The following is a 113,731-nucleotide window of genomic DNA, read 5'->3' on the forward strand; positions in this document are numbered from 1 at the left end:
GCGTAGATCGACGGGCCTCGATATAGGTTTGGCACGGGATGACGTGCCTCATCCTATGTCATGATTGAATCGTCGCCGTGACCGGACTGCGGGGAGATATGTTACACCAGTCGTGTAACATATCTATTCCGCCGGCTTCTCAGTAATGCGATTATAATCTTTGTATATCAGACGTTTAATTGGATGTAGGCCGGTTCGATGCCACCGAACGATCCAGCTCCTGGCCAACAACAGATGCCCGCCTCGGTCTAGCTGACCGCTGCCGCAACGCCGCGCAGCCATTCGATCACCGCCTGGATCCGCGGCGTGGCATGCGTGTCTTCATGCGTCACCAGCCAGAAGCTTCGCCCGAGCATTACCGCGGGCAAGACCGGGGCCAGCGATCGATCGCGGGTGGCGATGAAATTGGGCAGGATGCCGATCCCGGCGCCTGACCGGATCATGGCATGCTGCACATTGATGCTGGTGCTGCGCACTTGCGCGACCAGCCCGTCATGGATCTCCGACAGATAATCCAGCTCCACCGCATGGATATGTTCGGGAACATAGCTGATCAGCGTATGGCCTTCGAGCGCCGCGGCGTTTTCCGGCATGCCGTGCGCGTCGAGATAAGCCTGGGTCGCGAAAAGCCCGAGCTGATAATCGGCCAGCCTGGTCGCCCGCAGATGCCGGTTGCGTGGTCGTGCCAGCATCACGGCGATATCGGCTTCGCGCTTCGAGGGGTTGAGAAAACCCGAGGCGGTGATCAGGTCGAGCCGGATATTGGGATGGCCGGCGCTGAATGCCGCCATGCCCGGTGCGACGACATGCGTCGCCAGCCCTTCGGCAAGACTGAGGCGGACATGCCCGGCCAGCGCACTGTTCGGGTCGCCGGCAGTCACCGCGATCACCGCTGCCTCGATCGTCTCGGCATGAGCCAGCAGCGCCTGGCCCGCCTCGCTCAGCCGCCGCTCGCCGCCGAGCATCTCGAACAGAGGCGCCCCCACTTCGCCCTCGAGCCGGGCAAGGCGGCGCGACACGGTGGTCACATCGACCCCGAGCGTCCGCGCCGCCGGCGCGAGGCGTTGCGCCCGCGCCACGGCGACGAATATCCTCAGATCATCCCAGTTTCGCATCGACCCCTGCAAAAATGCACATGGAAGCGGCGAATATAGGCTCTTGCCGGCAGAAATGCCTAGTGGGATAGGCGCTGCAACGAATTGCGGCAGCCGCTGTCGGTCGCCGCCACCGGAGAAATCGACATGCGGCAGATCGACCATTTCATCGTCGGCCATTCAAGTGGCGGGGCGGCGGCGCGCAGCGGCGACGTTTTCGATCCCAATACCGGCCAGGTCCAGGCGCAGGTGACGCTCGGCACCCAGGCCGATCTCGATCGTGCCGTCGCCGCCGCGCTGGCGGCGCAGCCGGGCTGGGCCGCGACCAACCCGCAGCGTCGCGCCCGCGTCATGTTCAACTTCAAGGCGCTGGTCGAACGGAATATGGAGGAGCTGGCGCATCTGCTCAGCTCCGAACATGGCAAGGTCATTGCCGACGCCAAGGGCGACATTCAGCGCGGGCTGGAAGTGATCGAATTCTGCTGCGGCATCCCGCACGTGCTGAAGGGCGAATATACCCAGGGGGCAGGCCCGGGCATCGACGTCTATTCGATGCGCCAGCCGCTCGGCATCGGCGCCGGCATCACCCCGTTCAACTTCCCCGGCATGATCCCGCTCTGGATGAGCGGCGTCGCCATCGCGACCGGCAATGCCTTCATCCTCAAGCCGTCCGAGCGCGACCCGTCGGTGCCGGTGCGGCTTGCCGAATTGTTCCTCGAAGCCGGCCTGCCTGAAGGCATCCTGCAGGTGGTCCATGGCGACAAGGAAATGGTCGATGCGATCCTCGACCATCCAGCGATCAGCGCGGTCAGTTTTGTCGGGTCGTCCGACATCGCGCATTATGTCTACAAGCGCGGCGTCGCGGCGGGCAAGCGCGTGCAGGCGATGGGCGGCGCCAAGAACCATGGCATCGTGATGCCCGATGCCGATCTCGACCAGGTCGTCGCCGACCTGTCGGGTGCCGCCTTTGGCAGCGCCGGTGAGCGTTGCATGGCGCTACCGGTGGTGGTGCCGGTCGGCGAGAAGACCGCGATCGCGCTCCGCGAAAAGCTGATCCCGGCGATCGCCGCGCTGCGCATCGGCGTCTCGACCGATAATGACGCGCATTACGGTCCGGTGGTCAATGCCGCGCACAAGCAGCGCGTGGAGAACTGGATCCAGACCGGTATCGACGAGGGCGCCGAACTGGTTGTCGACGGGCGCGGCTTCGAGCTGCAAGGGCATGAAAAGGGCTTCTTCATCGGCCCGAGCCTGTTCGATCATGTCACGTCGCAGATGGAATCATACAAGGAGGAAATCTTCGGACCCGTGCTGCAGATCGTCCGCGCCGATGATTTCGAGCATGCCCTGCGCCTGCCGAGCGAGCATCAATATGGCAATGGCGTCGCCATCTTCACGCGCAATGGTCATGCCGCGCGCGAATTCGCCGCGCGGGTCAATGTCGGCATGGTAGGCATCAATGTGCCGATCCCGGTGCCGGTCGCCTATCACACCTTTGGCGGGTGGAAGCGTTCCGCGTTCGGCGACACCAACCAGCATGGCATGGAGGGCGTGAAGTTCTGGACTAAGGTCAAGACGATCACGCAGCGCTGGCCCGATGGATCCCCCGATGGCGGGAATGCTTTCGTCATCCCGACCATGGGGTAGGGGAGATACCGTGCACGTCGTGAGGACGATCGATCGTCGTGGTGCGCCTGGCAGGCCTGCCTTGCTGGGGGCACCGGACGAGACATTATTCCCCGGCGTCAATTCTGCGATCTTCGCACGCCGTGACACCGGCTTCCCCGACTCAGGACCCGCCTTGCTCGGGCGGGTCGGTTGCGAAGACTCCGGCTGCTCCGCCCAGCAACTGCTCTTTCCAGCTGGTGATCTGGTTGACGTGCACATCGTAAAGCTGCGCGAGTTCGGCCCGCGTCTTCTCTCCTTTCAGCGCCGCCAGGGCCACCATCGCCTTGAATCCAGGAGCGTGAGTGCGTCGCGCCCGTTTCGTCATTTCTACTCCTGATCTTCCCCTAGCTGTGGGCCCCCACCCATGTTTCCGCTTACGCCGTGACCGGGTCGGTCGTCGTCTTGCCCCGGCTGACCACGGCTTCGAACTTCTCGTGATAGCGCGGATGCTCGGTGCCCATCATCCGGTCCCACCAAGTGAAGTAGATCCCGAAATTATACCGCCCCTCGCTATGGTGCAGGTCATGGTGCGTCGTGGTGGTCAGCCATCCGGTCCAGCGGCTGCGCGTGAACCCGCTCCATGCCAGCTCATGGCCGGAATGGCCGAGCACGTTGCGGAGCATCTGGTGACCGGCGAAGAACAGGCCGGCGATCGGATAGATCGGCACGATCCACGATATGGCGATCAGGATGATCGGTCCGAACAGCGCCTCGGTGACCGATTCGATCGGCGCGAAGGAATAGGCCGCCCAGCTCGTTGGGGTGCGCGACGTGTGATGCGCGGCATGGGCGCGGCGGAACATGGCGCGCAAATGCAGCATGCGGTGCATCCAGTAAAAATAGGTGTCGTGCGCCAGGATGATCACGATGACCTGGATGATCAGCACCAGCGGATCGGGCGGGCCGAAATCGACTCGGCCCAGTCCAAGGGCAACCGCTCCGACGGTGAGCAGGCCGACGAACGGAAAGATCGCGACCGTGCGGATCGACTGGAAGATTTCCCGTCGTCGGTCCGCCATCGTCGCCATGCGCTGCTGGATGCGCCGCGACGCGATGGAGCGCCGGGCGAGCCAGAAGAGCGCCGTCACGCCGGCCGCGGCGACCAAGTAGCGGATCAGCTCCTCCTGGAAGCCGGAAAACCAGTGGGTAGCGAACGCGTGCACTATCTCGATCATGATGTGGCTCCGTCGGGCAAGGTCCTCCCGGCCGGCGCTATGTCATCTTATCAGGCGCTGCTGCGCGCGGCCGAAAATCCTCGATTGATTTCGAAATCAATCGGCATTTTTCAATTCTCTACGATCGCGGCACGACGGAAATTGCTCGGCGCCTGGCCGGTTTCCTGGCGAAAGGCGCGGTTGAACGGCGCGAGCGAGCCATATCCCAGGTCCATCGCGATAGTCAGGATCGGCAGGTCGACATGGACCGGATCGGCCAGCAGCGTCTTTGCCTCGGCAATGCGGTGATGGTTCAGAAAGGCCGAGAAATTGCGATAGCCCAGCCGCTGGTTGATCAGGCTGCGCAACCGGTGCTCGGGCGTGCCGAGCCGTTCCGCCAGGCCACCGATCGACAGGCCTGGTTCGCGGTGGATCGCCCCGGCGATCGCGGCGTCGAGCTTGCGCTTCAGGACATGTTCGGACGGGCTGAGCTTGGGTTCCGGCGCGGGCTCGGCCGGATCGAACAGCAATTCGGGGTCGCTTTGCAGAAACGCCACCGCGACGGCGGTGGTCGCGATGAGAATGGCGATCGACTGGCCAAGCGCGATGCCGAGGCCGGAGTAGCGGAAGCCGGACAGCATTTCGAGCACCAGTACGATGAAGGCGATGCTGCCGACCAGCACGACAAAGCCGAAGCGCAGGCGGCGGCGTTTCTCGATCAGGTCGTCGCCGCGCTCAAGGAATGCGATCATGATCGCCTGGATGATCAGGACCAGCGAAATGCCGTGCTGGATCAGTGCGATCCAGAATTGAGTACCCCAGAATTCGGCGCCCGGCGCCCAACGTATGGCAATGAGATAGGAAATGGCGCATCCGACCAGCGCCGCGGCGCTGCACAATGCCGCGCGCCGATCGATCGGGCGCTCGAACAGCAGATGCGCAAAGGTCCAGAGCAGCCAGGGCGTCATTTGCGCGGAGAAGCGAACGATCAACCACAGCGGGGCATCGAGCGGCCGGAACAGCGGCGTCGCGGCCGCGAGATAGGAGGCGATGCCGGTCAGCAGCAGGGCGGTCGCCACCCGGATCGCGTGCGGCGCGCGGCCAAGGCCGATCACGATGGTGATCAGCAGCAACTGGCCGATCGCCAGCATGCGGATCGCCATGTCGAGCAGGATAAGCCTAGTCATCGCTATAATATGACGTGCCCGCGCCACGTCGTCCATCGCGCAACATGGCCGGGGGAAATTTTCGCCGGGATGCGGTCGTCGCACCGATCCCGGCCATGGGATGGCGGCCTAGGCCAGGACCGGGTCCGATGCGATCTTGCTCCGTCCCGCCACAGCCTCGAACTTCTCATGATAACGCGGATGCTCGGTGCCCATCATCCGGTCCCACCAGGTGAAGTAGAGCCCGAAATTATACCGCCCCTCGCTATGGTGCAGGTCATGGTGCGTCGTGGTGGTCAGCCATCCGGTCCAGCGGCTGCGCGTGAAGCCGCTCCACACCAGTTCATGACCCGAATGGCCGATCGCGTTGCGCAGGATCTGATGGCCGAGGAAGACGAACACGGCGAGCGAATAGACCGGCATGATTGCCGACATGGCGATCAGCAGGACCGGGATGTACAGCGATTCGGTCACCGACTCGATCGGCGCGAAGGCATAGGAAGCCCAGCTGGTCGGGGTGCGCGAGACATGGTGCGCGGCATGCGCGCGGCGGAACAGGGCGCGCAGGTGCAAGCCGCGATGCATCCAGTAGAAATAGGCGTCGTGCATGATGATCAGCACGATCAGCTGCACCGCGAAGATCAACGGGTCGATCGCGCCTTTCTCGATCCTGACGAGTCCCACATCGATGGCGGCGTAGGTGATCAGCCCGACCAGTCCGAAAATAGCGATGGTCTGCACCGACAGGAACAGTTCGCGCCGCCGATCGGCCATGGTCGCCTGGCGCTGCTGGATGCGCCGGGGTGCGGTCCAGCGCCGTGCCAGCCAATAGGTCAGCGCTACACCGGCCGCACCGAACAGGTAGCGGATCATCTCGACTTCGAAACTATGCGCCCAATGCAAGGCGAATCTCGTCAGCGTCTCGATCATCATGCGGCTCCATCACCAGCGGTCTTCCCGTTCGGGGCTAGCCCATCGCGAGCAAGCTGGCTGTGCAAGGTTGAAAATCCCCGATCAATTTCGAAATTGCGCGATGTTTTTCACTTGGGTTTTCAGCTGGGTTCGCAACCGGGGATGATCGCGGCGCGGCGGAACTCGCTCGGCGCCTGGCCGGTCTCGTCGCGAAAGGCACGGTTGAATGTCGCGAGCGAGCCATATCCCAGGTCCATCGCGATGGTCAGGATCGGCAGATCGACCCGGGCCGGATCGGCGAGCCACGACTTTGCCTCGGCAATGCGGTGATGGTTCAGAAAAGCCGAGAAATTGCGGTAGCCGAGCCGCTGGTTGATCAGGCTGCGCAGCCGGTGCTCGGGCGTGTCGAGCCGGTCGGCCAGGCTGCCGACCGACAGGCCGGGTTCGCGGTGGATCGCACCGGCGATCAGCGTGTCGAGTCGCTGGCGCAGCACATGTTCGGCCGGGCTGAGGCTCGGCGCGGGGGCGGGGCGGCTGGGATTGAACAGCAGATCGGGATCGCTTTGCAGCAGAGCAATGCCCATCGCGGTGGTGGCGATCAGGATCGCACTGGCCTGGGCGAACGCGATGCCGGGACTGGCATGGCGGAAGCCGGACAGCATCTCGAGCACCAGCACGACGACCGACAAGGTGCCGACCACCACGACGAAGCCGACACGCAACCTGCGGCGTTTTTCGATCAGGTCGTCACTGCGTTCGCTGAGCGCGATCGTCATGGCATGGGCGATGAGCAACAACGACACGACATGCTGGACCAGCGCCGCCGCGAAACGCGCCTGCGCCGCCATCTGGCCCGCAAAATCATAAGTCAGCCAGCACAATTGCAGTGTCGCCACGCCGATGACGGCCACGCGCCGGTCGACCCGGCGTTCGAACAGGCAATGCGCGAACAGCCACAACAGCCAGGGCACCGATTGCGCGGCAAGGCGGACGACCGACCAGAGCAGCCCATGGGCCGGTCGGAACAGCGGCGCGGCGACGGTCAGATAAGCGGCGACGCACAGCAGCAGCGGCGCGCTGACCAGGCGGATCGTGCGGGGCGCGGCGCCCCGGCCGATCACCATGGCGATCAGCAGCAACTGGCCGATCGCCAGCATCCGCACCATCACGTCGAGCAGCATGAACCGGGTCATATCGCTCGCGTTATGGCTTGCGCGGCGGGTGACGTCCATCGCATCACCGGGCTTCCGGGCGGCCAGGGAGAGGTTTCGCGCGGGATGCGTTACCTGAGAATGCGATCGGGGGATTCGTCTCCCCGGCAAATGGAGGCACCTTCTTCGTCATGACCAAGAAACTGATCATTCCCGCCATTCTGACCTGCGCGCTTGCCGCGTGTAACGGGCCGGCCACCTCGTCGAACGAATCGGACGCGACGAGCAACGGCATTACCGTCAAACCCGCCGAGACGGTGAATGAAACCACCGTCGCCCCGGGCAAGGTGGTCGATGCGAAGACGCCGGCGCCGAAATCGCCCACGACATTCCCGGCCGCTTTCCAGGGACGCTGGGGCATGAACGCCAATGATTGCGACCCCAGGCGCGACGATAATAAGGGCTTGCTGACGGTTTCCGCCGATGGCCTCAAATTCTACGAATCACGGGCGAAAGTCGTGACGATCACGACCATCTCGGACACCGGGCTGGCGGCCGACCTCTCCTTCAGTGGTGAAGGTCAGACCTGGAACAGCAAGTCCGTGTTCCAGCTGGTCGATGGCGGCAAGACCCTGCTCCGTACCGAGGAAGAGCCCGCCGCTTCCTATCGCTACGCCAAATGTCCCGCCGCATGATGCGTGTACCGCATCGGTCTGGAATTGCCGCGCTGGTGCTGGCGTCCGCCGCCTGTTCGCCGAGTCCATCCGACAATCAGGCAGCCGCCAATATCGAGGCGACGATCGCCGAGAACCAGTCGTCCGATGCCGCGCGGGGCTTGCCGAAGAGCGATGCGCCCAATCCGGTCCGGGCGGCCAGGACCTTGCCGCCGGCCTTTCTCGGCCGTTGGGGTATCACGCCGGCGGATTGCGATTTCAGCCGCACCGATACCAAGGGGCTGGTGACGGTCTTCGCCGACAAATTGAGCTTCTATGATTCGACCGCGAAGATCGATGCGCTGACGCATCGGTCGCAGTATAAGGTGACCGCCGACCTGATTTTCACCGGCGAAGGCCGGACCTGGACGAAGCGTGCGGCGCTCGAACTCGTCACGGCGGGCACAGCATTGCTGCGGACCGAACAATCGCCCGCCGCAACCTATCGTTACGAGCGCTGCTAGGAGCAATCGCATGACGACCCGGCTCACCCTTTTCGGCGCGCGGCGCGAGATCGACGATCTCGCGCGCCAGCGTGCGCCGTTCGGGTAAGCCGATATGCGGATCGTCCTTGTCCTTGCCGCCTTGCTCATCGGCGCACGCGCCGCGCCGGTGGCGATCGGCAGCATGCCGCCGGTGATGCCGGCCAAGATGATCGCGCTGAGTTTCGACGATGCGCCGCGCGGGCCGGGCGCGTTCCTGACCACCGATCAGCGCAACGCCATGCTGATCGCGGCGCTGAAGGCCGAGCGTGTCGATCAGGTCGCGTTCTTCGTCAATCCGGTGCGAATTTCCCATGGCGATGGCGATGAGGAACGGATCGATCGGTACGTCGCGGCGGGCCATGTCATTGCCGATCACACCTATTCGCATCCGCGGCTGTCGAAAGTGTCGGCCAAGACCTATCTCGCGGACATCGACAAGGCCGAAGCCTGGCTGAAGGGTCGGCCGGGCTATCGCCCGTGGTTTCGCTTCCCGGCACTGGATGAAGGCGGACCGGACAAGGTGAAGCGTGACGCGGTGCGCGCCGGTCTCCGCGCGCGGCACTTGCGTAACGGCTATGTCACCGTCGATGGTTCGGACTGGTATCTCGACAGCCTGTCGATCGCCGCGAAGAAAGCGGGCAAGCCGATCGATATGGCGGCGCTGCGCCGTCTCTATGTCGAGACGATGGTGCAGTCCGCGAATTTTTCCGACGCGCTGATGCGGCGCACGCTCGGCCGCTCGCCGGCGCATATGCTGTTGTTGCACGAAACCGATCTTGCCGCACTGTTCATGCCCGACCTGATCGAAGCGCTGCGCAACGATGGATGGGGGATCGTCACCGCCGATCGCGCTTATGCCGATCCGATCTATGATGCGGTGCCCGAAATCGCCTGGGCGAATGGCACGCTCGCCGAGCAGCTTGCCTGGCAAAACCATATCACCGGCCCGCGCTGGTACGAACGCAATGATATAAGGGTCGCCAAGACCCTGTTCACCGAGCGGGTCTTGCACGCCATGCCCGCCCCCTTTCCTTCACCGCCCGTCAAGGCGCTTCCCCTCGTCACCCCAGCGACATGAGACCAGCATGACCAACCAGTTCGACCTTACCGACGACCAGCGCGAGATCCAGGATCTGGCGCGGAAGTTCACCGCCGACCGCATCACGCCGCACGCGGCGGAATGGGACGAGAAGCATATTTTCCCCAAGGACGTGATCAAGGCGGCGGCCGAACTCGGCTTCGCCGCGATCTATGTCTCGGAGGAAGCTGGCGGGATCAATCTCGGCCGGCTCGAATCCGCGATCATCATGGAGGCGATGGCCTATGGCTGCCCCGCGACCAGCGCGTTCATCAGCATCCACAACATGGCGTCATGGATGATCGACCGCTTCGGCAGCCAGACGGTGAAGGACAAATATCTTCCCGATCTGGTGACGATGGAGCGGATGGCGAGCTATTGCCTGACCGAACCATCCTCAGGCTCGGACGCCGCCGCGCTCAAGACCAAGGCGGTGCGGGGCACTGACGCAGCGGGGGATCACTATGTCGTCACCGGCACCAAGCAGTTCATCTCCGGCGCAGGCGAGAACGAAGTCTATGTGACAATGGTCCGCACCGGCGAGGAGGGGCCGAAGGGCATTTCCTGCATGGTGATCGAGAAGGACATGCCCGGCGTCAGCTTCGGTGCCAATGAACGCAAGCTTGGCTGGCATGCGCAGCCGACGCGGCAGGTAATTTTCGATAGCGTGCGCGTACCGGTCGAGAACCTTGTCGGTGGTGAGGGCGAGGGGTTCCGCATCGCGATGATGGGCCTCGATGGCGGGCGGCTCAATATCGGCGCCTGCTCGCTCGGCGGTGCGCAACGCTGCCTTGATGAGGCAATCCAGTACACCAAGGATCGCAAGCAGTTCGGCACCGCGATCGCCGATTTCCAGAACACCCAATTCACCCTGGCCGACATGGCGACCGAGCTCGAGGCGGCACGCGCCTTGCTCTATATGGCGGCGGCCAAGGTAACGGCCAATGCGCCCGACAAGACGCGCTTCGCGGCGATGGCCAAGCGGCTTGCGACCGACACTGGATCGTCAGTGGTCGATCGCGCGCTGCAGTTGCATGGCGGTTATGGCTATTTGCAGGACTATCCGATCGAGCGTTTCTGGCGCGATCTGCGTGTGCATTCGATCCTGGAGGGCACCAACCAGGTGATGCGCATGATCGTCGGCCGCGAGTTGACCCGCCAGTGACCGATCAGCCAAATCCGCCAGGCGTGACGCAAATGTGGCAGGACGCGCTCGCCAATGTGTCGAGCGCGCTGGGCAAGGCCGCGCGCGCGCCGATCCCCACCGGGTCGAGCCAACCCTATGATCCGCTGGCGCTGTTTCGCTCGATGTCGGGCTTCGCCATGGGACTGGGGTCGAACCCGCAGCAATTGCTTGAGGTCCAGCTCCAGGCGGCGCGCGAATGGGGCGATTTCTGGACTCAGGCCTGGTTGCCCAGGGCCGATGCGGAAAAGCCGCGCGATCGCCGCTTCTCGGCTCCGGAGTGGGAGGAGCAGCCCTATTTCCGCTCGCTTCGCGACGCCTATCTGCTTGCCTCGAAGCAATTGCGCGCCGTCGCCGATGTCGCCGACGGCCCGCACAGCCCCGACAAGGCAATGACCGCGTTCGTGCTCGATCAATATCTCAACGCGATTGCGCCGACCAACTTCGCGATGACCAACCCGGAGGTGATCCAGCGGACGGTCGAGACCGGTGGCGCCAATCTCGCGGCGGGTTTTGCGCATCTTGTCGAGGACATGGCGTTGGGCAAAGGCATCGTCCGCCGCCGCAGCGACGAAAATGCCTTTACCAAGGGCGGCAACATCGCCGCGACGCCGGGCAGCGTGGTGTTCCAGAATCATCTGTTCCAGCTGATCCAGTATGATCCGACCACGCCCGACGTGCATGCCGAGCCGATGCTCTATGTGCCGCCGCTAGTGAACAAATTCTACATGATCGACCTGCAGTCGCGATCGAGCATGGTGCGCTGGCTGGTCGAGCAAGGGCGAACCGTGTTCGTCATCTCATGGATCAATCCCGACGAAAGTCACCGCGATTGCGGGGTGGAGCACTATGTCCTCGACGGGATCGTGACGGCGCTTGGCGAAGTGCGCAAAAGAACAGGCAAGGGCGCCGGCAAGGCGAAGGTCGATCTGTTCGCCTTCTGCCTCGGTGGTACGCTGGTCGCGATCGCGCTGGCGTATCTCGCCGCCAAGGGCCGCGCCGATGAGGTCGGCAGCGCGACCCTGATCGGATCGATGGTCGACTTCGCCGATATGCGCGACTGGTCGGCATTCGTGCATGAGGCGCATCTCGACGCGCTCGAGACGCATCTCGAAAAGCGTGGCTTTATCGATTCGACCGAGTTGCAGCAGCTCTTCGCCGCAGTGCGCTCGAACGACCTGATCTGGTCTTCGGTGGTCAATCATTATCTGCTCGACCGCGCAGCGCCGCCGTCCGACCTGCTCTACTGGTTCGAGGATGGCGCGCGCATTCCTCAGGCCTTTCTCAAATCCTATAATCGTGGGCTGCTCTTCTCCAATGCGCTGAAGGAGGGAACCGGCTTCGAGGTCGGGGGCGTCGCGATCGACCTGTCGAGCGTGAAGACGCCGGTACTGCTCGTCGCGCTGAAGGACGATCATGTCTCGGCATGGAGCGCGGTCTATGATGGCGCGAAGCTGTTTGGCGGGCCGGTCACCTTCATCCTTGGCGGTTCCGGCCATAATGCCGGGGTGATCAATCCGCCTGCCGCCAACAAGCATGGTTACTGGACCAGCGCCGCCATGCCCGATCGGGCCGAGGACTGGCTTGCCGGTGCCGAAAAGCATCAGGGATCCTGGTGGCCGATCTGGGATGGCTGGTTGAGCGCGGCGGGCTCAGGCAAGCGTGCCGCACCCCGCACACCCGCCAATCCGATCGAGCCCGCGCCCGGCTCTTACGTTTCCATCACTCACTGAGTTTGCATGTACCGATGAATGATATGTCCACGCCTACCGAAACACTTGCCTATCGCGACGGCGCCGCCGGGCGTCTGCGGCTCAACCGGCCCAAGGCGCTGAATGCGCTCAACTTGCCGATGGTGCAGCAAATGACGCGCGCGCTGCTCGACTGGCGCGAGGATCGCAGCATTCGCCTGATCCTGATCGACCATGCCGAGGGGCGGGGTTTCTGTGCCGGCGGCGACGTGGTGACGATCGCGGGCAGCGCCCAGGGGCACGGCGCGGCTGGGCAGGCCTTCTTCTTCCAGGAATATCGCCTCAATCATTTGATGTACACATACCCGAAGCCGGGCGTGGTGTTCATGGACGGCGTGACGATGGGCGGCGGCGTCGGCATCGCTTGCCCGTGCCGCTACCGCGTGGTCACCGAACGTACGATCTTCGCGATGCCCGAAACCGCGATCGGTCTGTTCCCCGATGTCGGCGGCGGCCGCTATCTGTCGCGGCTACGCGGGCGGGCGGCGCAATATCTCGCGCTGACCGGCGCGCGGCTCGATGGCGCGGACTGCATCGCGCTTGGCCTGGCCAATTATTATGTGCCGTCTGAAAAGCTCGAGGCGCTGAAGGCCGAACTGAGCGCGACCCCGGAAAAGGTCGAATCGATCCTGGCCGGTGTCTCCATCGTCCCGCCACCGGCGAAGATCGTCGAGCAATTGCCGGCGATCGACCGGCTGTTCGCGTCGGATGATTATGAGGAAATCCTTGCCGCGCTCGAAGCCGATGGTTCGGACTGGGCGACGCGGCAGCGTGAGACGCTGCGCTCGAAATCACCGACAGCGTGCAAGGTATCACTGCGCATGCTGGTCGAAAGTCCGCGTCAGCCGCATTTCGTCGACGAGATGCGCATGGAATTCGGCATTGCCGCGCGCATGTTCCGCCATCCCGATTTCGGCGAAGGCGTGCGCGCCTTGCTGATCGACAAGGATAATAATCCGACCTGGAACCCCGCCACGCCGGAAGGCGTGACCGCGGCGATGGTCGATGGTTTCTTCCAGCCGCTGCCCGCCAGCCAGGCCTGGACCCCGCTTCCTGCCAATGCCGACGGAGACTGATCCCATGGCCATTTACGAAACCCTGCTCGTCGAACAGCGCGATGCCGTCACGCTGATCACGCTCAACCGTCCTCAGGCGCTCAACGCGCTCAACAATCAAGTGCTCGGCGAACTGGTTGCCGCAATGACCGCCTATGATGCCGACGACAGCCAGCATTGCGCCGTGCTGACCGGCAGCGAAAAAGCGTTCGCCGCCGGTGCCGACATCAAGGAAATGGCCGGCCAGTCGTTCGCCGACATGTTCAGCGGCAATTATTTCGCCGGCTGGGAGCGCTTTACCGCGACGCGCAAGCCGATCATCGCCGCGGTTGCCGGCTTCGCGCTCGGTGGCGGGTGCGAACTGGCAATGATGTGCGACTTCATTCTCGCCGCCGACACCGCGAAGTTCGGCCAGCCTGAAATCAAGCTCGGCGTTGCGCCTGGCATGGGCGGTTCGCAGCGCCTGACGCGAGCGGTTGGCAAGGCCAAGGCGATGGAAATGTGCCTGACCGGGCGGATGATGGGCGCGGAAGAAGCCGAGCGCGCCGGGTTGGTCAGCCGTATCATCCCTGCCGCCGAACTGCTCGACGAGGCATTGAAGACCGCTGCGGCGATCGCCGGGATGGCGCCACTCGCTGCGCTCGCCAACAAGGAAATGATCAACGCCGCATTCGAGACGGGCCTTGCCCAGGGCGTGCAGTTCGAACGTCGCCTGTTCCATGCGCTGTTCGGCACCGCCGACCAGAAGGAAGGCATGGCTGCTTTCGTCGAGAAACGTCCGGGCAACTGGACGGGGAAATAACCAACACGTCACCGGGGCCACTCAAAGAGCGCGCGCAGCGCCAGCCCCATAAGAATCCCGGCTTGTCGGGATGACGAATTGATATCGGAGAATAACTTATGGCACGCGTCGCATTTATCGGTCTCGGCAATATGGGCGGCGGCATGGCCGCGAACCTGGCGAAGAAGGGCCATGACGTCCGCGCCTTCGACCTCTCGGCCGAGGCGCTCGCCCGTGCCAAGGAAGCGGGCTGCCTGCCCGCCGCGAGCGTCGAGGAAGCACTTGACGGTGCCGAGGCCGTCATCACCATGCTGCCGGCCGGCAAGCATGTGGAAGGCGTCTATGCCGATGCCGTGTTCGCCGCGGCGCCGCAATCGGCGATCCTGATCGATTGCTCGACCATCGACGTTGCGACTGCCAAGCGTATCGCCGAAGCCGCCAGCGCCAAGGGTTACGCTGCGGTCGACGCACCCGTGTCGGGCGGCATTGCCGCTGCCAATGCCGGCACGTTGACCTTCATGGTCGGCGGTAGCGCCGAAGCCTTTGACCGTGCTCAGCCCTTTCTCGCCGATATGGGCAAGGCAGTGATTCATGCCGGGTCAAATGGTACCGGACAGGTCGCCAAGATCGCCAACAATATGCTGCTCGGCATCACGATGATCGGCACGTGCGAAGCATTCCTGCTGGCGCAGAAGCTCGGTCTCGACGCGCAGAAGTTCTTCGACATCGCCAGCGTGTCGTCGGGCCAGAGCTGGTCGATGACCAGCTACGCCCCGCTCCCCGGGGTTGGCCCCGACACGCCCGCCGATCATGACTATCAGGGCGGTTTCGCCGCCGCGCTGATGCTCAAGGATTTGCGGCTGGCGATGGAGGCGGCATCGACTGCCAATACCGGCACGCCGTTGGGCGCCCGTGCGGCGGAACTGTACGAGAAATTCAATGCCGACGGGCAGGGCGGCACTGACTTCTCCGGCATCATCAGGATGCTTGACGCGAAAGCCTGAGCGATAATTTCGCCACACCGCCCTGATCCTGACACTTGATGTCAGGATCAGGGGCCTAAAGGGAGCGTCCACCGGATAAGGACGTTCTTCACATGCTCGATCGCCGCGACATGCTCAGCCTTTCGATCCTGGCGGGCGCCGCCACGGCCGCTCCTTCGGTCGCCGCGACGCTGGCGGGTGGCGACCCTGGGCATGACTTCGATTTCCTGATCGGCTCCTGGCGAGTGAAACATCGCCGTCTCAAGGAGCGGCTCACCGGCAGCAACGATTGGCAGGAATTCGATGGTCGCTGCGTCATGCAACCGGTGCTGGGCGGGGTTGGCAATATCGACGACAATTGGCTGGATATTCCGGGAGGCGCATATCGCGCCGTCACGTTGCGCTCCTATGATCCGAAAACCAGGCTCTGGGCGATCTGGTGGCTCGACGGGCGCAACCCTCATACACTCGATGTGCCGGTGAAAGGCAGTTTCGAGAATGGCCTCGGCACCTTCTTCGCCGACGACACGCTGCGGGGGCAGCCGGTCAAGCTGCGCTTCCTGTGGTCGGCGATCACCGCCACCAGCGCCGAATGGCGCCAGGCCCTGTCGGCTGACGGCGGCAAGACATGGGAGACCAATTGGATCATGCACTTCGCTCGCGTCACCTGATCCGCCGCTCATTTACTCGACACAGCCGCTTGCCGCTCTCCACAATCGCGCTAAACCCGGGGCGATCAGGGGGAGAAGACCAATGGCCAGCACCACGGCAGCGGATACCGCGCCAGAGCCCGACACGACGTCCGAGCCGTCGGTCAAGGACATCCGGCTCGTGATTACCGCGTCGTCGCTGGGCACGGTGTTCGAATGGTATGACTTCTTCATCTACGGCACGCTGGCGGCATCGGGCATCATCGGCCGCACCTTCTTCCCGGCGGGCAATGAGACGATGCAGACCTTGCTCGCCTGGGCGGGTTTCGCGGTCGGTTTCGGTTTCCGGCCATTGGGCGCAGTGCTGTTCGGCTATCTCGGTGACAAGCTTGGCCGCAAATACACCTTCCTCGTCACCATCACCCTTATGGGTGTCGCGACCGCGGGCGTCGGCCTGATTCCGTCCTTCGAGGCGATCGGATTCGCCGCACCGCTGATGGTCATCGGCTTGCGTATTCTGCAGGGCTTGGCGCTCGGTGGTGAATATGGCGGGGCGGCAATCTATGTCGCGGAGCATTCGCCCAAGGGTAAATCAGGCTATTACACCAGCTTCATCCAGGCGAGCGTGGTCGGCGGCTTCATTCTCAGCCTCATCGTCGTGCTTGCGACCAAATCGGTCCTGCCGCCCGAATTATGGGAAGGGGGTGGCTGGCGTTTCCCCTTCCTCTTCTCGCTGCTGCTGCTCGCCGTATCGCTGTGGATGCGCCTCAAATTGTCCGAAAGCCCAGTGTTCAAGAAGATGAAGGCCGAGGGCGAGATGGCCAAGAATCCCTTCATCGAAAGCTTCACTTATCCCGGCAATCTCAAGCGCCTGTTCGTCGCCTTGTTCGGCATTGCCGCCGGACTGACGGTGATCTGGTACACCGCGATGTTCAGTGTGCTGTCCTTTTTGCAGACGACGATGCGCGTGCAGGAAACAGCAGCGCAACTGATCATTGGCGTGGGCTGTGTCATGGGGCTGTTCTGGTTCGTCCTGTTTGGCAAATTGTCCGATCGGGTCGGGCGCAAAAAGCCGATCGTGGTCGGTTATGTCCTGACGCTCATCCTGCTCTTTCCGGTCTTCTGGGCGATTGGCAGCGCGGCCAATCCCGACCTTGCCTTGGCGGCGAAGCGTGCGCCGGTCATCGTCTCCGGCCCGGTTTGCGCCTATAGTCCTTTTGCGGTGAAGCAGACCGATCAATGCGGCATCCTGCTCGACTATTTCTCGAAAAAAGGCGTGCAATACACCAAGGCGCACAGCCCGGTGACGGTGGTGATGATCGGCGGTCTGCCGGTTCCCGATACCACACCGGCGGGCCTCGATGCGGCGCTGGCCAAGGCGGGCTATAATCTCGACAAGGTCGTGCCCGCGCCGCTCAACATTGCGGTCATCCTGTTCGCCATTCTTGTTCTCGGCGCGCTGTCGGGCGTCACCTATGGGCCGGTTGCGGCGTTGCTCTCGGAAATGTTCCCGCCGCGCATCCGCTATAGTTCGATGTCGATCCCCTATCACCTTGGGACCGGTTATTTCGGCGGTTTCCTGCCCTTTATCAGCCAGTATATCGTCGCGAAGACCGGCGATCCCTATGCCGGGCTATGGTATACCATGGCCGTGGTCGCGATGGCGTTGGTGGTGACGATGTGGGGACTCTCCGAAACGCGTCCCGGCATGGCAAGTGCCGACTAGCGGAGCCGCACAACCACCGCTAACCGCATTGCCATGACGAACGCGCCCTTACGGTTAAGCCTCGATTCCACCGCCCTTGTCGCCAACTGGCGCGCCCTTGCGACCATGAGCGGCAGTGCCGCGTGCGGTGCCGCGATCAAGGCCGATGGCTATGGCCTTGGCGCAGTCGAGGTCGTGAAGCGCCTCGCCGCTGTCGGCTGCCGTGATTTCTACGTCGCCACCTGGGCCGAAGCCCCGGCGGTCGCTTCGCTCGGCGTGTCCGTATCGGTTCTGCACGGTGTCCGCGAAGAGGATATGGCGCAGGCCGGGGCAGGGCGCGCGCGTCCGGTGCTGAATACCGCAAACCAGGTTGCACGCTGGAAGCAGGCGGGCGGTGGACCCTGTGATGTGATGGTCGATACCGGCATGAACCGTCTTGGCGTCTCGATCGACGACGTCGCGACCGGGTTGCTCGACGGGCTGCACATCGAGACGCTGATGAGCCACCTCGCCTGCGCCGACGAAGATCATGCGATGAACGAGCTTCAGCGTGTGGCATTCACCGGATTGGTCGGACGTACCGATGCACGGCGCATGAGCCTGGCCAATTCCGCGGGGATTGCGCTCGGGAAGGATTATGCCTTCGACCTGACTCGCCCCGGCATCGCCTTGTACGGCGGCGTGCCCAGGTCCGAGTTCGCGGGCGTTCTCCATCAGGTCGTGACGCCTGAAGCTCAGATCTTGCAGCGTCGTCTTGTGCCGGCGGGGGCGCCCATTGGTTATAATGCGGCATGTATCGCACCGACCGATCTGGACGTCGCGATTCTCAATCTGGGTTATGCCGATGGCTATTTCCGTGGCTTTTCGGGGAAGGGGGCCGCACTATTCGAAGGACTGCGACTGCCGGTGCTGGGCCGCGTTTCGATGGATCTCATCGCGATTGATGTTTCGGTTGCGCCCCTGTTAGCCGAGGGCGATTGGGTGCAGCTCGATTATGCGCTCCCCATGGCGGCGATGGCCAGCGGCATGTCGCAATATGAATTACTGACCGGCCTGGGCACGCGGTTCGAACGGCGCTGGATCAGCTAGGCGGCGGTTTCCACACATCGAGCGGGCGCGCGCGAATCCATCGCGTCGCGAGCCACTTCACGCCCTGGATCACCGGTAATCCCGCATGGCGCGACGCCGGATCGGGGCTGCCATTGGCCATCACGTTGGTGAAGACGATCGCATCGCCCTGTTGCGGTACGATGGTGACGCCGAGTTCGGAGAATATGGTCTCGCCACCCTGAAAGCCATGGTTGAGGTAAATCAGCACCGTCTTGATCCGCTGATTCTGCGCGCCGGTGATCGAATCGAGATGAGGGCGATATTGCTGGCCGGGCGCGTAGCGCAGGACGGCGAGCGCTTCTCCCTGGTCGACCTGCGTGCCACTGATCGCGGCAAGGCGATGATTGAGTGCGCGGATCACCAGATCCTCGCGCGTCGGGCCGATCACCGCCCCGTCGGAGGTCCGGATCGGGTGGCTGATCTGCCGGCCGGTGGCGGGATCGAGCACCAGCGCGGGCTCAAGCAGGTCGTTGGCCACCGTCGCGACCTGCATACATTCCTCGGGCGAGAATAGTCGGGGATAGCGCACCAGGTCGCAACCTTCGCTGAGCCGCTCGGGCCTGGGCATGGTGCGTGGTGCGCCCAGGTGGTCCAGCTTCATGGCCTCGACGAGCTTAAGCTGGTTTGCTGCGACATGGTCACCCCGCGCTGCTGTGCGTAGCAACGCCAGAGCGGCGGGCCAGTCGGGCACTGCGCCGCTGCCATTGGCGGTGAGCGCGATTTCCATCAGTGCGGCATCGACATGACCGATCGTCACCGCGCGCCGTAGCAGGCCCCGCGCCTTGATCAGGTCCCGGGGGATGTGCGCGCCCGTCATGCACCACACCGCCAATTCGGCCAGGGCCACGGCGTCGCCACGATCACCCGCTTCGCTTAGCAGCGCGGCGCCTCGTTCCGCCTGGCCGTCCTGCGCGAAGCGTTGAGCCTGCTCTACCGATGAAGATGTCATGCTCACCTTATGCTGGTGCTGCAGGACAAAAAAAAGGGGGCAAAGGTTACCCTTTGCCCCCTGGAATTGACTGTTCCGACCTTAGAAGCGGGCGCGGAAGCCGGCGTAGAAGTTACGGCCGCGGAAGTTGTAGATCGAGCTGTTTGCACCGGTTGCCGTCGAACCCAGCGGCGGATCCTTGTCGAGCAGGTTGTCGATGCCAGCATAGAATCTCAGATCCTTGCCGAAGCCGCCACTGTTGTCGATGTTCCACTCGAACCGGATGTCATGATAGAAGACCGACGGATATTGCTGGATGTCGGCATAGTCCGCATTCTCTGGAGGACGCCCTTGCAGGCTGTTGAAGTCCTCATAGTTATTGACCCACATCGGCCCAATGTACCGCAGCCGGTACCCGAAGGTGAACTGCTTGTACGTCAGGTCCGTATCCAGACGGAACTCGTCGACCGGATCGCCCAGTTCGCCCAGGATCCGATTTTCGAAGTTCGGACGCGTGGGATCCGTATAGTTGCTGTTGGTCAACTGATGCACATAGATCAGGTTCGAGTTGAGGCGAACGTTCGGACCCAGCTGGGTACGGTACGAAGCCTGGAAGTCGAGGCCGCGCCGAACCCGCTTTGCATAGTTGAGCGGAGCCTGGATCAGCGAACCGCCAAGGATCTGACCTGGAGTTTCGCCAAAGGGAGGTGTGCCACCGCCACGGTAACGCGTGAACAGCCCGCAGAACGGATTGGCGAGCGTGGGCAGATCGTAGCAGCTATTGGCGATCTGCTGTGCGGTCACAGATGTGATCACATTGTCGACCTTGATATTATAATAATCGACGCTGAGTGAGAAGCCCGGAATGATCCGCGGCTGAATCACGGCGCCGAGCGTGATCGAGTTCGAGGTTTCCGCCTTGAGGTTCAGGTTGCTGCCGCTCACGACCGGGAGCGAGTAAACCGCAAGAGAGTTGAGAGCCGGCAGGAGCGCGCCGAGATCAGCCTGGCAATTGGCTGCACGATATTGCGAACCTGCACCGATATTGGCTGGGCGGCAGGGGTCCTGGAATTGCGGCGCGAAATTCGGGACCAGCGGGAACGCGGTTTCCGACACGTTCGGCGCACGAACCGCACGGCTGAAATTGCCGCGGAAACGGATGTCCTGGATCGGTGCCCAATCGGCGCCCGCGTTATAGGCCCAGACCGTGCCGGTGCTGCCCTGATACTTCGCAACTCGCGCCGCGCCGCTGATGGTCAGCTCGTGGAAGAGCGGCAAATCCTTCACCACCGGAATCCGGAGCTCGCCATAGGCCTCCTTCACTTGGAAAGCCTTTGGAGAGAAAGTCGGAATGACGACGGCGTTCGTCGCTCCCGACTGAACGAAGGGATCTTCCTGGTAATACGACTTTTCGCGTCGGTACTCGGCACCGACCGCAAAGCTGATCGGGCCGCCTGGCAATTCGAAGAGTTGGCTCAGGTCGCCACCGACAAAGCCGGACAGGACAAGCTGGTCCTGCGAGGCGACATGGGTCGCATTGTAGGTGAAGTATTTGGCCGCGGCGCTGTTATCCCCTCCACCAAAGGGATTGTAAGGTACGCAAGCGGCAATATCCGAGTTAAGCCGGCCCTGTTGCGCGGCAATTTGAGTAGCGTCGAATCCCTGAGTGAAAGGGACGGCGGATGCTGGATCGAACTGCGCACGGCACTGAATCTGGCCAGTAACGGGGTTACGACCGGCATCGAGCGACAGCATAAAACGCTGACGGTCAAGATAGCCATAGGTGGTCGTGCGTTCCTTGAACTTTCCGTAATTGACCGAAAATTCGTAGTTCCAGTCCTCGTTGAACGTGCCGCGCAAGCCCCCAACGAAACGATAGGTGTCGCGCTGGAATTTTTCGTCACGAATCCCCGAGTCGGCCAATTGTCGCGCGACAACGAAGCGATAGCTGCCGTTTGCGATATTCGCGATGTCCGTCGCCGTAAGTAAGTTTGTGGGAGTCGGGGCGACGGCGTTGGGATCGCAGGCGCCCGTCAGGCTTGTTTTGCAACCAGACGCCAGGATCGCATTGGCGATCGTTGCGCGCGCTGCGGTATTCAGGAACGGGTTGTCGAGCCGAACACGCTCACGGGCGTCAAACTGCGCAAAAGTACCCTGGATGAACGAGGGGCCCGCGTTCGAGCCCAGCGCATTGACTCGATTCCACTTGGCTTCAAAGAAGAGCTCGGCGGCATCGCTGAATGCGAAATGCCCGAGCGCGTTGAAGTTGTAGCGTTCCATGAACGGCAGTACGGAAAGAAGCTTGTCTTCGCGACCGGTCTGGCCATTGCCGCCGGTGATGCCGCCGAGAATGCCCTGGCCAAAGCGCGCTCCAGTTTGGGCAGCCAGCGTCCCGTCCTGATTGAATACGTAGCTGCAATTATAGGGCAGGGCGGCATTGGGGGCGCCAGGAAGGCCATTGGAAATACCGTTGCCGCACGGTGCCGACCCGCCCTTTTGCTGATTGATCGTAACCAGGCCGTACCGATTGATGCTCGTGCTGCGGACGTCACGGATGTAAGTGCGATCTGGAATACCGTCGCTGCCATTGACCAACCCGCCTTGATCGATGTCGGTGACGAAAAGGCCGTCCTGCGACCGGTACGACGGGATGTCGGAGGCAAAAACGCGAGACTGGCGAGCATATTCGCCGTGCACCATGATGTTGCCGCGGCCGCCGGCAAAGTTCGTGCCGGCCATCGCCGAGATGTACTGGTTGCCGCCAAAGCCCTTTTCCGCAACGCCCGCGCTGCCACGTACCTGCACGCCGGTGAAGTCGCGCTTCAGCACGAAATTGACCACGCCGGCGATCGCGTCCGAACCATAGATGGCGGAGTTGCCGCCGGTCACGATGTCGACGCGCTCGATCAGATCGTTCGGGATGGTGTTGATGTCGGTGGACACCGCATTGTTCAGAATGTCGGCAGCAACGTGACGACGGCCATTGACCAGTACGAGGGTCCGCTGAGACCCCAGACCACGAAGGTCGAGCAGGTTGAGGCCGGCGATGCCGATGCCCAGGCCCGGATTCTGCTGGGCGAAAGTGCTGCGCAGCTGTGGCAGATCGTTCAGCGTGTCGCCGATATTGGTCTGACCCTGCTGGAAGATCTGATCACCGCTGATCGACGTGATCGGAACCGTCGATTCGAGATTCGGACGACGAATACGCGAACCGGTGACGATGATCGCATCTTCGCTGGTCGGCGTCTCGGTTTCGGTCGTCGCGACCGGTTTAACCGATGGAGCGGTTTCCTGCGCAAAGGCGCCCGCGGAAAATAGCACTGAACCGGCTGCAAGCGCCGTCGCTGCCAAAAGGCGAGTTTTCAGCATGTTATAGAACCCCCGAAAGATAAAGCACGGGCAACAGCCCGGGCAACATTGTGCAATGTTTGCCGAGGCAGTCACATTGCACAATGTTAATCAGCGGTTCAGGTAGACTATCGTGTCAATTTCCAAAGCACGTGTAGCGAAAATGCAACATCATGTCTCTGCTTAGGACAATTCCGCTTAACGTTCGATACACATGGCAATTCCCATGCCGCCGCCGATGCACAGGGTCGCCAAACCCTTCTTCACGTCACGCTTCTGCATCTCATAGATCAGGGTCGTCAGCACGCGCGCGCCGCTCGCGCCGATCGGATGGCCAATCGCGATCGCGCCGCCATTGACATTGACCTTGTCGGCATCCCAGCCGAGTTCCTTGCCGACTGACAGCGCTTGCGCCGCGAATGCCTCGTTCGCTTCGATCAGATCAAGATCGCCAATAGTCCAGCCGGCCTTTTCCAGCGCGCGTCGCGTCGCCGGGACGGGGCCGATGCCCATGATCGACGGATCGACGCCGGCCGAGGCCCAACTCCTGATCGTGGCGAGGATGGTCGATCCGCGCTTTTCGGCCTCCTCGCGGGTCATCAGTACGAGCGCCGCGGCGCCGTCATTGAGCCCGCTGGCATTGGCGGCGGTGACGGTGCCGTCCTTCTTGAACGCCGGCTTCACGCCCGACACGCTCTCCAGCGTCACACCGCTGCGGATATATTCGTCGTCGGACACGATCGTGTCGCCCTTGCGGCCCTTGACCGTGACCGGTGCGATCTCGTCACGGAAGCGGCCAGAGGAGCGCGCCGCATCGGCAAGGTTTTGCGAACGGACCGAGAATTCGTCCTGCTGCCCGCGCGTCACCTGATATTGTTCGGCAAGATTCTCGGCGGTGATGCCCATATGATAGCCGTTGAAGACGTCGGTCAGGCCGTCCTTGACCATCGTGTCGACCAAAGCGAGGTCGCCCATCTTCTGCCCGCCGCGCAGATTCTGTGCATGCGCGCTGAGCGACATCGACTCCTGCCCGCCCGCCACGACGATCGTCGCGTCGCCAGTCGCGATCGCCTGGGCCGCCAGCGCCACCGCGCGCAGGCCCGATCCACAGACCTGATTGACGCCCCAGGCTGGGATTTCCTTGGGCACGCCCGCCGCCATCGACGCCTGGCGTGCCGGGTTCTGGCCCTGCGCCGCGGTCAGCACTTGGCCGAGAATGACTTCGGACACATCCGCGCCGTCGACGCCGGCCTGTTCCAGTGCCGCTTCAATGGCGATCCGGCCCAGCTCATGCGCCGGGACCGATCCGAACGCGCCCAGAAAGCTGCCGACAGGCGTGCGCTTGGCGGCGGTGATGACGATATCGGTCATGGGAGAATCCTCGGCGCTCGTGATGATGTGGGCGCTATCTAGGCGCGGGCAGCGCGCTAATCCAGTCCGCCAGCGGCTCCCATAGCTGCGCTCGCGCGCCACGCCCGACGATCATCCCGACATGGCCCGCGCCCAGGTCACGCCGGTTGGGCAAATCGGCTGCACTTGCCGCCGGGACGATTCGGTCGCTCAGCGAAACGAAATCGATCGCGGGGCAGGTCAGCCGGGCGGGCCCGGCAATCGTCCCGCCGACGCGCCAATGGTCACGCCCGGTGACATTGCCGCCGATCAATTGTTCGAACATCTGCGCGCCCGCGGCGAAGGGCAGGGGCGCGCCCGCATTGGCCCAATCCTCCATCGCGACGAACGTCCGGGCCGCGACGCTATCCGGATCCATTGCCGCGAACGCCTCATATTTGGCGATCGTGCGCCCTGGATCGAGCCGCCAGAATCCCGCTTGAAGGACTTCCATCGGAACCAGTCCCATGGTTTCGCACGCCGGGCGTGCCGCGTGCCACAGTTCGGCGATGTCGGTGCGTGCTTTTTCGCTGAACCCATCGAAGCGCCACGGCGCGGCGATCAGCGCAAGGCCCGCGACCGGCGCGGCGCAGGCGGCGGCGAGCGCCATCGTCCCGCCCAGGCAATATCCCGCCAGCACGGGCGGTTCGGGGAGTTTCGCGATCAGCGGCAACAGCAATTGCTCGACATGGGCGGTCACATCCATCGCGCGCGCCGCGCGGTCCGGTGTTCCCCAATCGACGAGATAGGGGTGAAAACCCTGTGCGGCGAGCCAGCGCAGTAGCGAAATGTCGGGTGCAAGGTCCAGGATGAAGGGCGGGTTGATCAGCGACGGCACGACGACGATCGGACGACCGCCGCGCGCGCGCGCGCCATAGTCCCGCAACCGCGCACGACCCTTGCGGTGGCGTACGGGGGCTGGCTTGCGGGGCTTGCCGCGCGCCGCCGCCTGATAGGCGCGCAGTCCGCTCAGGGCTTGTTCACGACGCTCGGGCGATGTTGCGGTTTCGCTGCGCAACATCTCCAGAAACAAGGGTAATGGCCTTGGTCCGTGTTGCGGTGCGGCATTAAAGGGTGTTACAGGTGAACCAACCACTTGGGCGGGGACCTTTCCCATGAAGAAGCAGACACCGGGCGACGGCCCCGTCATCATCAAGAAATATGCGAACCGCCGACTCTATAACACCGAGACGTCGTCTTACATCACACTCGAGCATCTCGCCGCGATGACGCGAGAGGGCCGTGATTTCAAGGTCGTCGATGCCAAGACCGATGAGGATATCACGCACAATGTGCTGACCCAGATCATCATGGAAGAAGAATCGCGCGGCCAGACCATGCTGCCGGTCAATTTCCTGCGCCAGCTGATCGCGATGTACGGCGATTCGATGCAGGCGATGGTGCCGGGCTATCTCGAGGCATCGATGGACAGCTTCCGTCGGAACCATGAGCAATTCAAGACGGCGGTCGAAGGCGCGTTCGCCAATTCGCCCTTCGCCGAAATCGCCAAGCGCAACATGGCGATGTTCGAAGCCGCGACCGCGGCGTTCAAGCCCGGCTCGGCCGGTGCCAAGGCGGCGGCCGCCGCTGCCGAAGCGCCGACCGCCGCTGCCGCGTCAAGCAAGGACGATGAGATCGCCGCGCTCAAGGCGGAGCTGACCCGGCTGAACGAGAAGATCGAAAAGCTCGATAATTGATCTGACGACCATGGCGTGGCTCGGGTCGCCGGCGGCACCTTTCTGGGTCGCCGCGATCGTCGCCGTGCTGGCGGCGCTTTTTTTCGGGCTGGGCGATCGCCGCCGCAAACGCCGCGCCGATCTCGATCGTGTCGGCCTGCTCGATTGGCCGACGCTTCAGATGCTTGCGCTGATCGCCGCTGCGATCTTCGTCATTCTGGCGCTCCACGCCTGACGGTCGCGTGATTTGACGCGGGGTTCCTGAAGGGCAAGTCGCGGCGCAGATAAACCAGCGAGCGATAATTGTCGTGCGGCGTGCTGAAAACGAGGCGATAATCGGCGCGCAGCGCGGATTTGGCCACGCTGAAGCTTGCCCTGTTCCAGATGTTCAGCGATCGGGAAGACGTGACGATCACCGGCGGCCGAGCGGCGACGATGCGTCGCACTTCGCCCGCTTCGTCGATCCCGATCGCGCCCTGCTCGGTGGAATAGATTAGCAGATTAGGGAATACATAGGGAGTCGGCAGGCACGCATCGGCCAGGCGATAGGTAATGGTATCGCCGATAGCGACCCAGGGACATTCGCTGCCGCTGTTTGCCTTGACCACCGCAGCGACCGCGCGTGCGCCGTCGGCATTGCGTGGTTGCATGGCGAGCTTGATCACGAACAACAGCAACGCCAGGCCGAGCACCCCGACCATGATCCGCGCCGACCGCCCCAGCGCCGGGGCCGCGACCAGCGCGAGCGGGGCGATCAGCGGCAAGGCGTAATGATCGAAATAGGTGCCGATCGCCAGGAAACCGATGAGCGCGGCGCCCAGCCAACCCCAGGCGATGATCGAACCTTCGCCGGCGAAGCCCATCCGCCGGCGCCAGCGCCAAGCAATGCCCGCTGCCACGATCAGGGGCGATAGCTGCGCGGCGACGCCCAGCAACCGCATGGCGATCTGATCCGCCGGATAACCGGGGCGCAGTGCGATCGAGATGACATTGGCGAACCAGAAGGCATGCAGCGCATCCGGCCCGATCCAGGCATAATAGCCGATCGCGGCCAGCGTCGGCAGCAGCCCAGCGATGGCCCAGGCGAGACCGGCGCCGGCCAGTATCGGCAACCGGCCCCCGGCGCGGTGCAGGAACCAGAGATGCGCCAGGCCGAAATAGATGCCCTCAATCACGGGCGTATATTTCATCTGGATCGCGATGCCGCTTAGCAGGCATACGATCAGGCCATTGCCCAGGACCGCGCGGATCGCGCCGGCCTTGGCCAGGACGGGCAGGCGCAGCGTGAGCAAGGCAGCGGCGGCCATGAACAGATTGTAGAACACCGGCGATTGCCCGCCACGTCCGTTGAGCAGCGACAGCCAGATCAGATAAGCGATCGCCGCGGCCAGTGCCCCGGCGCGCGCCGCACCGAGTCGGAGCGCACCCCGGTCGATCATCCATGCCGTCGCCGCCGCGAACAGGGTCGCGACGATCTGATAGGCGAGGATGCCATCGCCAGGCAGCAAACGGATGCCGGCGAAGAGCAGGAACAAGCCGATCGGCTTGCGGTCCCAGATGTCGACATAGGGCAAATCGCCGTGAAGCATTCGGTCGCCGACCAGCAGGTAGAATTGCTCATCGACATGAATGACCGGATTGCCGAAATCCCACATGCGCAGCGCCACCGCGACGAACAGCAGCAGTATCGCCGTCTTCCAGCGTGAGGTGAATGATTGAAGGAGCATCAGTAGAAGTGCCGCAGCGTCAGCGCGCGCCGTGTCCCGTCGCACAGGTCGAGCGCGACGACGCGCCCCGGTTTGCCGATCGACCAGGCCGCGATCGGGCTGGACGCGTAATTGTCCGGCACCGGCGTGCCGTCGATCACGCAGATCATGTCGCCGACGCGCCAGCCATCGCGTTCAGCCGGTCCGCCGCGCATGACGTGCAGGACGCGCAACCGGTCGCTTTCGGGGGCCACGAGCAGGCCGCTGGTCGATCGCATGGTCGGCTCGCGCGACTGAGCGCCGGGCGCCAGCACCATATGGCCGGCCTTGGGATCGAGCAGCACACGATATTTCTGCAGGAAGCCGGAGCCGATCCGTCCGGCCATACCCATCGCATGCGAGAAGCCACCTTTCTGTTCGATCTGCACATCGACAAAGGGGGCGACCAGGGTGCCGGTGCGCAGTTCGGGCACGATGATCAGATCGGTGACGATCGGCCCACCCAGGCCGAACGAAATGGTCGAGGTCCGCGCCGCCGGAACCATCGCCGTCGTCGCCCAGGCCTCGGACGACAAGGTGATGCTGTTGCCGTCGCCGGTATCGACGATCAATGGCCGCAGCCGTCGCCCGTTGACGGTGGTTTCACTGATATAGACCAGCCGGTCGCGCGAGACCGCCAGCGGGGCGCTCGCACCCTGGAACGGCATCCGGCCGGAGGGAAGCAAGCGAAAGCGCCGCGTGTCATAGTCGATGTCGAGCGCATAGTCGGCGGTCAGGTCGCGCCCGACCAGCATTTCGATCGGTTTCTCACTGCCCGTGGCATTGGCGGGCAGGGTGGCGACGCTGATGCTGCCGCCAGTCCGGGTCAGGCCGCCAAACGTGATCGATTGCGTGTCGATCCAGCCGAGCGGGACCACGCCGCCAATCGCATTGGCGCTGCCGCCGCTGCGGACCTTCAATTTCGCCGCATCGACATAAGCGCGCGACAGCACCGAGTAGCTGACGCCCGTATCGAGGATTGCGGTGATCGGCTTGCCATCGACCGTCAGGGTGAAGCGGATCTGGTTGCCCGGCGTCAGGTCGAACGGCACCCAGCGCGCTTCGGCATCGCGCGCGAGCAGATCGGCGGACGGTGTGGCGGCGGTCAGCAGCAGCAGGGAGAGGGCAGCGAGAATACGCATTCGCGCTGCCGTAGCCGTATCGGCGGCCTGTAGAAAAGCTTTTAGGGCAGGCGATGGGCAAGCATCTCGAATCCTGCCCTGGCGGGGTGGATCCAGGCCTTAGAGACAAGCCTCCAGGAACGCTTGATCGAAACCGAACTGTCGTGCCTTTTCAAGCGTATAGGGACGCAGGCCCATCGAGCGATATTCGCCGACGATCTTGCCGTCGGCGCTTTCGTCGAGATATTCGAATTTGAACAGTTCCTGCGTGACGATCACCGGGCCTTCCATGCCGATCACCTCGGTGACGTTGGTCACGCGGCGTGAACCGTCGCGCAGGCGCTTCACCTGGATGATCAGTTCGACCGAATCGGCGATCTGCCGGCTGATCGCTTCCTTCGGCACCTTGATGTCCGACATCATCACCATGTTCTCCATACGCGCGAGGGCTTCGCGCGGGGAGTTGGCGTGGAGCGTACACATCGAGCCGTCATGGCCGGTGTTCATCGCCGCGAGCATGTCGAAACATTCGGAGCCGCGAATTTCGCCCAGGATGATCCGGTCAGGACGCATACGCAGCGCGTTCTTGACCAGATCGCGGATCGAGATTTCGCCCTGACCCTCCAGATTGGCCGGTCGGGTTTCGAGCGGCAGCCAATGGGGCTGCTGCAAGCGAAGTTCGGCCGCATCCTCGATCGTCAGCACGCGTTCGCCCGGGTCGATCATTTTCGACAGGGCGTTGAGCATCGTCGTCTTGCCCGAACCGGTACCGCCCGAGATGACGACGTTGAATCGGCTCGCGCCGGCGATCTTCAGCGCGGTGGCCATTTTCGGGCTCATCGATCCGAAACCGGCCATCATGTCGAGCGTGATCGGCTTGGCGGAGAATTTACGGATCGAGATCGCGGTGCCGCGAAGCGACAGCGGCGGCACGATCACGTTGACGCGGCTGCCGTCCTTCAATCGGGCGTCGGCCAGCGGTGTGGTCTGGTCGACACGGCGGCCGACCGAGTTGCAGATGCGTTGCGCGATCTGGAACAGATGCTCCTCGTCGCGAAACTGGATATTGGCGAGGACCAGCTGGCCCTTGCGCTCGACATAGGTCTGTTCCGGGCCATTGACCATGATGTCGGTGATCGACGGATCGGCCAGCAGTTCCTCAAGCGGCCCGAGCCCGAGCAGTTCATCGACCAGCACCTTTTCCAGCGCGAACTGCTCGCGGCGGTTGAGCGTCAGCTTCAGCTCGGCGAGCACTTCGCCGATGATCGGGCGGAATTCCTCGGCCAATTCATCCTTGTCGAGTGTCGCGGCCGCTTCGGGATCGACGCGCTCGAGCAGGCGCGGCAGCACTTGCTCCTTGATCTTGTGGATCGAGCTTTCGAAACCTTCGACGCGGCTGTTGCCCGCCTCGCCCGAGGCCGACTGACGGTCGGCGAGGCGCTGCATCGCGTCCTGATTGACGCCGGGCATGTTGCCGGTCGGTAGCGAATCGGTTTCGCCCGGCATGGGCAATGGCGGGAACTGGTCGCCACCGATCTCAGGTTCGGCCGGACGTGCCGCCCCCCCCTGCATCGGTCGCGCAACACCGAACGCAGGCCGATTGCCGGGTGTGGACCCACCTACCCCTGGACGACGTCCGAATGCGCTCATGCCTTACAAATCCTCATGCTTGCCAAACACGCGTAATGGCTAAGCTTTGACAATTGACTAACCAAAGTCGGGAGTTTCACCGGGCAGGGTCCGGCTGCCGGTCGCCAGGTCCTTGCGCCGCCACACGATGATCCACTCCTGACCGGTTTGCTGATGGGTGTGGGGGAGGCGCGCGATGGCGACATAGTTGCGGCGGATTTCAGCTGCGACGATGCGATCATTGACCAGATTGCGTTCCTTCCACAGCGACCCTTCGACCGTCAGGATGGTGCCGGGTCGCCGCGACAGTGCCGCTTTCATCGCCGCCGCGGAATCGACGCCCAGCGCATCAGCCTCCGCCGACGACCGCAAATGGCCCGTAAAGGCGAACGGAGTGACGAGGCAGGCGTGCTTCAGATGATAATAGATGACCGGCCCCTCATAAGTGAGCAGGCATTGCGTGGTCACGTCATCGGGGATGGCGGCGACCGTTCGCGCCGCCAGTTGGGTTTCGTCGCCGGCGCTGATCCGGTCGAGGACGATGGCGTCGACCATCGGGTAAGCGATGTAGATGCCGAACGCGATATAGCCCCAGCGCGGCGCGGCGAAGGCATGGGCCGACAGGATCGCCGCCGGCACCGCGAGCGGCAGCGCATAATGAGTCCAGAACCCGCCGATCGCGAACGCATCGACAAGGCCGGCGATCGACCACATGGCCAGCAGAACCATTTCCGGATGCCACCGCCGCCATTGGCGGGTCGCTCGCCAGCATCCGACAAGCAGCAGCGCCAGCATGGGTCCGGACAGGCCCGCCATCGTCCCCAGGCGGACCAGGGCAAGCTGCCCAAGCGTGCCATGCTTGTGGAATTGCGAGACGACATTCGCGTACCAGAATTCGTTGAAATGCCCGATCGCTGCATAGCCCGCCGCGACGGCGAGTGTGGGCAGCAATGCGACGAAGATCATTGTCGCCGCCAGCGCGACAAGCTGCCGTGGCGGTGCTCCGGCACGGATCGCACGCCAGATCAGCCACAGGCCCAGCGCGGCGCCTTCGAACGCGGCATTGGTCTTGATCTGGATGGCGAGGCCGGACAGCAGCATCGCCGACAGAACACGGACCAGGTCGCCGCGACGCTGCAGCGTCGGCGCTGTATCGAGCACCAGCCATGCGCTGAGCGCGGTCAACAGATTGTAGAAGACGGGGGTCTGTCCGATCCCGCCCCATAATACCTGCAGCGCGACGAGGTAGCCGATCCCGGCAAGGATCGCTGCGGTCCGCGGGGCGGATCGCAGCGCGATCGCGGTCACGACACAGGCGGTCGCGGCGGCGAACAACGTGGCGACGATCGTCGCCTGGATCACCCCGTCGCCCCCGAGCAGCCTTATGCCCGCGAACAGTGCGAACAGGCCAAAGGGCTTTCGGTCCCACAAGTCGACATAGGGTATCGCACCATGCAGCATATGGTCGCCGACGAGCAGGTAATATTGCTCGTCCAGCCCCTTGAGCGGATTGCCGAACTGTCCGGATCGCAACAGGAACGCGACGCCCAGCAGCAGGGCGGCGATGGCCCACCAGCGCAGGGGCGGCGTATGCCGCTGGCGATGATCGGTAATCCAATCGAACTGTTGCGTCGTCATCGAATCCGTATGGCAACATATGGTTAGCGGATCGTTTAAGATTGGCGCTGTCGGGTGCCGCTGGCGCAGTCGGGAAAAGCAGGCGCCGGCAAGGAGGCTGCCGGGGGGAGTTCGATCGCCATCCGGCCTTGCGCAGGCCAAAGCGCTCAGGTCGATCGATGGCGGGTCTGGCCGTGGCTTGCTTCTGCGGTGATACAGCCACCGGATCGCTGCGTCGTGATCAGGAGGGGTCGCCGGGCAGGAACGGCCCGCGCGCCCGTACGCGCGCGGTGCGGGGCGGTATTCCGGCGAGCTCGCGAAAATCGCGCGCCATATGCGCCTGGTCGGCAAAGCCGCCCTTTGCCGCCTGGTCCGCCAGGCTGGTCGCTGTCGCGACATCGACCATGGCGCGGTGGAACCGGATCAGGCGCAAATAACCACGCGGCGTGACGCCGATGCTGCGTTCGAACCAGCGTTGCACCGTGCGATGCGACCGGCCGCTCGTTCGGACGATGTCCTCGACGCGCACCGCGTTCAGCACATGCGACCCGATCGGATGGCGGGCCATGCCGGCAAAGGCGGTCGTCATATCGGTCATGACATTATCCGGATTCAGCATCAGCGCACCCGCCCGGCTCCCGCCATCCAGCGCGGCCCAGCCATTGGCGATGGCGGGGCAGGGGACGCCGCCCAGCATTTCCCACGCCCAGGGCCAGAGCCTGAGGCCGATAAACTGTGCATCGCCGCTGATCCGGAACCGTACCGGCGTCAGGTTGAGCCCGGTAACGAACAGCGCCGGTTGCTCGGTGCCCCAGACCGACCGGCCGCGCAGCCGGTGGATCACCTCGATACAGCCGTCTGGCGTCGCATCATGCTCGACCCACGCATCGGGCCGACCCTCGCCGGCCATTGTCCAGAGTGCCGCGACCAGCCCGTTCAATGCTTCCGGCAAAGGCTGTTCGGCATAGCGCATCATGTCATATTCCATGTCGCGTCGGTTCAAGCCAGCGGCGTTGCATCCGCTAGACTGGCGAACGAACCACAGGGGAGAAGATCGATGCGCTGGATGATCGCGACATGTGCCGCACTGGCTCTGGCGGGAGCCGCGTCCGCTTCCGTTTCCGAACCGGTGACGAAGGGACCGCCGGGCTGGATGACAGGGTGCTGGATCATGCAGGCCGGGCAGAAATGGACCGAGGAATGCTGGACCTCGCCGCGTGCCGCCATGATGCTCGGGTCGGGCCGCAGCGGGACGGGGGACAAGCTCCAGTCCTGGGAAGCCAACCAGATCCTGCCTGATGCCGATGGCAAGTCGGTCTTCTGGGCGTCGCCGGATGGCGGAACGCGCGTCGCTTTCCCGATGCTGTCGCAAGGCGCGAGCGAGATCGTCTTCGCCAACCCGGCGCATGATTATCCGCAACGCATCCGCTACTGGCGCGAGGGCGAGACGCTCAACGCGGAAATCTCGCTCGCCGACGGGAGCAGGCCGATGCGCTGGCGTTATCGCCCGCTATAGGCCGGGCCAGCGATGGTCAGTCCGGTGAGCGATCCAGGCCGCGATTCGCATCCATGTGCCGCTATTTCCATGCTGTTATTTCGGCGGAAATTTTTCCGTGCTGTTAAGTTGGATTTTGGGCTCGGATTTCCGGCCCTTATTCAACAGCTTGCTCGCCAATATGCTGTTATTGAATAACAGCATGGAACAGCACGCATAACAGCATGGAACAGCATGCCGTTTTCGCCGAAACAGCATGGGCGAATGGTGAAAATATATCAGTCATAAGAAAGAGCGGGGCAGGATGCCGTCTGGCATCCCGTCCGCCGCCACATTGTCATGATCCACAGCGATAGTGAATCGACGCCGCGGACATGCCGCTCTTCGCGTCTGAGCCGTCATACAGACCGGCTCGAACCGCCGATCAGGCGGCGCGTTCGGCCAATATGGTCAAGCCATTGGCATTGACCTCGGCAAAGCCGCCCTCGATCGCGATTGTCTCGGGCTCGCCCTTTTCGGTGCGATAGATCGCCAGCGCGCCGTCGCGGATCGTCGACATGACCGGCGCATGCCCTTCGAGCACGCCGAAGTCGCCTTCGGTGCCGGGGACGACAACCATGTACACGTCCTCGGAGCGGACGAGCTTTTCAGGCGTGACGAGTTCGAAGTGCAGCATTTCGTGTCTCACTCCCCTCCCGCATGGGGGAGGGGTCGGGGGAGGGCATGTCAGGAAAGGCTGGCCGTTGGCAAGCCTTTCCCTAACCCCTCCCGCACGCGGGAGGGGGAATTGACTTAAGCGTCCTGGGCCATCTTCTCGGCCTTGGCGACCGCTTCCTCGATGCCGCCGACCATGTAGAAGGCTGCCTCGGGCAGATGGTCATATTCGCCGTCGACCACGGCCTTGAAGCTCTTCACCGTGTCCTCGATCTGCACGAACTTGCCGGGGATGTTGGTGAACACCTCGGCGACGTGGAACGGCTGGCTCAGGAAGCGCTGAATCTTCCGCGCGCGGCTGACGGTACGCTTATCGTCTTCCGACAGCTCATCCATGCCGAGAATGGCGATGATGTCCTGCAGCGACTTGTAGCGCTGCAACGTCTCCTGGACGCGGCGTGCCGTGTCGTAATGCTCCTGGCCGACGATCGCCGGGGTGAGCACGCGCGACGTGGAGTCGAGCGGATCGACCGCCGGGTAAATGCCCAGTTCGGAGATGGCGCGGTTGAGGTTGGTCGTCGCGTCCAGATGGGCGAACGAGGTGGCCGGCGCCGGATCGGTCAAATCGTCGGCCGGCACGTAAATCGCCTGCACCGAGGTGATCGAACCCTTGTTGGTCGAGGTGATGCGCTCCTGCAGCGCGCCCATGTCGGTCGACAGGGTCGGCTGATAGCCCACCGCCGACGGGATACGGCCAAGCAGCGCCGACACTTCCGAACCCGCCTGGGTGAAGCGGAAGATGTTGTCGACGAAGAACAGCACGTCCTGGCCTTCGACGTCGCGGAAATATTCCGCGATGGTCAGGCCCGACAGCGCGACGCGAGCGCGGGCGCCGGGCGGCTCGTTCATCTGGCCGAACACGAGTGCCACCTTCGAACCCTCAGGGGTCGGGTTGCCGTCGGCGTCCTTGGCGATAACGCCCGCGTCGAGGAACTCGTGATACAGATCGTTACCCTCGCGGGTACGCTCGCCGACGCCGGCGAACACCGAGGTGCCGCCATGGCCCTTGGCGATGTTGTTGATCAGCTCCTGGATCAGCACGGTCTTGCCCACGCCGGCGCCGCCGAACAGGCCGATCTTGCCGCCCTTCGCATAAGGCGCGAGCAGGTCGATGACCTTGATGCCGGTGACCAGGATCGCGCTCTCGGTCGATTGGTCGACGAACAACGGTGCCGGGGCATGGATCGGCATCGTGTCGGTGTGGCCGACCGGGCCGCGCTCGTCGATCGGCTCGCCGATCACGTTGAGAATGCGGCCGAGCGTCTTCGGGCCGACCGGTACGCGGATCTGCGAGCCGGTGTCAGTCACGGACTGGCCACGGGTCAGACCCTCGGTCGAGTCCATCGCGATCGCGCGGACCGTGTTCTCGCCGAGATGCTGGGCGACTTCGAGCACCAGGCGGTTGCCGTTATTGTCGGTTTCGAGCGCCGAGAGAATGGCGGGCAGGCGGTCCTGCTCGAAGGTCACGTCGACGACGGCGCCGATGACCTGGCTGATGCGGCCAACATTGCTGCCCGATGCGACCGAAGTCGTGGAGGCAGTCGGTGCAGCAGTCTTGGTCGCGCGCGGCTTGCGGGCGGGCTTTTCGGCGATAGGGGCGGTTGCCATCTTCTCTTCCTCGTCTTCGGATTACTTGAGCGCTTCGGCGCCGGAAATGATTTCCACCAGTTCGGTCGTGATCGCGGCCTGGCGGGTGCGGTTATACTGGATCGTAAGGCGATTGATCATGTCGCCGGCATTGCGCGTGGCATTGTCCATCGCGGTCATGCGGCTGCCCTGTTCCGACGCGGCGTTTTCGAGCAACGCGCCGAACACCTGAATCGCGACGTTGCGCGGCAGCAGGTCGGCAAGGATCGATTCCTCGTCCGGCTCATAGGTCACCGCCGCACCGCCATCGTCGACCGGCGCCGCATTGGCGTCAATCGCGACCGGGATGATCTGGCGACCGATGGCTTCCTGCACCAGCGCCGACTGGAACTTGGCGTAGAACAGGTGGGCGATGTCGAATTCGCCCGCCTCGAAGCGCGCGATCACGTCATCGGCCACGGCGCGTGCATCGGAAAAGGCAACATATTTGATCTGGCCCTGCTCGTGATCGTGCAGGATCATCGTCGGATAGAAGCGGCGCAGCACGCGGCCCTTCTTGCCGGCGAGGTAGAATTTCACCGTCTTGCCCTGCGCGATCAGTTCCTCGGCCTTGCGGCGCGCGGCGCGGACGATGTTCGAATTGAACGCGCCCGCCAGACCCCGTTCGGAGGTTGCGACGATCAGCAGGTGAACCTGATCCTTGCCAGTGCCGGCGAGCAGCCTGGGCGAGGATTCACTCACGCTGACTTTCGACGCCAGGCTGGCCATCACGCGCTCCAGCCGTTCGGCATAGGGGCGTGCGGCAACCGCCGCTTCTTGCGCACGGCGCAGTTTCGCGGCGGCGACCATCTTCATCGCCTTGGTGATCTTCTGCGTCGACTTCACTGAGTCGATGCGGATCTTGAGAGCTTTAAGGCTTGCCATTTATGCGTTCCGAGCAAGGGCCAGACGACCCGCGAGACCAAGAAATGCGGCGCCGATCACGCCTTCGAACCAGCGCATCACGCTGCTCTGCTTCACTGCCCGGCCGGCGCGCGCGGCAACCAGCGTGACGCCGGTCAGCCAGATCGAGCCGAGGACATAGGGCACCGCGATCAGCAACATCCCGCGCACCGGCGCGTCAGGGCCGGTGCCGACGAACTGCGGCAGGATCGCGAGGAAGAATAAAGCGACCTTGGGATTGAGCGCGGTGCTGAGGAAGCCCTGACGGAACGGCTTGCCCATCGCCGGCGCGATGGCCGTTGCCGCGATCGGGGCGGGCTTGAACGCACCGGTCAGCATACGGATGCCGAGCCAGGCGAGGTAGACCGCACCCGCGATCTTGACGGCCATGAACAGCGCCGGGAAGGCGGTGAGCACGCTCAGGAAACCGAAGCCGCACAGCGCCATGTACCACAGGCCGCCGAGCGCGATGCCGGCCATCGTCGCAAGCCCCGCACGAACGCCGCCGCGTGCCGACTGGCCCGCGACGATCATCATGTCCGGTCCCGGCGTCAGCACGAGGCCGATCGACAGGAGCGTCCAGGCAAGGAGCGAATGGTCGGCCATCGACTCTGTCTTACGCGAACGTCTTCGAGAACGTGGCGAGCGCGCTCTTCAGCGCTTCGGTCGTTTCCTTGGACAGGTCGCGCTTTTCGCGGATGTCGGTCAGGACCGCCGCATGGTTGGCGCGCAGGTCGGCAAGCATCGCCTGCTCGTAGCGCACCACGGCGTCGACCGGCACGGTATCGAGATAGCCATTGGTGCCGGCGAAGATCGACGCAGTCTGCTCCTCGAACGGCATCGGCTGATACTGGGCCTGCTTGAGCAGTTCAGTCAGGCGCGCGCCGCGATTGAGCAGCTTCTGAGTCGAGGCGTCGAGATCCGAACCGAACTGCGCGAACGCGGCCATTTCGCGATACTGGGCGAGCTCGAGCTTGATCGAGCCCGAGACCTTCTTCATCGCCTTGGTCTGCGCGGCGGAGCCGACGCGGCTGACCGAAAGGCCGACGTTGATCGCGGGACGGATGCCGGCGAAGAACAGGCCGGTTTCGAGGAAGATCTGGCCGTCGGTGATCGAGATCACGTTGGTCGGGATGTATGCGGACACGTCGCCCGCCTGCGTCTCGATGATCGGCAGCGCGGTGAGCGAGCCCGAACCATTGTCGGCATTCATCTTCGCGGCGCGCTCGAGCAGGCGCGAGTGGAGATAGAACACGTCGCCGGGATAGGCTTCGCGGCCCGGCGGACGGCGCAGCAGCAGCGACATCTGGCGATAGGCGACGGCCTGCTTCGACAGATCGTCATACACGATCAGGGCATGCATGCCGTTGTCGCGGAAATATTCGCCCATCGCGCAGCCGGTGTACGGTGCGAGGAACTGCAGCGGCGCCGGCTCCGACGCGGTCGCGGCGACGACGATCGAATATTCCATCGCGCCGGCTTCTTCGAGTGCGCGGACGATCTGCGCCACGGTCGAGCGCTTCTGGCCGATGGCGACATAGATGCAGTAAAGCTTCTGGCTCTCGTCAGTGCCCTGATGCGCGGCCTTCTGGTTGATGAAGGTGTCGATCGCGACGGCGGTCTTGCCAGTCTGGCGATCGCCGATGATCAGTTCGCGCTGGCCACGACCGACCGGGACGAGTGCGTCGATCGCCTTCAGGCCGGTCTGCACCGGCTCGTTGACGCCCTGGCGCGGGATGATGCCCGGCGCCTTGACTTCGACGCGGCTGCGCAGGTCGCTGACGATCGGACCCTTGCCGTCGATCGGGTTGCCGAGACCATCGACGACGCGGCCGAGCAGGCCCTTGCCGACGGGAACGTCCACGATCGTGCCGGTGCGCTTGACGACGTCACCTTCCTTGATCTCGGAGTCGGTACCGAAGATCACGACGCCGACATTGTCGGCCTCGAGGTTGAGGGCCATGCCCTGCACGCCGTTGGAGAACTCGACCATTTCGCCCGCCTGGACGTTGTCGAGCCCGTGAATGCGCGCAATGCCGTCGCCGACCGACAGCACGCGGCCGGTTTCGGAGACTTGCGCCTCGGAACCGAACGAAGCGATCTGGTCCTTGATGACCTTCGAAATTTCAGCGGCGCGGATATCCATGATCAGCCTTTCATCGCGTGCGCGAGAGTATTGAGACGAGTCTTGATCGACGAATCGATCATTTGCGAACCGATCTTCACGACCAGTCCGCCAAGCAGGGAGGGATCGACCGACAGGTCGACCGCAACATCACGGCCGACCCGGGCGCGCAGCTGATCCTTCAGCGCGTCGACCTGATCGTCGGTGAGGGGGTGAGCGGAGACGATTTCGGCGGTCGTCTCGCCCCGATGATTCGCCGCGAGCGCGCGGAACGAACGGATGATCGCGGGCAATTCGGCGAGGCGGCGATTCTGCGCCAGCACGCCAAGGAATTTCTTGGTCGTGCCGTCGACGTCGATCACATCGGCAGCGGCGGCGACACCCTTGCCGGCATTGATCCGCGACAGCAGCGGATTGGTGGTCAGTGCCGCGAAATCGGCCGATTGGTCGAGTGCGGCGCGCACGCGGCCCAGGCTCGCCTCGACGGCGTCGATTGCCCGAGGGTTTGCAGCGTCGTCGCGCGCGAGCTCGAACAGCGCGGTCGCATAGCGTCCGCTTAAGCTCGCTTGTATGCCGCCGGATGTCTCCACGGAGTCGAATTCCTCGTTGGAACGGGTTTCAGGCCATATGAAAAGAGGGCCGGAATCGGCCCCCCATATGGGTCGCCGCGCGGTTAGCATTGGGTTCCCGCAGATGCAAGTTCGACCTTAACTGCATAACGGCTTGCCGCTTGTTGCCGCGACCGATCGTCCGGCCACCAAGTCACGCGCGATCTTGTCTGCGCGCCTGATTGTCTCCGGATCATCGAGTGACCCGGCCATCATCGCATCTTCGAAAGTCTTGGCTTCGCCGGGCGTGCAGAGAATCACTTCGGGCGGCTTGCTGACAGCGGCATGATAATATGTCGTCACCCATTTATTGTCGTCGCCTTCCGACCAGCTTCGTCCCGTGGTCCAGATCGGATCGCGCGCAGTATCGGATTCCGACGCCTTCTTGCCGGCAATCGCCTTTTCGAACGATGCCCAGCACGCCGGCTTGCCCTTTGCTCCACCGCGCCGCTCGCACAGGCAGGCCCGTTCCGCCTTTGCCGTCAGTGCGGCGATCTCGCTGTCCGATGTCCGTGTATTGATGCCGCAGCTGCTCATCAGAACCGCGAACGGCAGCGTCAGGCCAATCTTCGCGATCATGGCGCGCCGAATATGCATGTCTGGAGCCTCCCCGTTTCTGGCCCGTTTCCGGTGAGCATGACAATTGTCCTCCGGGTCATCAAGCGGGCGCGGAGTTGTCCCGGTCGTCGACACCGGGACAGCGAATTGATGCCGCATTTCATCAAAGTGTAACAAACTCTTAACCATCTGTTGGTGTCTGGCGGATCATAGGGCGGGGCATGAACCGACCGCATCTCCTCGCCCCGCAGCTCCCATTTTTCCGGCTGTTCTCCGGGCCCCTTGCGCGCCTGTCCGCCCGGTGGCGGGGGGCATCCGGCAGCATCCGGTCGCAGCTGCGCCGGATCGTCTGGGCGTTGCTGGCGATCCAGGCGCTGTTGGCGCTGGCGTTGCTCGGGACGACCTTCGGGACGAGCGCCGGGGTGCGCGCGCTGATTCTCGACCGGCTTTATCCGATCAGCGAGTTGCAACGCGTCAACAGTTCCTATGCCACGGCGCTGCTTACCGCGCATAAGGTGCAAAGCGGCAATCTATCGGCGGCCGGCGCGATCGGCGCGATCGAGGCGGCACGCGCCGATATCCGGACCAGCTGGCAATCCTTTCGCGACCGTCCGCTCGATGCGCGCCATGCCGACAAGATCGCCCGGGTCGAAAGCGCGCGGGTCGGCGCGGATATCGCCATCGACCGGTTGCTGCGGATGTTGCGTGGCAATCGTCTCGATCAACTCGATTTCTTCGTCAGCGGCGCGCTGTATGCCGCGATCGATCCGATGACGGTCGAAAGCGATTCGTTGATCACGCAGTTGCGCGAGGACGCGTTGCGTGAGCGCGCCGCGCTCGAACGTGGCTTCGCCCTGGCTTATGTCATTGTCGCACTGGTCACGATCCTGGCGGCGCTGGTCGCCTTATGGGGTATGCGCATGCTCAAGCGCCGGGTCGAGGCGCCGCTGGCGCAGATCGCGGCCGCCACGCGTGAGATCACGCTCGACCGCGATGATACCGAGATCCCCGGCCTCGAGCGTGCCGACGAGATTGGCGAGATCGCCCGCGCGCTCGGTTTCGCGCGCACCCGCTCGGGCGAGGCGCGCCGGCTGAGCGAAGAATCGCGGCGCAGTGCGGATGCGCTCCACCGGGCGCAGACCGCCGACCATGCCGCTCGCGCCAAACGTGCCGCGCTGCTCGAGACATTGTTTACGGCCTTTGAGCAGCAGGCGGGGGCAGTGGTCAGCCAGCTTGCCTCGGCCGGCCCCGCCCTGCGCGAAACAGCGGCTCTGTTGTCGGGCGAGGCGGGGACGACCGAGCATCATGCACTCGCCACCGCCGCGCTCGCCGAACAAAGCGCGACGAGCGCGCGAACGATTGCGCAATCCGGAGCCGCCCTGGCCGAAGCGATCGAGCATATCAGTGAGGAAGCACAGGAATCGCGGGTCGGGGTCGGCGCGGTGCGGGCGCGGACGATCGCGGGCCGCGAGCATGCCGAATCGCTTGGTGCGCTGGTCAGCGAGATTGCCGATGTCCTGGATCTGATCGCCGACGTTGCGGGCCAGACCAATTTGCTTGCGCTGAACGCCACGATCGAAGCCGCGCGCGCCGGTGATGCGGGGCGCGGTTTCGCGGTCGTGGCCGAGGAAGTGAAGGGGCTGGCACGCCAGACCCAGCTTGCCGCCGGCCGGATCGAGTCGCGCCTCACCGCGGTGCGATCGGCCAGCGATACGGTGCTGGCGACGATCCAGTCAGTCGATGGTCTTGTCGCCGATCTCGATCGTTCGGCGGCGAATGTCGCGGGCGCGGTCGAACAGCAGCGCGACATGACCCGGCGGATCGCGCTGGCGATCGAGGAAGTCGAGGACGGCACGGCGGATGCGGCCGCCAATATGCAGATCCTTCGTGAACGGGCCGAGCGTTCGCGGCGCAGCGCGGAGAATGTCTCCGCCACCGCCGAAGGCGTGGCGGGCGGCGTCGAGGCGCTGCGCGGCCAGATCAATCGCCTCATCGCCGACGTTCGCGCCGCTTGATCTCTGCTTTCGGGGACGCGATGCTTGCCGGCGGAACAGGGCGCGCTTGCTTCGGGACGGTGAGAGGGCTCTTGTCAAACCGCTGCGGTCGGTGAATCGCCTGTCGGTGCGGGCATGCCGGAATGAATCGGTATCAAGGCGGGAGTTGCGAGATGGCGGGCCGAATGGAAAAGATGACCATGTCCGATGGCGCCGAAATCGGCGTCTATCATGCGCATCCCGGTGGCGAACGCCGCGGCGGGCTGGTGCTGGTGCAGGAAATCTTCGGCGTCACCGATCATATCCGCGACGTGGCGGATGAATATGCCGCCGACGGGTATGAAGTCTTCGCGCCCGCGCTGTTCGACCGCGAGCACCCTGGCTTCGAGGCCGACTATAGCGGCGATGGTCTTGCGCGCGGTGTCGAGCTGGCGCGTCAGCTTCACCCATTCGACCTGTCGCTCGCCGATGTGCAGACCTGTGTCGATGCGCTCGCTGCCCGGGGGCCGGTATTCGTGGTCGGTTATTGCTATGGGGGCTCGATCGCCTGGTTCGCCGCGACACGCATGACCAATGTCGCCGCGGCGTCGGGCTATTATGGCAGCCTGATCCCCGGTGCTGCGGGCGAAGTGCCCAGGGTGCCGGTCATCCTGCATTTCGGCCGATATGACAGCGGCATCCCGATGGAGGGCGTCGAGAAGGTCATCGCCGCCGATCATCCCACTGCGACCGTCTATCTTTATGATGCCGGACATGGCTTCAATTCGGACCGGCGCAAGGATTATCATGAACCGAGCGCGGATCTGGCCAGGGAACGGACGCTCGAATTGTTCGAGGCGAACGCACGCTGATGCGGTTCGTGAGCATCCTGTTGTGGCTGCTGGGCGGCATGCTGGCGCTCTATCTGCTCGTCATGGGCGCATTCTATATTTTCCAGCGCGCCTTTTATTATCCGGCGCCGGGCGCGGGATTGACGTTGGCGGACGGTCCGGGGCCGGGCTTTCAGGATATGTCGCTCACCACCAGCGACGGGCTGGTCCTGCGCGCCTTCTACCATCCCGCCCGGCCTGGCCGGCCGACACTGGTCTTCTTCCACGGTAATGGCGGCGACCTGACCGGCAGCGAGATGGCGACGCGCGCCTTTGCCGAGCAGGGCTATGGCGTGCTGCTGCCGGAATATCGTGGGTATGGCGGCAATCCCGGCACCCCGAACGAACAGGATCTCTACCGCGACGGCGCGGCGGGCCTTTACTGGCTGGAGAATAATCGCATGCCGATCGGCGACATCGTGCTGATCGGCAATTCACTCGGATCGGGCATCGCCACCGAACTGGCGAAGCGGAAAAAGGTCGGCGGCCTGATCCTGGTATCGGGTTTCGTCAGCCTGCCGCACGTCGTCGCGCAACATTATCCCTATATCCCGACCTTCCTGGTCCGCGACCGTTACGACAATCGCGCGAAGATCGGCCGGGTCAGCGCACCGATCCTGCTTTATCACGGTACCGCCGACACCGTGGTGCCGGTCAGCAACAGCCGCGTGCTTAAAAAGGCGCAGCCGGCCGCGACTTTCGCGCTCGAACGTGGTGCGGGTCATGACCTGATGTTTTCGCCGGTGGCGACGCGGCGGATATCCGCCTGGCTGCGCGACACCTTCCCGGTACCGCCCCCATCGCCGCCCGGGCCACCACCGCCCGATCCGGGTACATCGCTTGACCGCCACGACGGATCGGTGTCGAACGCTCCATAGCAATAGCGCGGAGCGTGGGGCGATGGACGTCGAACTGGCCGAAGAGCGAGTGCTGGTCGTTCGCGACCGCTTCTCGATGGACCATGCCGAAGGCCGCGCCTGGACCAAGCGGGTCGAAGCGTTCGGCACGATGGCGAAGCTGACCGGTTTCCTGTCGCGGCCGCGCGACGAGGAATTCGAGGTCGTCTATCGCGAGCGGCGGCTGCAGCCCTTCTGGCGCATCGCCTGCACCGCGCTGCATGTCTATGAACGCAACCGCGGTTATCGCGTGACGGTGGCGCCCAATGTCCAGGAAGTGATGCTGGAGGGGACCGTACGCCCTGTCACCGATGGCGGCTTCGCCATTTCCGGGGTCGAGCATTGCCGCGACGAGGCCGAACGGGAATATCTGTTCGATGCGATCCGCGGCACGCCGGATACCGCGCTGGCGGCGCATCTCAAGCATGAAGCGGATGTGTCGGATGCCGCGGCACTGGCGGCGGTGGCCCTGACCGGCACCGTGGTCGTGCCGCCCGAAGCCAAGGCGTCGATGCTGGTGCGCGACGTGCTGGCCGGGGCGATCGTGCGGATCGAGGCCGACCGCGTGCTGGAGGAGAAGCTCTCGCTTCACCTGATCGATCTCTATTACCGCCCGGTCTATGCCTTTCGTTATCGCTGGCAGGGCAAGGAAGCGGTGGTCGAATTCGATGGCGTGACGGGAGACACCCGCATTGGCGGTTCGACCTTCGAACAGCATGTCGGCAAGCTGGTCGACGCCGAATTCCTGATCAATGCCGGGGTCGAGGCGGCGGGGCTGTTCATCCCGGGCGTGCGCCTGGCCGAAATCGTCATCAGCCGGTCGCTCAACGCCAAGCGCGATGGCGTCCAACCGGGCGCCGGCAGCCCGCGCGCGAAACCTTAACCCTCGACTCATCCCCTTATATCTTGTCCCCTTATCTGGAGAATGAAGGATGCTCAGGACTTTGGGCGTGGCCATGGCATTGACGGTCGTATCCGCATCTCCTGCCGCGGCGCGCGCCGATCACGCCGCGCTCGATACGCTGGTCAGGGCGGGCATGGCGGAGACCGGCACCAAGGGTATCGCGATCGCAACGATCGATCATGGCAGGATCGTCTCGGTCGACAGCTGGGGCGTGCGCAATGCCAAGGGCGACCCACTGACGCCCGACACGGTCATGTACGGCGCCTCGCTGACCAAGGCGGTGTTCGGTTATTTCGTCATGCAGCTCGCCGATGAGGGGCGGATCGATCTCGACCGCTCGATCGGCGAGTATCTGCCCAAACCGCTGCCCGATTATACGGGTCCCGGAATCGAGAACAAATATGCGCGGTGGAGTGATCTTGCCGGTGATGAGCGCTGGCGCAAGCTCACCCCGCGCCTTCTGCTCAACCATGCCTCGGGCTTTGCCAATTTCGGCTTTCTGGAACCCGACGGCAAGCTGCGTTTCCATTTCGATCCCGGCACGCGCTACTCCTATTCCGGGGAGGGACTTATCCTGCTGCAATTCGTGCTTGAGCAGGGGCTCGGCATGGACATTGGCGTGGAGATGCAGAAACGCGTGTTCGACAAGGTCGGCGCGGCCAGGACCGGCATGATGTGGCGGCCCGATTTCGCGACCAATCTTGCCGATGGCTGGACCGCGGACGGCAAGGTCGAGCCGCATGACGAACGCAGCAAACCACGTGCGGCGGGATCGATGGACACGACCATCGCCGACCTGGCGAAGATCGTTGCCGCCTATGTCCGGGGCGACGGATTGAAACCCGCGTCGCGCGCCGAACTTGCCCGTCCGCAATTGCCGATCACCACGCGCAGCCAGTTCCCGAACCTGCAACCCGATTTGCCCGTTGCCGAACGCCATCCCGGACTCTCGGCCGGGCTCGGCGTCGTCACGTTTCAGGGGCCGCAAGGACCGGGCTTCTTCAAAACGGGGCACAATGACAGCACCGGCAATATCTGGGTGTGCATCGAGGCAAAACAGCGTTGTGTCGTCATCCTGTCCAACGATGTCCGCGCGGAGGCGCTATTCCCAAGGCTGGTCAAGGCGCTGCTCGGTGACACCGGCACGCCCTGGGCGTGGGAATATGGCGATCTGCCCTGGACCAAGCCGTAGCCGCTCAGGGGCCGGGCCGGAACAATCGGGCATCGATCCGGCGAACACATTGACCCTGTCTCGGTCCGGCGTTAAATGAATAGTGATAACTATAATTTATGACTGAGTCCGGATGATATGACGCACCGGCATCGGCAAGCGAAGGGGAGAGATGGTGATGGTGCGGTTCCTTGCGGCGCTGGCGGTCCTGTTCGCAGTCCTGGCGACTCCGGCCATGGCGAAACCCGCCGGCGACGAAACGCTGATCGTGATTTCGATCGATGGCTTCCGCGCCGACTATCTCGAGCGCGGCCTGTCGCCGACGCTCGCGAAACTCGCCCGGGATGGTGTGCGATCGGTCGGCATGCGTCCGGCCTTTCCGTCGGTCACCTTGCCCAATCATGTGACGCTGATGACGGGCAAAACCCCTGATCATCACGGCGTGATCGACAATCTGATGATGGATCCCGCCATTCCCGGCTGGTTCGGCGGACTCGATCCCAAGGTCGCCGAGGATCCGCGCTGGTGGCAGGGCGCCAAGCCGCTGTGGATCACGGCCGAGGAACAGGGCGTGCGCAGCGCGGACATGTATTGGCCGGGCGCACAGGTTCCGTTTGCCGGTAAATTGCCCAGCATGGGCCGCGCACCGGGAGATCTTTCGGCCGATGCGGAGGTCGATGCCGTGCTGCAATGGCTCGACCGGCCGCCAGGGTCGCGCCCGCGCTTCGTCACGCTCTACTTTCCCGCGGTCGATGACGCCGGACATGCGTTCGGGCCGGACTCGAAGGAAGTGAATGCCGCGATCGTCCAGGTCGATGCCGCTTTGGCCAGGTTGGTTGCGGGGCTCGAGCAGCGCGGCCGCCGGGCATCGACCAACCTCGTCCTGATGGCCGATCACGGCATGGTCGAAATCCCCGCCGGGCAGCAAATCCTGATCGACGATTTCATCGATACGTCGAAACTCGTGGTGACGACCGCGGGCGCCTATATCGGGGTCAATCCGCTACCTGGCCATGAAGCCGAGGTGGAGGCGGTAATGCTGAAGCCGCGCGACCATCTGACGTGCTGGCGCAAGGGTCAGATTCCGGCACATCTCGCTTATGGCAAGCATCCGCGCGTTCCGGCGATCTTCTGCCTGGCGGAGTCCGGCTGGGTGGTGCTGACCAAGCCGATCGCGGCCTATATGACGTCGCATTATGCCAGCGGCTTTCATGGCAATCACGGTTATGATCCGGTGGACCCGACAATGGCTGCCCTGTTCGTCGCCAACGGTCCGGCGTTCCGGCACGGCCTGATGATTCCCGCATTCGACAATATCAATGTCTATCCCATGCTCGCGCGCGTGCTGGGCGTGAAGGGAGAGCCGGGCGACGGCACGCTGGCACTTGCGCGCAAGATCATGGTGCCCGCAGGGCAGCGCAGATGATCGGAGCGGCCAGCGAGAGGCGCAGGCCCTTGCAGGCTCCGACCATGATCGTGCGAGGCATCGTCAACGATCCCCTGAAAGTGACCTGCCCGACCGAAGGCGCCATCGCCGGTGTTGGCCTCGACGCGTCATGAACGGGGCAGGCGTCATGGGCGCGGCGGTTTCGATTCAATGCCGGTCCGGAACATGGGACTGTGACGCCGGGCGGACCATAGGTCCTGCCCGGAATGCTCTTTCTTATTGTCGGTAAATGCTGGACCGTTCACCGCTGCCGCGCCGGTGAAAACGGTTCCTGTTATTCACCTGTTATCGTCCTGTTATTGAATAACAGGTGAATTGCCGTTAAAGCATTGAAAAATATCAAATATTTCCTTCATGAAATCCATCATAACAGGCCGGAAAAAATAAGTGCCCGGTAACAGGAGATAACAGGAGAAAAATGGCGCGTTGTCGCTGCTGATCGTCGTCACTTTGACCGCAAGCGGCGGGATGTCGCATCGTCACGAGCGGCCTATATCGGCATCATGGAAACCGAAACGATCAATTCCGATACGGCATGGGCGGCCTTTTCCGCACGTGACCGTAGCTTTGACGGACGCTTCGTCGTCGCGGTCAGCAGCACCGGCATTTATTGCAAGCCGAGCTGCCCGGCGCGGCATCCGAGGCGAGAGAATGTTCGCTTCTATCGCGATCCGGCTGAGGCGCGCGTGGCGGGCTATCGCGCCTGTCTGCGCTGCAAGCCCGACGAGGTCGGCCGGGACCGCATCGCCGTCGCCCGCGCCGTCGCGCTGATCGAGGCGGCGGAGGACATCATCGCGCTCGATGATCTCGCCGAACAGGTCGGCTATGCGCCGCATCACTTCCACCGCCTGTTCAAGCGCGCCACCGGGGTAACGCCGGCGGCTTACGCCCGCGGCCTGCGCGCGCAACGCGCTGCCCGCGCGCTGACCGAGGAAGCGACCGTGACCGAGGCGATCTATGAAGCGGGCTATTCAGCGCCGAGCCGCTTCTACGAAGGCGGCGCCAAGCGGCTCGGCATGACGCCGAGCGCGTGGAAGCGGGGCGGGGCCGGGGTGACGATCCGCTGGACGGTGGCTGACACCAGCCTTGGCGCGATGCTCGTCGCGGCGACCGACAAGGGGCTGTGCCGCGTATCGTTCGATGAGGGCGAGGCGGCATTGCGCGAGCGCTTTCCTAAGGCCGAGATCGTCCCGGGCGGCGCCGCGCTCGCCGATCTTGCCGCCCGCGTCGTCGCCAGCGTCGAATCGCCCGATCGCGATCAGGACTTGCCGCTCGATGTGCAGGGCACCGCATTCCAGGAAGCAGTGTGGCAGGCGTTGCGCCAGATCCCGGTCGGCGAGACGCGCACTTATACTGAACTGGCGACGATCGCCGGCAATCCGCGCGCGGTGCGTGCGGCGGGAACCGCGTGCGGCGCCAACCAGGTTGCGGTGATCATTCCCTGCCACCGTGCTCAGCGCGCCGACGGCAGCATGGGCGGCTACGCTTACGGCATCGATCGCAAGATCGTGCTGCGCAATCGTGAAGGAGTCGAATGATGACCTATCGCATTTCCGGCCTGCCGCTCGGCGATTTCGCGCATTTGTTCGGGCGTTCGGATGCCGAACTGGTCGAGCAGGGCGCCATTCGCGTTCGCGCCGACCACAAGCCCGGCTATCCGTGCCGGGTCACGCTGGAAGATGCCGAACCGGGTGAGACCGTGCTGTTGCTCAACTATGAAGACCATAAGGCGGCGACACCATTCCGCAGCAGCTATGCGATCTATGTGCGGGAAAGTGCGCTCGCCCCGGCCGAGCTTCATGACAGTCTGCCGGCGGTGTTCGCCGATCGCCGCCTCGCCTTCCGCGCCTTCGACGCGGCGGGCATGTTGCGCGATGCCAATCTCGCGCTGGACGGCGATGCCGATGCGCGGATCCGTGACCTCTTCGTCAATCCCGACATCGCCTATCTTCACGCCCATAATGCTGCCCCCGGATGCTTCGCCGCGAGGATCGACCGCGCCTGACTTCACCCTTGCGCCACTGGCCGGTCGGGCTAGGCTGGCGGCGAGAAGAGGGGATGCCATGCAACCGACGCCGCCGAATACACCGCCGAACAGCTTTGTCTGGCGGATCGTGCACTTTCCGCCGGTTCTGCTGGCGATCGGCATTTCCTTCATTATCGGCGCCATGACGATCTCCGGGCTGGTCAGCCGGGCGTTTCGCCAGACCGGCAATGACTGGCTTGCTGTGCTGCTGGCAATCATCGTGGCCGCGATCTTTGCCGCCTTTTACTGCGCGTTCGTGCGGCTCGTCGAACGGCGCCCCGGCGTGCCGGAGTTCGCGCTGCCGGGCTGGGCGCGTGAGCTTGGTTCGGGACTGCTCGTCGGGCTGGTCCTGTTTTCGATCGTGGTCGGCATCATCGCGGCATTCGGCGGTTATCAGGTGATCGGGACGCATGCCGCCACCGTCCTGCTTCCGTCACTTGCGATCGCGATCACCTCCGGCGTGACGGAGGAGATTGCACTGCGCGGGGTCTTTTTCCGCATCGTGGAATCCTGGCTCGGCAGCTGGATCGCCCTGGTCCTGTCGGCGGCATTGTTCGGCGCGCTGCATCTCAGCAACCCCAATGCGACGTTCTTGGCGGGCTTCGCGATCACGCTCGAAGCCGGGATCATGCTCGCCGCGCTCTATATGCTGACGCGTCGGTTATGGGCTGCGATCGGACTGCACGCGGCATGGAATTTTGCCCAGGGCGGGATCTACGGCATTGCCGTGTCCGGCTTCAGGCAGGATGGCCTGCTCGTACCGCGCATCACCGGCTCCGATCTGCTCACCGGGGGCACTTTTGGTGCCGAGGCGTCATTGCCGGCGGTCATCCTCTGCACTGGGTTCGGCATCGCGTTGCTGGTCATCGCGCATCGGCGCGGACGTTTTGTCGCACCCTTCTGGATGCGCCCGAAGCCGGTTCAGTCCGCTGCCTTGCAGGAATAGACGATCTTCTCATTGGGATAGGGTGGCAGCGCGGCGCGGATCGCCGCCTGCTGTGTCGCCAGGTTCGCGCGCGCCGCGATATCGGAAGAACAGGCCTTGAGCGTCACCTGCGTGCGGATCTTGCGCGCCGCATCCATCTGCGCGGCGGAAAGCAGATAGCGGCTGTTCGAATAGAGCCGCGTCGCCGGGTCGAATTGCAGGATCGAGACGGTCTGTTCCTCGGTCGGCACCAGGATGCGATCCCATTTGCTGCCATTTTCGGCATATTGGGTGCGCGCGTTCATGCAACCTGCGGCGCCCCAGTCGATCGCCACCGGTTCGGTCGACGACACGGTAACCCGGCTGCGTTCGGGAACCGCCGTGCACACCATCTTCCCAAGCGCCGCCTCGCTGTTGACCGCGACCGGCGCCGCTGCCGCTGCCACGGGTTCGGGCAATGTTACCTCGCCGGTCGGGCGAAGCAGGAAGACGATCACCGCCGCGACAAACAAGGTGCCGCCGCCCACCGCGGTCCAGATCGCGGCACGCCGTTCATTGCGCAGTTCGAGCAGGCCCGCACCGCCGACCGCCAGCGCGCCCAGCACCAGCAGCACGGCGGCGATCGCCATGAAATTCTCGCTGCTGCGCTCCGCCTCGGCGCGGGCCTTGACCAGCGCCTGTTCGCGCTCAGCCGATAGCTTGCCCGCCGCATCGAGCTTTGCGTTCTGCGCATCGGCCACCGCGCGGGCATCCGCGTCGCTATCCTGGCGCAGCCGGTCGGCGATGCTCGTGCAGGGGACGCCGACCGCCGCATAGGGCTGTTTCGCTTCGCGCAGGAACGCGGCCAGCTCGGTATCGGCGATGGCGAAGCCGAAGCTCGAATCGCCTTCCTCGCTCTTCGTCAGCGCGGAGTTCACCCCGACCACGCGGCCGCACGGATCGAGCAACGGCCCACCCGAATTGCCCCGCGCAATGCTCGCGGTGTGGAGCAGCACTTCGATATCGGTCAGCGTGCGCCGGCCTGAGAACACGCCTTCCGACCGGACCGGCGAGAGCGGGCGGATGTAATCGGCCGCGGACCGTGCGGTGGCGATATCGACATTGCCGGGATAGCCAAGCGCGGTAACCGAGCCGCCCTCATCGACCGGCCCGGTATATAGCGCGAGCGTCGGCAGGTTCACGCCCTGGAACTCGATCAGCGCCAGGTCGCGCGCCGCATCGAGCGCGATGACCTTGCCCTGATAGGATTTGTCGCCCTCCGACGGGACCACGCCGATCACGACATTGTCGGGATAGCGCGCGGCCAGCTCAACGACATGGGCGTTGGTGACCACGCGGTTGGGCGCCACCGCAAAGCCGCTGCCATGGCCGAAATCGACCACTTTCTCATCGACCACCGCGATCGTCACGACTCGCACCACGCCCCGCGCGGAAGCCGAAATGTCGTCGGCCCGGGCCGGAGCGCTGAGACCGACCAATGCCAGGATGAGAAAAAGCCAGCGCGTCATGTGGTCACCCATAGCGGAAATCAGGTCGGGACGGTGAGCGAAAGGGTCACGGCCGCGACCCTCATACTATAGCGGAACGCCATCTGCGATGTATCCCGGCGCGGCAATAGCCGCCGCGTCGTCGCCTCACTCTTTCTCGCCAGTGTCCGCCTTCCGGGCATGTTCGACCGCCGCATCGAATGCGGTCAGCGCGTCCTGGCCCGACTTGCCGGCAGCAAGGTCGGCGATCAGCCTGGCGGCGGGATTGTCAATCGCGGCATGGGGATCATAGGCCAATGGCGCGAGCGTCTGGCGCGCCGTGGCGCTATCGCCGCTCATAATGTCCTGCCGCGCGACCAGAAGGCGCAATTCGGGGTCCTGCGGTACCAGATAAAAGGCCTTTCGCAGCCCGGTGATCGCGGAAGGCGGTGGCGGCGTGCCCTGATGTTGGAAGCTGAAATAATAGAGCAGCAGCGCCGGCGCGTTGTTGGGATCAACATGATTGGCCTTCACCACCCAGTTTCGCGCCGCCGACCAGGTTTTGGCATCGGCCTTTGCCGCCTCGGCCCGGCGCAACAGGACGCGCGCCTTGTAAAGCAACGCGGGAATCGATTTCGGATCACGTGCCAGCGCGCGGTCGGCCGCCGCTTCCGCCGCCAGCTCCTCGCCCGCGTCATACGCCATTTCCGCAAACCAGGTCTGGACGACGGGGTCGTCGGGATAGCGTGCGGCGACGCTCTTGCCCTGTGCGAAGACCTTCTTCGCTCGTTCACTGTCCACGCCGCGTGCCGATCGCATGCGGGCGTCCATCATCGCGCTCGCCCCTTCGCTGACCGTTTCGATCGTGATCGACGGAACATCGTCCAGCTTGATCAGCTTGCCCGGCAGACGCGACGACAGATATTTCTGCAGATCATGGTCCAGCTGCTTCAGGTCGCCAAATGCCTGGCGTGCCGCGTCGAGGCTCGGTGTGCCGCTGTTGAGCAGTTTGAGATAGGCACTGAATTTGGCCACACGTTCGTCGTTGAACATCACGAAATGCGTCATCAGCCAGCCGCGGGCGTAGACCTCGGCAACCTGGTCCGCGGTCATGCGCTGCTGCGACGATGCGAGCAATTGTTCGATCGACAGCGACTTGCCGGAGAATAGCGATCCGGCGCGGTGATTGGCGGCGTTACCGATCACGACCTCATTGCCCTTGACCGTCGCGGTGGAAACGACCTCGGCATAGCCCTCGCTGAACCAGGACGGATAAGCGGCGGTGAAGTGGCCGAGCAGAAAATGATGGCCATATTCATGATAGAGGATGACGGTTGGCGAAAGCGCGCCCTGCACGATTTCATGGTCGCGAAGGCCAGTGCGCTCTGCGGTACTCAGCGGCGCAAAGGCGACCGACCCTTCCGCGCGCGGGAGATAGAAACCGCCCACTTCGCTTGGCCGGTTGCTATAGAGCGTCCGGATCGCGTCGATGTTTGGCAGGAGGAAGATCGTTACCGGATTGGCCTCGACACCGTCGCGATCGGGGCTGCGACTCAGCGCACGCAGTGCCGCGTCGAGTTGTTCGAGCCGGGTCGCGAAGTCGTGCAGATTGGCGTCGCTGGCCTCGCTGTAAATGACAAAGTGCTTCGACCGCGCCTGGAGCCAGCCGGCCGCCGCTGGTTGTATCAGCAGCATCGCGGCGGCCAGCGCCATCGCTCCCTTGACCATGCCCCTGAACATGCGCGCGATCTCCCCGCCCTCTGTGTGACGAAGCGTCAGCTTACGGGCAAGCGGGATCAAACGAAGCTGTACGGGTCGATGTCGATCGTGACGCGCACCTTGCTTGGCCAGTCGAGCTTGCCCAGCCAGTCGCGGATCACATCCTGCACATCGAGCGCGCGGCGCGCATGGACCAGCAGCCGCTGCCGGTGCCGCCCGCGCAGCATGGCGAGCGGGGCAGGGGCCGGGCCGTATACTTCCATGCCCTCGACGCGCGGGGCGCTGCGGCCGATGAGCAGCGCGATCTCGTGCGCCGCCGCCTTGTCTTCGCTCGACACGACGATGCCGGCGAAGCGGCCGAAGGGCGGGGCGCCCGCTTCGCGGCGAGATTCGGTTTCCGCCTCGTAGAATGCCTCGGCATCGCCGGTGATCAGCGCACGCATCACCGGCGCCGTGGGGCTGTGCGTCTGGATATAGACATGCCCCGGTTTGGCGCCGCGCCCGGCGCGTCCCGACACCTGCATGATCTGCTGGAACGTGCGTTCCGCCGCGCGAAGGTCGCCGCCATTGAGGCCGAGATCGGCGTCAATCACCCCGACCAGGGTCAGGTTGGGGAAGTGATAGCCCTTGGTCACCAGCTGCGTGCCGACCACGATGTCGATATCGTGCGCCTCCATGCGGTGGACGAACTCGGCTGCCTTGGCCGGTGACCAGATCGTGTCGGACGTGACGACCGCGGTCTTCGCGTCGGGAAACAGCGCCGCGACCTCATCGGCGATGCGCTCCACGCCGGGGCCGACCGGGACCAGCGTATCCTCATTCTGGCATTCGGGGCAGGCGCGCGGGACTTGCTCGATATGACCGCAATGATGGCAGGCCAGGCGATGAACGAGCCGGTGCTCGACCATCCAGGCGGTGCAATTGGGACATTGGAAGCGGTGCCCGCAAGTGCGGCACAAGGTCAGCGGCGCAAAGCCGCGCCGGTTGAGGAACAGCAATACCTGTTCGCGCCGCTCCAGCGTCTCCTGCATTGCCTTGAGCAGGCGCGGCGCGATCCAGCGGCCGCGCTCGGGCGGTTCGGCGATCAGGTCGATCGCTTCGATCGCGGGCATCTCCGCCGCTCCCCAGCGGCCGGGCAGCTTCAGTTCGGCATAGCGGCCAAGCGCGACCTGTTGCCGCGTCTCGATCGCCGGCGTGGCCGAAGCGAGGATCACCGGGCACGCCTCGAACAGGCCGCGCATCACCGCGACGTCACGCGCATGATAATGCACGCCCTCTTCCTGCTTGAAGCTTGTCTCATGCGCCTCATCGACCACGATCAGGCCGAGATTGGCATAAGGCAGGAACAGCGCCGATCGCGCGCCGACCGTGACCAGCGCCTGGCCGCTGGAGATGGCGCGCCAGGCGCGGCGGCGCTGCGAACTGCGCAAGCCGGAATGCCAGGCGACCGGTTCGCAACCGAAGCGCGCGGTGAAGCGCTGCAGGAACGGTTCGGTCAGTGCGATCTCGGGCAGCAGGACCAGGGTCTGCCGTCCTTCGCGGATCGCGGCGGCGATGGCCTCGAAATAGACTTCGGTCTTGCCCGAGCCGGTGACGCCGTCGAGCAGGGTCGGCTGGAAGGCTCGCGCGGTGACGTTGGCGACCAGCACTTCGGACGCGGCGCGCTGGTCGGCGGACAGCGCCGGCTGGCCGAACCCGGGGTCGGGCAGGGGATAGGGGCTGTCGATATCGACTTCGACCGCCTCGATCGCGCCGGTCTTGACCAGCCCGCGGATCACCGCGTCGGACACATCGGCGGCGATCGCCAGTTCACGAACCAGGCCCTGACGCTCGCCGATCCGCTCCAGCGCCTGTTCGCGTTGCGGGGTCAGCCGGTCGGGGACCAGGCCGGTCGCGCGATATTCGGTGACGGTGCGCGCGCCCTCCAGCGCGGAGGAGGACGGCATCGCCATCCGCACTACCGAGGCGGGCGGCGCGAGATAATAGCCGGCGGTCCATTCGACCAGCCGCCGCAGCGGATCGGCGAGTGGCGGCACATCGACCACCCCGAGCAGGTTGCGCAGCCGGTTGTCGCCGACCTCCGCGTCCGATGGCATCCGCTCGGGTTCCCAGACCACGCCGAGCAGCTGGCGCGGGCCGAGCGGCGCGATGACGATCGAGCCGGGCTCGACGCTCATGCCATGCGGCACGCGGTAATCCAGCGGGCCGAGAGCGGAATTGAGCACAAGGACGCGGGCGCGGGACGACATAGGGTGCATATGGCTTTTGCCTGCGCTAGTGGGAAGGGACACAATCGCCCCGTTGTCATCCAGGAGTTCCCCGTGTCGTTGCTCGCCCTTTTGCTGTTCGCCCAGAACACCGTCGTTCCCGCTCCCCAGGCCGCGCCCATGTCGGGGGAAAAGCCCGAGCCGGTCTGCGTTCGCCAGGGCGACCTGCCGCCAGTCTTCGCCAAATGGAATCAACTGCCGTCGAAGGACGCGAAGGAAATCACCGTCGGCACGCCGTTCATCGCCAATGCGGTCGATCCGGCGGCGATGAAATGGGCGACCGCCACGCCGTCCACACGTCCGGGCAAATCGGCAGTAGCCTATTTCGCGATTCCCCGCGCCGGCACCTACAAGGTCGGATTGGGCAGCGGCGCGTGGGTCGATGTCGTGTCGCAGGGCAAGGCAATGACCTCGGTCGCGCATGGCCATGGCCCGGTCTGCACCGGCATCCGCAAGATCGTCGATTTCAAGCTCGCCAAGGGCCTGTACGCGCTGCAGCTCGCGGGGATCACCGCGCCCAGCGTCAAGGTGATGATCGTTCCGGCCTGATCGGCGATGCAAGCCGCGATCCTCGCCTGGAGCGATCACCTCGCGCAGAATCGCCGGCGTTCGGCGCATACGGTGCGCGCCTATGTCGCGACGGCGCATCGGCTTGCGGGGTTCCTGGCCGGGCATTGGGGCGAGGCGATTACCGCCGAGCGGCTGGCGCAGACGACCGCCGCCGATTTGCGCGCCTATCTCGCATTTCGTCGCGCCGAAGGGCTGGGCAATGCATCGGCCGCGCGCGAACTGTCGGCGGTGCGCGGGTTCCTGGCTTTTGCCGGCGGGGAAGGGGCCACGCCGCGCCTGAAAGGGCCGCGCGTCAAAAAGGGCATTCCGCGGCCGATCTCGCCGGATGAGGCGGTGTCGCTGGCCGAGGATGTGGCGGAGAATGCGGCCGAGCCGTGGATTGGCGCGCGCGACTGGGCGGTGCTGCTGCTGCTTTACGGCGCGGGGCTGCGCATCGGCGAGGCGGCGGGACTGACCGGCGCGATCCTCCCGCTCGGTGCGACACTGAGCGTCACCGGCAAGCGCGCCAAGACCCGCATCGTGCCGTTGTTGCCGCAAGTGCGTGACGCGATCGATGCCTATGCCGCTTTATGCCCCTGGCCGATCGCGCGCGGCGAGGCGCTGTTCCGTGGCGCCAAGGGCGGCCCGCTCGATCCTGCGCTGATCCGTCGCGCGGTGCAGGCGGCGCGGATGCGGCTTGGCCTGTCCGACCGGACCACGCCGCACGCGTTGCGCCACAGCTTCGCCACGCACTTGCTCGGGCGTGGCGCGGATTTGCGCGCGCTGCAGGAGTTGCTTGGCCATGCCAGTCTCAGTTCGACCCAGATCTACACGGCGGTCGATGCGGCGCATTTGCTCGATGTGTATCGCAATGCCCATCCGCGCGCCGGATAGATATGGATCAATTGACTTGGCATCGTTTTGATCCAGAAACGATTGCATGATCATTGCCGCGCCGCTTCCGCCCGATCTCGCCGCCGATGTCCTGGCGGTGCAGGGAATCGACGGCGTCCGTACGATGCTGGCGGAAGTCTGCAAGATCACCGGCATGGGCTTTGCGGCAGTGGCGCGCGTCACCGACACGCGCTGGATCGCTTGCCAGGTACAGGACGATATCGGCTTTGGCCTGGAGCCCGGCGAGGGGCTGGAGGTTCGCACCACCATTTGCGACGAGATCCGGGATAGCGGGCTTAGCGTCTATATCGACTGTGTGCGTGACGAACCGGCCTGGCGCGCTCATCCCACGCCGATCATGTACGGCTTCCAGAGCTATATCTCGGTGCCGATCATGCGCGCCGATGGCAGTTTTTTCGGTACGCTCTGTGCGATCGATCCGGAACCACGACCGGTCTCGCTGACCAATATGGTGGCGCGGATCGAGCAATTCGCGGCGTCGATCGCTCGCGAGCTGGATGCGACGATCGGCTACGCTGTCTGATTTCCGACCTGTTTCCACCTGTTTTTTCGGTGAATTTTTTCTCTCCTGTCTTTTGACCGGATTCTGCAGAAATAGCGTCGTGTTTTCAACGAGATGATGGCCGTTCACCTGTTATCGAATAACAGGTCAATAACAGGTGACGATACAGGCCGACGGCGCCTGTTCCGATGGGAACGGGCGGGTGAGTCATTCGACAAAAAATCAGTCATGTGAAAGAGCGCGGCGAAACCCGACATGAAACCCGGCAAGGGCTTGTTCGGCGCGAGCTGGCACAATCGGCTCGGGCATTGAATCACTGGCGTCAGGCGCGCGGTCGCCAGGTGATCACCCGGTAGAGATAGAAAACGATAATGCCGACCATCGTCGCTACGGCGGCCGGCCCGATATAGCGGTCGAGCTCATGGAAATTGGCGCCGAGATAATAGCCCGCGCCGGCGAGGATGATGTTCCAGATCGTGCTGCCGGCCGCGGTCCAGATGATGAAGCGCCAATGCGGCATGCACGCCATGCCCGCGGGCAGCGAGATGATCGTGCGGCCCGCCGGCATGAAGCGGACCACGAACACCACCCATTGTCCGTGACGCTGGAAGAAGGCGTGGAGTTTTTCGACATCATGCCATTCCAGCGTCAGCCAGCGACCCCAGCGGTCGACGAAGGGGCGCAGTCGCCGATAGCCGAAACGTCGACCGAGTTCGTACCAGAAATAATTGCCGACGACCGTGCCGGCGGTGCCCCACAGGATCAGCGGCACCATCTCCATCTGTCCGCGCGCGACCGCCATGCCGCCCAGGCCCATGATCACCTCGGACGGGATCGGCGGGAAGACATTCTCGATCACCATCAGCAGGAAGATGCCGATATAGCCGCCCCAGGCGATCATGTTGACGATGATGTCGGTCATTTGTCCCGCTTCTCAACCGTTCATGCCGAGCTTGTCGAAACATATCGGCACGCGCCACCCTTGTCCTTCGACCGGCTCAGGACGAACGGCGGTCGGTAAAAGGTCCGTGGATCAGGCGCGCGCCGCCACCTTCGCCTCGATCGCCGCCCAGATCAGGGCGGCGGTATCGGTGCCGTTGAAGCGGTCGATCGCGACGATGCCGGTGGGCGAAGTGACGTTGATCTCGGTCAGCCATTTGCCGCCGATCACGTCGATGCCGACGAACAGCAAGCCGCGCTTTTTCAGTTCGGGGCCGAGTTCGGCGCAGATCGCCAGTTCGGTCTCGGTCAGTTCGGTCTTCACCGCCGACCCGCCGACCGCGAGGTTGGAGCGGATTTCGCCTGCGCCGGGCAGACGGTTGATCGCGCCCGCGACTTCGCCATCGATCAGTACGATGCGCTTGTCGCCCTGCGCCACATCGGGAAGAAAGGCCTGGATCATGTGCGGCTCGCGCCAGGTCATGTTGAAGACCTCGATCAGCGCCGACAGGTTGGCGCCGTCGCTGCCGACCTTGAAGATCGCCTTGCCGCCATTGCCGTGCAGCGGCTTGACGACGATCTCGCCATGCTTGGCGAGGAACGCGCGCGCTTCATCGAGCGAGCGCGTGACCAATGTCGGCGGCATGAAGTGCGCATAATCGAGCACGAAGACTTTTTCCGGCGCATTGCGCACATTGGCTGGGTCGTTGACGATCAGGGTCTTGTGCGCGATCCGCTCGAGCAAATGGGTGGCGGTGATATAGCCCAGATCGAATGGCGGATCCTGCCGCATCAGCACGACATCGACGTCCTCGCCGAGATCGAGCGAGACGGGTTCGCCGAATTCGAAATGGCTGCCCGCCACGCGCTGCACCGTCACCGGATGGGCTTTGGCCCAGACCCGGCCATCGGCATAATTCAGGTCCTCGGCGGTATAATGAAACAGCCGGTGCCCGCGTGCTTGCCCCGAGAGCATCAGCGCGAAGGTCGAATCCCCCGCGATATTGATGCTGTCGAGTGGATCCATCTGAACGGCGATGCCAAGCGACTTGGGGGCGAGCGACATGAATTTCTCCAACCTAGATGCTTGCGCGATGTAGGGTGGACCTGGGGGAAAGTCACCCGATCCAGGCGTTCTCGATATGGCGCGGGCGCGTGCCCGGTGCGAGCAGGATGACATCGACGCGGATATCGTCGCCGGGGCCGGCATAGCGCGGCATCAGCACTTCCGCCGCCGCTGCGACGCGAGCCAGGCGGTGCTCGTCGATCGCGAAATCGAGCTCGGCGGCGGTGGCGCGCATCTTCACTTCGACAAAGGCGATCAGATTGCCGCGACGCGCGATCAAATCGACCTCGCCCGCTGGCGTGCGCACGCGGCGATCGAGGATGCGCCAGCCCTTGAGGCGAAGCCACCAGCCCGCGAGCCGCTCGCCGCGCCGGCCGGCGGCTTCGGCAACGCGGCGATTTCTCACCCCTTCATCTCCAGCGCCCGGGCGTAAAGCGCCTTGCGATCCACCCCGAGCTTCTTCGCGACCTCGCTGACCGCCTTTGCCATCGGCAGGCGCGTCAACGCTTCGGTCAGCGCGGCCTCGGCATCATCCTGCGATGCCGGTGCCGCCTCGCCCGGCGGGGCGACGACGATGACGATCTCGCCGCGCGGCGGCGCTTCGGCGTAACGCGCAGCAAGTTCGCCGAGCGTGCCGGTTACCGCTTCCTCGAATCGCTTGGTGATTTCGCGCGTTACCGCCGCCTCACGCTCGCCAAGACCCTCGGCCAGCGCGGCCAGCGTCACCGCCAGCCTTGGTCCCGATTCGTACAGCACCAACGTCGCGTGCACCGCCGCCACTTCGGCGATGGCGGTGGCGCGTGCCTGCGCCTTGGGCGGAAGGAAGCCGAGATACAGGAAGCGATCGGTCGGCAGTCCCGCCAGGGTCAGTGCCGCGATCGCCGCGCAAGGGCCGGGCACGGTGACGACATTATGCCCCGCCGCGCGCGCGTCGCGCACCAGTTTATAGCCGGGATCGGAGATCAGCGGGGTGCCCGCGTCGGATACCAGCGCAACCGCTTCCGTCCCCATGCGCGCGATCAGGCCGGGGCGCACGCCTTCGGCATTATGATCATGATAGGGTGTCATTGGGCGTTTGACGCCGATATGACGGAGCAAGACCGCCGTCACACGGCTGTCCTCGACCGCGATTATGGCGGCGTTGGCCAGCACATGCGCGGCACGCGGCGAGAGATCGCCGAGATTGCCGATCGGTGTGGCGACGATATAGAGACCGGGTTCGAGTTCGGCGTTCATTGGGAGTAGTCATGGCAGAGGCAGTATCGATACCGCAACGGGGCGTTTCGCTCTTTCGCGCAGCAATCGTCGCCGGGGCATTGATTCTCAGTGGCTGCCAGACGGTCGTGCCGCGCGGTCCTGTGACCAAGGCGCCGCCCGCGACGCGTCCCGTGACCGACCCCTCGCTGATCGATCCGGGCATTCCAGTCGACACCGCGCGCCACCGCGTCGCGTTGCTGGTGCCGATGACCGGCGGCAATGCCGGCGTCGGCCAGAGCCTCGCCAATGCGACTCAGCTCGCCTTGCTCGATACGAAGAACGAGAAGGTCCGCATCACCACCTATGACACCGCGACCGGCGCCGCCGCGGCCGCGCAGCGGGCGATTGCCGACGGCAACAAACTGATCCTCGGGCCGCTGCTCGGCGAGGACATCCGCGCCATCGCACCGATCGCGCGCCGCGCCGGGGTGCCGGTGGTCAGCTTCTCCAACGATGCCAGCGCGGCGGGCAATGGCGCTTATCTGATGGGCTATGTGCCCGGTCAGTCGATTTCGCGCGTGGTCGATTATGCGCGCGGGCAAGGCGTCGAAAGCTTTGCCGGGTTGGTCCCGAACGGTCTTTACGGCGAACGTGCGTCGACATCGTTCCTGCGTGCGGTCGAGGGGGCCGGCGGCCAGGTCGTCACGTTGCAGACCTATGACCGCGCATCCGGGTCGCTTGCCGCGGCGGTGACCCGCATGGCGCGCAATTCGCCGTATCAGGCCGTGCTGATTGCCGATGGCGGGGCAAGCGCCGCCGCTGCCGTGCCGTTGTTGCGCAAGAATGGTGGCGCGGCGGCGCGCGTGCTGGGTACTGAATTGTGGAACTCGGAAGCCTCGATCGCGGGCAAGGCGTCGCTCCACGGCGCATGGTTCGCCAGCGTGCCCGACAATCTCTACCGCCAATATGCCGCGAAATATCGTGCGCGCTTCGGCGCTGCGCCGTTCCGCCTGTCGAGCCTTGGCTATGACGCGGTGCTGCTGACGGTACGTATCGCGCGCGACTGGCGTGTTGGCGATGCTTTCCCCGAGGCACGGCTGCACGATAGCGGCGGCTTTGCCGGTATCGATGGCGCGTTCCGCTTTGGGCGCGACAATATCGCCGAGCGCGCGCTCGAAGTGCAGGAGATCAGGGGCGGGACGACGGTGGTCGTATCGCCGGCACCGACGGGGTTTGCGGGAAAATAACGGGAGCCGGCCATTTGCGCTGAGCCTGTCGAAGCCCCTGCGCGTGCCCTTCGACAGGCTCAGGGTGAACGGGGGAATCAACCCGCTCGAAACCGCCCTAGCTGTCTTGCCGCAGCAGTACCGGCAGGATGGCATCGAGCAACAACATGCCGGCCTCGGTGATGTGCAGATGGTTGTCGTTGCGCTGCGCCAGCCCCTGATCCTCCAGCCTCGCCAGGGCGCGTTCGTCGATCAGGTCAGTGATGCTGCAGTCGCCGATCGCTGCGATCCGTGCCAGATCGACCCCTTCGCGCAGGCGCAGGCCCATCAACAGCGCTTCCGTCGCGCGCGTGGCCGGGCTGAGCGCTTCCTCGATTTCGATGCCATGCTGGTTGCGCGCCACCGCGGTCATCCAATTCTCCGGCTTCTTGCGCCGTACAGTTGCCAAACCACTGCGCCGCCCATGCGCGCCGGGGCCGATCCCGGCATAATCCTGGTAGCGCCAATAGACGAGATTGTGGCGGCTCTCCGCACCGGGCCGGGCATGGTTGGAGATTTCATAGGCGGGCAGCCCCGCCGAGGCAGTCATCGCGCGGGTCGCCTCGAACAAATCGGCCGCCGCGTCGCCATCGGGGATGACGATCCGACCCGCCGCTGCTTCGGTCGCGAAGCGCGTGCCGGGTTCGATGGTCAGTTGATAGAGCGACAGATGCTCGGTGCCGAAGGACAGCGCGCGGGCCAGCTCGGCTTCCCAATCGGCCAGTCGCTGATCGGGCCGGGCATAGATCAGGTCGAAGCTGACGCGCTCGAACGCGGCCTGCGCGGTCGCCAGCGCCGCCAGTCCCTCGTCCACATCATGCGCGCGGCCGAGAAAGGCGAGCGCTTCATTGTCGAGCGCTTGCAGGCCGAGCGACACGCGGTTCACCCCGACGGCCGCGATGTCGGCGAAACGCGCCGCCTCGACCGATGATGGATTGGCCTCGAGCGTGATTTCGATTCCGTCGGTAAAGCCCCAGCTGTCTTCGGCCGCGCGCAGGATCGCGGCGACGGTTTCGGGCGGCATCAGCGAGGGCGTGCCGCCGCCGAAGAAGATCGAACCAAGCTTGCGCCCCGGAGTCAGCATCGCTTCATGCGCGAGGTCGGCGAGCAAGGCCGCGCGCCACGCCGCCTGATCGACACCGTCGCGGACATGGCTGTTGAAGTCGCAATAGGGGCATTTCGACACGCAGAACGGCCAATGGACGTAGAGCGCCAGATCCTGAGTGATTTCTGCGGGGTTCATGGCGGCGTGCTATGACCCTGTGCGAGGAGTTAAGGAAGATGCGAGTTCTGGCACGGGGGTTGTTGTCGATCGGGTTGCTGCTGGCCGGCTGTTCGAACGGGCCGGCGCGAGTGACCGAGGAACGCACCTTTTCCGGCGTTGCCCCGCGCGGGGATGCGTTGCTGCGCAAGGCGATGCTCGCGGGGCACAATGATGCCCGCGCCCGGACCGGCGCCGCGCCATTGGCATGGAATGCGACGCTTGCCGCCGATGCGCGGGGCTATGCGCAGGACATGGCGCGATCGCGCCGGTTCGAACATTCGCACGAACCGCGCGGGGCCAGCGCGCAGGGCGAGAATCTGTGGACCGGCACGCGCGGCGCCTATCGCTATGACGAAATGATCGGGCATTGGGTCGAGGAGCAGCGCTTTTATCGCCGCGCACCGACGCCGTATTTCTCCACCAGCGGCAAATGGCAGGATGTCGCGCATTATACCCAGATCATCTGGGGCCGGACGACCGAGTTCGGCTGCGCCACGGCGAGCAACGACCAGGACGATTATCTCGTGTGCCGTTACACGCCGCCGGGCAATGTCGTCGGGCAGCTGCCTTAGGCGGGGCCAGTCCGATAGGCGCAGAATTTGTTGCCGTCGGGGTCGCGAAAATAAGCGCCGTAAAATGCCTGGTCGCCGACTCCACCGCGCAGGCCGGGGGCTCCTTCGTCGCTGCCGCCCAGTTCGATCGCCTTGTGATAGATCGCATCGACCTGCGCGCGGCTGTCCGCCATCAGCGCCACCATCGTCCCGTTGCCGGCGCTTGCCGTGCCGCCGTCATAGGGCCGGGTTACCGCGAGCATCGGCTTGCCGCGGCCCGCGCCGTACAGCGTGAAACCACGGGCGTCGGGCATGGTCATCAGCCGCTTGCCGCCCATCGCCTCAACCATCCCGTCGTAAAAGGCCAGCGCCCGATCAAGGTCGTTGGTGCCGAGCGTCGTATAACCGATCATTGTCCTGCTCCCATTACCGCGCCCGTGCCATTGCCCGTGGCGCTCCATCCGCCGATCCGTAGCGCCGATGTCGCCCTGACGGCCATCGAATTCGCAGCCTGCTTCCTGTCACCCCGAGCCGTAGCCGGTTTGACTAGAATTTGATCCGGTGCCGTCTTGCTGAATCGAGCTCTAGCAAGGTCCGAGACGGCGTCCATTGGTGCGGGTCGTGATGGTCATTGCCGCCTTGCCGGTCATCACGCCCTGACCGATCGTGCTGTACGAGGTCGGGGTGTAGCTGCCCTGCGACGTCATGGTCATCGTGCCGCGCGGGCGGATGCACACCAGCTGGCTCGAAATCCGGCCATTGGCCATCGAATAGCGGGAGAATTTGCATTTTGGATCGGCCTTCATCGCATCGCGAGGGCCCTGTGCCGCTTGTTCCGGGGTCACACAGGCCGTCACGACCCGCGGCTTGCCCTTCATCGCCGCCGCCACGCCGGGTGGCCCGCCGGGCATTTTGACGTCGAGGATCTCGATCCTGGTTTCCCATTTGCCGGGCTGGATTTGCGGACCGGGCGCCGCGCTGATCAACAGGGCGAACGGCAGGCAGACGAGCAGGCGGTTCATCGCATCACTCCGGCAATAAGTTCCGCCGGTCTTATCGGCCGATCCGTGCGCTATCGCAATGCGCGGATCGGCCGGGGGCGAGATGAGTCAATCGACAAAGGCGCGTTCGATCACGAAGCGGCCCGGATTGGCGTTCGATCCCTCGTCGAAGCCGATCGATTCGAGCATCGCACCGAGATCGCGGATCATGCCGGTGCTGCCGCACAGCATCACCCGGTCGGTGGCGGGATCAAGCATGCGCGGGCCGCCGACCGGCGGGCTGAACAGCGTGGCGTCATCGATCAGCCCGCCGATCCGCCCGGTGGTGTGGAACGGCTCACGCGTGCAGGTCGGGATATAATGGAATTGCAGCAGCGCCTGATCGCCGACGAGCGGATCGCCGGCCAGTTGCGCGGTCAGTTCGTCGCGATAGGCGAGGTCGCTGACGCGCCGAACGCAGTGGACGAGGATGATCTGCGCGAAGCGATCATAGATATCCGGGTCACGCGCCAGGCTGAGGAACGGCGCCAGCCCGGTGCCGGTGGAAAAGAGGAACAGCCGGCTGCCGGGGAGTAGGGCGTCGCACACCAGCGTGCCGGTCGGCTTGCGGCCGAGATAGACCTGGTCGCCGGCATGGATGGTCTGCAGCCGCCCGGTCAGCGGGCCGCCCGGCACCTTGATCGACAGGAATTCCAGCTCATCGGCATAGGCCGGGCTGGCGATCGAATAGGCGCGCATCAATGGGCGCGCCTCGCCCGGCAGTCCGATCATCACGAACTCGCCCGAGCGGAAACGGAAGCTGGCGGGGCGGTCGATCGCGAAGCTGAACAGATGTTCGTTCCAGTGCCTGACCCAGCGTACATCGCCGGTGGCGAAGGCCGGATGGTCGGGAATGCGCTGGGGCGTGCGGACGTACATGTTCATGATCAGCTATCGTTTCTGCGAGGGGCGTTCCCGCGAGGGGCGTTCCTGGGAGGGGTATTCCCCCGCGTGGTGGGGGTGGCGATGGGGAAGGCGGCGCCGACCCGTTCCACCGCGAGCATCAGGCACAGCACGGCATCTTCCGCGACCAGGCCGGCGGCATGACGTCGCAATGGTCCGGGGTCGGGTGCGCGACTGGCGGAGAACAAGGCGAGCAGGCGGGCTTCGTCGTCATTGACCAGCACATAGCCGGGCGGTGCGAAGCTCAGCCGGGCAAGGCCGTCGATATTGAGCGCCGCCATCGCCATGCCGAAATCCGGCAGCGCTTCGGGCATGCCGTGCCGTGCGAATGGCCCGCGCAACGCGGCGCAGGCACAACGCCCCGCCATGGACGCGCCAACCCATGTCCGCATCGCTTCGACCAGAAAGGCCATGTCATCGTCGAGCTGCGTCAGCGGACGATCGACGAAACGATACATGGCGGAACTCCTCACGACAGTGTGGGAGCGCGACTATCGATAATGAGAGTAAGTCGCAATAGCTTTCTGAATAAAGCTCAGCGATTCCGGAGCGTGGCGAAGCGCTTGTGCGTCAGGGACATTCCCCGACACGGTTGGAGGTCATCGAGATCTTGACGTTCATCTTTTTCCCGGCGCCTGGCGACACGAAATCGGTCTCGATCATATCCTTCATTGTCGTCGTGGAATGAGTTCCGACGACCTTGACCCGCGTCTCGGCCACGCCCGTCGTGCCGCAATTCGCCGTGAATTCATGCCCGCTGCCGTTGGCCCTGAGATCAAGCCGGCAATCCTGCCCGATGCTGATGCCGGGCAGCGCGAGGTCATTATTGGCGGCGACCCCGGTATCGAGACAGATGTCGGTCTGAAATATCTGACCGATTTTGGATTGCGCCTCGGCGAATGCCTTGCCGTCCACGCCGCCGCCGGGTTTGGTGGGTTGAATGTCGATATGGATGAAGCGCCCCGCCGAATGCCATTGACCCGGCGTCAGCCCCATCCGCTTGACCAGTTCCTGTTTCGAAACGGGGGCAAGCGGGGCTGGTGTCCCCGCCTGGCCGACGAGGGTCGCGCCGGAGCCGGTCAGCGCCAGCAGGAGGGCGGCTGTACGCAGGCCGATCATTTGTTTCCTCCCACCGTCCGCATTCGTTGCGTGAAGGCCATGCATCCCCATATCCTCCAACTATGGCAATCCAGATTCGCACCAGTCTCGACGAGCCCGAAACCGGGCAGAGCTTCATCCCGCATCGCCCGGCGCGCCCGCCCAAGGTGGAAGGCGGCAAGGCGTTCAAGCTGGTCAGCGATTATACGCCGTCGGGCGACCAGCCGACCGCGATCGCCGAACTGGTCGAACAGACCGAAGCCGGCGAGCGCGACCAGGTGCTGCTCGGCGTGACGGGTTCGGGCAAGACCTTCACCATGGCCAAGGTGATCGAGGCGGTGCAGCGCCCCGCGCTGATCCTCGCGCCGAACAAGATCCTCGCCGCCCAGCTTTATGGCGAGTTCAAGTCGTTCTTTCCGGAGAATGCGGTCGAATATTTCGTCAGCTATTACGATTATTACCAGCCCGAGGCCTATGTGCCGCGCTCCGACACGTACATCGAGAAGGAAAGCTCGACCAACGAATCGATCGACCGGATGCGCCACGCCGCGACCCGGTCATTGCTCGAACGCGACGACGTGATCATCGTTGCGTCGGTGTCGTGCCTGTACGGTATCGGTTCGGTCGAGACCTATTCGGCGATGATCTTCGACCTCAAAAAAGGCCAGTCGGTCGATCAGCGCGAGATCGTGCGCAAGCTCGTCGCACTGCAATACAAGCGCAACGACGCGGCGTTCCAGCGCGGCAATTTCCGCGTGAAGGGCGACAATCTCGAAATCTTCCCGTCGCATTATGAGGACACGGCGTGGCGCGTGTCGTTCTTCGGCGACGATATCGAGGAGATCGTCGAGTTCGATCCGCTGACCGGGAAGAAGGTCGCGAGCCTCGATTATGTCCGCGTCTATGCCAACAGCCATTATGTGACGCCCGGGCCAACGTTGAAACAAGCGATGGAGGCGATCAAGTTCGAGCTCGCGGAACGGCTCAAGGAACTGGTGCCGGAAGGGAAATTGCTTGAGGCGCAGCGGCTGGAGCAGCGCACCAATTTCGATCTCGAGATGATTGCCGCGACTGGGTCATGTGCCGGAATCGAGAATTATTCGCGCTTCCTGACCGGGCGGATGCCGGGTGAGCCTCCTCCCACATTGTTTGAATATCTGCCGGATAACGCCTTGTTATTCGTGGATGAAAGCCATGTCACGATCGGCCAGATCAACGGCATGTCGCGCGGCGATCATCGTCGCAAGCTGACGCTCGCCGAATATGGTTTCCGCTTGCCCAGTGCGATCGACAACCGCCCGCTGCGCTTCAACGAATGGGAGGCGATGCGCCCGCAGACCACCTATGTCTCGGCGACGCCGGGCGGGTGGGAGATGGAGCAGACCGGCGGCGTGTTCGCCGAACAGGTCATTCGCCCGACCGGGCTGATCGATCCGCCGATCGAGATCAAGCCGGTCGAGGAACAGGTGCAGGACCTGATCGTCGAGGCGAAGAAGACGGCGGAAGCCGGCTATCGCACGCTGGTCACGACGCTGACGAAGCGCATGGCGGAGGATCTGACCGAGTTCATGCATGAGGCGGGACTGAAGGTCCGCTATATGCACTCCGATGTCGAGACGCTCGAAAGAATTGAGCTGATCCGTGATCTTAGACTCGGAGTCTACGACGTGTTGGTAGGAATCAACTTGCTGCGCGAGGGGCTCGATATCCCCGAATGCGGGCTGGTCGCGATCCTCGATGCCGACAAGGAAGGGTTCCTGCGTTCGGAAACCTCGTTGATCCAGACGATCGGCCGCGCCGCGCGCAATGTCGACGGGCGCGTGATCCTCTATGCCGATCGCATCACCGGCTCGATGGAGCGGGCGATGAACGAGACCGGGCGCCGCCGCGAAAAGCAGCTCGCCTATAATGAAGAACATGGCATCACGCCGCAGACGATCCGCCGCAATATCGGCGATATCATCAAGGACGTGGCGAGCCGTGATCAAGTCACGATCGAGATCGACGAAGACCGCCCGCACATGGTCGGCCATAACCTGCGCGCCTATATCGAGGATCTCGAAAAGCAGATGCGCGCCGCCGCCGCCGACCTGGAATTCGAGACCGCCGGCCGCCTGCGCGACGAGATCCGCCAGCTGGAGCAGGAGGAGCTGGGGCTGCCGGTCGATCAGCAGAAAGCGCCGATGATGGGCCGCTCGAACGAGGGCAAGCCGGGCACGCGCAAGACGCGCTATGGCAAGAGCCAGAAGATGCGCATGGGTGGAAGCGGGCGAAGGACCTGATCGAAGAAGGGTAGATTTAATCGCGTTTCTAGTGGCCTGAACGGAACGTCGCATCGCACCTGGCTCGAGGAAGGGGCATTTACTAAAAGGCTCGAATTGATGGTTAATATTTACTGGGTAAATCCTGGAGGCGTCTCTTATAAATCGGCGAAGATTCCAGGATTTCTATTTTCAGAAATAGACGTTTGCACCCATTTCTGATTCAATCAAAAGATTTTGACAAATTCCAGCACTTGTATTTGCGTACATTTTTCTTGTTGGGTTGGTGTAAGAAATTGTACTATTCATGAAATCGCATTGGCCAAATGGTGTATTCAGTTTAAATTGGCTAAAAGTCCAAGATGTTGGAAACGTGGTTTTCAATATCACCGGACCTTGTACACTGAATCCGGTGCAGCCGATGAGTGGATTGCTCGTAAAAGTAATCTCTCCTGGAGTAGTTGACGTCCCCATTTGAGTTATTTTCCCTGAAAAAGAAATATAACAGGGAGTTTGATTGTTCATTACGGTAACGTTTAAAGTTCCAATCATTGACATCTGTGTGTTCAATGACGGAGCCAGTATGGGAGTCGCCATTGCGGGGGTTGCCATGCTGAAACAGCTAAGCGAGGCTAAGATTATTACGATCTTCATTAATCATCTCCTGCCGATGCGCTCTCAGGGCACTTGTCAACCCCAAAGCCCAATGATTGGGCTGAAGTCGATTGAATGATCACGGCGCCATCACAGGAAAGCATAGTTCCGACTATTTTTATATATAATTTGTAACTAAACTGGTTCAATCGTTCAGCCAGAGCTGGCTTACTACTTTTGAAGAATTCCTCGCACTATACTGCTCGTGCCTCACCATGCGGAGGGTGCGGATTGCGAAGAGGTCGCCGGGGGGCAACTTTAGATCCAGGCGTCAGGCCCACCTCGGCGATCGTCATCTCAACATGAAGGCGGCATGCCCGGCCATATCAATCAAGGTATCCACGCGAACTTGTTGATCTTGCCTTTCATCAACAGCGACGCACGCGGCTGGCGGAACTCGAACCGCTCGGCCGCTTCGACTTGGCCCCGTCGGCACTTGGCGATTGGGCGCTTGATATCGACCATCGGATACCAAGCCACGTCAACGCTATGCGGTGACCGTAAGCGACAGGTCTTCCTTGCCGACGCCGTAATAGCTCGCCACCCGGTCGGCATAGGCCTGGTCGAACACCGGCGCGTTCGCCGCCCAGCTCGGGCCGCCTTCGAGCACGCGGCGGTCGATCGTCACGATATAGGTGTCGGCAACCGCGTCGAATGAGAGCAGGCTGAAGGGCAGGGGGTAATAGGCCTTGCCCATGCCCAGGAATCCGCCGATCGTCAGTACCGCATAGACCGCCTGGCCGCTGCGCTTGTTGATCATGAAGGCGTAGACATAGCCGATCTTGTCGCCGTCGCGGCTGCGCACCGGCATCACATCGACCTTGTTGGACTGGATCAGCAACTGGGTGGGTTCGTCTGACGCTTTGGACATCGGGTTTCCCTTTTTTGGAGTCGGTGGCGAAACAATCACTTCGGGCTGCGGTTCCTTAGTCTTCCTCGATCAGGCTGGTGCGCTTGGTTTCGGGCAGCATCAGAAAGGCGATGGTCGCCGCGCCGACGACCGCCGTGACATACCAGTAAAAGCCGGATTCGATGCCGCCCTGTTTGAACCATAAGGCGACATATTCCGCCGACCCGCCGAACGCCGCGTTGCCGATCGCATAGGGCAATGCGACGCCCAGTGCGCGGATATGCGCGGGGAACAGTTCCGCCTTCACCAGCGCGCTGATCGACGTGTAGGCGGAGAGCAGCATCAGCGGCACGAGGATGATCGCAAAGGCGATGACCGGGTCGCGCGTCGTTGCCAGGATGGTGAACACCGGCACCGAAACGATCATGCCGCCAAAGCCGAACAGCAACAGCATCGGCTTGCGTCCAAGCCAGTCGGCAAGCAGCCCGAACACCGGCTGTGCCAGCATGTAAACGATCAGGGCGGCGGTCATGATGAACGTGCCGGTCTGCACCGCGAAGCCGCTGGTGTTGGTCAGGAAGGTCTTCATGTAGGTGGTGTAGGCGTAGAAGGCGCAGCTGCCGCCGGCGCTGATCACCGCCACCAGGACGAATTCGCGCGGATGCGCTTTCCACAGTGCCAGCAAGCCCGACTTGGGTCGGTTGGGGTCGAGTTTGCCGAACGCTTCGGTTTCGGCGAGGCGACGGCGCAGGATATAGACGACCAGCGCCAGCACCGCGCCGATGAGGAATGCGATGCGCCAGCCCCAGTCGGCCATTTGCGTCTTGCTGAGTGTCGCCTGAAGGATTGCCGCGACTGCCAGCGCGGTGAGCTGTCCACCGATCAGCGTGACATATTGGAAGCTCGACCAGAAACCGCGCCGGTCGCGCGTCGCCATTTCCGACAAATAGGTCGCGCTGGCGCCATATTCGCCGCCGACCGACAGGCCCTGGATCATGCGCGCGATCAACAGGATCGCCGGGGCGGCGATCCCGATCGTGTCATGGCTCGGGACGAAAGCGATCATCAGCGACCCTGCGCACATCAGCCCGACCGACAGCGCCAGCCCGGCCTTGCGCCCATGCGTGTCGGCATAACGGCCCATCACATAGGCGCCGATCGGCCGCATCAGGAAGCCGACCGCGAACACCGCCGCGGTGCCGAGCATTTGCGCGGTCAGATCGCCCTTGGGAAAGAAAGTCGCGGCGAACACCAGCGATAGCGACGAATAGGCGTACCAGTCATACCATTCGACGAGATTGCCCGCGGATCCGCCGATAATCGATTTCAGCCGTTTCGCATCCAGCGCCATAAATGCCCTCCCCTGATCGGATACGTCGCTCATCCCGGCACGTTCGCCAAGGAAATAGTCGCGTCGACGGTTGAGCCTGTCGCGGGCTTCGCTCATAGACGCTGACATGCGTTCGCTTCCCTTCCTCGCCCTGCTCGTCGTGTTGGGAGGGTGCGTGGCGCCGTCCCAGCCGCCGCCCCGTCCTGCGCCCCGGCCGCTGCCGCCGGTCCAGGCGCCGACACCCATGCCCGCCCCCGCGCCGCTGGGCAGCGACTGGCGCGACTGGCCGTTCACGCCGGGCGACTGGGTCTATCGTCAGGATGCGCGCGGTTCGGTCGCGACGTTCGGTGTGTCGGGTGGCGAGGTGACGCTGATGCTGCGCTGCGATCGTGATGCGGGCGCGATCTATCTTTCGCGCGCAGGGGGTGCCGCCGGCGCGGTGCCGATGACGATCCGCACCTCGACCGTGATGCGCACGCTCAACACGACCCCGCTTGGCGGCACGCTTGCCTCGCTCGGCGTATCGATCAACGCGCGCGACAGCCTGCTTGATGCGATGGGCTTCAGCCGAGGCCGGTTCGTGGTGCAGCAACCGGGATTTCCGACTTTGGTCTTGCCCGCCTGGGCCGAGATCATGCGCGTGACCGAGGATTGCCGACGCTAGACGAACAGAGCGGGCGCGGACAAGATTCCTGACTCCTGCGTTACACGGGGCGAGGAGGTGAGACCATGATCCGCACGCTCAAGTCCGGCGCGTATTGGGGCGGAGCAGCACGAGCGTGAAGTGCACTATTTCAAGCAGCACTGCGGGTCGGGAGTGGGCACATCGCGAGCGGGTCGGCGAGACACGTCCGGCCGATTTCAGCGACGAAAGAGAATCGTCGAAAACGCAGTGAATTACAAGACTTGTATATGCGATTCGGATGATTCACATATAGGTCGTGCCCAAGCAGGGTGCGCCGTTTCAACAAGCGAAAGGAGGTGATCCGATGTCTCATGGTTCAGCAATGGGGTCGGTTCAGTTCGTTCGGGGGACGCGCCGCTAGCTCTTTGGGATGACGGCGGGGGGTATTTTCCCCTAATCAACGTCGCCGTCTATCGGAGCTTAGCGGTTCGCATGGTCTCCCAAGCTGGAGCTTCCGGCCGCTGACCATGTCAGGAGGTTGCCGGTGCCCTTGATGGGGCATCGGCAGCCTCTTTTCATGTCTGGCAATGCACTCCGGGGCGATCATGATCGCACGCATGAAATTGCCGACGCTCCTGATCGCCATATTCTGCCTCTCCGGTTGCGGTGGAGGCGATCCCTGCAGCAACACATTGGTCGAAAAATTGCTCGACCCTGCCGGCACCCGTGTCGCTTATCATTACATCCGCGACTGCGGCGCGACGCGGGACCATGCCACCAGCATCACGATCGGCGCGCCGGGCGAAGATGCAGCGAAGGCGGATGTGATCTTTACTGCCGATTCCCGTCATGGCGCTGCCCTTACCGAAGGGGGCGGCGTGCGGTTGAGAATGACCTGGACGCAGCCCGGCATGCTGTTCGTGTCTCATGCAGAAAAGGCGCGTATCTTCCGGCAGGAAAGCCAGGCGCGGGGCGCCAGGATTACATACCGTGCTAGTGATGGGCTGGTCGCTGAACCGATACCCTGAGCTGCTATGACCCCGCATCGGGCTTGTTGCTGCGCATCCCGTGCCGCACAGTTGTCGCATGAGTGAAGCCCGGTCGGTTTCGCATGAAGGGGGTAGCGTGATGCGGCATTTTCGACTGGCGTTTTTATTGGCGGCTGTGATCGCGACGCCGCTTTCCGCCCGGACGGGAGCGTTGATCGAGGAGCGCTCTATCCCGGAGCTTCAGGCCGCAATGGTCCAAGGCAAGGCGTCGAGCGAAACGATCACCAGGGCTTATCTCGCGCGGATCGCGGCGATGGATCGCGCCGGGCCGACCCTGCGTGCGGTGATCGCGGTCAATCCCGATGCGCTGGCCCAGGCCAGAGCCAGCGATGCGCGACGCAAGGCGGGCAAACCACTCGGCCCGCTCGACGGCATTCCGATCCTGATCAAGGACAATATCGAAACGCTCGATCCGATCGCGACGACCGCGGGCAGCCTCGCACTCAAGGACAATATCACGCACCGCGATGCGCCGGTGGTGGCCGAATTGCGTAAGGCCGGCGCGGTGATCCTCGGCAAGACCAACCTCAGCGAATGGGCCAATATCCGCTCATCCAGCTCGATGAGTGGCTGGAGCGCGGTCGGTGGGCTGGTGCGCAACCCCTATGCGCTCGACCGCAGTTCATGCGGGTCGTCAAGTGGATCGGGCGCGGCGATCGCGGCAAGCTTTGCGGCGGCGGCATTGGGGACCGAGACCGACGGGTCGGTGGTTTGCCCGGCATCGATGAACGGCCTTGCCGGGCTGAAGCCGACGGTCGGGCTGGTCAGCCGTACCCATGTGGTGCCGATCAGCCATAGCCAGGATACACCGGGGCCGATGGCGCGCGGCGTGCGCGATGTCGCGATCCTGTTTTCCGCGATGGTTGCCGCCGATCCGGCCGACGCGACCACCAGCGACGCGGGCAGATATGTGCATGACTATGCCGGATCCTTGTCGGCCGATGGCTTGCGCGGCGTGCGCATCGCCGTGCTGCGGCCCGATATGCCCGAAGCGCTCAAGGCGAAATATGAGGCCGAACTGCGCGTGTTGGAAAAGGCCGGCGCGGTGCTGGTCGAGGCGAAACAGCCCAAGCTCGACGGCATTGGCCAGGCGGAAGGCGATGTGCTCCATACCGAGCTCAAGGCCGATCTCGATGCCTATCTCGCCTCGACCCCTGCGAGCGTGAAGACGCGCACGCTCGATCAGGTCATCGCCTTTAACGAGGCGAACAAGGCGACTGAAATGCCTTTCTTCGCGCAGGAAACCTTCCTCATCGCGGCCCGCACGCGCGGGCTGGCCGATGCGGAATATCTCGGTGCGCGCGCCAGGTCGCGGCGATTGGCGGGCGCGGAGGGGATCGACGCGATCCTCAAGACCGCCGGGGCGACGATCATCGTCGCGCCGACCTATGGCCTGCCCTGGCTCAGCGACACTGTGTCGGGCGACGGTTTCGACGGGCCGAGCGCGAGCCAGTTGCCCGCCATCTCCGGCTATCCGCACCTCACCGTGCCGATGGGGCTGGTCAAGGGCTTGCCGGTCGGCATGTCGTTCATCGCCACCGCCTATGGCGATCAGGCTGTGCTTAATGCCGGCTATGCCTATGAACAGGCGAGCCAGGCGCGCGTCGCGCCGACATATCGGCCGATCGCCGATGTCGGGCCCGGGCTGGATGGGGTGCGATAGACGGATTCCGTCTTCACCGGCCTTGAACCTCTCGACTGGGTCGGATTATTTTCTTCAGCGTAACTATATGATATATTGAGATATTGTTCAGGATTTCTGTCGAGGTGCTGGCGGAAAAGATATGTTACATATCGGTGTAACATATCTCCGGCCGCTCATTTCCGTGCTCCTGTCGCCGGCGGCGATTCAACCGGCTCTCGAAAGGTGCCAATGCGTATTCTCCTGATTTTGGGCGCGTTGATCGTGGGAATGATAGCCGGCATCTGCCTGTTCGCGATGATCTGGCGAACCACGGCCCCGGACGGGGCGATGGCGATGACAGTGGGAGGAGGGACGCCGATTGTTTTCGGGGCTTTGGCGTATCTCGGCACGAAGGCGACCGACGGGCATAGACCAAGCCTCGGCAGCGCGCGGACATGGCTGGCCCTTTTGTGCATCGCGGCGGCGACCGCCGGGCTGTTTTTGTTGTTGATCGTGGCGGCGGCCGTGCTGGTCCAGCGCGGCTGACGACAGACGCTCGATTTTCTAGCCTCGTTCGAGCAATTCCGGCCGGATATGGATCGCGGTCAGCGACATGCGCACTTCGATCAGGAACGAGACCAGCGCGGCGATCAGCAACGCCATGGCGAGAATGAAGGAGATCGCGACCACCGTGCCGATGTGAAGCTTGGCCAGTTCGGCGACGAACAGTCCGGCGACGACGAGGCAGGTCATCACCGCGCTCGATACCGCCAGCACCAGCGCCCGGTTGATCACCGTCATGCGCCGGTCAAGCAGCCGCAATTCCCATACATGGCGATCATGTTCGGGCCCGGTCGAACGCGGATGCAATTGCTCGATCGCGCGGGCGCGGTCGACCACGCGCGACAGGCGGCCGGCCAGGACGTTGAGCAATGCCCCGATCCCGGCAAGCATGAAGACGGGGCTCAGCGAGAGCTGGATCGTCTGTGCGATGGTGGTGACGGCGGGGGTGGAGAACATCGCGCGACTGTGACGCGCGTGCGCTCATGCGGCAAGCATGAACCGGCTGGTGCGAACAGGTTGGTAACCCATCGCTCCTATAGCAGCGCGCATGAACAAGCCGATGCTCCTCGACGACTTTGTCCGCTTGCCCGCCTCGACGCGCGCGGTCGCGCTTGATGGGCTGTCGGGGCTGCTCGACCTGGTCGCCGACGCCGCGCCTGAAACGCACCGCTTCCTGCGCTATCAATGGTTCGCCGCGGCGCTGCTTGCCTATGGCGGTGCGGCGCGGACGATCGTGATTGAGCAGGACGGCAATCCGGTCGCGGCCTTGCCCATGGTTCGTTTCGGTCCGGGGCCAGCCAGGCTGGCGGCGGTGCCGGGCTGCTACTGGCCGTTCCGCAGTTTTCCCGCGAGCCGTACGGCCGACGCCACCGCCTTCAATGCGCTGGTCGACCGACTTGGCGATGAGGTCAACGCGTTGCGCATTGGCCCGATCTATGATGGCGACCCGTCGCTCGAGCCCTTGCTCGCGGCGGCGCGGGCAAAGGGCTGGGCGGTGCTCGATCGCTTCGTCGCCGACAGCTATCGGCTCGATATGGCGGCGGCGCAGGCCGAGGGGACCTGGCCGCGCAATTCGACCTTGCGCAAGAACCGCTTCCACGAAAAGCATCTTGGCGATCATGGTGCGCTCGACTGGCGCTTCCTGAGTGGCGCGGATTGGGCCGCTGGCGGGTTCGATGCGCTCGCCTCGGTCGAGGAGAAGAGCTGGATCGCGGCACGCACCGATGGCAGCGATGCCAAGTTCACTGGCACTGGGCATGGCGCCTTCTGGCGCGCCGCCGCGGCTGATCCGGCACTGGCGGCGATGATGTGGGCAGCACTTCTCACCGTCGATGGCGCACCCGCTGCCTTCTCGTTCGACGTTAATGCCGGGGCGCTGAAATACGCCATCGCCAACAGCTACGACCCTGCGTTCGGCAAGCATTCGCCGGGGAAGCTGCTTTACTACCGCAATCTCGTCCGCGCGCTGGAGGACGGCATCGCGGTGGTGGATTGGGGTGCGGGGGACAGCGGCTACAAGCGCGTGATCGGCGCGGCGCAGGGCCCGGCGATCCGCGACTGGCTGCTGGTGCGGCCGGGATTGCCGGCGATGCTTGGCCGCGCGCTGAAAAGCGTATGGGAGCGCAGCGGTAATGCGCATGCTCCGGCTGCGGCGGCAGTCAGCCCATCGGACGATAGCTGAAGGCAGGCTTCCATTCGCCCTGAGCCTGTCGAAGGCTCAGCCCGAACGGGGGAGGACCGTCCGCCCAAAGAGAGACTATCCTCCCGTCACCGCCGTCACATTGTCGTCGCTGTTGCGGTCAATATAGGTGTTGTACGGATCAATGCCGGCAAAGGCCGGTTTGCGCTTCGATACCACGCGGATCACCTGCTGGCCCGATTTGACCGGCAGGCGCGTCATTGAAATCACATCCTTCGCCGCAAAGGCGCCCATGCCAGGTCGCTGGTCGAACAGGCCGATATTGACGCTGTCGGCCAGGGGCGCTGGTTTTTCCACGCCGGTACCGTTGGCGTAGAATTTCGCGGCATTGATCGTGATCGCGGTTTCGAAATTGCCATCGGGCAGTTTGCGCGTCGTGGCGGTGGTCGCCTTCAGGTCATAGATGGTGATGCGGTCGAGCAGGTCGAGCACCAGTTCGCGCTCGGCAGGGGTGCGCGCCAGCGACAGGAAGCCGTTCACCAGATCGAGCGAGCGGGGGTAGGGCTGGCTCTTGAAGCGGTATTTGTCGAGCAGGCCGGTGAGCATGTGATTGACCCGGTCCTCGCCGAGGCGATCCTGCAGCAGGTACATCACCACGGCACCCTTGCGGTAATGGATATAGGGCTGGTTCTCGACCCGATCGAGCGGCAGTTCCTCGAGCCGGTCCGATCCCCGCCCGCGCAGGTAGCTGTCGAGTTCATATTTGAGGAAGCGGCGGATCTTGTCCTCGCCATACATGTGCTTCATCACCATCAGCGCGGAATATTGCGCCATGGTCTCGACCATGAGGGTGCCGCCCTGCATATCCGCGCTGATCAACTGGTGCGCCCAATATTGATGGCCCAGTTCATGCGCGGTGACATAAGTGACATAGTCGATCTTGTCGGGGTCCTTGGCGTCGGCGATGAAGCCGATGCGTTCCGAATAGGGGATGGTGCCGGCGAACGCCTGAGCGAAGGTGGCGTAGCCGGGAAATTCGATGATCCGCGCATAATCGAACTGATAGGGCCCGAAATGGGCGCGGTAATAGCTGAGCGACGCCTTCATCGCGGTGAGCATGCGATCGACATTGTAGGTGTGCTTGGGGTCGTAGAAGACCGACAGCTTCACGCCATCGGCCATTTCCGATTTCTCGGCATAACGCGCCGACTGAATCGAGAAGACGGCGAGGATCGGCGCGCCCGACACGAAATGCGCGGTACGCCGTCCGTTCGCGATCGTGTCCGCGACCTTGCGGCCGGGAGCGATCGGTACCTGGTCGGCATCGGTCGACACGGTGATGTCGGAATGCACCCAGTCGGCGTCGCCGACATAGTTGCGCCGCTGCGCCGACCGGTCTTCCAGCTTTGCCATGCGCAACTCGGGCGTCAGACCATATTTGCGGCGCTTGGCCCGGTCGGTCAGCAAACCGTCGCGGTTCATGCCGATCTGCGGCGCGAGGGCGAGATTGTTGAGGAAGGAGCCGTTGGCGATCAGCGTGGGATCGTCGCCATTGGCGCGCAAGCCCTGCCGATGGCGTTCGGTGCGAAAGGTGAGCGTGCCGGTGGCGCCTGGGGCGAGCGGCGTGGCGAAGCGGTAGATGCGATATTTCATGTCCGCATCGTCCGTCGCGAGCGTCGCGCCGGGAATATTGGTCGCGAGGATCCGGGTATCTTCATCCTGCAGACGGACATGCAGCGCCGGCAATGGTGCGCCGGTGTCGTTGATGAAGCGATAGCTGCCGCTGGTCTCGACCCGCCGCTCGGCCGGATAGAGTGCGACATTCATCGTGATGTCGGTCAGCGATGGCTGTAGCAGCGCCTCATATTTGAGATATTTCTTTTCGTAATCCGCCAGCCGCTTCTCGCTCTCCTCCTGGGTGCGGTAGGTGTTGAGGATGTTCATGTTGTAATAGAGGAAACCGCCCGTCACGGTCGCGACGACCAGCGCGCCGGCGAGAATCGCACCCGAAGGGCTGACGAGCCGCCGCGGCAATTGCGCGAGACGGGGCTTCAATCGCGTTTCGGTGCCGCGACGCCAGAGCAGATGCGCGAACACCGCCAGCATCACTGCAAACGCGCCCCAATAGAGCCGCAGCCACCAGCCGAGCGCGCCGCCGATCTGGGCGCCGTTCATGTCGGAGAATTGTTGTGAGCCGGTGCTGCCATAATTGTACAGCGGGTGTTCGAAGCCGATATTGCTCAGCGTGAGGGTCGCGACGAGATAGACGACCATGATGGCCCAGCCGACATATTTGTTCGGGCTGAGCGCCTGGACGAACACGGCCAGGATCGCGAGGATTGCCATGTCGACGGTTTGCGGGAGCAGATACCAGGTGAAGTACTGGCCCAATTCGACATTGCTCTGACCCCGGATGAGCTGAACCAGCACTGCCGCAACGATCGAGATCAATATCGTGGTGAACAGCACGCCGGTCACCGCCAGCGCCTTGGGCACCAGATACGCCCAATTGGGCAAGGAGGTCGCGTCGATGATCTCGTGCATCTTGCGTTCGCGATCGCGCCACACAAGTTCGCCCGAATAATAGATCGCGATGATCAGCGGGATGATGGTGAACGCGCCGATCAGGAGGCCGATCGTGGTGAAAGTCAGCGGACGGCCCGGCGTGCCGTATATCTCATTGGAGAAAAGCAGGGCGCCGACCGCGTTGAACAAGCCGACCAGCACCAGCACGAAAAAGGCCGGGCTGCGGAAAACGAGCCGCATTTCGAAACGGCAACGTGCCGACAGCCGGGCCCAGGCCGCGGCGGCGGGGCGTGCTGCGGGCAAAGTCGTGACGATCAGCGGGTCGGTCGCGGCAAGCTTCGCCGCCTTGCGCGCCTGTTTCTTCAGCGTGTGTTTCGACGCGCCACGTTCGGTGAAGCTGAAACGGACATAGGCCAGCATGAGAGCGCTCAGCCCGATGGCGAACCAGATTGCCCGATTGAGGAGCAAGACGCCGGTGATGCCGGGAGTCGCGCTGTTCGATTCACTCGCCGTCCAGTAGCGGGTGACGTTGCCGAACGCGCCAAGGCCGAACGGCTCGATATAGCCGGCCCAGTCGCGCAATTCGGGCTTCGAGCGTATCACCGTATTGAGCACGACGTAGAGGACGAGAAAGACGACGACGCCGAGATAGCTGTACATCATCGATCGCGTCATTGTCGCAACGGCGAAGAAGATCGCGGCGGTCAGGAACACATTGGGCAGCGCGAGGACGAAATAGGCGTAGAGATAATCGCCCAAGCGGTTCGGTCCGAGCGTTTCGGAATCGACCCAGGGCATCAGCGACCCGATCCAGATCGCCAGCGGCACCGCCATAAAGGCGATCGCAGCCGCGATGAATGCGCCGAGAAAGCGGGCCATCAGATAGTCGAACTTGCCGACCCGGGTCGATCGGACCATCGGCCCAAAGCCGCTTTCGTCGTCGCGCACGATCACATTGGCGACGAAGGCGGTCGTCACGAACATGAAGAACAATGACAGGATCATGTGCGTTTGCGCTATCGCGACCGGCGCATTCTTGTGGATGTTGCCCCCGCTGCCGATCTGGATCTGCTCGACCGTCATCGACCCGAAGGTCATCAGGAAGAACAGGATGGCGACGACCCAGAAGACCGGGCTGCTGAGCTGATAGCGGAGCTCGAACCGCGCGATCTTGCCGAACATGCTCGGACTCCCCTTAAGCGGCGAGCGGCGGGGCGACGCGGCGCGTGCGGGCCAGCGTCGAGAAATAGACATCCTCCAGGCCGCCTTCAGCCGTGACGAACCCATCCTCCGGATCGCTGTCGGACAGGATATGGATGATCGTCCGGCCACCGAACAGGCGCGTGGAAATGATCTCGTGCCGAGCGCGATACTCGTCCAGTGCGGTGCGATCGATCGTCTTTGCCCAGACATTGCCGCGCGTCTGCGCGATCAGGTCGAGCGGCGCGCCCTCGAGCTGGATCTTGCCTGCCGCCAGCACCGCCATGCGCGGGCAGAGATCGGCGACGTCGTCAACGATATGCGTCGACAGGATCACCACGACATTCTCGCCGATCTCAGCCAGCAGATTGAGGAATCGGTTGCGCTCCTCCGGGTCGAGGCCGGCGGTGGGTTCATCGACGATGATCAGTTCGGGATTGCCGATCAGCGCCTGGGCGATGCCGAAGCGCTGCCGCATGCCGCCCGAAAAGCCGGCAATTGCCTTTTTGCGCACCGACCAGAGATTGACCTGGTTGAGCAGGGTCTCGACCGTTTCCTTGCGCTCGCGTGCCGAGGCGACACCCTTCAGCACCGCCATGTGATCAAGCATGTCGTAAGCCGACACGCGCGGGTAAACGCCGAAATCCTGTGGCAGATAGCCGAGCCGTTCGCGCAGCTTCTCCGGGTCGGCGATGATGTCGATGTCGCCGAAGCGGATCGTGCCCGAAGTTGGCGTCTGCAGCGTCGCGACTGAACGCATCAGGGTCGACTTGCCGGCACCGTTCGGGCCGAGCAGTCCGTACATCCCCTTGGGAATGCTGAGCGTCACATCATCAAGGGCGCGGGTCCCGTTCGGATAGACATGAGTGACGGCGTTGAGTTCGAGCACGCTGAATCTCCCTTTGCGCCGCATCTTATCGCGTGTGTTAGAAAGCTAAAGCACTATTTGATCCGCGTTGGTAGCTGACGTCCGGCCAGGGTCTAACCTCTTCTTAACCGCGTTTTCCTAAAGCTCGGATGCCGCTCGCCCATCTGAAGCGGGGTGGTCTCGAACAGAAAGCGCCATGGTGAAGCACCTTCCCGAACCCGGCAGTATCAGCGCCACGCTGGACATCACCGAACGATTGTCGCTGTTCGGTTTCACCCCCGACGACATTGCGGTCGCGGGGACGATCTGGACCATCCTCGAACCCGATGCGCGCGCGGTATCCGAAACGCATTGGGAACAATGGCATCGGTTCTTCGGCGATCAGCAGCGCTTCGTTTCGCACGACCATGAACGCGCGATCGCGCTGGGCATCGATTATCTGCGCAATCGCTATCGTCATCCCGATCAGCTCGAATGGGTGCGTTCCGCCGAACGCACCGTTGCCGGCGCCTTTGCCGCGGGTGTCTCGCTCACCGCGATTCTGTCGATGACCTGCGCGGGTGCAAGCAAGGCGCTCGACATCCTGTCGAACCGTTACGATTGTTCGAAAGAAGAGCGGCAGCGCTTGAATGAAGTCTTTTCGCGGCTGCGGTCGCTCGAATGCGATGTCTACGCCACGCTTTATGGCGCATATTCGATGTTCGATGCGCGGCGGCAACGCGACACGCTGGCCGACACGTTTCGCGACGGAATCGCGGCGACGGTCGAATCCGCGACGCAGGAAAGCGGCAATTTGCGCCAGCAGGCGGCGCGGAGCTCGACCTCGGCACGCGGCATGCTGACCAAGACATCGGAAGTCGCCGCCGCCGCCGAACAATCCGCGGTGGCGATGCGCGAAGCGGCGCACACCGCCGCCGGGCTGATCCGCGCGATCGAGGATGCCCGCACCGAAGTGGAGGCAGCGACCGGCATTGCGATGCGCGCGTCGATCCAGGCGGAGCAAGCGGTCGGCATGTCCGAAACGCTGTCGGATCATGCCAAGTCGATCGAATCGATCCTGGCGCTGATCCGCGACATTGCCGGGCAGACCAATTTGCTTGCCCTCAACGCGACGATCGAAGCCGCCCGTGCCGGCGATGCCGGGCGCGGCTTCGCGGTCGTCGCGCAAGAAGTGAAGAGCCTCGCCAACCAGACCGCACGCGCGACCGACGACATCGCCGCCAAGATCGCCGCGATCCAGTCGGCCACCCGTTCGACCGTCGATACCAATGCCGGCATCAAGGCGACCGTCGCCGAAGTGCAGGAAAGCGCCAACCGCATCCGCCTGGCGATGGAAGCACAGGCGCAGACGGTGACGGCGATCACCGCCGCGGTCGATGAAACCGCGCTCGCCGCGGATTCGATGTCGAACACCATCGCCGCGATCCGCGAGGATACCGAAACCGTCGCGGCCGATATTGATGGCGTCGGGCGCGGCTTCGATGTGCTCGATGGGCGGCTGAGCAATCTCAAGGGCAGCGCGGGCGATTTCGCGGCGAGGGTCGCTGCCTGACCGTCCTATTCCAACGGTCACAGGGCTGGCTGTCGTCGAATAACAGCCGGCATCAACCATGATCTATTTCATGATGAGAAAGAGCGCGCCGGACTCCGTAGAGGGAGAATCGTCCGGCACGACGCTGGCTTAAGCGGCGCTCGCGTTGAATCGCTGCGCCTGCGGACCTTCTGCGCCAGATCGGGGTTTGGCTATCGTTGCAGCCGATGCGTCGGTCACGCGCAAAGAGGGCGCGGCGAGCCGCCGCTACCGGGGCTCAAGGGAGAATGAATGTCGCATCACTGGTGTGTCCGCGCCGCAGCCTGTCTTGCGCTGCTTGCGCCGCTCCCGGCCATGGCATCCGAATGGTGGTATGTGAACAGCGGGCCTGGCCGCGTCCTGTTCGTCGATGCGCAATCGATCGAACGCCGCAAGGACGAGGTCACCTATTGGACCATGTATGTCATCCGTCCCGGCGAGCCGGAGGTGATGACCAAGTCCCGGATGCGCGCCGATTGCGGCAAGCGCCGGATCGGTCTGCTCACCATGGTCCGCTACGACGAGCAGGGGCGGGAGATCGGCAAGCCCGCCACGCATCCCGGGTCGATGAAAGCACCGCCGCCGGATACGCTGGGTGACGCAGAGTTCCGGTTCGCGTGCGGCGATGAAGGCCACCGGGTGGCGAACGACCTGTTCCCGCTGGCCATGGACGAAGTGACCTTCGCCGAAGCGCTGATCGGACGCGGCAACAAGCCGGCGGAAGCCCATTCCCTGCATGAGGCGCTGCTCGGGCGACGCAGCGCCGCCGCCGCGACGGCCTTTCCGCCGCCGGAACAGGTCGTCGCCGCCACGCCTGCCATGACCGACGCCGTCGAGGAACCCGGATCGGTCTCCGACGGCAGCGCGCAGGAGATCAAGGCGCTGGAAGAGTCATGCGACGCCGGTAGTGCCGATGGCTGCCAGCAACTGGGCGCTCGGCTTGCCGATGGAGAGGGCGTGGCCCGGGACGAAGCCCGCGCCGCGACGCTGTTTGAAAAGTCTTGCCTTGGCGGCGAAGCCGATGGCTGCACGTTGCTTGGCCTTGCCTATCACAAGGGCAATGGTGTGTCGCGCAGCCCCGAGCGCGCCGCCGCCTTTTTCGCGCAAGCGTGCGAGAAGGGTGGCGCTGCGGACTGCAACAATATCGGGCTCGCTTATGTGAATGGCGACGGGGTGGCAAAGGATGCCGTGCGTGCGCTGGGCTATTTCCGGGGGGCTTGCGACAAAAAGAGCGCCGCCGGCTGCTCAAGTCTCGGCGCCGCCTATACGCTGGGCGTTGCGGTCAAGATCGACCTGAAACGCGCGCGGCGCCTGTTCGAAAAATCCTGCGGCGGCAATGATGCGGGCGGATGCTATAATCTCGGCGTGGTCTATGATCAGGGACTCGGTGTGAAAAGGAATCCGGCGCGGGCGGCGTCGTTGTATGTCGGGGCGTGCGACCGGGATGACGCCGCCGCCTGCGGTAATCTCGGTTCATTGACGCAAAACGGCGCCGGCGTTGACCAGGACCTGGCGCAGGCGGCGATATTGTTCGCCAAGGCCTGTCGTCTCGGAGATGCGGATGGCTGCCTCAACCTGGGCCGCGCGCATCAGGCCGGCTCCGGCATGGCGCGCGATTTGTCCCAGGCGGCCGACTTCTTCCGGCGTGCGCTCGCGATCGAACCCGACAAGGCCGAGGCGCGCCGCGCGCTCGCCAGCATAACGCCGCGCTGATCGGACGGCTTACCAGCCCGAACCGCCGCCACCGCCGCCGCCACCGCCGGAGGAGCCGTCACCCGACGATCCGCTCGAGGAACTGCTGCTCGAACTGCTGTCGGAGGAAGAAGCGGGTGAGGTTGCCGCCGAGGCGATCGTCGAGGATAGCGATGAACCGATCGTGGAAACGAAGGCGGTGGGATGGCTCCAGGGATCGGTGCCGCCGCTGTACCAGCCCGGGCCTTGCGTCACCGTGCCATCGATCGCGGCGGCGGCGAGTATGCCGGTAAAGCGTTTTGCCCAGCGGTTCTCCACATTGAGCGCGATCGCATAGGGCAGATAGCGTTCGAACAATGCCGCGGTCTTTTCCGGCGGATTGAGCCTTTCCAGCCGATCCTCCTCGGTCACCGACAGATATTGGCGGAAACCCAGGATCTGATCGCGGATCGGCCAGCCGGCGGGCGTCGGCGCGCGCAGCCGCGATTGCACGATAGCGACGAACGGGATCGCGATCAGGGGCACCCCCATCGCCAGGGCATTGCCGCTGGTCACACCGATCACCAGCAGAACCCCGCAGGCGAAGAACAATGTCGGCCAGAGCAGGATGGTTGCGACCCACGACAGTATTCGCAGCCCGCCCTTCGGCATTGTCCTGCGCGCGCGGGACAGCAGTCGCAGCACGATCCAGGCGGCAGCGATGGCGCCGACCACGCCGAAGATCGTCAGCAGCGGGTATGAATCGTCGAACACCGCCACGGCCAGCGCCACCAGCAGCAACAGGCCGCCGAAGAATTTCCAGCCGAGGAAGCTCTCCTTCGCCGCATCGGTGTAAGTGCGGTCCTCGCCATAGTCGCGATCCAGCTGCTTCACCAAGGCTTCGCGCGCGCCGATCAGCGGCTTGTAGTTGCTTTGAGTCAGCTCGACCGTCCGGCCACGTCGGAACAGGCGGTCGAGCATTTTCTGCTCGGCTATCGGCAATGTGCCGCCGCCGGCCATTTTCTCCAGCGTCCGGGCCGGCTTGCCCCGACCTTCCTGCGTTTCGACGATGCGCAAATAGCCCCGCACGCCAGCATCGACGATCGCGGCAGCGTAGACGCGGTCGTCCATGTCCATCCGCCAGATCAGGCGCAGTGCGGCGGCGGAAAGGCCGTCGGGCGGCGCGAACAGCGGTACGATCGGGCGTGGATCCGGGTTGCGCTTCACGCGCCACAGCGTGAGGGCAAGATAAAAGAGGATTCCGAGCAGTCCGGCAAAGGCCAGCAGCATCGCGCCTTTTTCGCGCAGCGCCCAGCCGAGCCGCATCGCGCGGCTCGGTTCCGCCACGATCCCTTTGCGCCAGGCGACGGCCACCGTGAGGCCCTGCTCCGCTTCCAGCCGCCTAGTGGTGCGGAAGATGATCCGGCCGGGCCGTTCATCCACGACCACCGCGTCATGCCCGGTATCGCCCTGGGCACCGGTATAGACCGCGCGCTTGCCGAAAGGCGCCGCGACCGGCAGCGTGATCCGCGCCTCCGCCTGCTCGATCGGGAACGTCCAGCCGGTGCCGGTGGCGTTCCAGTAGAGCTCATCGATATCGCTGTAGAAGGCGATCTGGCGCGTGGTGCGATAGTGAATCCGGAAGACATGCTCGCCTCGCGGCAACAGTACATCGGCGCTGCCGATCCGGACGCGCCGACCGTTGCTCATCCCGATCAGCGTATAGGGCTCGGGATGTCCGTCGCGGGCCACGGAGACGACCTGGAAGCCCACCGTGATGCTGCGCCCGATGCCGTTGCGATAGCGGGTTGGGAAATCCCGCTGAATGCCGCGCTTGATCTCGTCGCCCTCGGCGATGATGTGGATCGTCTCGACCACGTCGAGCGTCCCGTTCGTCTCGACCCGGACGTCGCTGACGAAACTGGTGATGCGTTCCTCGGCCCAGGCCGGGCTCGCAACGAACAGCACCAGCGCGGCGATCAGCCCTGGCAATCCGCGCATGCCGATCAGCTTTTCCGCTCGAAATGAACTGCGGGCGGCGTGGAGATCGCGGGGTCGTTGTCCTCGAAAAATGCTTCCTCACGAAAGCCGAACGGACGCGCCACGAGCAAGTCCGGGAAGGATGCGATCCGCGTATTCAGGTCGCGGACGGTGGCGTTGTAATAGCGCCGGGCGCCCTGCAGTTCGGTCTCGATTGCCGAAAGCTCCTCCTGCAACTGGCGGAAATTCGCATCAGCCTTCAGTTCGGGATAGGCCTCTGCGACCACCATCAGCCGGCCCAGCATATTACCGAGCGCGCTGTCGGCGCGGGCCGCGTCAGCGGGCGTTGCCGCTTTGGCCGCGTCGCTGCGCCGGGCGGTGACTTCGTCGAGCAAACCGCGTTCGTGATCGGCATAACCCGAAACCGTGCTGACCAGATTGGGCACGAGATCAGCGCGGCGGCGCAACTGCACGCTGATCCCGCTCCATCCCTCGCGCACCAAGGCACGGGCACGCACCAGCCGGTTGTAGATCAGCACAACGCCAATGAGCGCGAGCGCTACGATGATGATCGGCAACCAGAGCGCAATATTCATCGGGTTTGTTTCCAACGCGGATCAGGATGGCCGATCATGCGGGCTGACGCCGGCTTTGAGAAGGCCGGACATGATCATCGGTCAATTTGATTGCCGCGCGCTGACATCGCGCGATCGATCCCTATATCGGTCGCACCTCCTCACTTGCGGTGCCCGACATGACCAAGCCAATGAAGATCGATTTCGTTTCGGATGTTTCCTGCCCCTGGTGCATCATCGGATTGCGCGGGCTCGAACAGGCACTCGCCAACGCGTCCGACGTGGTGACGGCCGACATCAGCTTCCAGCCGTTCGAGCTCAACCCCGCGATGCCGCCTGAGGGGCAGAATATCGTTGAGCATGTCGCGGAGAAATACGGGTCGACGCCTGAACAGTCCGCCGCCAATCGCGAGGCGATCCGCGCGCGCGCCGCGGCGCTGGGCTTCACTATGGCAGGCACTGATCAGAGCCGGATCTACAATACGTTCGACGCGCACCGCCTGCTGCACTGGGCCGAGCTCGAAGGGCGGCAGGCGGCGCTGAAGAACGGCCTGTTCGAAGCCTATTTCACCAAGGGCCGCAATCCTGGCGACCATGACGTGCTGGTCGAGGTAGCCGAGCATGCCGGGCTCGATCCGTTGGTCGCGCGCGAGGTGCTTTCCTCGGGCCGCTATGCGCAGGAAGTGCGCGATGCCGAGCGGCTGTGGCAGAGTCGCGGTATCTCCGCCGTGCCGGCCGTGATCATCAATGAGCGCTACCTGATTTCCGGTGGCCAGCCGCCCGAGGCGTTCGAGCAGGCGATACGCGAGATAGCGGCCGAGGCCTGAACGGCGGCGGTGCTGCCGTCCCGGCACCGGTGGCGCAGTCCAGCAGCTCGGGTCGGGACGTCAGGCCCTGAGGTAACGGAAATACCAGACCTCATGCCCTTGCCGTCGCGCCTTGCGCTCGTAACGAGTCTCGGGCCAGTCGGCCGGGCGTTCGAGGAAGTCGCGCGGATGGTTCGCCTGCCAGGCGAAATCGCGGCGCGTGTTCATCACCATCATCGCCCAGCGACAATAGGTCGGATCATCGGTGCCAAGGCGGAATTCCGCGCCGGGCTTGAGCTTGGCCGCGATCAGGTCGAGCGGGCCGTGATTGACCATGCGGCGCTTGGCATGGCGCGCCTTGCGCCACGGATCGGGGTGGAGAAGGAACAGGCGGTCGAGGCTCGCGTCGGGAAGCCGTTCGAGCACTTCCAGCGCATCGCCCATGTGCAGCCGGATATTGTCGAGCGCGCGGTCGCGGATATGGCCGAGCGCGCCGACCACGCCGTTGAGAAAGGGTTCGCAGCCGATAAAGCCCATCGCTGGATTGGCCTCGGCTTGCGCGGCGAGATGCTCGCCGGCGCCAAAGCCGATCTCGAAGGCAAGGGGGCGGTCTGTGCCGAATAAGGTCGGCGCATCGACCGGACCTGCTTCCGGCACGCTCAACGCGGCCAGCGTGTCCTCGACCAGCGCCGCCTGTCCCTGGCGGAGCTTGTGGCCCTGGCGGCGGCCATAGAGCCGGCGGATCGAAGCGGGGTCGGTCATCGGGGCCTTCGCAAACTTAATGAAAATGTCATCATAGGATCATGGTTTACACGATAAGGCCGTGGTAAGGCCCGGTCGCCGCGCGATTATTGTTGTGCGCTGCGGCAAGCGATCGAAAATATTCGTTGTTGGCTTCGGGCAGCGGGAGTGTGGCGTCCGCTTCGGCGGGTCGCATTCTTCACCATTTTGGTAATGGAATCGAACCAGACATGAAATTCGCTCTCGTCATCATCATTCTGGCCGCGATCGTCGCCATCATCTATTTTACCATGCGCAGCCATGCGCCACGCAGGAAACGGTCGCAATTCTTCTCGCACACGTTCGACAATAGCGGGGCGGGCAAGGTTCCCGATGCGCCGTCGGCCGATGGCGACAGCTCGCTCAAGCCATGAAAACCCGGCCCGCATGCGCTGCGGGCCGGGGCGATCGGGTCAGGATCAGGCGACAGCAGCCTTGAGCTGGTCGACCAGGTCGGTCTTTTCCCAAGTGAAGAAATCACCCTCGGGCGTGCGGCCGAAATGGCCGTACGACGCGGTCTTCTGATAGATTGGCGCGTTGAGCTTCAGATGTTCGCGGATCCCCTTGGGGGTCAGGCGGACGAGCTGCGGCAGCACTTCTTCGAGCTTCGCTTCCGAAACCTTGCCGGTGCCGTGCGTGTCGACATAGACCGACAGCGGTTCAGCAATGCCGATCGCATAGCTCAGCTGGATCGTGCAGCGGCGCGCGAGGCCGGCGGCGACGACATTCTTGGCAAGATAGCGTGCGACATAGGCGGCCGAGCGATCGACCTTGGTCGGATCCTTGCCCGAGAACGCGCCGCCGCCATGTGGCGCCGCGCCGCCGTAAGTGTCCACGATGATCTTGCGGCCGGTGACACCGGCGTCCCCGTCCGGGCCGCCGATTTCGAAGCGACCGGTCGGATTGACGTAGATCGCGGTTTCGTCAGTGATGAAGCCGTCGGGCAGCACGGTGTCGAACACGCCGACGACATAGTCGCGCAGTTCCTTGTACTTCGCCGGATCGCCCTGGTTGTCGTGGAAATAATAGCCTGGCGCATGCTGAGTCGACACGACCAGCGCGGTCGCGCGGACCGGCACTTCATTCTCGTACGCGAGCGTCACCTGGCTCTTGGCGTCGGGCTCGAGGAACGGGACGACCTTGTTGTGGCGGTCATAAGCAAGCTGTTCGAGGATGCGGTGCGAATAATAGAGCGTGGCAGGAAGCAGGTCGGGGGTCTCGTCGGTTGCGTAACCGAACATGATGCCCTGGTCGCCGGCGCCTTCATCCTTGTTGCCGCTTTCATCGACGCCCATCGCGATATGGGTGGACTGGGCGTGGAGGCGGTTGATGAACTCGAACGTGTTCCAGTGGAACTGGTCCTGCTCGTAACCGATGCGCTTCACCGTCGCGCGGACGGTCGCTTCGATTTCTTCGAGCGCGCCGGGCGCCCATTCGCCATTCTCGAACACGCCCTTGCAGCGGATTTCGCCGGCAAGCACGACCAGGTTGGTGGTGGTCAGGGTTTCGCACGCGACGCGCGCATAGGGATCCTTGGACAGGAACAGATCGACGACCGAATCGGAGATCTGGTCGGCGACCTTGTCCGGATGACCTTCCGAAACCGATTCGGACGTGAAGAGAAACGAAGCGCGCATCAATCTACCCTCGGGCTGGCGCGGCTCCGGGTTCCGGAACCGCATATAAAGCTTTCCTTATATGAGGGCCACTAGCGGGGCCATCGCCTGATGGCAACGGCCAACAGCAGCAGCGCCACGGCGACGATGCCGGCCATGGCATTGCCGACACGCGCGAAGAGCGTCGGTTCATGCGGTAGCGGGATCGGCAGTTCGATCGCCCCGGCTACATTTGGCGGTACCGTCGCCAGTAGCGTGCCATTGGCGTCGATGATCGCGGAAATGCCGGTCGGCGTGGCGCGGATGATCGGCAATCCTTCCTCGATGGCACGCATCCGCGCCTGAGCGAGGTGCTGAACGGGACCCCAACTGCCGTACCAGCTGTCGTTGGAGGGGTTGAAGATGAAGCCGGGGCGATGCTTGCGATCGATCGTCTCGCCGGAGAAGATCATCTCGTAACAGATCTGGAATCCGACATTGCCGAAGCCGGGCAGGGTGAAGCCACCGGCGCCCTTGCCGGGATCGAAATCGAAATCGCCCGGCACCAGTCGCGACAGGCCGATTGCCGACATGATCGGACGCATCGGCAGATATTCGCCCCACGGCACGAGATGCGCCTTGTCGTAGCGGCCGAGAATGGTGGCCCGCGAATCGATCGCGAAGACCGAATTGGTACCGGCGATAACCTCGCCCTGCGCATCGAACTTCAGTGCATTGCCGCCCGCCAGCACGATGTCGTTCGGGCCAAGTCGCGCTGCGATGCGTCGGCGTGTGAGATAGGGATCGCCACGCCAATAGGTGGCGGGGGGATAACCGTCCTCAATGAAAAAGCGCAGCGCGCCTTCCGGCCAGACGATCAGCCGTGGCGCCGGGCCGGGAGTGCCGGTGAGCGCTTCGATCGCCAACAGATTCTGCTCGGCATAATCGTCGCGCGGGCGTTCCTCCTGATCGAGATTCGGTTGGATCACACGGACGCGCGGCGCTTTGTCGCCTTGCCGGGCGACCAGGGCAGGGGCGAGCGAGGCGAGGGCCAGGGCGGCCGCGGCGACCGCCGTACCGGCGGCGAAACGCCAGCGGCGCCGGGCGAGCAGCAGCATGCAACCGGCGACGATGATTGTCAGGCCCGACAGGGCATAGGTGCCGACCAGCCGGCCGATCGCCGCCAGTGGCGTGATCGGCAGCCATATCTCCGACAGGGGATTCCACGGATAGCCAGTGAACATCGTGCCGCGCAGCCACTCGGTCGCGATCCACGCCGCGCCGAAGATAAGGACGAAGCCCGGACCGGCAGCGGTGCGATCGTCGCCGACCGACCTTGCGCTGGCGAGGCGCCAGGCGAGCCCGGCGGCGATCGCGGGATAGAGCGCGAGATAAAGCGACAACAGGACGACCGCGAGATAGCCGAGCCAGTGCGGCATCGCGTCCTGATAGGTAAAGGCGCGCTGGATCCAGTTGTTGCCAATGGTGAAATGCGCAACGCCAAAGATCCACCCGCGCAGCAATGCCTGCTTCAGCGTGGACGCCTCGTGGATCGAGAACATCCACACGGCGAAGCAGGCGAGCGTGACCGGCCACCAGATGAGCGGCGCAAAACCGGTCGCGGCAAGCGCCCCCAGCGCGAGCGACAGGAGGAGAGGGTAGCGCTTCACTGTCCGAACCAGCATTTCCACCACCGCGTTCCCACTATCGTCTGCGGATCTCGTTCCGGCATCCACCGGGCCTCACGAGCCTCGAAGCACAGCCTATGCGGAACGGTGGACCCCGGAACAAGCCTGTCTTGCGCGTGTCGAATGATCCGGGGTAGCGAAAGGGATGGGCGAGTGTATTATACGACAATGACGCTTCGCCCCTTCCATCTCGCTTTTCCGGTGCATGACCTTCTCGCCGCGCGAGGCTTTTACGGTGGTGTATTGGGTTGTTCGGAGGGACGCAGCAGCGATGCGTGGATCGACTTCGACCTGTTCGGGCATCAGATTGTCGCGCATCTCGATCCGGCGGCGAAGCCGGTCGCGGTGAGCAATGCGGTCGATGGGCATGATGTCCCGGTGCCGCATTTCGGTGTCGTGCTGACCATGGCCGACTGGGAAGAGCTGGCGGCCCGTGTCGCGGCGGCGGGAATTCCCTTCGGCATCGCGCCGCATATCCGCTTCAAGGGGCAGCCGGGCGAACAGGCGACGATGTTCTTTCGCGATCCCAGCGGCAATGCGCTCGAATTCAAGGCATTTGCCGATGACGCGATGCTCTTCGCGACCTAAGGGACCTGGCATGGCTCAACCGATCACGCTCGATATTCCGCACAAGCATGGCCGCGACGCAGTACGCGAACGGCTCGACAAGGGCATCGGCAAGCTCGCCGAGATGTTTCCCGGCGGCGCGGTGGTCGATCATCGCTGGGACGGCAACACGATGCATTTCACCGTGCAGGCGATGGGCCAGAAGGTGGCCAGCCGGCTTGAGCTGTTCGATGCCCATGTCCGCGCGACGATCGACTTGCCGCCCTTTCTGTCGCTGTTCGCCGACAAGATCCGCGCCAAGCTGGCCAAGGAAGCGCCCAAGCTGCTGGAATAGCGCTATCACGCCTTGACCTGGTGCAGCAGCAACCCGTTGCCCTCGGAATCACGGCAGACCCGCATCCGGCAAACAGGGGTGTCGATCAGGTTCGAGACGAAGGTCACGCCCTCGCTTTCCAGCCGGGCGGTAAACGCGTCGAGATCGTCGACTTCGAACGCGATCGTGCCACCCGAATCGTTGCTCGGTCTTGCCCCGGTGACCGTGGTGAGCGCGAGGCAACCGCCGCCGGGCAGGTCATATTCGATCCAGCGGCCATCGCCCGAATTCGATCCGATCTTCAGCCCGAGCGTGGTTTCGTAGAAAGCGCGTGCGCGCGCCACATCGGTGATCGGGTACATGGTGAAGGCGATTTTCCGAAGCATCGCATGATCCTTTCAGGCGTGGCGACGCGCGAGCGCGCCGCCGATCCAGGCGAGGGGCAGGGCAGTGACCACCAGTGCGGCGGGATACCAGAGCGGCCCGAGTTTCACGATCATCGCGCCGATCAGGCCGAGCGTCGCCAGCACTGTGCCGATCGCACCGAGGATGATCGCATGCTTCATCGGCGCCGACGGCGCGAGCCGTGCCGTGATATAGCCGCTGCCGATGGCGATGAGCGCGCGATAGGCAAAGGCGAGGGCATTATCGCTGGCGTCGGTCATCGGCTGATCCCAGGGCGGGAAGACCTGAAGCGCGTGGAGCACCAGGTCGATCACCAGTGCCAGCAGCACGCTGAAGGCAATGCCGGCGACGAGCGCGACAATGCTGCGGCCGATACGGTGCGGCGCGGGAGCAACGGCGGCGTTCATTGCGCTTGCTCCTGCTGCACGGCGGCCAGGACGGTATCGAGCCGGTCATAGCCGATGGTGATTCCGCTCTCCATGGGCGACTGGACGGCGGCGTCACGCATCTCGCGCGATGGATAGACAACCGTTGTGGTCAGGCGCGTGGCATCGCCGATCGGGGTGAGCGTCGCGGTGTTGAGCGTCTCGCCACCAGTCCAGTTGTCGTCATATTTTTCGGTCTGAAGGATGCGTTCGGGCGACAGGATCTCGCGATACAGACCACCCGTGCCCATCCGGGTGCCATCGAGATTTTCCCAGACATAGCGATAGGCACCGCCGACGCGCAGATCGATCTCGCACGTCGCCAGCGTCCAGCCGTCGGGCCCGGTGAACCAGCGCTTGAGCAGGGCGGGAATGGTCAGCGCGTCGAACACCAGATGCGGCGGTGCATCGAACATGCGGGTGATGACGATCTCTCGGTCGCCTTGGGCGGTCAGTTCCAGTTTGTGGCTCATTGCGGTTTTCCTTTCTTGGCTTGGTTTTCCAGGGTCTTCAGTTCCTCGAGCAGCGAATCCAGGCGCGCATAATTGCGCTCCCAGACTTGCCGATATTGTTCGAGCCACCCGACTGCCTCGGCCATCGGCGCGCCGACAATCTGCCGTGGGCGGCGCTGAGCATCGATTGCGCCGGCGACCAGGCCGGCACGTTCCAGCATCTTGAGATGTTTCGAGATCGCCGGCTGGCTCATCGCGAACGGGGCGGCGAGTTCGGCCACCGTCGCCTCGCCCTGGGCAAGCCGGGCGAGGATCGCCCGCCGAGTCGGGTCGGCAAGGGCGGTGAATGTGGCGTCGAGGCGTTGGTCGGGGGTCATTCGCATAACTCTATAGTTCAATAACTAAATAGTTATATTAAGAACGAGCCGCTGTCAATCGCTGATCGGACACAGCCTGTGGCAAGGGAAAATGGCCGATTAAGGCGAGATGGATTTGACTGGAGGCCCCCACCGTTCGCCCTGAGCCTGTCGAAGCCCACGTCCTGTGCGCGCCCTTCGACAGGCTCAGGGCGAACGGCCGTTTGAGGGGATCAGCCCGATCCGAAATGAACGGGAGTAGCGAATCAACGCAGCTCGAAACGGTGCTAGTCGGAATGGATCTCGATCGCGCCGATGCGCAGCAGTGCTTCGGTCGTGCGCGCGAATTCGGTCATCAATGCTTCGAGCAACGGCTCCAGCCCGAGATTCTTGATCACGCCAGGCGGTGGGGTCACCCCGCCGCGCTCATCCTCGATTAGCAGCCCGCTTTCGATCATGCGGCCGACATGGCGGCGCACCGTTTCGCGTGGCAGGCCGCTGGCGGAGGCGATGGCATTGCGCGAAATCGGGACGACCCATTCGCGCGGCAATATGGCGGTCGCGGCATATTCTTCCGGAATGACTCGCTCGCGCATCAGCTTCTGCACATTGGCGACCGAGATCGTCAGATAGATGATCAGCTCAGTCGGGTTCAGATTTTGCGGCGTGGTGAAGATGCGGTGCGCCGCGAGGAACTGATTGCAGATCGACATCATCGCGACCCGCCAGTTCTCGGCCATTTTCACAGGATTGGTGACGACCCGATCGCTCAATTGCCGACATTCCCAAAATAGGGCCGATTTGGCCGTGATACCCATTATGGGTATCTTATGCTTCCCCGTAAACTATCGTTAGAGCCGAACAAGATATAGGCCATCCGGGGATCGATGAAACGGTGCCTTCAGGCAGTCGTATCAACGAGTTAACGGGGGAGGGATGTCGCGCGGGCAACTGCGGCGATATGAGATGGGCTGCGCGCTTCGGGGGGAGTGCGCAGCCCGTTTTCGTTTCGATCCCTATCGATATGACGGCGAGATTCGCTGGCCAGTCACTTGCCCGCCGCCACGCGCCAGATCGTGTTGCCGACATCGTCCGCGACAAGCAGTGCACCGGTCTTGTCGGTGATGACGCCGACCGGGCGGCCCTGCGCCTCGCCCTTGGCGTTGAGAAAGCCGCCGAGCACATCGACCGGCTTGGCGCCCTTCACCGGATAGCCATTATCACCGAACGGGACATAGATGACCTTATAGCCCGACACGGGCTTGCGGTTCCATGAGCCGTGCTGGCCGATGAACGCGCCATTGCCGAAGGCCGCGCCAAGCTTGGCGTCGGTGGCAAAGGCGAGACCGAGAGCCGCTGTGTGCGGGCCGAGCGCATAATCAGGGCGCTTGGAATATTGCTGCAGCGCCGGGTTGGGCGGATCGACGCGCTTGTCGGGATAGCCGCCCCAATAATACCAGGGCCAGCCGAAATGATCGCCGAATTCGACCTGACTCATATAGTCGGGTGCAAGGTCGGAGCCGAGCATGTCGCGTTCGTTGACCGTGGTCCACAGCTGCTTCGAATGCGGTTCCAGCGCCAGGCCATTGGGATTGCGCAGGCCGGCCGCGAAGACGCGATAGGTCTTGGCCTCGGGAAAGACCTGCAGGATATTGGCGCGGTATTTCTCCGCCTCGATGCCGTTTTCGGCGATGTTGCTCGACGACCCGACCGTCACGTACAGCGTCTTGCCGTCTTCGGCCGCGAGGACGTTGCGCGCCCAGTGATTGCCGCCGCCCGGCAGCTTGACCACGGTTTCGGGCTTGGCGGTGATCCTGGTCTCGCCGAGTTTGAACGGGAAGCGGACCAGCGCGTCGGTATTGCCGACATAAAGCCAGTCGCCCATCACGGCCATGCCAAAGGGTGAGTTGAGCCCGGTCAGGAATGCCGACCGGCTTTCCGCCACGCCGTCGCCGTCGCTGTCGCGAAGCAGGGTGATGCGGTTGGCCGAGGGCACGCCGGCACCGGCCTTGCCCATCAGGAAGCCCATGACCCGGCCGGTGATGCCGCCACCTTTGCGCGGCGGGGAATTGGTTTCGGCGACCAGCACATCGCCATTGGGCAAGCGGTAGAGCCAGCGCGGATGGTCGAGCCCGGCGGCAAAGGCGCCGACGCTGAGGCCCGCGGCGGGGGTCGGCTTCGCGCCCTTGGGCCAGCCGACCGCATCGGCGACGCCGATCGTCGGGATCATCTGCACGCGCGGTGCGGTGATGTCGGGCTTCTCTCCGCTGACCGCGGCGACCGTCAGGCGCGCTTCATCGGGGCGGCTGATCCAGAACCAGAAGGCGGCCAGAGCGAGGATGATCAGGCCGGTGACGATAAGGATATGTTTGCGCATGAGATAAGGTTACCCCGGACCACAGGGCAAAGAAAGCCCCCGGCCGTCAAACATGGAGCATATATCAGGTGCATGCGCCGGGGCTCTTCATGCGCGCGGGCAATCCTGTTTCGACAATAGGAAAGAGCGCACCGGTATTTGGAGCAATATCGGGCTGGATGGAATCACCCTCCCCGTTCTTTCTTACCGCAGAAGAAGAACGGCCCTTCGACAGGCTCAGGGCGAACGGGGGAATGTAGCATCTCAGCTCGAAACCGCTCTAATCCGGCAAGCGATGATATGCCGGATCCTGCGTGATGGTTGAATCGCCGACGGCGACAGCATCGCGGGGAAGGGCTGCGAGAGATATGTTACACCCTATTGTAACATATCTCCGGCGCGAGCCGAGCGATGCAGGCTGTCGATCGCGCCAATTCTAATAATTATCATTTATAACAATTAGTTAACTGATATTTATGGCGATTTCTGGTATCGATAATATCCGGTGAAATCCCGTTCAGCGATCAACTGAGGTTATAGCTGCGTCGCCCGATGTGCCGAATCCCAGCTCGCACTGCCGAAATACGCGGGCACAAAAAGGCCGCCGGCGAGGGGGACGCCGGCGGCCGGCCGAGCGAGATGCCCGGGGAACCTGTTATGTCGCCGGTACAGCCCTCAGGCGAGGTCGTACCGGTCGGCGTTCATCACCTTGGTCCAGGCCGCGGCAAAGTCCCTGACGAACTTTTCGCCTGCATCGGCCGAGGCATAAACCTCGGACAGTGCGCGCAGCTGCGAATTGGAACCGAACACCAGATCAGTGCGCGTTCCGGTCCATTTCTGCTGACCGGTCTTGCGGCTGGTACCCGCAAACTCCTCATCGCCCGCTTCGTCGATTTCCTTCCAGGCAGTGCCCATGTCGAGCAGATTGACGAAGAAGTCGTTGGTGAGCTGACCCGGGCGGTCGGTAAACACACCGTGCTTCGAGCCGCCATGGTTGGCGCCGAGTACGCGCAAGCCGCCGAGCAACACGGCCATTTCCGGCGCGTTCAGCCCTAGCAATTGCGAGCGATCGACCAGCAACTCCTCGGTCGGTACGCTGAAGCGGACCGAGAGATAATTGCGGAAGCCGTCCGCCTTGGGTTCGAGCGCCTCGAAGTTTTCGAGATCGGTCTGCTCCTGCGACGCGTCGGTTCGGCCTGGCGTGAACGGCACCTCGATCTTGTGCCCTGCATCGGCTGCGGCCTTTTCGACCGCAGCGGTGCCACCGAGCACAATCAGGTCGGCGATGCTGACCTTCTTGCCACCCGCGCCACCATCGAAGTCGCTTTTGATGCCTGCATAGACGTTGAGCACCTTGGCGAGCTTTTCGGGCTCATTGACGGCCCAGTCCTTTTGCGGCGCCAGCCGGATGCGGCCGCCATTGGCCCCGCCGCGATGGTCCGAGCCGCGATGGGTCGAGGCCGAAGCCCAGGCAGTCGTCACCAGTTCGCCGACCGACAGGCCCGCAGCAAGGATCTTCGCCTTGAGTCCGGCCACGTCGCCCGCCTCGATTATGGCATGATCTGCCTTGGGGATTGGATCCTGCCAGATCAGCTCTTCCGCCGGCACGTCGGGGCCGAGATAGCGCGCCTTCGGGCCCATGTCGCGGTGGCACAATTTGAACCATGCGCGGGCAAAGGTATCGGCGAAATAGGCCGGATCGGCGCGGAACCGCTCGGATATCGCGCGGTACGCCGGATCCACTTTCATCGCCATGTCGGCGGTGGTCATCATCGTCGGCACGCGCCGGTCCGGGCTGTGCGCGCCCGGCGCCAGCGTTTCGGCGGGATTGCCGACCGGCTGCCACTGGTTTGCGCCTGCCGGGCTCTTCACCAGTTCATATTCATGGTCGAGCAGCATGTCGAAATAGCTCATGTCCCAAGTGATGGGCGTGGGCGTCCAGGCCCCTTCGATGCCGCTGGTGATGGTATGGTCGCCGATGCCGCTCTCATGAGTGGAGATCCAGCCCAGTCCCTGGGTGGCGATGTCGGCGCCTTCCGGCTCGACGCCAACCAGCGATGCGTCACCCGCGCCGTGCGCCTTGCCGAAGGTGTGGCCACCGGCGGTCAGCGCAGCGGTCTCCTCGTCATTCATACCCATGCGCTTGAAGGTTTCGCGAATATCACGGCCCGATTGCACCGGGTCGGGATTGCCGCCGGGCCCTTCCGGATTGACGTAGATCAGGCCCATCTGAATTGCCGCCAGCGGCTCTTCGAGCGCCATGCCGGCCTGGTCGTCGATGCGGGTCTGGCCGACCCACTCCTCTTCAGTGCCCCAGTAGATGTCCTTTTCGGGCTCGAACACGTCAGCGCGGCCGCCGCCAAAGCCGAACACCGGACCACCCATCGATTCGATCGCGACATTGCCGGCGAGGATCAGCAGGTCGGCCCAGCTGAGCTTGCGGCCATATTTCTGCTTGATCGGCCAGAGCAGGCGACGCGCTTTGTCGAGATTGCCATTGTCCGGCCAGGAATTGAGCGGCGCGAAGCGCTGCGAGCCGGACGACGCGCCGCCGCGGCCATCGCCGGTGCGGTACGTGCCGGCGCTGTGCCATGCCATGCGGATGAAGAAGGGACCGTAATGTCCGTAATCCGCCGGCCACCAGGGCTGGCTGTCGGTCATCAACGCGGTCAGGTCGCGCTTGACCGCGGCATAATCGAGCGACTTGAATTCGGTGGCATAGTCGAAATCGTCGCCCATCGGATCGCCCGACAGGCCATTCTGCTGGAGAATGTCCAGCGAGAGTTGATTCGGCCACCAGTCACGGCTGGTCCGGCCGAGCAGCGTGCGGAGCGCGCGCGGTTCCTTGGCCTGATCACTGAGGGGACTTCCGGTCATTGGGCAACCGCTGGTCTTGCTATCCACTGTCATCTCCTGAGTTTTCAGATTTATCGTTGAGCTCCCGCACAGGGGTAGCCGAGCGACACTGATCGGAGAAACGTTAAATAGCGAAGTCAGTGATCGGGCTGGGCGATCACAGCGCGCCTCGCACGGTAATGGGGGTCAGGTGTCGCGTTCTTCCGGCACCGGCACCGGCGGGTGCAGCCTGAGCTTGGTCACGCGGCGCGTGTCCGCGTCGATCACTTCGAGCTTCCAGCCGCTGTCATGCGCCAGGCATTCGCCGGCTTGCGGCACATGCCCGGCGATCAGCGCGGCGAGGCCGGCAAGCGTGTCGATATCTTCGTCGACGTCGGCAAGGCGCTTGTCGATCGTTTCGCCGATATCCTCAAGCTCGGCGCGGCCGTCCACATCCCAGGCGCCGCCGCCGATCGGCACGATCAGCGCTTCGGGCGCGTCGTCATGCTCGTCCTCGATATCGCCGACGATTTCCTCGATCAGATCCTCGATCGTCACCAGCCCCTCAGTGCCGAAATATTCGTCGAGCACCACCGCGAGATGGACCCGGCTCGCGCGCATGTCGGCAAGCAGGTCGAGCACGCCGCGCGACATCGGCACGAACAGGGGCTGACGGATCAGGCCTTCGAGGCTTGTCGGATGCGCCGCGCCGGTGGCGAGGATCGCGAACACGTCCTTGATATGGACCATGCCGATGATCGTATCGAGCTTCTCGCGATAGACCGGCAAGCGGCTATGCCCGGCCTCGGCGAAGATCTTGACCAGGGCGTCGAATGACGTCTGTTCCTCGATCGCGATGATGTCGGCGCGCGGCACGCCGACATCGCCTGCGTCGCGCTCGCCGAAATGGAGCAGGTTGCGCACCATGGTGCGTTCGAGTGGGGAGAGATCGCCCTTGGCGTCAGGAGCGGGGTCGCCCTCATGCGCGTCGATCGCATCCTCGAGCTGGGCGCGGAGTGAATCGTCACCCGATTCCCCGAAAATCATGGCGCGCAACGAGCGCCATATACTGCCTTCACTGGTACCGGCGTCCCCGGCGTTGGTGGTACTTTGGCCCTCGGGCATAATCGTGTGTCAGTCCTCGCGTATCAGATAAGGGTCGGCCAGGCCGAGAGCGGCAAGGGCGTCGATCTCGATCGCCTCCATCGCTTCCGCCTCATGATCCTCGATATGGTCATAACCCAAAAGATGCAGCGTGCCATGCACGATCAGATGCGTGGCGTGATCGGCGACCGAAATCCCTTTCTCGGCCGCTTCCGCTTCGCACACGCCGTAAGCCAGCACGATGTCGCCGAGCAATACTTCGCCATCATCGGAATTCTGGCTGATCGTGTCGAGCAGATCGGCCTGCACCATCGGGAAGCTCAGCACATTGGTCGGCTTGTCCTTGTCGCGATACTGCGCGTTGAGCGTCTGGACTTCGTCATTGGTGGCCAGCCGGACGGAGAGTTCGACCAGCGCCGCCGATGTCAGCAAGTCGCCATGCGTGGTACGTTCGATCGCCGCCGTCGCCGCGCGCTGGGCAAGCGCTTCCCAGTCGGTAGAATCGGGCCAGGGATTCTCCTGCGACAGCGCGGTCTCAAGCATCGACGCCCTCATAGGCTTCGACGATGCGCCCGACGATCGGATGACGCACGACATCGCCCGCGCCGAAGCGGCAGATCGACAGGCCGTCGACGCCCTCGAGCCGGCCGACCGCATCGTTCAGGCCCGAGGCATTCATGCCGCCGGGCAGATCGGTCTGCTTGGGATCGCCGCACACGACCATGCGGCTATTCTCGCCAAAGCGGGTGAGGAACATCTTCATCTGCGCCGGCGTGGTGTTCTGCGCTTCGTCGAGGATGATGAAGGCATCGGCGAGCGTGCGGCCACGCATGAAGGCGATCGGCGCAATCTCGATCTCGCCCGATGCGATCCGCCGTTCGACCTGCTCGGCGGGCAGGCAATCGTTGAGCGCATCGTACAAGGGGCGGAGATAGGGGTCGACCTTCTCCTTCATGTCGCCGGGCAGGAAGCCGAGCTTCTCGCCCGCTTCCACGGCGGGACGCGACAGGATCAGGCGCTGGACGCTGCCCGTGATCAGCTGCGCGACCGCTTGCGCGACCGCGATATAGGTCTTGCCGGTGCCTGCTGGCCCGAGCGCGAAGATGATGTCATGGTTGAGCAGTTCGCGCATATAATGCTGCTGCGCGATCGTTCGGGGCACGATGGTCTTCTTGCGCGTGCGGATCATGATTTGCGGCGCGCCGCCGGCATCGGCCTGGATGATCCCCGCCAGCGTGGGTTCCGCGGACATGGCGATCACCGCGTCGATCAGGCCGGGATCGACCCGCTCGCCACGCACGATGCGGTTATACAGGCCCTGCAGCACGTCGCGCGCCTCGGCCACCGCCTCGGCACGGCCTTCGAGACCGACACGGTTGCCGCGCGCGGTGATGTAGACGCCAAGCCGGCTCTCCAGCAGCAGCAGATTCTGGTCGAACTCCCCGAACAGCTGAGCCATGAGTTGCGGCTTGTCGAACACGACCTCTGTGCGGCTGCGATCACCGGACTGGGCGGGGACAGGCTTGCGGCTCATGCGGTTCCTTCAGGTCGGAGGAGGGCGAAGGGGCGCGACGGTGCGTCCCGGTGCTGGCTGGATCGCGGATCGAACGGGATGCCGGGGCGGTTGGTTCCGCCGGGGAGCTCGAAGGGGCGAGTCTGCTGCATCCGTGACGGAGTTTGGCAGAGCGCGGGCCGCGAGGACAGGGGGAATATCGACCCAGGGCTTTCCATTTGTCGTGTGTGCGAAACGAGCAACAGGCAGCCGATTCCACAGCGCCATCGGCTTGGGAGGAATCGCCTTCCGTTCAGGCTCAGGGCAAACGCGGGTGGGGCAATCCAGCTCGAAACCGCGCTAGGCGGCGACCCGCACCCGTTCCACGCCGGCGACCGAGTTCGCGCCGGCGGACACGATCTCCACCTCGACCAGATCGCCGATCACCGCATCGCTGACCAGATGCACAGATTGCAGCCACGGACTCTTGCCGATCAGCTGGCCCGGCAGCTTTCCCTTGCGTTCGAGCAGCAGGGCGCAGGTCCGCCCGACGGTCGCTGCATTGAAGGCTTCCTGGTCGCGGTTGAGTGCGGCCTGCAGGCGTTGCAGCCGTTCGTCCATCACCTCGGCGGGAATCTGGTCGTTCATGCCGGCGGCGGGGGTGCCGGGGCGGGGGCTGTATTTGAAGCTGAATGCCTGAGCATAGGCGACCGCATCGACCAGGCTCAGCGTCTCGGCGAAATCGGCGTCGGTTTCACCGGGGAAACCGACGATGAAGTCACCCGACAGCGCGATGTCCGGGCGCACCGCGCGGACGCGGTCAAGCAGGCGCAGATAGGAATCACGCGTGTGGCTGCGGTTCATCGCTTTCAGGATGCGATCGCTGCCCGCCTGGACCGGCAAATGCAGGAACGGCATCAGCTTTTCGACCTCGGCATGGGCGCGGATCAGGCCCTCACGCATGTCGTTGGGGTGGCTGGTGGTGTAGCGGATCCGCTTCAGTCCCTCGATCCGGTCGAGCGCGCGGATCAGCCCATCCAGGCCACCGCTGGCGCCGCTCGCGTCTTCGCCTTCCCAGGCGTTGACGTTCTGGCCAAGCAAGGTGATTTCCTTGGCGCCGGCGTCGACCAGCGCCTTGGCTTCGTCGACGATATGCGCCCAGGGGCGGCTGACTTCGGCGCCGCGCGTATAAGGCACGACGCAATAGGTGCAGAATTTGTCGCAGCCTTCCTGCACCGTCAGGAAGGCTGAAGGCGGCACGCGGCGGCGTGCGGGCAGGTGGCCGAACTTCATCTCGACCGGCATGTCGGTGTCGAGCGCGCTTTCGCCGCGCGCGGCTCGTGCCACCAGGTCAGGCAGATTGTGATAGGCTTGCGGCCCCACCACGACATCGACCTTCGCCCGGCGGACGATCTCCTCACCCTCGGCCTGCGCGACACAGCCGGCGACGGCGATCATCGGGTTCTTGCCGTGTTTGGCCATGGCATGCTTGCGAATCCGGCCGATGTCCGAATAGACCTTCTCGGTCGCGCGCTCGCGGATATGGCACGTGTTGAGCACGATCAGGTCGGCACTGTCGGCATCGGTTGCGGTCAGTCCTTGCGCCGACATGAGTTCGCTCATGCGGTCGCCATCATAGACGTTCATCTGGCAGCCGAAGGATTTGACGGCAAAAGTCTTGGGGGCGGTCTTGGAAACGGGTTTCATGGTGGCGGGCCTATAGACCGCATTTTGCTTTCGCAGAACCCTTTGTCCGGATTGGGTCTCAGCGAGGGCAATCCCGCTCCAGTTCGTTTCGAGCGAAGGAAGTGGTTATTCGTCGGAGCCGCTTTGCGGGGCCGTCATTACATCCACAGGCACGAACTTCACCGCTTCGACCGCATAGGCAAAGGGACGGAGCGGCTTGCCCAGCACCTCGACCAATGCCGCTTCGATCCGCAGACGGCTTTCCGCCGCGATCGCCTTGCGGCCCGGAAAGTCGCGCGGGTGGAATGGTTCGAGGAAATGGACCTTCATGCGAAAATTGCCCGGGCGCGAGAGGATGCGTTTGGCGTTGTTGATGCCGCTTTCCTCGCCGATCCAGCCTATCTCCTCCGCGACCGCCCCGTAATCGAGCAGCACCGGCTGGACCAGCACCGCCGGCGGTGGCGGTTCGAGTACGCGCAGCATCGGCGTCTTGAAGGGCAGGAGCGACTGGCCGTCCGTGGTGGTGCCTTCCGGAAAGACAGTGACTGACCAGTTGTCGGTCAGCGCGTCGCGCAGCTGGTTGATCTGCTCGGCCACGCCAAGCCGGTTCTCGCGCTTGACGAACACGGTGCGGTTGAGCGTCGAGAGCCATCCAACCACCGGTGCGGCGCGGATTTCCTGCTTGGCGACGAACGCGGTGCCGCTTTGTCCGGCGATGGCGAGGATGTCGACCCAGCTGAGATGGTTGGAGATATAGAAGACGTCGCGCTTCAGTGGCACGCCGACCCGCTCGACCCGGGCACCGGCAAGACGCGCGGCCCAGCCGAGGAATATCTTCGGCCAGGGCGATCCGATACGCAGAAAACGCCAGAGATAATGCAGTGGAACGGTGAGCAGCAGCGCGAAGAACAGTCCGGACGCGCGCAGCGTGATGCGGAGATAGCCCGCCGCATCGATCGGTGGTGGATTGCCGGCCGCGGCCTCGGCACGTGCCGTGGGGCTGAGGCCGCGCAAAGCCTAGACCTTGCGGTCGAGCGAGACGCCGTAGAGCTCCATGCGATGGTCGACCAGGCGGAAGCCCAGCCGTTCCGCGATCGCCTTTTGCAATTGCTCGAGCTCGGGATCGACGAATTCGATCACCTTGCCGGTTTCGACATCGATCAGATGGTCGTGATGCGCTTCGGGCGCCGGCTCGTAACGCGCGCGACCGTCGCCGAAATCGTGGCGGTCGAGAATGCCGGCCTCTTCGAACAAGCGTACCGTGCGATAGACGGTGGCGATCGAAATGCCCGGGTCGATCTGTGAGGCGCGCTCATAGACCTTCTCCACATCGGGATGGTCCTCGGCCTCCGACAGGACGCGCGCGATGACGCGGCGTTGTTCGGTTATGCGCAGGCCTTTTTCATTGCACAGCGCTTCGAGATCGATCTTGCGAGCCATGAGCGTGATGTAGGCGCTTCGACCTTATTGATAAAGGGCGATCGACTCGCAACAAGCCGACCGCCCTTAATATTTTCCTACCGGGGAGGATCGGCGGCTTACCTGGTCTTGCGACGCTTGGTGCCGAGGCCGATCTTCTTGGCCAGCGTGCGGCGCTGTTCAGCGTAGCTCGGAGCGACCATCGGATAGTCGGCGGGGAGATTCCACTTCGCGCGATACTGTTCCGGGGTCATCTGATAATGCGTCATCAGGTGGCGCTTGAGCATCTTCAGCTTCTTGCCGTCTTCGAGGCAGACAATATAGTCCGGCTTGATCGACGAACGGATCGAAACCGCCGGCTCCTGCTTCACTTCGGGAGCCGCGACGGGCGTACCAAGCCCGGAGAGCGCGCCATGCACATTGGCGATGAGAACCGGCAGGTCCGAAACCGCAACGCTGTTGTTGCTGACGTGCGCCGCAACAATGTCAGCTGTAAGCGTGATCAAGGTTTCCTGCAGATCGTTATTGATGTCCATTGTCGTCCTTCCGACCCATATTGTAGCTGCATTACGACGCAACCAATTTGGGCCTATCCTCTTTTGGATGGGTCGGTGCAAGCAGTAAAAACAAGCTGAACAAGTAAAATCAGGACAGTTCGCGACGAAAGGTAAAAGCATCAAAGGTCTGGCCGGCATTGCCGCGATAATAAGCGCGACGTTCGCCGACTTTCGCGAAGCCAGAGGCACGGTAAAGCTTGATGGCGTCATTGCCCTCGCGCACCTCAAGGTGCAGTTTTAACGCATTTTTTTCCCGTGCCTCAGTAATGACCGAGCGGAGCAGCGCCGCCGCGACGCCTTTGCGGCGACTGGCTGGTGCGGTCGCGAGCAACAGCAGTTCGGCTTCGTCGAGAATTTGCCGCGACAGGGCAAAGCCGACCGGCTTGCCATCGATCGAGGCGATGGTCAGCCACACGCCAGGCAGCGCCATGATGCCGAGGCACTGGCCGCGGGTCCATGCTTCGCCGAATCGCGGGTCGAATGCCCCGGTCATCAGCGACTCGACCGTGGCGAGATCAGCGGTGCCGCCGCTCCGTAATTCGATCATCGTCAGCACGCTGCTCATGCGGCCTGCGGCTTGGCATCGGGCGCGCGGCCATAGATCGGGCGTGGCGGAAGATCGGTGAATGCGGCCGGCAGCAGGACCGCGTCGGCGGCATCGGGCAGCGCCTCGATCGCGTCGACTGCCGGGTCAAGCGCGATGAGCCGGTGGATGCCATTGCCGACCGCATGGCGGCCTTCGAGTGCGGCGAGCGCGTCGGCGGGCTTCAGCGAGCCAAAGGCACCGGCGGGCGAGAGCGAAGCATGGAAGACCTGCATGAAGACCTCGCCATGCCCGCCTTCGAGAACCACCGCAAGCGAGTCGAGATCGGGCCGTGCGGCGAAACCGGCGGCGGCGATCAGCGGCAGCGAGGAGAAGCCGTACACCTCGGCCTGCCAGCCAAAGGCGAGCGCGCGCGCGGCAGCGATGCCGACCCGCACGCCGGTGAAGCTGCCCGGACCGCAATCGACCAGGATGCGCCCGGCGCGGCCGCCGTCGGGCAGTTCGGCGATCATTGGCACCAGCCGCTCGGCATGGCCGCGGCCGACCACCTCATGGCGCGCGGCGATTACCGCGCCGGCTTCAATCAGCGCGACCGAGCAGGCGGCGGTGGCGGTTTCGATGACGAGGGTTCGCATCAATGCCCTCTCCTTGTCGGGGAGCGGGAAATCAAGTCAGGCAATCGTGTTGAACTTTTCGAACGCCGGGCGCGGCAGGCGGTCGAAGATGCTCGCCGGGTCGCCATGGCCGAGCGTCGAGATGAAGTTCGATTTCACGTCGGGCGTCTCAGCGAAAAAGGCGGCATCGACCCCGGCATTGTCGAAGCCCGACATCGGCCCGGTATCCAGGCCCAGCGCGCGGGCGGCGATGATGAAATAGGCGCCCTGCAGGCTTGAATTGCGCATTGCCGAGACCGCCCGCCCCTGAGGATCGGCGAACCAGGGCCGCGCATCGACGTGCGGGAAGAATTCAGGCAAATGGTCGTGGAAATTCTGGTCCATGCCGATCACGACGCTGACCGGCGCCTTGAGAATCTTGGGCGCGTTCTGCGCTGAGCTGCACGCGGCAAGCTTTGCCTTGGACTCGTCGCTGACGCACCAGATCAGGCGTGCGGGTAGTTGATTGGCCGAGGTCGGACCCCATTTCATCAAGTCCCAGATGGCGTGAAGCTCGGCTTCGGCGACGGGCTGATCAGTATAACCATTATAGGTGCGCGCGGTACGGAAGATCGTATCGAGCGCCGCGTCGGACAGCTTCTCGGCCATGGCAGAACCTCGTTATGGAAAGCAGGAGAAAATCAGACCGCGCGGACTTCGGTGACTTCGGGAACATAATATTTGAGCAATTGCTCGATCCCATTCTTCAGCGTCGCGGTCGATGACGGGCAGCCGGCACAGGCGCCCTGCATCTTGAGGAAGACCTTACCCTGATCGAAGCCGCGATAAATGATGTCGCCGCCGTCATTGGCGACCGCAGGACGGACGCGCGTTTCGATCAATTCCTTGATTTGCGCGACGATGTCGGCGTCTTCGGGATTCTCGGCAAAGTCTTCGTCGGCGGAGGGCACGCTGATCCCGCCGGCGCTGCCCGGGCGGAACAGCGGCATCGCGGCGGAGAAATGATCGAGCAGCAGGCCGAGCACATCGGGTTTGAGATGTGCCCATTCGACGCCGGGCGCGGCGGTGACCGAAATAAAGTCGCTGCCGAAGAACACGCCGGTCACGTCGCCCAGGCCGAACAACTGCTCGGCAAGCGGCGACGCTTCTGCTTCTTCGGGGGTGGCGAAGTCGCGGGTGCCCGATTCCATCACGGCACGGCCGGGCAGGAATTTGAGCGTCGCGGGGTTGGGCGTCGTTTCGGTTTCGATCAGCATGACATGCATGTGGCGTGGCGACGGGGGCGGATCAAGGCAGGAGTTGGAAACGGATCAATTCCCCTCCCGCGCGCGGGAGGGGAGCGCGGGCGTCAAACGTCCATTTTCTTCATTGCGTCGTTCCAGCTCGCGATATTGTCGCGCGCTTCCTGCACGAAGGCGGATTTGCGCACGACCTTGAGGAACGTGTCGGCGATCCAGCGGCCGGGCTGGCGCAAGGGGCGCTCGAACTGCACCAGCAGGACGACGCGTGTGCCGTTGGTGTCGTTCCACACTTCATGCTGATAGGTGTCGTCGAACACCAGCGTCTCGCCCTCCGACCAGCGCACGATGCGGTCGTCGACGCGCATCCGGACATCGCCATCGGTCGGCACGATCAGGCCGAGATGGCAGGTGATCAGACCCTTGGTCACGCCGCGGTGATCGGGAATGTGCGTGCCGGGGGCGAGGATCGAGAAAAAGGCGCTGTTCAGGCCCGGGATCTGCTCGACGATCGCCTGGGTCTTCGGGCAGCGCGCGAGATTGTCCTCGATCGGAAAGCCATAGCCCCACAGGAAGAAGGAGCGCCACATATTCACCTGGGCGATCGCGCGGTGGTCGGGCGAAATGGTCGCAAGGCTTGGGGAGGCCTGGCCCTGCAGTGCGACCGTGATCGCTTCGTCGCGAATGACTTCCCAATTGTCGCGCAGAATCGTGGTCCAGGCGAAGTCGCGTACGTCGAGCACCGGATCGTTGGACACCAGCGACGACGAGGCGATCAGCCGATCGAACAGGCCGCGCAAATGCTTGCCGAAGCGAATGATGAAGGGCCGGTTCGGGTCGGCCTCGAGCTTCGCACCGGGGACTGGTGCGCCCGATATGACGTTCAGATCGGGCACGCGAATGGTGCGCTGATCCTCGGAGGTGCCTGATTTAGGCCATAATGCGGTCGCTGCCGCGGTGGTTTCTGCAGTCACTGACATACTCGCGTTCGTGGGGGCGGTGCTCAACCAGCCCGGATTTCCTCATGTTGCACCGCAGCGACGTATGCCCCCAATCGCTTCGGTCCGGCGGGACCTAATGGCCGTGTTGGTCTAAATGATGGCGGTTTGTGTCCTTAGCGTGCCATGGACGGCATCTGGCGGTCGTCGGCGAACGCGGCTAGGATCACCGCCATGCATGCTCTTTTGCGCGTTACGCGTTTTCCGCTGATCTCCGCCCTCCTGCTCGGTCTGACGCTGCCCGCCAGCGGCCAGAACGTCGCTCCCAGCGCAGACGTTCCGGTATCGACACAAAAAATCGATCATTCCGCCTGGCTTTACAAGGGCAGCGACATACCGCCCGATCCGGCATGGCGATTCGGTACGCTGCCCAATGGCCTCCGTTATGCGGTGCGGCGAAATGGCGTGCCGCCGGGTCAGGTCGCTATTCGCGTGCGGGTCGATGCCGGGTCGCTGATGGAGACCGAAAGCGAGCGCGGCTATGCGCATCTGATCGAACATCTCTCATTCCGCGGTTCGGTCTATGTGCCCGATGGCGAAGCGAAGCGGATCTGGCAACGTTTCGGCGCGACCTTCGGGTCGGATACCAATGCCCAGACCACGCCGACGCAAACGGTGTTCAAGCTCGACTTGCCCAGCGCGACCGAGGCCGGGCTCGACGAGAGTCTGAAAGTGCTGGCGGGCATGGTCGACAAGCCCAACATCACCACCGCGGCGCTCAATGCCGAGCGGCCCGCCGTGCTGGCCGAGCAACGTGAAGCGCCAGGACCGCAAGTACGCTTCAGCGATGCGCGGCTGGCGAGTTTCTTTGCCGGACAGCCACTCGCCAACCGCTCACCGATCGGCACGATCAAGACGCTGGAAGCGGCGACCGCCGAGGGCGTCAAGCAATTCCATAATCGCTGGTACCGCCCGGAGCGTACGGTCGTGGTGATTTCGGGCGACCTCGATCCGGCCTTGTTCGAGCGGCTGGTCGTGAAGAATTTCTCCGGCTGGCAAGGAAATGGCCCAAAACCCGCCGAACCCGATTTCGGCAAGCCCGACCCGTCTCAGCCATCGACGGCGGTGATGGTCGAACCAAGCCTGCCGCCCAGCGTCACGCTCGTCCTGTTGCGACCCTGGAAATACCAGGACGATACGGTGATCATGAACCAGAAGCGGCTGGTCGACTCGGTCGCTGCGGCCGTTATCAGCCGTCGCCTCGAAACCCGCGCACGGGCGGGCGGAAGTTTTATCGCTGCCGGGGTCAACATTTCCGACGAATCCCGTTCCGCCAACATGACTTATGTCCAGATTCGCCCGATCGGGGATGATTGGGAAGCGGCGCTGAAGGATGTGCGTGCGGTGATCGCCGATGCATCGACTGTTCCGCCGAGCGAAGCCGAAATCGCGCGCGAGTTGGCCGATTTAACGACATCCTTCCGTACCGTTGCCGAGACGGCGCCCGCAGAAGCGGGCGCGTCACAGGCCGACGATATGGTTCAGGCGGTCGATATTCGTGAGACGATGACAGCGCCGGCAACGATCTATTCCGTGTTCAAGGATGCGCAAAAGAAGAAGATGTTCACGCCGGCCACGGTGCTGGCGTCAACCAAACGCGTGTTCGTTGGCGACGCCACCCGTGCGTTCATCAATATCCGCACTCCCGACGAGGGGGCCGCGACCAAGCTGGCGGCAGCGCTCAAGGCCGATGTCGGTGGCCTTGCCGGCACGCGCACGGCGCAGGCCAAGGTCGATTTCTCCAAACTGCCCAAACTCGGCAAGCCGGCCACGGTCGTCAGTCGCGAGAAGATCTCCGACATGGATATCGAAAAGGTCGTGTTCTCGAACGGCGTGCGGCTGATGCTGCGCACTAGCCCGGCCGAAGCGACTCGCGTCTATGTCCGCGTGCGCTTCGGCGGCGGCTATAATGCGTTGCCTGCCGATCGCGAGACCCCGAGCTGGGCGGGCGATCTCGCGCTTGTCGCGGGCGGCATCGGCACGCTCAAGCAGGGTGACATCGATCAACTCACCGCCGGCCGTCGTATCGGGCTCGATTTTGACATTGACGATGATGCGTTCAGCTATGGCGCGATGACCTCGCCGACCGATCTCGCCGATCAGCTGCGGCTGATGGCGGCGCGAATGGCCGCACCGGGCTGGGATCCGAACCCGGTCGCGCGCGCCAAGTCGCTGATCCTCGCCGGCTATAACGGCTTCGAGGCGTCACCCGACGGCGTCCTGTCGCGCGATCTGGAAAGGTTGCTTCATGACGGTGATCCGCGCTGGGGCACGCCGACTCGCGAAGAAGTGACCGGGACGACCGCAGCGGACGTGCGCAAATTGTGGGAACCGCTGCTCGCCAATGGCCCGATCGAAGTGCAGGTGTTCGGCGACATCAACGCCGATGCGGCGATCAAGGCGGTCGCACAAAGCATCGGCGCCCTGCCGCCACGTGTCGCCTCGACCGTGGCCGCACCGCCGATACGCTTCCCGGCGCATAATGTGACGCCGCTGGTCAAGACTCATACCGGCCCGGAAAACCAGGCGGCTGCGGTCATCGTCTGGCCGACCGGAGGCGGGGTCGAGCAAATCACCGAGGGCCGCTATCTCGACGTGCTCGCCGCGATCATGAGCGACCGGCTGTTCGACCGGCTGCGCTCAGAAGCCGGGGCGAGCTATTCGCCATCGGTGCAGAGCCAGTGGCCGATGGGCCTGAGCGGTGGCGGTCGCCTGTTCGCGATCGGCCAGGTCGCGCCGGACAATATCGCGCTGTTCTTCAAGATGTCGCGCGAGATCGCTGCGGACCTGGTCGCCAATCCGGTCAGCGATGATGAGCTGCAGCGTATCCTGACGCCGATGAAGCAGTCGATCATGCGCTCATCGACCGGCAATCAGTTCTGGATGATGAACCTTGCCGGATCGATGTATGACGAGCGCCGGATCGCGGCGCTGCGCGGCCTGTTCAGGGATCTGGCGCGCGTGACCTCCGCCGATGTGCAGGCGACGGCGCAGAAATATCTGCAGCCGGACAAGGACTGGACGATGGCGGTGGTGCCCAAGGCACTCGCCGACAAGCCATTGTTGCTGCAGCCGACAATCGCGGCGACCGTGGCGCCGGCCAGCACGCCAGCTGTGACGAAGAAGAAGCCGGTGGTGGTGGGGCGCTAACGTACCAAATCAGACGAGTGATCAGTGCGCGGCGCTGGTCATCCGTCCCGGCCCGGCTATCCCTTGTACAGCGCGTCCAGCCGCGGCCCATATGCTTCCTTCAGCACATGGCGGCGGATCTTCAGTGACGGCGTGAGCTGTTCATTCTCGATCGTGAAGGGGCCATCCGCGATCACGTAGCGGCGCACGCGTTCGATCACCGACAGATCCTTGTTCACTCGTTCGACCGCGGCGCTGAGCGCGGTGCGGTAGCTGCTATTCTCAACCAGCC

108 protein-coding genes and 1 pseudogene (1 of these 109 cut by a window edge) are annotated in these 113,731 nt (G+C 63.8%); 42 read left to right on the forward strand and 67 right to left on the reverse strand.

Going from position 1 to position 113,731, the window contains the following annotated elements:
- Positions 1–248: 248 nt before the first annotated feature.
- Positions 249–1,115, reverse strand: coding sequence for a LysR family transcriptional regulator (locus OO12_RS02985; RefSeq protein ID WP_034157163.1), 867 nt, complete (start codon positions 1,113–1,115; stop codon positions 249–251).
- Between the two features lie 126 nt (positions 1,116–1,241).
- Here OO12_RS02985 and OO12_RS02990 point away from each other — a divergent pair, with 126 nt between their 5' ends.
- A complete protein-coding gene (locus OO12_RS02990; protein ID WP_034157266.1) occupies positions 1,242–2,741 on the forward strand; it encodes a CoA-acylating methylmalonate-semialdehyde dehydrogenase in 1,500 nt (499 codons plus the stop codon).
- Positions 2,742–2,754: 13 nt separating this feature from the next.
- Here OO12_RS02990 and OO12_RS29045 read toward each other — a convergent pair.
- From OO12_RS29045 to OO12_RS03015, 5 genes and pseudogenes are all read right to left on the reverse strand, one after another.
- Positions 2,755–3,087 (reverse strand): annotated as a pseudogene (locus OO12_RS29045) (transposase); the annotation flags it as partial.
- Between the two features lie 49 nt (positions 3,088–3,136).
- Entirely contained in the window at positions 3,137–3,937 is an 801-nt protein-coding gene (locus tag OO12_RS03000; protein ID WP_034157164.1) for a sterol desaturase family protein, read from the reverse strand.
- A 110-nt stretch (positions 3,938–4,047) separates the two neighbouring features.
- Complete coding sequence (locus OO12_RS26675) at positions 4,048–5,103, reverse strand: AraC family transcriptional regulator (RefSeq protein ID WP_160296726.1); 1,056 nt, start codon at positions 5,101–5,103, stop codon at positions 4,048–4,050.
- Between the two features lie 108 nt (positions 5,104–5,211).
- On the reverse strand, positions 5,212–6,012 hold the full coding sequence (locus OO12_RS03010; protein WP_034157268.1) for a sterol desaturase family protein: 801 nt from the start codon (positions 6,010–6,012) through the stop codon (positions 5,212–5,214).
- A gap of 122 nt (positions 6,013–6,134) precedes the next feature.
- Positions 6,135–7,187: an AraC family transcriptional regulator gene (locus OO12_RS03015; RefSeq protein WP_160296727.1), complete on the reverse strand. Its 1,053-nt coding sequence runs from the start codon at positions 7,185–7,187 to the stop codon at positions 6,135–6,137.
- Between the two features lie 149 nt (positions 7,188–7,336).
- Between OO12_RS03015 and OO12_RS28870 the strand changes: the two genes are divergently transcribed.
- From OO12_RS28870 to OO12_RS03070, 11 genes are all read left to right on the forward strand, one after another.
- Positions 7,337–7,840, forward strand: a complete 504-nt coding sequence (locus tag OO12_RS28870) for a hypothetical protein (protein ID WP_034157166.1) — start codon at positions 7,337–7,339, stop codon at positions 7,838–7,840.
- The gene (locus OO12_RS26680) at positions 7,837–8,322 is read left to right on the forward strand and encodes a hypothetical protein (RefSeq protein WP_052215496.1); all 486 of its coding nucleotides are present in this window, start codon (positions 7,837–7,839) and stop codon (positions 8,320–8,322) included. Before OO12_RS28870 ends, OO12_RS26680 begins: the two co-directional genes overlap by 4 nt.
- A gap of 94 nt (positions 8,323–8,416) precedes the next feature.
- Complete coding sequence (locus OO12_RS03030; RefSeq protein WP_082006312.1) at positions 8,417–9,421, forward strand: polysaccharide deacetylase family protein; 1,005 nt, start codon at positions 8,417–8,419, stop codon at positions 9,419–9,421.
- A 7-nt stretch (positions 9,422–9,428) separates the two neighbouring features.
- A complete protein-coding gene (locus OO12_RS03035; protein ID WP_034157167.1) occupies positions 9,429–10,586 on the forward strand; it encodes an acyl-CoA dehydrogenase family protein in 1,158 nt (385 codons plus the stop codon).
- Complete coding sequence (locus OO12_RS03040; RefSeq protein WP_052215497.1) at positions 10,583–12,337, forward strand: alpha/beta fold hydrolase; 1,755 nt, start codon at positions 10,583–10,585, stop codon at positions 12,335–12,337. The genes OO12_RS03035 and OO12_RS03040 overlap by 4 nt, the downstream gene beginning before the upstream one ends.
- Before the next feature lie 23 nt (positions 12,338–12,360).
- A complete protein-coding gene (locus tag OO12_RS03045; RefSeq protein WP_034157272.1) occupies positions 12,361–13,431 on the forward strand; it encodes an enoyl-CoA hydratase/isomerase family protein in 1,071 nt (356 codons plus the stop codon).
- Positions 13,432–13,435: 4 nt separating this feature from the next.
- On the forward strand, positions 13,436–14,212 hold the full coding sequence (locus tag OO12_RS03050; protein WP_034157168.1) for an enoyl-CoA hydratase: 777 nt from the start codon (positions 13,436–13,438) through the stop codon (positions 14,210–14,212).
- Positions 14,213–14,310: 98 nt separating this feature from the next.
- A complete protein-coding gene (gene mmsB, locus OO12_RS03055; RefSeq protein WP_034157169.1) occupies positions 14,311–15,195 on the forward strand; it encodes a 3-hydroxyisobutyrate dehydrogenase in 885 nt (294 codons plus the stop codon).
- A 92-nt stretch (positions 15,196–15,287) separates the two neighbouring features.
- On the forward strand, positions 15,288–15,845 hold the full coding sequence (locus tag OO12_RS03060; RefSeq protein WP_200887371.1) for a DUF1579 domain-containing protein: 558 nt from the start codon (positions 15,288–15,290) through the stop codon (positions 15,843–15,845).
- 82 nt (positions 15,846–15,927) lie between these two features.
- Positions 15,928–17,550, forward strand: coding sequence for an MFS transporter (locus OO12_RS03065; RefSeq protein WP_034157170.1), 1,623 nt, complete (start codon positions 15,928–15,930; stop codon positions 17,548–17,550).
- Between the two features lie 33 nt (positions 17,551–17,583).
- Entirely contained in the window at positions 17,584–18,618 is a 1,035-nt protein-coding gene (locus OO12_RS03070; RefSeq protein ID WP_034157171.1) for an alanine racemase, read from the forward strand.
- Here OO12_RS03070 and OO12_RS03075 read toward each other — a convergent pair.
- From OO12_RS03075 to OO12_RS03090, 4 genes are all read right to left on the reverse strand, one after another.
- Entirely contained in the window at positions 18,611–19,588 is a 978-nt protein-coding gene (locus OO12_RS03075) for a 2OG-Fe(II) oxygenase (RefSeq protein WP_052215498.1), read from the reverse strand. The two genes, OO12_RS03070 and OO12_RS03075, sit on opposite strands and share 8 nt — an antisense overlap.
- 81 nt (positions 19,589–19,669) lie before the next feature.
- Positions 19,670–22,936 carry a TonB-dependent receptor domain-containing protein gene (locus tag OO12_RS03080; protein WP_052215499.1) on the reverse strand — a complete coding sequence of 1,089 codons (3,267 nt, stop codon included), beginning with the start codon at positions 22,934–22,936 and terminating at the stop codon, positions 19,670–19,672.
- Positions 22,937–23,113: 177 nt separating this feature from the next.
- Positions 23,114–24,286 (reverse strand): acetyl-CoA C-acetyltransferase, encoded by a 1,173-nt coding sequence (locus OO12_RS03085; protein ID WP_034157172.1) that lies wholly within the window; start codon positions 24,284–24,286, stop codon positions 23,114–23,116.
- A 34-nt stretch (positions 24,287–24,320) separates the two neighbouring features.
- On the reverse strand, positions 24,321–25,325 hold the full coding sequence (locus OO12_RS03090) for an alpha/beta fold hydrolase (RefSeq protein WP_200887372.1): 1,005 nt from the start codon (positions 25,323–25,325) through the stop codon (positions 24,321–24,323).
- A 94-nt stretch (positions 25,326–25,419) separates the two neighbouring features.
- Between OO12_RS03090 and phaR the strand changes: the two genes are divergently transcribed.
- Both phaR and OO12_RS03100 read left to right on the forward strand, forming a co-directional pair.
- Entirely contained in the window at positions 25,420–26,001 is a 582-nt protein-coding gene (gene phaR, locus OO12_RS03095; RefSeq protein WP_034157173.1) for a polyhydroxyalkanoate synthesis repressor PhaR, read from the forward strand.
- Positions 26,002–26,011: 10 nt separating this feature from the next.
- Positions 26,012–26,215 carry a hypothetical protein gene (locus OO12_RS03100; protein WP_034157174.1) on the forward strand — a complete coding sequence of 68 codons (204 nt, stop codon included), beginning with the start codon at positions 26,012–26,014 and terminating at the stop codon, positions 26,213–26,215.
- Here OO12_RS03100 and OO12_RS03105 read toward each other — a convergent pair.
- From OO12_RS03105 to OO12_RS26685, 5 genes are all read right to left on the reverse strand, one after another.
- The gene (locus OO12_RS03105) at positions 26,193–27,707 is read right to left on the reverse strand and encodes a hypothetical protein (RefSeq protein ID WP_052215500.1); all 1,515 of its coding nucleotides are present in this window, start codon (positions 27,705–27,707) and stop codon (positions 26,193–26,195) included. The two genes, OO12_RS03100 and OO12_RS03105, sit on opposite strands and share 23 nt — an antisense overlap.
- Complete coding sequence (locus tag OO12_RS03110) at positions 27,707–28,867, reverse strand: aspartyl protease family protein (protein WP_034157175.1); 1,161 nt, start codon at positions 28,865–28,867, stop codon at positions 27,707–27,709. The genes OO12_RS03105 and OO12_RS03110 overlap by 1 nt, the downstream gene beginning before the upstream one ends.
- Before the next feature lie 99 nt (positions 28,868–28,966).
- Positions 28,967–30,496, reverse strand: a complete 1,530-nt coding sequence (locus OO12_RS03115) for a CpaF family protein (RefSeq protein ID WP_034157176.1) — start codon at positions 30,494–30,496, stop codon at positions 28,967–28,969.
- 57 nt (positions 30,497–30,553) lie between these two features.
- Positions 30,554–32,113, reverse strand: coding sequence for an ArnT family glycosyltransferase (locus tag OO12_RS03120; protein WP_052215501.1), 1,560 nt, complete (start codon positions 32,111–32,113; stop codon positions 30,554–30,556).
- Positions 32,114–32,333: 220 nt separating this feature from the next.
- Entirely contained in the window at positions 32,334–33,095 is a 762-nt protein-coding gene (locus OO12_RS26685) for a helix-turn-helix transcriptional regulator (RefSeq protein ID WP_152616247.1), read from the reverse strand.
- A 54-nt stretch (positions 33,096–33,149) separates the two neighbouring features.
- Between OO12_RS26685 and OO12_RS03130 the strand changes: the two genes are divergently transcribed.
- Positions 33,150–33,608 carry a DUF6265 family protein gene (locus tag OO12_RS03130; protein ID WP_235364667.1) on the forward strand — a complete coding sequence of 153 codons (459 nt, stop codon included), beginning with the start codon at positions 33,150–33,152 and terminating at the stop codon, positions 33,606–33,608.
- Positions 33,609–34,011: 403 nt separating this feature from the next.
- On the opposite strand, the gene OO12_RS03135 is transcribed toward OO12_RS03130, so the two are convergent.
- From OO12_RS03135 to OO12_RS03165, 7 genes are all read right to left on the reverse strand, one after another.
- On the reverse strand, positions 34,012–34,263 hold the full coding sequence (locus tag OO12_RS03135; protein ID WP_034157178.1) for an ATP synthase F1 subunit epsilon: 252 nt from the start codon (positions 34,261–34,263) through the stop codon (positions 34,012–34,014).
- Between the two features lie 116 nt (positions 34,264–34,379).
- Positions 34,380–35,909, reverse strand: a complete 1,530-nt coding sequence (gene atpD, locus OO12_RS27875; RefSeq protein ID WP_152616248.1) for a F0F1 ATP synthase subunit beta — start codon at positions 35,907–35,909, stop codon at positions 34,380–34,382.
- Positions 35,910–35,930: 21 nt separating this feature from the next.
- A complete protein-coding gene (locus OO12_RS27880; protein ID WP_034157179.1) occupies positions 35,931–36,812 on the reverse strand; it encodes a F0F1 ATP synthase subunit gamma in 882 nt (293 codons plus the stop codon).
- A complete protein-coding gene (locus tag OO12_RS03150) occupies positions 36,813–37,436 on the reverse strand; it encodes a LysE family translocator (RefSeq protein WP_082006313.1) in 624 nt (207 codons plus the stop codon).
- Positions 37,437–37,446: 10 nt separating this feature from the next.
- A complete protein-coding gene (gene atpA / locus OO12_RS03155) occupies positions 37,447–38,976 on the reverse strand; it encodes a F0F1 ATP synthase subunit alpha (RefSeq protein ID WP_034157180.1) in 1,530 nt (509 codons plus the stop codon).
- 2 nt (positions 38,977–38,978) lie between these two features.
- Positions 38,979–39,545 carry a F0F1 ATP synthase subunit delta gene (locus tag OO12_RS03160; protein WP_034157181.1) on the reverse strand — a complete coding sequence of 189 codons (567 nt, stop codon included), beginning with the start codon at positions 39,543–39,545 and terminating at the stop codon, positions 38,979–38,981.
- Positions 39,546–39,662: 117 nt separating this feature from the next.
- A complete protein-coding gene (locus OO12_RS03165; protein WP_034157182.1) occupies positions 39,663–40,142 on the reverse strand; it encodes a hypothetical protein in 480 nt (159 codons plus the stop codon).
- A gap of 200 nt (positions 40,143–40,342) precedes the next feature.
- Between OO12_RS03165 and OO12_RS03170 the strand changes: the two genes are divergently transcribed.
- The 9 genes from OO12_RS03170 (at position 40,343) to OO12_RS03210 (ending at position 50,374) form a co-directional block, all read left to right on the forward strand.
- Positions 40,343–42,136, forward strand: coding sequence for a methyl-accepting chemotaxis protein (locus OO12_RS03170; protein ID WP_034157183.1), 1,794 nt, complete (start codon positions 40,343–40,345; stop codon positions 42,134–42,136).
- 164 nt (positions 42,137–42,300) lie between these two features.
- Positions 42,301–42,966, forward strand: coding sequence for a dienelactone hydrolase family protein (locus OO12_RS03175; protein ID WP_235364668.1), 666 nt, complete (start codon positions 42,301–42,303; stop codon positions 42,964–42,966).
- A complete protein-coding gene (locus tag OO12_RS03180) occupies positions 42,966–43,862 on the forward strand; it encodes an alpha/beta hydrolase (protein WP_052215503.1) in 897 nt (298 codons plus the stop codon). Before OO12_RS03175 ends, OO12_RS03180 begins: the two co-directional genes overlap by 1 nt.
- A 22-nt stretch (positions 43,863–43,884) precedes the next feature.
- Complete coding sequence (locus OO12_RS03185) at positions 43,885–44,763, forward strand: hypothetical protein (RefSeq protein WP_034157185.1); 879 nt, start codon at positions 43,885–43,887, stop codon at positions 44,761–44,763.
- A 49-nt stretch (positions 44,764–44,812) separates the two neighbouring features.
- The gene (locus OO12_RS03190; protein WP_082006314.1) at positions 44,813–45,976 is read left to right on the forward strand and encodes a serine hydrolase domain-containing protein; all 1,164 of its coding nucleotides are present in this window, start codon (positions 44,813–44,815) and stop codon (positions 45,974–45,976) included.
- 157 nt (positions 45,977–46,133) lie between these two features.
- Positions 46,134–47,381 (forward strand): alkaline phosphatase family protein, encoded by a 1,248-nt coding sequence (locus OO12_RS03195; protein WP_235364669.1) that lies wholly within the window; start codon positions 46,134–46,136, stop codon positions 47,379–47,381.
- A 524-nt stretch (positions 47,382–47,905) separates the two neighbouring features.
- Positions 47,906–48,940, forward strand: a complete 1,035-nt coding sequence (gene ada, locus OO12_RS03200; RefSeq protein WP_152616250.1) for a bifunctional DNA-binding transcriptional regulator/O6-methylguanine-DNA methyltransferase Ada — start codon at positions 47,906–47,908, stop codon at positions 48,938–48,940.
- Positions 48,940–49,407, forward strand: a complete 468-nt coding sequence (locus OO12_RS03205; RefSeq protein WP_034157284.1) for a DUF1203 domain-containing protein — start codon at positions 48,940–48,942, stop codon at positions 49,405–49,407. Before ada ends, OO12_RS03205 begins: the two co-directional genes overlap by 1 nt.
- A 58-nt stretch (positions 49,408–49,465) precedes the next feature.
- Positions 49,466–50,374: a CPBP family intramembrane glutamic endopeptidase gene (locus tag OO12_RS03210; protein WP_034157188.1), complete on the forward strand. Its 909-nt coding sequence runs from the start codon at positions 49,466–49,468 to the stop codon at positions 50,372–50,374.
- On the opposite strand, the gene OO12_RS03215 is transcribed toward OO12_RS03210, so the two are convergent.
- From OO12_RS03215 to OO12_RS03225, 3 genes are all read right to left on the reverse strand, one after another.
- Positions 50,350–51,861, reverse strand: a complete 1,512-nt coding sequence (locus OO12_RS03215; protein WP_034157189.1) for a S1C family serine protease — start codon at positions 51,859–51,861, stop codon at positions 50,350–50,352. The two genes, OO12_RS03210 and OO12_RS03215, sit on opposite strands and share 25 nt — an antisense overlap.
- A 126-nt stretch (positions 51,862–51,987) precedes the next feature.
- Positions 51,988–53,559 (reverse strand): hypothetical protein, encoded by a 1,572-nt coding sequence (locus tag OO12_RS03220; RefSeq protein WP_152616251.1) that lies wholly within the window; start codon positions 53,557–53,559, stop codon positions 51,988–51,990.
- 56 nt (positions 53,560–53,615) lie between these two features.
- Positions 53,616–55,787 carry a primosomal protein N' gene (locus OO12_RS03225; protein WP_034157190.1) on the reverse strand — a complete coding sequence of 724 codons (2,172 nt, stop codon included), beginning with the start codon at positions 55,785–55,787 and terminating at the stop codon, positions 53,616–53,618.
- Positions 55,788–55,859: 72 nt separating this feature from the next.
- On the opposite strand from OO12_RS03225, the gene OO12_RS26690 reads away from it, so the two are divergent.
- From OO12_RS26690 to OO12_RS03240, 3 genes are read left to right on the forward strand one after another with little or no spacing between them, the layout of a single operon-like run.
- Positions 55,860–56,354, forward strand: coding sequence for a hypothetical protein (locus OO12_RS26690; RefSeq protein WP_052215506.1), 495 nt, complete (start codon positions 55,860–55,862; stop codon positions 56,352–56,354).
- 6 nt (positions 56,355–56,360) lie between these two features.
- Positions 56,361–57,248 carry a tyrosine recombinase XerC gene (locus tag OO12_RS03235; RefSeq protein ID WP_034157191.1) on the forward strand — a complete coding sequence of 296 codons (888 nt, stop codon included), beginning with the start codon at positions 56,361–56,363 and terminating at the stop codon, positions 57,246–57,248.
- A gap of 46 nt (positions 57,249–57,294) precedes the next feature.
- Positions 57,295–57,792: a GAF domain-containing protein gene (locus OO12_RS03240; RefSeq protein WP_034157192.1), complete on the forward strand. Its 498-nt coding sequence runs from the start codon at positions 57,295–57,297 to the stop codon at positions 57,790–57,792.
- 301 nt (positions 57,793–58,093) lie between these two features.
- Here OO12_RS03240 and OO12_RS03245 read toward each other — a convergent pair whose 3' ends face one another.
- The 4 genes from OO12_RS03245 to rsmI all read right to left on the reverse strand — a co-directional run bounded on the left by OO12_RS03245 (position 58,094) and on the right by rsmI (position 61,012).
- Entirely contained in the window at positions 58,094–58,693 is a 600-nt protein-coding gene (locus tag OO12_RS03245) for a DedA family protein (protein WP_034157193.1), read from the reverse strand.
- Between the two features lie 111 nt (positions 58,694–58,804).
- Positions 58,805–59,776 carry a glutathione synthase gene (gene gshB, locus OO12_RS03250; RefSeq protein ID WP_034157194.1) on the reverse strand — a complete coding sequence of 324 codons (972 nt, stop codon included), beginning with the start codon at positions 59,774–59,776 and terminating at the stop codon, positions 58,805–58,807.
- A 52-nt stretch (positions 59,777–59,828) separates the two neighbouring features.
- Positions 59,829–60,182 (reverse strand): YraN family protein, encoded by a 354-nt coding sequence (locus OO12_RS03255; protein ID WP_034157195.1) that lies wholly within the window; start codon positions 60,180–60,182, stop codon positions 59,829–59,831.
- Complete coding sequence (gene rsmI, locus OO12_RS03260; protein ID WP_034157196.1) at positions 60,179–61,012, reverse strand: 16S rRNA (cytidine(1402)-2'-O)-methyltransferase; 834 nt, start codon at positions 61,010–61,012, stop codon at positions 60,179–60,181. The genes OO12_RS03255 and rsmI overlap by 4 nt, the downstream gene beginning before the upstream one ends.
- A gap of 11 nt (positions 61,013–61,023) precedes the next feature.
- Between rsmI and OO12_RS03265 the strand changes: the two genes are divergently transcribed.
- On the forward strand, positions 61,024–62,220 hold the full coding sequence (locus OO12_RS03265; protein ID WP_034157197.1) for a penicillin-binding protein activator: 1,197 nt from the start codon (positions 61,024–61,026) through the stop codon (positions 62,218–62,220).
- Positions 62,221–62,317: 97 nt separating this feature from the next.
- On the opposite strand, the gene hemW is transcribed toward OO12_RS03265, so the two are convergent.
- Positions 62,318–63,481, reverse strand: a complete 1,164-nt coding sequence (gene hemW, locus OO12_RS03270) for a radical SAM family heme chaperone HemW (protein ID WP_034157198.1) — start codon at positions 63,479–63,481, stop codon at positions 62,318–62,320.
- Between the two features lie 38 nt (positions 63,482–63,519).
- Here hemW and OO12_RS03275 point away from each other — a divergent pair, with 38 nt between their 5' ends.
- On the forward strand, positions 63,520–64,074 hold the full coding sequence (locus OO12_RS03275; RefSeq protein ID WP_034157199.1) for a CAP domain-containing protein: 555 nt from the start codon (positions 63,520–63,522) through the stop codon (positions 64,072–64,074).
- Here the strand turns inward: OO12_RS03275 and OO12_RS03280 are convergent.
- The 5 genes from OO12_RS03280 to OO12_RS03300 all read right to left on the reverse strand — a co-directional run bounded on the left by OO12_RS03280 (position 64,071) and on the right by OO12_RS03300 (position 67,115).
- Entirely contained in the window at positions 64,071–64,466 is a 396-nt protein-coding gene (locus tag OO12_RS03280; protein WP_034157200.1) for a VOC family protein, read from the reverse strand. The genes OO12_RS03275 and OO12_RS03280 overlap by 4 nt on opposite strands.
- A 171-nt stretch (positions 64,467–64,637) precedes the next feature.
- On the reverse strand, positions 64,638–65,075 hold the full coding sequence (locus OO12_RS03285; protein WP_034157201.1) for a DUF3617 domain-containing protein: 438 nt from the start codon (positions 65,073–65,075) through the stop codon (positions 64,638–64,640).
- Between the two features lie 87 nt (positions 65,076–65,162).
- Positions 65,163–65,972: a ferredoxin--NADP reductase gene (locus tag OO12_RS03290; RefSeq protein WP_052215514.1), complete on the reverse strand. Its 810-nt coding sequence runs from the start codon at positions 65,970–65,972 to the stop codon at positions 65,163–65,165.
- Between the two features lie 8 nt (positions 65,973–65,980).
- Positions 65,981–66,454 (reverse strand): hypothetical protein, encoded by a 474-nt coding sequence (locus OO12_RS26695; RefSeq protein ID WP_052215507.1) that lies wholly within the window; start codon positions 66,452–66,454, stop codon positions 65,981–65,983.
- A 112-nt stretch (positions 66,455–66,566) separates the two neighbouring features.
- Complete coding sequence (locus OO12_RS03300) at positions 66,567–67,115, reverse strand: DUF3617 family protein (RefSeq protein ID WP_034157203.1); 549 nt, start codon at positions 67,113–67,115, stop codon at positions 66,567–66,569.
- Between the two features lie 62 nt (positions 67,116–67,177).
- Between OO12_RS03300 and uvrB the strand changes: the two genes are divergently transcribed.
- Complete coding sequence (gene uvrB / locus OO12_RS03305; RefSeq protein ID WP_034157204.1) at positions 67,178–69,376, forward strand: excinuclease ABC subunit UvrB; 2,199 nt, start codon at positions 67,178–67,180, stop codon at positions 69,374–69,376.
- 171 nt (positions 69,377–69,547) lie between these two features.
- On the opposite strand, the gene OO12_RS27885 is transcribed toward uvrB, so the two are convergent.
- The 4 genes from OO12_RS27885 to OO12_RS03320 form a co-directional block, all read right to left on the reverse strand.
- The gene (locus OO12_RS27885; protein ID WP_160296728.1) at positions 69,548–69,967 is read right to left on the reverse strand and encodes a hypothetical protein; all 420 of its coding nucleotides are present in this window, start codon (positions 69,965–69,967) and stop codon (positions 69,548–69,550) included.
- Between the two features lie 372 nt (positions 69,968–70,339).
- Positions 70,340–70,474, reverse strand: a complete 135-nt coding sequence (locus tag OO12_RS29265) for a hypothetical protein (RefSeq protein ID WP_268747909.1) — start codon at positions 70,472–70,474, stop codon at positions 70,340–70,342.
- Positions 70,475–70,496: 22 nt separating this feature from the next.
- Complete coding sequence (locus OO12_RS03315; RefSeq protein WP_034157206.1) at positions 70,497–70,880, reverse strand: PRC-barrel domain-containing protein; 384 nt, start codon at positions 70,878–70,880, stop codon at positions 70,497–70,499.
- A 55-nt stretch (positions 70,881–70,935) separates the two neighbouring features.
- Positions 70,936–72,210 (reverse strand): MFS transporter, encoded by a 1,275-nt coding sequence (locus tag OO12_RS03320; RefSeq protein ID WP_034157288.1) that lies wholly within the window; start codon positions 72,208–72,210, stop codon positions 70,936–70,938.
- A gap of 106 nt (positions 72,211–72,316) precedes the next feature.
- Here OO12_RS03320 and OO12_RS03325 point away from each other — a divergent pair, with 106 nt between their 5' ends.
- The 4 genes from OO12_RS03325 (at position 72,317) to OO12_RS03340 (ending at position 76,033) form a co-directional block, all read left to right on the forward strand.
- Entirely contained in the window at positions 72,317–72,853 is a 537-nt protein-coding gene (locus tag OO12_RS03325) for a hypothetical protein (protein ID WP_034157207.1), read from the forward strand.
- A gap of 566 nt (positions 72,854–73,419) precedes the next feature.
- The gene (locus tag OO12_RS03330; RefSeq protein ID WP_160296729.1) at positions 73,420–73,842 is read left to right on the forward strand and encodes a hypothetical protein; all 423 of its coding nucleotides are present in this window, start codon (positions 73,420–73,422) and stop codon (positions 73,840–73,842) included.
- Positions 73,843–73,942: 100 nt separating this feature from the next.
- On the forward strand, positions 73,943–75,526 hold the full coding sequence (locus tag OO12_RS03335; protein ID WP_052215508.1) for an amidase: 1,584 nt from the start codon (positions 73,943–73,945) through the stop codon (positions 75,524–75,526).
- A 228-nt stretch (positions 75,527–75,754) separates the two neighbouring features.
- Positions 75,755–76,033 (forward strand): hypothetical protein, encoded by a 279-nt coding sequence (locus OO12_RS03340; protein WP_160296730.1) that lies wholly within the window; start codon positions 75,755–75,757, stop codon positions 76,031–76,033.
- Positions 76,034–76,051: 18 nt separating this feature from the next.
- Here OO12_RS03340 and OO12_RS03345 read toward each other — a convergent pair whose 3' ends face one another.
- Positions 76,052–76,507 carry a DUF2721 domain-containing protein gene (locus OO12_RS03345; protein WP_034157210.1) on the reverse strand — a complete coding sequence of 152 codons (456 nt, stop codon included), beginning with the start codon at positions 76,505–76,507 and terminating at the stop codon, positions 76,052–76,054.
- Between the two features lie 91 nt (positions 76,508–76,598).
- On the opposite strand from OO12_RS03345, the gene OO12_RS03350 reads away from it, so the two are divergent.
- A complete protein-coding gene (locus tag OO12_RS03350) occupies positions 76,599–77,732 on the forward strand; it encodes a GNAT family N-acetyltransferase (protein ID WP_052215509.1) in 1,134 nt (377 codons plus the stop codon).
- A gap of 75 nt (positions 77,733–77,807) precedes the next feature.
- On the opposite strand, the gene OO12_RS03355 is transcribed toward OO12_RS03350, so the two are convergent.
- Both OO12_RS03355 and OO12_RS03360 read right to left on the reverse strand, forming a co-directional pair.
- Complete coding sequence (locus OO12_RS03355; RefSeq protein ID WP_034157211.1) at positions 77,808–81,398, reverse strand: ABC transporter permease/M1 family aminopeptidase; 3,591 nt, start codon at positions 81,396–81,398, stop codon at positions 77,808–77,810.
- Positions 81,399–81,411: 13 nt separating this feature from the next.
- Positions 81,412–82,305 carry an ABC transporter ATP-binding protein gene (locus OO12_RS03360; RefSeq protein WP_034157291.1) on the reverse strand — a complete coding sequence of 298 codons (894 nt, stop codon included), beginning with the start codon at positions 82,303–82,305 and terminating at the stop codon, positions 81,412–81,414.
- A gap of 175 nt (positions 82,306–82,480) precedes the next feature.
- On the opposite strand from OO12_RS03360, the gene OO12_RS03365 reads away from it, so the two are divergent.
- On the forward strand, positions 82,481–83,836 hold the full coding sequence (locus tag OO12_RS03365) for a methyl-accepting chemotaxis protein (RefSeq protein WP_034157212.1): 1,356 nt from the start codon (positions 82,481–82,483) through the stop codon (positions 83,834–83,836).
- A 270-nt stretch (positions 83,837–84,106) separates the two neighbouring features.
- A complete protein-coding gene (locus OO12_RS03370) occupies positions 84,107–85,567 on the forward strand; it encodes a tetratricopeptide repeat protein (protein WP_082006316.1) in 1,461 nt (486 codons plus the stop codon).
- A 9-nt stretch (positions 85,568–85,576) separates the two neighbouring features.
- Here OO12_RS03370 and OO12_RS03375 read toward each other — a convergent pair whose 3' ends face one another.
- Together OO12_RS03375 and OO12_RS03380 are read right to left on the reverse strand one after the other, a co-directional pair.
- The gene (locus OO12_RS03375) at positions 85,577–87,526 is read right to left on the reverse strand and encodes a DUF2207 domain-containing protein (RefSeq protein WP_034157214.1); all 1,950 of its coding nucleotides are present in this window, start codon (positions 87,524–87,526) and stop codon (positions 85,577–85,579) included.
- A gap of 5 nt (positions 87,527–87,531) precedes the next feature.
- Complete coding sequence (locus OO12_RS03380) at positions 87,532–88,101, reverse strand: LemA family protein (RefSeq protein ID WP_034157215.1); 570 nt, start codon at positions 88,099–88,101, stop codon at positions 87,532–87,534.
- 158 nt (positions 88,102–88,259) lie between these two features.
- On the opposite strand from OO12_RS03380, the gene OO12_RS03385 reads away from it, so the two are divergent.
- Positions 88,260–88,907, forward strand: coding sequence for a DsbA family oxidoreductase (locus OO12_RS03385; RefSeq protein WP_034157216.1), 648 nt, complete (start codon positions 88,260–88,262; stop codon positions 88,905–88,907).
- Between the two features lie 60 nt (positions 88,908–88,967).
- Here the strand turns inward: OO12_RS03385 and trmB are convergent, their stop codons facing one another.
- Complete coding sequence (gene trmB, locus OO12_RS03390) at positions 88,968–89,648, reverse strand: tRNA (guanine(46)-N(7))-methyltransferase TrmB (protein WP_034157217.1); 681 nt, start codon at positions 89,646–89,648, stop codon at positions 88,968–88,970.
- 209 nt (positions 89,649–89,857) lie between these two features.
- Between trmB and OO12_RS03395 the strand changes: the two genes are divergently transcribed.
- Positions 89,858–90,040 (forward strand): hypothetical protein, encoded by a 183-nt coding sequence (locus OO12_RS03395; protein ID WP_034157218.1) that lies wholly within the window; start codon positions 89,858–89,860, stop codon positions 90,038–90,040.
- A gap of 45 nt (positions 90,041–90,085) precedes the next feature.
- On the opposite strand, the gene metK is transcribed toward OO12_RS03395, so the two are convergent.
- Entirely contained in the window at positions 90,086–91,303 is a 1,218-nt protein-coding gene (metK, locus tag OO12_RS03400) for a methionine adenosyltransferase (protein WP_034157219.1), read from the reverse strand.
- 71 nt (positions 91,304–91,374) lie between these two features.
- Complete coding sequence (lnt, locus tag OO12_RS03405; protein ID WP_152616260.1) at positions 91,375–92,946, reverse strand: apolipoprotein N-acyltransferase; 1,572 nt, start codon at positions 92,944–92,946, stop codon at positions 91,375–91,377.
- Positions 92,947–93,117: 171 nt separating this feature from the next.
- Here lnt and OO12_RS03410 point away from each other — a divergent pair, with 171 nt between their 5' ends.
- Together OO12_RS03410 and OO12_RS03415 are read left to right on the forward strand one after the other, a co-directional pair.
- Positions 93,118–93,537 carry a VOC family protein gene (locus tag OO12_RS03410; RefSeq protein ID WP_034157293.1) on the forward strand — a complete coding sequence of 140 codons (420 nt, stop codon included), beginning with the start codon at positions 93,118–93,120 and terminating at the stop codon, positions 93,535–93,537.
- Between the two features lie 10 nt (positions 93,538–93,547).
- A complete protein-coding gene (locus OO12_RS03415) occupies positions 93,548–93,850 on the forward strand; it encodes a polyhydroxyalkanoic acid system family protein (RefSeq protein ID WP_034157220.1) in 303 nt (100 codons plus the stop codon).
- Between the two features lie 5 nt (positions 93,851–93,855).
- Here OO12_RS03415 and OO12_RS03420 read toward each other — a convergent pair whose 3' ends face one another.
- The 19 genes from OO12_RS03420 to OO12_RS03510 form a co-directional block, all read right to left on the reverse strand.
- Entirely contained in the window at positions 93,856–94,215 is a 360-nt protein-coding gene (locus tag OO12_RS03420) for a VOC family protein (protein WP_034157221.1), read from the reverse strand.
- Positions 94,216–94,227: 12 nt separating this feature from the next.
- On the reverse strand, positions 94,228–94,641 hold the full coding sequence (locus OO12_RS03425) for a hypothetical protein (protein WP_034157222.1): 414 nt from the start codon (positions 94,639–94,641) through the stop codon (positions 94,228–94,230).
- Positions 94,638–95,132, reverse strand: coding sequence for an SRPBCC family protein (locus tag OO12_RS03430; protein ID WP_034157223.1), 495 nt, complete (start codon positions 95,130–95,132; stop codon positions 94,638–94,640). The genes OO12_RS03425 and OO12_RS03430 overlap by 4 nt, the downstream gene beginning before the upstream one ends.
- Positions 95,129–95,488 carry an ArsR/SmtB family transcription factor gene (locus tag OO12_RS03435; RefSeq protein ID WP_034157224.1) on the reverse strand — a complete coding sequence of 120 codons (360 nt, stop codon included), beginning with the start codon at positions 95,486–95,488 and terminating at the stop codon, positions 95,129–95,131. Before OO12_RS03435 ends, OO12_RS03430 begins: the two co-directional genes overlap by 4 nt.
- Positions 95,489–95,754: 266 nt before the next feature.
- A complete protein-coding gene (locus tag OO12_RS03440; RefSeq protein WP_160296731.1) occupies positions 95,755–96,240 on the reverse strand; it encodes a hypothetical protein in 486 nt (161 codons plus the stop codon).
- A 275-nt stretch (positions 96,241–96,515) separates the two neighbouring features.
- Positions 96,516–97,844, reverse strand: coding sequence for a PQQ-dependent sugar dehydrogenase (locus OO12_RS03445; protein WP_034157226.1), 1,329 nt, complete (start codon positions 97,842–97,844; stop codon positions 96,516–96,518).
- Between the two features lie 654 nt (positions 97,845–98,498).
- Complete coding sequence (katG, locus tag OO12_RS03450) at positions 98,499–100,700, reverse strand: catalase/peroxidase HPI (protein ID WP_152616256.1); 2,202 nt, start codon at positions 100,698–100,700, stop codon at positions 98,499–98,501.
- Between the two features lie 165 nt (positions 100,701–100,865).
- A complete protein-coding gene (locus OO12_RS03455) occupies positions 100,866–101,783 on the reverse strand; it encodes a hemolysin family protein (protein WP_034157227.1) in 918 nt (305 codons plus the stop codon).
- A gap of 9 nt (positions 101,784–101,792) precedes the next feature.
- Positions 101,793–102,305 carry an rRNA maturation RNase YbeY gene (gene ybeY, locus OO12_RS03460; protein WP_034157228.1) on the reverse strand — a complete coding sequence of 171 codons (513 nt, stop codon included), beginning with the start codon at positions 102,303–102,305 and terminating at the stop codon, positions 101,793–101,795.
- On the reverse strand, positions 102,298–103,296 hold the full coding sequence (locus OO12_RS03465; protein ID WP_034157229.1) for a PhoH family protein: 999 nt from the start codon (positions 103,294–103,296) through the stop codon (positions 102,298–102,300). The genes ybeY and OO12_RS03465 overlap by 8 nt, the downstream gene beginning before the upstream one ends.
- 318 nt (positions 103,297–103,614) lie before the next feature.
- Positions 103,615–104,961 (reverse strand): tRNA (N6-isopentenyl adenosine(37)-C2)-methylthiotransferase MiaB, encoded by a 1,347-nt coding sequence (gene miaB, locus OO12_RS03470; protein ID WP_082006317.1) that lies wholly within the window; start codon positions 104,959–104,961, stop codon positions 103,615–103,617.
- Positions 104,962–105,066: 105 nt separating this feature from the next.
- On the reverse strand, positions 105,067–105,954 hold the full coding sequence (locus OO12_RS03475) for a lysophospholipid acyltransferase family protein (protein WP_082006318.1): 888 nt from the start codon (positions 105,952–105,954) through the stop codon (positions 105,067–105,069).
- A gap of 3 nt (positions 105,955–105,957) precedes the next feature.
- Positions 105,958–106,380: a Fur family transcriptional regulator gene (locus tag OO12_RS03480; RefSeq protein WP_034157230.1), complete on the reverse strand. Its 423-nt coding sequence runs from the start codon at positions 106,378–106,380 to the stop codon at positions 105,958–105,960.
- Between the two features lie 98 nt (positions 106,381–106,478).
- Positions 106,479–106,895, reverse strand: a complete 417-nt coding sequence (locus OO12_RS03485; RefSeq protein WP_034157231.1) for a MucR family transcriptional regulator — start codon at positions 106,893–106,895, stop codon at positions 106,479–106,481.
- Between the two features lie 109 nt (positions 106,896–107,004).
- On the reverse strand, positions 107,005–107,481 hold the full coding sequence (locus OO12_RS03490; protein ID WP_034157232.1) for a GNAT family N-acetyltransferase: 477 nt from the start codon (positions 107,479–107,481) through the stop codon (positions 107,005–107,007).
- Positions 107,478–108,095: a tRNA (adenosine(37)-N6)-threonylcarbamoyltransferase complex dimerization subunit type 1 TsaB gene (tsaB, locus tag OO12_RS03495; protein WP_034157233.1), complete on the reverse strand. Its 618-nt coding sequence runs from the start codon at positions 108,093–108,095 to the stop codon at positions 107,478–107,480. Before tsaB ends, OO12_RS03490 begins: the two co-directional genes overlap by 4 nt.
- A 36-nt stretch (positions 108,096–108,131) precedes the next feature.
- Complete coding sequence (locus OO12_RS03500; RefSeq protein WP_034157234.1) at positions 108,132–108,722, reverse strand: malonic semialdehyde reductase; 591 nt, start codon at positions 108,720–108,722, stop codon at positions 108,132–108,134.
- Between the two features lie 32 nt (positions 108,723–108,754).
- Positions 108,755–109,330 carry a NifU family protein gene (locus OO12_RS03505; RefSeq protein WP_034157297.1) on the reverse strand — a complete coding sequence of 192 codons (576 nt, stop codon included), beginning with the start codon at positions 109,328–109,330 and terminating at the stop codon, positions 108,755–108,757.
- Between the two features lie 92 nt (positions 109,331–109,422).
- Entirely contained in the window at positions 109,423–110,292 is an 870-nt protein-coding gene (locus OO12_RS03510; protein ID WP_082006319.1) for an aspartyl/asparaginyl beta-hydroxylase domain-containing protein, read from the reverse strand.
- Between the two features lie 192 nt (positions 110,293–110,484).
- On the opposite strand from OO12_RS03510, the gene OO12_RS03515 reads away from it, so the two are divergent.
- Positions 110,485–113,460, forward strand: coding sequence for a M16 family metallopeptidase (locus OO12_RS03515; RefSeq protein WP_082006322.1), 2,976 nt, complete (start codon positions 110,485–110,487; stop codon positions 113,458–113,460).
- 56 nt (positions 113,461–113,516) lie between these two features.
- Here OO12_RS03515 and OO12_RS03520 read toward each other — a convergent pair whose 3' ends face one another.
- On the reverse strand, positions 113,517–113,731 hold the final stretch of the coding sequence (locus tag OO12_RS03520; protein ID WP_034157235.1) for an AMP-dependent synthetase/ligase. 1,576 nt of this gene lie beyond the right edge of the window; only the last 215 of its 1,791 coding nucleotides appear in the window; its start codon lies beyond the right edge, outside the window; it ends in the stop codon at positions 113,517–113,519.

It is taken from the genome of Sphingomonas sp. ERG5, assembly GCF_000803065.1.
Lineage (GTDB): Bacteria > Pseudomonadota > Alphaproteobacteria > Sphingomonadales > Sphingomonadaceae > Sphingomonas.

Excerpts from the sequence above, each read along its gene's own strand:
- OO12_RS03365 (WP_034157212.1), top strand. The coding sequence starts at position 82,481 with ATGGTGAAGCACCTTCCCGAACCCGGCAGTATCAGCGCCACGCTGGAC.
- OO12_RS03320 (WP_034157288.1), bottom strand. The coding sequence starts at position 72,210 with ATGGCGCTGGATGCGAAACGGCTGAAATCGATTATCGGCGGATCCGCG.
- OO12_RS03165 (WP_034157182.1), bottom strand. The coding sequence starts at position 40,142 with ATGATCGCGAAGATTGGCCTGACGCTGCCGTTCGCGGTTCTGATGAGC.
- OO12_RS03430 (WP_034157223.1), bottom strand. The coding sequence starts at position 95,132 with ATGAGCCACAAACTGGAACTGACCGCCCAAGGCGACCGAGAGATCGTC.
- OO12_RS03090 (WP_200887372.1), bottom strand. The coding sequence starts at position 25,325 with ATGTTGCGCAGCGAAACCGCAACATCGCCCGAGCGTCGTGAACAAGCC.
- phaR (WP_034157173.1), top strand. The coding sequence starts at position 25,420 with ATGAAGAAGCAGACACCGGGCGACGGCCCCGTCATCATCAAGAAATAT.
- katG (WP_152616256.1), bottom strand. The coding sequence starts at position 100,700 with ATGACCGGAAGTCCCCTCAGTGATCAGGCCAAGGAACCGCGCGCGCTC.
- OO12_RS03455 (WP_034157227.1), bottom strand. The coding sequence starts at position 101,783 with ATGCCCGAGGGCCAAAGTACCACCAACGCCGGGGACGCCGGTACCAGT.
- OO12_RS03060 (WP_200887371.1), top strand. The coding sequence starts at position 15,288 with ATGCTCGATCGCCGCGACATGCTCAGCCTTTCGATCCTGGCGGGCGCC.
- OO12_RS03085 (WP_034157172.1), bottom strand. The coding sequence starts at position 24,286 with ATGACCGATATCGTCATCACCGCCGCCAAGCGCACGCCTGTCGGCAGC.
- trmB (WP_034157217.1), bottom strand. The coding sequence starts at position 89,648 with ATGACCGACCCCGCTTCGATCCGCCGGCTCTATGGCCGCCGCCAGGGC.
- OO12_RS03205 (WP_034157284.1), top strand. The coding sequence starts at position 48,940 with ATGACCTATCGCATTTCCGGCCTGCCGCTCGGCGATTTCGCGCATTTG.
- OO12_RS28870 (WP_034157166.1), top strand. The coding sequence starts at position 7,337 with ATGACCAAGAAACTGATCATTCCCGCCATTCTGACCTGCGCGCTTGCC.
- uvrB (WP_034157204.1), top strand. The coding sequence starts at position 67,178 with ATGGCAATCCAGATTCGCACCAGTCTCGACGAGCCCGAAACCGGGCAG.
- OO12_RS03010 (WP_034157268.1), bottom strand. The coding sequence starts at position 6,012 with ATGATCGAGACGCTGACGAGATTCGCCTTGCATTGGGCGCATAGTTTC.
- OO12_RS03425 (WP_034157222.1), bottom strand. The coding sequence starts at position 94,641 with ATGAACGCCGCCGTTGCTCCCGCGCCGCACCGTATCGGCCGCAGCATT.
- OO12_RS03515 (WP_082006322.1), top strand. The coding sequence starts at position 110,485 with ATGCATGCTCTTTTGCGCGTTACGCGTTTTCCGCTGATCTCCGCCCTC.
- lnt (WP_152616260.1), bottom strand. The coding sequence starts at position 92,946 with ATGCTGGTTCGGACAGTGAAGCGCTACCCTCTCCTCCTGTCGCTCGCG.
- OO12_RS03220 (WP_152616251.1), bottom strand. The coding sequence starts at position 53,559 with ATGTTCAGGGGCATGGTCAAGGGAGCGATGGCGCTGGCCGCCGCGATG.
- OO12_RS03445 (WP_034157226.1), bottom strand. The coding sequence starts at position 97,844 with ATGCGCAAACATATCCTTATCGTCACCGGCCTGATCATCCTCGCTCTG.
- OO12_RS03185 (WP_034157185.1), top strand. The coding sequence starts at position 43,885 with ATGGACGTCGAACTGGCCGAAGAGCGAGTGCTGGTCGTTCGCGACCGC.
- OO12_RS03015 (WP_160296727.1), bottom strand. The coding sequence starts at position 7,187 with ATGACCCGGTTCATGCTGCTCGACGTGATGGTGCGGATGCTGGCGATC.
- OO12_RS03290 (WP_052215514.1), bottom strand. The coding sequence starts at position 65,972 with ATGTACGTCCGCACGCCCCAGCGCATTCCCGACCATCCGGCCTTCGCC.
- OO12_RS03300 (WP_034157203.1), bottom strand. The coding sequence starts at position 67,115 with ATGATCGGCCTGCGTACAGCCGCCCTCCTGCTGGCGCTGACCGGCTCC.
- OO12_RS03175 (WP_235364668.1), top strand. The coding sequence starts at position 42,301 with ATGGAAAAGATGACCATGTCCGATGGCGCCGAAATCGGCGTCTATCAT.
- OO12_RS03500 (WP_034157234.1), bottom strand. The coding sequence starts at position 108,722 with ATGGCCGAGAAGCTGTCCGACGCGGCGCTCGATACGATCTTCCGTACC.
- OO12_RS03225 (WP_034157190.1), bottom strand. The coding sequence starts at position 55,787 with ATGTCGTCCCGCGCCCGCGTCCTTGTGCTCAATTCCGCTCTCGGCCCG.
- OO12_RS03105 (WP_052215500.1), bottom strand. The coding sequence starts at position 27,707 with ATGCTCCTTCAATCATTCACCTCACGCTGGAAGACGGCGATACTGCTG.
- OO12_RS03110 (WP_034157175.1), bottom strand. The coding sequence starts at position 28,867 with ATGCGTATTCTCGCTGCCCTCTCCCTGCTGCTGCTGACCGCCGCCACA.
- OO12_RS03265 (WP_034157197.1), top strand. The coding sequence starts at position 61,024 with ATGGCAGAGGCAGTATCGATACCGCAACGGGGCGTTTCGCTCTTTCGC.
- OO12_RS03190 (WP_082006314.1), top strand. The coding sequence starts at position 44,813 with ATGCTCAGGACTTTGGGCGTGGCCATGGCATTGACGGTCGTATCCGCA.
- OO12_RS03170 (WP_034157183.1), top strand. The coding sequence starts at position 40,343 with ATGAACCGACCGCATCTCCTCGCCCCGCAGCTCCCATTTTTCCGGCTG.
- OO12_RS03000 (WP_034157164.1), bottom strand. The coding sequence starts at position 3,937 with ATGATCGAGATAGTGCACGCGTTCGCTACCCACTGGTTTTCCGGCTTC.
- OO12_RS03075 (WP_052215498.1), bottom strand. The coding sequence starts at position 19,588 with ATGACATCTTCATCGGTAGAGCAGGCTCAACGCTTCGCGCAGGACGGC.
- OO12_RS03100 (WP_034157174.1), top strand. The coding sequence starts at position 26,012 with ATGGCGTGGCTCGGGTCGCCGGCGGCACCTTTCTGGGTCGCCGCGATC.
- OO12_RS03330 (WP_160296729.1), top strand. The coding sequence starts at position 73,420 with ATGATCGCACGCATGAAATTGCCGACGCTCCTGATCGCCATATTCTGC.
- OO12_RS03280 (WP_034157200.1), bottom strand. The coding sequence starts at position 64,466 with ATGATCGGTTATACGACGCTCGGCACCAACGACCTTGATCGGGCGCTG.
- OO12_RS03130 (WP_235364667.1), top strand. The coding sequence starts at position 33,150 with ATGCGCTGGATGATCGCGACATGTGCCGCACTGGCTCTGGCGGGAGCC.
- metK (WP_034157219.1), bottom strand. The coding sequence starts at position 91,303 with ATGCGCGCTTCGTTTCTCTTCACGTCCGAATCGGTTTCGGAAGGTCAT.
- OO12_RS03350 (WP_052215509.1), top strand. The coding sequence starts at position 76,599 with ATGAACAAGCCGATGCTCCTCGACGACTTTGTCCGCTTGCCCGCCTCG.
- OO12_RS03490 (WP_034157232.1), bottom strand. The coding sequence starts at position 107,481 with ATGAGCAGCGTGCTGACGATGATCGAATTACGGAGCGGCGGCACCGCT.
- OO12_RS03070 (WP_034157171.1), top strand. The coding sequence starts at position 17,584 with ATGACGAACGCGCCCTTACGGTTAAGCCTCGATTCCACCGCCCTTGTC.
- OO12_RS02985 (WP_034157163.1), bottom strand. The coding sequence starts at position 1,115 with ATGCGAAACTGGGATGATCTGAGGATATTCGTCGCCGTGGCGCGGGCG.
- OO12_RS03375 (WP_034157214.1), bottom strand. The coding sequence starts at position 87,526 with ATGCGCGGATTGCCAGGGCTGATCGCCGCGCTGGTGCTGTTCGTTGCG.
- OO12_RS03065 (WP_034157170.1), top strand. The coding sequence starts at position 15,928 with ATGGCCAGCACCACGGCAGCGGATACCGCGCCAGAGCCCGACACGACG.
- OO12_RS26675 (WP_160296726.1), bottom strand. The coding sequence starts at position 5,103 with ATGACTAGGCTTATCCTGCTCGACATGGCGATCCGCATGCTGGCGATC.
- OO12_RS03505 (WP_034157297.1), bottom strand. The coding sequence starts at position 109,330 with ATGCTGATCGAAACCGAAACGACGCCCAACCCCGCGACGCTCAAATTC.
- ada (WP_152616250.1), top strand. The coding sequence starts at position 47,906 with ATGGAAACCGAAACGATCAATTCCGATACGGCATGGGCGGCCTTTTCC.
- OO12_RS03275 (WP_034157199.1), top strand. The coding sequence starts at position 63,520 with ATGCGAGTTCTGGCACGGGGGTTGTTGTCGATCGGGTTGCTGCTGGCC.
- gshB (WP_034157194.1), bottom strand. The coding sequence starts at position 59,776 with ATGTCGCTCGCCCCCAAGTCGCTTGGCATCGCCGTTCAGATGGATCCA.
- OO12_RS03080 (WP_052215499.1), bottom strand. The coding sequence starts at position 22,936 with ATGCTGAAAACTCGCCTTTTGGCAGCGACGGCGCTTGCAGCCGGTTCA.
- OO12_RS03150 (WP_082006313.1), bottom strand. The coding sequence starts at position 37,436 with ATGGCCGACCATTCGCTCCTTGCCTGGACGCTCCTGTCGATCGGCCTC.
- OO12_RS03510 (WP_082006319.1), bottom strand. The coding sequence starts at position 110,292 with ATGTCAGTGACTGCAGAAACCACCGCGGCAGCGACCGCATTATGGCCT.
- OO12_RS03235 (WP_034157191.1), top strand. The coding sequence starts at position 56,361 with ATGCAAGCCGCGATCCTCGCCTGGAGCGATCACCTCGCGCAGAATCGC.
- rsmI (WP_034157196.1), bottom strand. The coding sequence starts at position 61,012 with ATGAACGCCGAACTCGAACCCGGTCTCTATATCGTCGCCACACCGATC.
- OO12_RS02990 (WP_034157266.1), top strand. The coding sequence starts at position 1,242 with ATGCGGCAGATCGACCATTTCATCGTCGGCCATTCAAGTGGCGGGGCG.
- OO12_RS03420 (WP_034157221.1), bottom strand. The coding sequence starts at position 94,215 with ATGCTTCGGAAAATCGCCTTCACCATGTACCCGATCACCGATGTGGCG.
- mmsB (WP_034157169.1), top strand. The coding sequence starts at position 14,311 with ATGGCACGCGTCGCATTTATCGGTCTCGGCAATATGGGCGGCGGCATG.
- OO12_RS03385 (WP_034157216.1), top strand. The coding sequence starts at position 88,260 with ATGACCAAGCCAATGAAGATCGATTTCGTTTCGGATGTTTCCTGCCCC.
- ybeY (WP_034157228.1), bottom strand. The coding sequence starts at position 102,305 with ATGCTTGAGACCGCGCTGTCGCAGGAGAATCCCTGGCCCGATTCTACC.
- OO12_RS03415 (WP_034157220.1), top strand. The coding sequence starts at position 93,548 with ATGGCTCAACCGATCACGCTCGATATTCCGCACAAGCATGGCCGCGAC.
- atpD (WP_152616248.1), bottom strand. The coding sequence starts at position 35,909 with ATGGCAACCGCCCCTATCGCCGAAAAGCCCGCCCGCAAGCCGCGCGCG.
- OO12_RS03325 (WP_034157207.1), top strand. The coding sequence starts at position 72,317 with ATGCGTTCGCTTCCCTTCCTCGCCCTGCTCGTCGTGTTGGGAGGGTGC.
- OO12_RS03045 (WP_034157272.1), top strand. The coding sequence starts at position 12,361 with ATGTCCACGCCTACCGAAACACTTGCCTATCGCGACGGCGCCGCCGGG.
- OO12_RS29265 (WP_268747909.1), bottom strand. The coding sequence starts at position 70,474 with ATGGTCGATATCAAGCGCCCAATCGCCAAGTGCCGACGGGGCCAAGTC.
- OO12_RS03370 (WP_082006316.1), top strand. The coding sequence starts at position 84,107 with ATGTCGCATCACTGGTGTGTCCGCGCCGCAGCCTGTCTTGCGCTGCTT.
- tsaB (WP_034157233.1), bottom strand. The coding sequence starts at position 108,095 with ATGCGAACCCTCGTCATCGAAACCGCCACCGCCGCCTGCTCGGTCGCG.
- OO12_RS03180 (WP_052215503.1), top strand. The coding sequence starts at position 42,966 with ATGCGGTTCGTGAGCATCCTGTTGTGGCTGCTGGGCGGCATGCTGGCG.
- miaB (WP_082006317.1), bottom strand. The coding sequence starts at position 104,961 with ATGAAACCCGTTTCCAAGACCGCCCCCAAGACTTTTGCCGTCAAATCC.
- OO12_RS26695 (WP_052215507.1), bottom strand. The coding sequence starts at position 66,454 with ATGTATCGTTTCGTCGATCGTCCGCTGACGCAGCTCGACGATGACATG.
- hemW (WP_034157198.1), bottom strand. The coding sequence starts at position 63,481 with ATGAACCCCGCAGAAATCACTCAGGATCTGGCGCTCTACGTCCATTGG.
- OO12_RS03355 (WP_034157211.1), bottom strand. The coding sequence starts at position 81,398 with ATGTTCGGCAAGATCGCGCGGTTCGAGCTCCGCTATCAGCTCAGCAGC.
- OO12_RS03035 (WP_034157167.1), top strand. The coding sequence starts at position 9,429 with ATGACCAACCAGTTCGACCTTACCGACGACCAGCGCGAGATCCAGGAT.
- OO12_RS03335 (WP_052215508.1), top strand. The coding sequence starts at position 73,943 with ATGCGGCATTTTCGACTGGCGTTTTTATTGGCGGCTGTGATCGCGACG.
- OO12_RS26680 (WP_052215496.1), top strand. The coding sequence starts at position 7,837 with ATGATGCGTGTACCGCATCGGTCTGGAATTGCCGCGCTGGTGCTGGCG.
- OO12_RS03410 (WP_034157293.1), top strand. The coding sequence starts at position 93,118 with ATGACGCTTCGCCCCTTCCATCTCGCTTTTCCGGTGCATGACCTTCTC.
- OO12_RS03115 (WP_034157176.1), bottom strand. The coding sequence starts at position 30,496 with ATGAGCGCATTCGGACGTCGTCCAGGGGTAGGTGGGTCCACACCCGGC.
- OO12_RS03195 (WP_235364669.1), top strand. The coding sequence starts at position 46,134 with ATGGTGCGGTTCCTTGCGGCGCTGGCGGTCCTGTTCGCAGTCCTGGCG.
- OO12_RS03245 (WP_034157193.1), bottom strand. The coding sequence starts at position 58,693 with ATGACCGACATCATCGTCAACATGATCGCCTGGGGCGGCTATATCGGC.
- OO12_RS03050 (WP_034157168.1), top strand. The coding sequence starts at position 13,436 with ATGGCCATTTACGAAACCCTGCTCGTCGAACAGCGCGATGCCGTCACG.
- OO12_RS27880 (WP_034157179.1), bottom strand. The coding sequence starts at position 36,812 with ATGGCAAGCCTTAAAGCTCTCAAGATCCGCATCGACTCAGTGAAGTCG.
- OO12_RS03135 (WP_034157178.1), bottom strand. The coding sequence starts at position 34,263 with ATGCTGCACTTCGAACTCGTCACGCCTGAAAAGCTCGTCCGCTCCGAG.
- OO12_RS03215 (WP_034157189.1), bottom strand. The coding sequence starts at position 51,861 with ATGACGCGCTGGCTTTTTCTCATCCTGGCATTGGTCGGTCTCAGCGCT.
- OO12_RS03480 (WP_034157230.1), bottom strand. The coding sequence starts at position 106,380 with ATGGCTCGCAAGATCGATCTCGAAGCGCTGTGCAATGAAAAAGGCCTG.
- atpA (WP_034157180.1), bottom strand. The coding sequence starts at position 38,976 with ATGGATATCCGCGCCGCTGAAATTTCGAAGGTCATCAAGGACCAGATC.
- OO12_RS03435 (WP_034157224.1), bottom strand. The coding sequence starts at position 95,488 with ATGACCCCCGACCAACGCCTCGACGCCACATTCACCGCCCTTGCCGAC.
- OO12_RS03395 (WP_034157218.1), top strand. The coding sequence starts at position 89,858 with ATGAAATTCGCTCTCGTCATCATCATTCTGGCCGCGATCGTCGCCATC.
- OO12_RS03120 (WP_052215501.1), bottom strand. The coding sequence starts at position 32,113 with ATGACGACGCAACAGTTCGATTGGATTACCGATCATCGCCAGCGGCAT.
- OO12_RS03315 (WP_034157206.1), bottom strand. The coding sequence starts at position 70,880 with ATGTCCAAAGCGTCAGACGAACCCACCCAGTTGCTGATCCAGTCCAAC.
- OO12_RS03465 (WP_034157229.1), bottom strand. The coding sequence starts at position 103,296 with ATGAGCCGCAAGCCTGTCCCCGCCCAGTCCGGTGATCGCAGCCGCACA.
- OO12_RS03030 (WP_082006312.1), top strand. The coding sequence starts at position 8,417 with ATGCGGATCGTCCTTGTCCTTGCCGCCTTGCTCATCGGCGCACGCGCC.
- OO12_RS27885 (WP_160296728.1), bottom strand. The coding sequence starts at position 69,967 with ATGGCAACCCCCGCAATGGCGACTCCCATACTGGCTCCGTCATTGAAC.
- OO12_RS03485 (WP_034157231.1), bottom strand. The coding sequence starts at position 106,895 with ATGGACATCAATAACGATCTGCAGGAAACCTTGATCACGCTTACAGCT.
- OO12_RS03285 (WP_034157201.1), bottom strand. The coding sequence starts at position 65,075 with ATGAACCGCCTGCTCGTCTGCCTGCCGTTCGCCCTGTTGATCAGCGCG.
- OO12_RS03240 (WP_034157192.1), top strand. The coding sequence starts at position 57,295 with ATGATCATTGCCGCGCCGCTTCCGCCCGATCTCGCCGCCGATGTCCTG.
- OO12_RS03380 (WP_034157215.1), bottom strand. The coding sequence starts at position 88,101 with ATGAATATTGCGCTCTGGTTGCCGATCATCATCGTAGCGCTCGCGCTC.
- OO12_RS03345 (WP_034157210.1), bottom strand. The coding sequence starts at position 76,507 with ATGTTCTCCACCCCCGCCGTCACCACCATCGCACAGACGATCCAGCTC.
- OO12_RS03210 (WP_034157188.1), top strand. The coding sequence starts at position 49,466 with ATGCAACCGACGCCGCCGAATACACCGCCGAACAGCTTTGTCTGGCGG.